The 115343-nt window shown below is 62.0% G+C and carries 100 protein-coding genes and 5 pseudogenes (1 of these 105 running past the window's edge); 55 read left to right on the forward strand and 50 right to left on the reverse strand.

From position 1 onward, the window contains the following. Positions 1 to 91 precede the first annotated feature (91 nt). Genes V6M90_RS01780 through V6M90_RS01800 form a run of 5 tightly spaced genes read right to left on the reverse strand, consistent with a single transcriptional unit; the run spans position 92 to position 5919 of the window. Positions 92 to 1078 (reverse strand): substrate-binding domain-containing protein, encoded by a 987-nt coding sequence (locus V6M90_RS01780; protein WP_003173354.1) that lies wholly within the window; start codon positions 1076 to 1078, stop codon positions 92 to 94. Positions 1079 to 1115: 37 nt separating this feature from the next. Next, positions 1116 to 1979: an SMP-30/gluconolactonase/LRE family protein gene (locus V6M90_RS01785; RefSeq protein ID WP_332845988.1), complete on the reverse strand. Its 864-nt coding sequence runs from the start codon at positions 1977 to 1979 to the stop codon at positions 1116 to 1118. A gap of 16 nt (positions 1980 to 1995) precedes the next feature. Further along, on the reverse strand, positions 1996 to 3576 hold the full coding sequence (locus V6M90_RS01790; RefSeq protein WP_332845989.1) for an aldehyde dehydrogenase (NADP(+)): 1581 nt from the start codon (positions 3574 to 3576) through the stop codon (positions 1996 to 1998). An 11-nt stretch (positions 3577 to 3587) separates the two neighbouring features. Further along, complete coding sequence (araD1, locus tag V6M90_RS01795) at positions 3588 to 4580, reverse strand: AraD1 family protein (RefSeq protein ID WP_003173351.1); 993 nt, start codon at positions 4578 to 4580, stop codon at positions 3588 to 3590. A 16-nt stretch (positions 4581 to 4596) separates the two neighbouring features. After that, positions 4597 to 5919, reverse strand: coding sequence for an MFS transporter (locus V6M90_RS01800; RefSeq protein WP_078732752.1), 1323 nt, complete (start codon positions 5917 to 5919; stop codon positions 4597 to 4599). A 191-nt stretch (positions 5920 to 6110) separates the two neighbouring features. On the opposite strand from V6M90_RS01800, the gene V6M90_RS01805 reads away from it, so the two are divergent. Together V6M90_RS01805 and V6M90_RS01810 are read left to right on the forward strand one after the other, a co-directional pair. Next, positions 6111 to 7847 (forward strand): IlvD/Edd family dehydratase, encoded by a 1737-nt coding sequence (locus V6M90_RS01805; RefSeq protein ID WP_003173349.1) that lies wholly within the window; start codon positions 6111 to 6113, stop codon positions 7845 to 7847. Between the two features lie 48 nt (positions 7848 to 7895). After that, complete coding sequence (locus V6M90_RS01810) at positions 7896 to 8618, forward strand: FadR/GntR family transcriptional regulator (RefSeq protein ID WP_003173348.1); 723 nt, start codon at positions 7896 to 7898, stop codon at positions 8616 to 8618. A gap of 20 nt (positions 8619 to 8638) precedes the next feature. Here V6M90_RS01810 and V6M90_RS01815 read toward each other — a convergent pair whose 3' ends face one another. Further along, positions 8639 to 9031: a hypothetical protein gene (locus tag V6M90_RS01815; RefSeq protein ID WP_141064216.1), complete on the reverse strand. Its 393-nt coding sequence runs from the start codon at positions 9029 to 9031 to the stop codon at positions 8639 to 8641. Positions 9032 to 9096: 65 nt separating this feature from the next. On the opposite strand from V6M90_RS01815, the gene V6M90_RS01820 reads away from it, so the two are divergent. Continuing rightward, on the forward strand, positions 9097 to 9492 hold the full coding sequence (locus tag V6M90_RS01820; RefSeq protein ID WP_332845990.1) for a hypothetical protein: 396 nt from the start codon (positions 9097 to 9099) through the stop codon (positions 9490 to 9492). A gap of 106 nt (positions 9493 to 9598) precedes the next feature. Here V6M90_RS01820 and V6M90_RS01825 read toward each other — a convergent pair whose 3' ends face one another. The 3 genes from V6M90_RS01825 to V6M90_RS01835 form a co-directional block, all read right to left on the reverse strand. Continuing rightward, a complete protein-coding gene (locus V6M90_RS01825) occupies positions 9599 to 11020 on the reverse strand; it encodes a hypothetical protein (RefSeq protein ID WP_141064214.1) in 1422 nt (473 codons plus the stop codon). A 146-nt stretch (positions 11021 to 11166) separates the two neighbouring features. Then, the gene (locus V6M90_RS01830; protein ID WP_141064213.1) at positions 11167 to 13302 is read right to left on the reverse strand and encodes a TonB-dependent siderophore receptor; all 2136 of its coding nucleotides are present in this window, start codon (positions 13300 to 13302) and stop codon (positions 11167 to 11169) included. A 271-nt stretch (positions 13303 to 13573) separates the two neighbouring features. Continuing rightward, positions 13574 to 14665, reverse strand: coding sequence for an NADH:flavin oxidoreductase/NADH oxidase (locus tag V6M90_RS01835; RefSeq protein ID WP_003173342.1), 1092 nt, complete (start codon positions 14663 to 14665; stop codon positions 13574 to 13576). A gap of 90 nt (positions 14666 to 14755) precedes the next feature. Here V6M90_RS01835 and V6M90_RS01840 point away from each other — a divergent pair, with 90 nt between their 5' ends. Then, a complete protein-coding gene (locus V6M90_RS01840; protein WP_042945681.1) occupies positions 14756 to 15055 on the forward strand; it encodes an ArsR/SmtB family transcription factor in 300 nt (99 codons plus the stop codon). A 7-nt stretch (positions 15056 to 15062) separates the two neighbouring features. Here the strand turns inward: V6M90_RS01840 and V6M90_RS01845 are convergent, their stop codons facing one another. The 3 genes and pseudogenes from V6M90_RS01845 to V6M90_RS01855 form a co-directional block, all read right to left on the reverse strand. Then, positions 15063 to 15524: a metallophosphoesterase family protein gene (locus V6M90_RS01845; protein ID WP_003173340.1), complete on the reverse strand. Its 462-nt coding sequence runs from the start codon at positions 15522 to 15524 to the stop codon at positions 15063 to 15065. An 8-nt stretch (positions 15525 to 15532) separates the two neighbouring features. Beyond that, positions 15533 to 15739 (reverse strand): annotated as a pseudogene (locus V6M90_RS01850) (cell filamentation protein Fic); the annotation flags it as partial. Positions 15740 to 15798: 59 nt separating this feature from the next. Further along, on the reverse strand, positions 15799 to 16062 hold the full coding sequence (locus tag V6M90_RS01855) for a hypothetical protein (protein ID WP_305429261.1): 264 nt from the start codon (positions 16060 to 16062) through the stop codon (positions 15799 to 15801). Positions 16063 to 16225: 163 nt separating this feature from the next. Between V6M90_RS01855 and V6M90_RS01860 the strand changes: the two genes are divergently transcribed. The 4 genes and pseudogenes from V6M90_RS01860 (at position 16226) to V6M90_RS01870 (ending at position 20117) form a co-directional block, all read left to right on the forward strand. Continuing rightward, complete coding sequence (locus V6M90_RS01860; RefSeq protein ID WP_003173339.1) at positions 16226 to 17116, forward strand: bestrophin family protein; 891 nt, start codon at positions 16226 to 16228, stop codon at positions 17114 to 17116. Positions 17117 to 17260: 144 nt separating this feature from the next. Further along, positions 17261 to 18340 (forward strand): annotated as a pseudogene (locus V6M90_RS30045) (cache domain-containing protein); the annotation flags it as partial. 348 nt (positions 18341 to 18688) lie between these two features. Continuing rightward, positions 18689 to 19204 (forward strand): annotated as a pseudogene (locus tag V6M90_RS30050) (methyl-accepting chemotaxis protein); the annotation flags it as partial. A gap of 91 nt (positions 19205 to 19295) precedes the next feature. Next, a complete protein-coding gene (locus V6M90_RS01870) occupies positions 19296 to 20117 on the forward strand; it encodes a DeoR/GlpR family DNA-binding transcription regulator (RefSeq protein ID WP_003173337.1) in 822 nt (273 codons plus the stop codon). 65 nt (positions 20118 to 20182) lie between these two features. Here the strand turns inward: V6M90_RS01870 and otnI are convergent, their stop codons facing one another. From otnI to ltnD, 5 genes are all read right to left on the reverse strand, one after another. Next, positions 20183 to 20974, reverse strand: a complete 792-nt coding sequence (gene otnI, locus V6M90_RS01875; protein WP_305429258.1) for a 2-oxo-tetronate isomerase — start codon at positions 20972 to 20974, stop codon at positions 20183 to 20185. Positions 20975 to 20989: 15 nt separating this feature from the next. Beyond that, positions 20990 to 22450, reverse strand: a complete 1461-nt coding sequence (locus V6M90_RS01880) for a GntP family transporter (RefSeq protein WP_003173335.1) — start codon at positions 22448 to 22450, stop codon at positions 20990 to 20992. 97 nt (positions 22451 to 22547) lie between these two features. Then, positions 22548 to 23192 carry a 3-oxo-tetronate 4-phosphate decarboxylase gene (otnC, locus tag V6M90_RS01885; RefSeq protein WP_003173334.1) on the reverse strand — a complete coding sequence of 215 codons (645 nt, stop codon included), beginning with the start codon at positions 23190 to 23192 and terminating at the stop codon, positions 22548 to 22550. Next, positions 23189 to 24481, reverse strand: coding sequence for a 3-oxo-tetronate kinase (gene otnK, locus V6M90_RS01890; protein WP_332845991.1), 1293 nt, complete (start codon positions 24479 to 24481; stop codon positions 23189 to 23191). Before otnK ends, otnC begins: the two co-directional genes overlap by 4 nt. A 10-nt stretch (positions 24482 to 24491) precedes the next feature. After that, a complete protein-coding gene (ltnD, locus tag V6M90_RS01895; RefSeq protein ID WP_258317838.1) occupies positions 24492 to 25433 on the reverse strand; it encodes an L-threonate dehydrogenase in 942 nt (313 codons plus the stop codon). 206 nt (positions 25434 to 25639) lie between these two features. On the opposite strand from ltnD, the gene V6M90_RS01900 reads away from it, so the two are divergent. The 6 genes from V6M90_RS01900 to V6M90_RS01925 all read left to right on the forward strand — a co-directional run bounded on the left by V6M90_RS01900 (position 25640) and on the right by V6M90_RS01925 (position 30519). Next, positions 25640 to 26230 (forward strand): amino acid synthesis family protein, encoded by a 591-nt coding sequence (locus tag V6M90_RS01900; protein ID WP_003173330.1) that lies wholly within the window; start codon positions 25640 to 25642, stop codon positions 26228 to 26230. Between the two features lie 42 nt (positions 26231 to 26272). After that, complete coding sequence (locus V6M90_RS01905) at positions 26273 to 27106, forward strand: alpha/beta fold hydrolase (protein ID WP_003173329.1); 834 nt, start codon at positions 26273 to 26275, stop codon at positions 27104 to 27106. Further along, positions 27103 to 28584, forward strand: a complete 1482-nt coding sequence (locus tag V6M90_RS01910) for an aldehyde dehydrogenase (protein WP_003173328.1) — start codon at positions 27103 to 27105, stop codon at positions 28582 to 28584. The genes V6M90_RS01905 and V6M90_RS01910 overlap by 4 nt, the downstream gene beginning before the upstream one ends. Positions 28585 to 28596: 12 nt before the next feature. Next, the gene (locus V6M90_RS01915; RefSeq protein WP_003173327.1) at positions 28597 to 29082 is read left to right on the forward strand and encodes a flavin reductase family protein; all 486 of its coding nucleotides are present in this window, start codon (positions 28597 to 28599) and stop codon (positions 29080 to 29082) included. Between the two features lie 118 nt (positions 29083 to 29200). Further along, positions 29201 to 29953: a GntR family transcriptional regulator gene (locus V6M90_RS01920; RefSeq protein WP_003173326.1), complete on the forward strand. Its 753-nt coding sequence runs from the start codon at positions 29201 to 29203 to the stop codon at positions 29951 to 29953. Positions 29954 to 29955: 2 nt separating this feature from the next. After that, complete coding sequence (locus V6M90_RS01925) at positions 29956 to 30519, forward strand: NUDIX hydrolase (RefSeq protein ID WP_003173325.1); 564 nt, start codon at positions 29956 to 29958, stop codon at positions 30517 to 30519. 44 nt (positions 30520 to 30563) lie between these two features. Here V6M90_RS01925 and V6M90_RS01930 read toward each other — a convergent pair whose 3' ends face one another. After that, entirely contained in the window at positions 30564 to 30857 is a 294-nt protein-coding gene (locus V6M90_RS01930) for a DUF1330 domain-containing protein (RefSeq protein ID WP_003173324.1), read from the reverse strand. A 69-nt stretch (positions 30858 to 30926) separates the two neighbouring features. Here V6M90_RS01930 and ribBA point away from each other — a divergent pair, with 69 nt between their 5' ends. The 5 genes from ribBA to V6M90_RS01955 all read left to right on the forward strand — a co-directional run bounded on the left by ribBA (position 30927) and on the right by V6M90_RS01955 (position 36190). Then, the gene (gene ribBA / locus V6M90_RS01935; protein ID WP_003173323.1) at positions 30927 to 32036 is read left to right on the forward strand and encodes a bifunctional 3,4-dihydroxy-2-butanone-4-phosphate synthase/GTP cyclohydrolase II; all 1110 of its coding nucleotides are present in this window, start codon (positions 30927 to 30929) and stop codon (positions 32034 to 32036) included. A gap of 226 nt (positions 32037 to 32262) precedes the next feature. Continuing rightward, positions 32263 to 33288: an ABC transporter substrate-binding protein gene (locus V6M90_RS01940; RefSeq protein WP_003173322.1), complete on the forward strand. Its 1026-nt coding sequence runs from the start codon at positions 32263 to 32265 to the stop codon at positions 33286 to 33288. Further along, complete coding sequence (locus tag V6M90_RS01945) at positions 33285 to 34202, forward strand: ABC transporter permease (RefSeq protein WP_078732733.1); 918 nt, start codon at positions 33285 to 33287, stop codon at positions 34200 to 34202. Before V6M90_RS01940 ends, V6M90_RS01945 begins: the two co-directional genes overlap by 4 nt. Before the next feature lie 6 nt (positions 34203 to 34208). Beyond that, the gene (locus V6M90_RS01950) at positions 34209 to 35018 is read left to right on the forward strand and encodes an ABC transporter permease (protein ID WP_003173320.1); all 810 of its coding nucleotides are present in this window, start codon (positions 34209 to 34211) and stop codon (positions 35016 to 35018) included. Between the two features lie 17 nt (positions 35019 to 35035). After that, positions 35036 to 36190 (forward strand): ABC transporter ATP-binding protein, encoded by a 1155-nt coding sequence (locus V6M90_RS01955; RefSeq protein ID WP_332845992.1) that lies wholly within the window; start codon positions 35036 to 35038, stop codon positions 36188 to 36190. Positions 36191 to 36267: 77 nt separating this feature from the next. On the opposite strand, the gene V6M90_RS01960 is transcribed toward V6M90_RS01955, so the two are convergent. The 5 genes from V6M90_RS01960 to glnT form a co-directional block, all read right to left on the reverse strand. After that, a complete protein-coding gene (locus V6M90_RS01960; protein ID WP_332845993.1) occupies positions 36268 to 37593 on the reverse strand; it encodes an ammonium transporter in 1326 nt (441 codons plus the stop codon). A gap of 143 nt (positions 37594 to 37736) precedes the next feature. After that, positions 37737 to 39059 carry an FMN-binding glutamate synthase family protein gene (locus V6M90_RS01965; RefSeq protein ID WP_003173317.1) on the reverse strand — a complete coding sequence of 441 codons (1323 nt, stop codon included), beginning with the start codon at positions 39057 to 39059 and terminating at the stop codon, positions 37737 to 37739. Positions 39060 to 39073: 14 nt separating this feature from the next. Further along, positions 39074 to 39748 (reverse strand): GltB/FmdC/FwdC-like GXGXG domain-containing protein, encoded by a 675-nt coding sequence (locus V6M90_RS01970; RefSeq protein WP_003173316.1) that lies wholly within the window; start codon positions 39746 to 39748, stop codon positions 39074 to 39076. Positions 39749 to 39759: 11 nt separating this feature from the next. Beyond that, a complete protein-coding gene (locus V6M90_RS01975) occupies positions 39760 to 40668 on the reverse strand; it encodes a class II glutamine amidotransferase (protein WP_003173315.1) in 909 nt (302 codons plus the stop codon). 22 nt (positions 40669 to 40690) lie between these two features. Then, on the reverse strand, positions 40691 to 42025 hold the full coding sequence (gene glnT, locus V6M90_RS01980; protein ID WP_003173314.1) for a type III glutamate--ammonia ligase: 1335 nt from the start codon (positions 42023 to 42025) through the stop codon (positions 40691 to 40693). A gap of 281 nt (positions 42026 to 42306) precedes the next feature. On the opposite strand from glnT, the gene V6M90_RS01985 reads away from it, so the two are divergent. The 7 genes from V6M90_RS01985 to V6M90_RS02015 all read left to right on the forward strand — a co-directional run bounded on the left by V6M90_RS01985 (position 42307) and on the right by V6M90_RS02015 (position 49990). Next, positions 42307 to 42906: a helix-turn-helix domain-containing protein gene (locus V6M90_RS01985; protein WP_003173312.1), complete on the forward strand. Its 600-nt coding sequence runs from the start codon at positions 42307 to 42309 to the stop codon at positions 42904 to 42906. Positions 42907 to 43224: 318 nt separating this feature from the next. Next, positions 43225 to 44091, forward strand: a complete 867-nt coding sequence (purU, locus tag V6M90_RS01990; protein ID WP_003173311.1) for a formyltetrahydrofolate deformylase — start codon at positions 43225 to 43227, stop codon at positions 44089 to 44091. After that, positions 44088 to 44993 carry a bifunctional methylenetetrahydrofolate dehydrogenase/methenyltetrahydrofolate cyclohydrolase FolD gene (folD, locus tag V6M90_RS01995; protein ID WP_003173310.1) on the forward strand — a complete coding sequence of 302 codons (906 nt, stop codon included), beginning with the start codon at positions 44088 to 44090 and terminating at the stop codon, positions 44991 to 44993. The genes purU and folD overlap by 4 nt, the downstream gene beginning before the upstream one ends. After that, positions 44975 to 46216 carry an FAD-dependent oxidoreductase gene (locus V6M90_RS02000; RefSeq protein WP_003173309.1) on the forward strand — a complete coding sequence of 414 codons (1242 nt, stop codon included), beginning with the start codon at positions 44975 to 44977 and terminating at the stop codon, positions 46214 to 46216. Before folD ends, V6M90_RS02000 begins: the two co-directional genes overlap by 19 nt. Positions 46217 to 46229: 13 nt before the next feature. Further along, positions 46230 to 46529: a sarcosine oxidase subunit delta gene (locus V6M90_RS02005; protein ID WP_003173308.1), complete on the forward strand. Its 300-nt coding sequence runs from the start codon at positions 46230 to 46232 to the stop codon at positions 46527 to 46529. Further along, on the forward strand, positions 46526 to 49423 hold the full coding sequence (locus tag V6M90_RS02010; protein ID WP_332845994.1) for a 2Fe-2S iron-sulfur cluster-binding protein: 2898 nt from the start codon (positions 46526 to 46528) through the stop codon (positions 49421 to 49423). Before V6M90_RS02005 ends, V6M90_RS02010 begins: the two co-directional genes overlap by 4 nt. A 3-nt stretch (positions 49424 to 49426) precedes the next feature. After that, entirely contained in the window at positions 49427 to 49990 is a 564-nt protein-coding gene (locus tag V6M90_RS02015) for a sarcosine oxidase (RefSeq protein WP_332845995.1), read from the forward strand. On the opposite strand, the gene V6M90_RS02020 is transcribed toward V6M90_RS02015, so the two are convergent. Then, positions 49978 to 51384, reverse strand: a complete 1407-nt coding sequence (locus V6M90_RS02020) for a purine-cytosine permease family protein (protein ID WP_332845996.1) — start codon at positions 51382 to 51384, stop codon at positions 49978 to 49980. The two genes, V6M90_RS02015 and V6M90_RS02020, sit on opposite strands and share 13 nt — an antisense overlap. A 321-nt stretch (positions 51385 to 51705) precedes the next feature. Between V6M90_RS02020 and V6M90_RS02025 the strand changes: the two genes are divergently transcribed. The 3 genes from V6M90_RS02025 to V6M90_RS02035 all read left to right on the forward strand — a co-directional run bounded on the left by V6M90_RS02025 (position 51706) and on the right by V6M90_RS02035 (position 55901). After that, on the forward strand, positions 51706 to 52191 hold the full coding sequence (locus V6M90_RS02025; protein ID WP_003173304.1) for a flavin reductase family protein: 486 nt from the start codon (positions 51706 to 51708) through the stop codon (positions 52189 to 52191). Positions 52192 to 52247: 56 nt separating this feature from the next. Next, on the forward strand, positions 52248 to 53291 hold the full coding sequence (locus V6M90_RS02030) for an LLM class flavin-dependent oxidoreductase (protein WP_003173303.1): 1044 nt from the start codon (positions 52248 to 52250) through the stop codon (positions 53289 to 53291). A gap of 201 nt (positions 53292 to 53492) precedes the next feature. Next, complete coding sequence (locus V6M90_RS02035) at positions 53493 to 55901, forward strand: glucose/quinate/shikimate family membrane-bound PQQ-dependent dehydrogenase (protein WP_305429238.1); 2409 nt, start codon at positions 53493 to 53495, stop codon at positions 55899 to 55901. A 44-nt stretch (positions 55902 to 55945) separates the two neighbouring features. On the opposite strand, the gene V6M90_RS02040 is transcribed toward V6M90_RS02035, so the two are convergent. Further along, positions 55946 to 57127, reverse strand: coding sequence for a XylR family transcriptional regulator (locus V6M90_RS02040; protein WP_003173301.1), 1182 nt, complete (start codon positions 57125 to 57127; stop codon positions 55946 to 55948). A gap of 140 nt (positions 57128 to 57267) precedes the next feature. Here V6M90_RS02040 and xylA point away from each other — a divergent pair, with 140 nt between their 5' ends. The 4 genes from xylA (at position 57268) to V6M90_RS02060 (ending at position 62375) form a co-directional block, all read left to right on the forward strand. Beyond that, complete coding sequence (xylA, locus tag V6M90_RS02045; protein WP_003173300.1) at positions 57268 to 58584, forward strand: xylose isomerase; 1317 nt, start codon at positions 57268 to 57270, stop codon at positions 58582 to 58584. A 99-nt stretch (positions 58585 to 58683) separates the two neighbouring features. Continuing rightward, positions 58684 to 59685, forward strand: a complete 1002-nt coding sequence (gene xylF / locus V6M90_RS02050) for a D-xylose ABC transporter substrate-binding protein (RefSeq protein ID WP_003173299.1) — start codon at positions 58684 to 58686, stop codon at positions 59683 to 59685. A gap of 5 nt (positions 59686 to 59690) precedes the next feature. Further along, positions 59691 to 61238, forward strand: coding sequence for a D-xylose ABC transporter ATP-binding protein (gene xylG, locus V6M90_RS02055; protein WP_332845997.1), 1548 nt, complete (start codon positions 59691 to 59693; stop codon positions 61236 to 61238). After that, positions 61239 to 62375: a sugar ABC transporter permease gene (locus V6M90_RS02060; protein WP_003173297.1), complete on the forward strand. Its 1137-nt coding sequence runs from the start codon at positions 61239 to 61241 to the stop codon at positions 62373 to 62375. Between the two features lie 72 nt (positions 62376 to 62447). Here the strand turns inward: V6M90_RS02060 and V6M90_RS02065 are convergent, their stop codons facing one another. The 6 genes and pseudogenes from V6M90_RS02065 to V6M90_RS02085 all read right to left on the reverse strand — a co-directional run bounded on the left by V6M90_RS02065 (position 62448) and on the right by V6M90_RS02085 (position 69767). Continuing rightward, positions 62448 to 63368: a substrate-binding domain-containing protein gene (locus V6M90_RS02065; protein ID WP_003173296.1), complete on the reverse strand. Its 921-nt coding sequence runs from the start codon at positions 63366 to 63368 to the stop codon at positions 62448 to 62450. Between the two features lie 17 nt (positions 63369 to 63385). Further along, a complete protein-coding gene (locus tag V6M90_RS30055) occupies positions 63386 to 64099 on the reverse strand; it encodes a methyl-accepting chemotaxis protein (RefSeq protein ID WP_408637272.1) in 714 nt (237 codons plus the stop codon). A 144-nt stretch (positions 64100 to 64243) separates the two neighbouring features. Continuing rightward, positions 64244 to 65371 (reverse strand): annotated as a pseudogene (locus tag V6M90_RS30060) (HAMP domain-containing protein); the annotation flags it as partial. Between the two features lie 218 nt (positions 65372 to 65589). Beyond that, positions 65590 to 66840 (reverse strand): glycoside hydrolase family 68 protein, encoded by a 1251-nt coding sequence (locus V6M90_RS02075; protein WP_141064194.1) that lies wholly within the window; start codon positions 66838 to 66840, stop codon positions 65590 to 65592. 249 nt (positions 66841 to 67089) lie between these two features. Continuing rightward, the gene (locus tag V6M90_RS02080) at positions 67090 to 67998 is read right to left on the reverse strand and encodes a polysaccharide lyase (RefSeq protein WP_232291301.1); all 909 of its coding nucleotides are present in this window, start codon (positions 67996 to 67998) and stop codon (positions 67090 to 67092) included. Between the two features lie 269 nt (positions 67999 to 68267). Then, on the reverse strand, positions 68268 to 69767 hold the full coding sequence (locus tag V6M90_RS02085) for a CoA-acylating methylmalonate-semialdehyde dehydrogenase (protein WP_332845999.1): 1500 nt from the start codon (positions 69765 to 69767) through the stop codon (positions 68268 to 68270). A gap of 108 nt (positions 69768 to 69875) precedes the next feature. On the opposite strand from V6M90_RS02085, the gene V6M90_RS02090 reads away from it, so the two are divergent. Together V6M90_RS02090 and V6M90_RS02095 are read left to right on the forward strand one after the other, a co-directional pair. Then, on the forward strand, positions 69876 to 70814 hold the full coding sequence (locus V6M90_RS02090; protein ID WP_042944508.1) for a LysR family transcriptional regulator: 939 nt from the start codon (positions 69876 to 69878) through the stop codon (positions 70812 to 70814). Between the two features lie 179 nt (positions 70815 to 70993). Beyond that, positions 70994 to 72676: an AMP-binding protein gene (locus tag V6M90_RS02095; protein WP_332846000.1), complete on the forward strand. Its 1683-nt coding sequence runs from the start codon at positions 70994 to 70996 to the stop codon at positions 72674 to 72676. A gap of 26 nt (positions 72677 to 72702) precedes the next feature. Here V6M90_RS02095 and V6M90_RS02100 read toward each other — a convergent pair whose 3' ends face one another. The 4 genes from V6M90_RS02100 to V6M90_RS02115 form a co-directional block, all read right to left on the reverse strand. Beyond that, positions 72703 to 73065 carry a hypothetical protein gene (locus V6M90_RS02100; protein ID WP_332846001.1) on the reverse strand — a complete coding sequence of 121 codons (363 nt, stop codon included), beginning with the start codon at positions 73063 to 73065 and terminating at the stop codon, positions 72703 to 72705. 2 nt (positions 73066 to 73067) lie between these two features. Then, positions 73068 to 74057, reverse strand: coding sequence for a hypothetical protein (locus V6M90_RS02105; protein WP_332846002.1), 990 nt, complete (start codon positions 74055 to 74057; stop codon positions 73068 to 73070). 183 nt (positions 74058 to 74240) lie between these two features. Beyond that, positions 74241 to 75515 (reverse strand): glucarate dehydratase family protein, encoded by a 1275-nt coding sequence (locus V6M90_RS02110; protein ID WP_332846003.1) that lies wholly within the window; start codon positions 75513 to 75515, stop codon positions 74241 to 74243. Continuing rightward, a complete protein-coding gene (locus tag V6M90_RS02115) occupies positions 75512 to 76879 on the reverse strand; it encodes an MFS transporter (RefSeq protein WP_003173277.1) in 1368 nt (455 codons plus the stop codon). Before V6M90_RS02115 ends, V6M90_RS02110 begins: the two co-directional genes overlap by 4 nt. 106 nt (positions 76880 to 76985) lie before the next feature. On the opposite strand from V6M90_RS02115, the gene V6M90_RS02120 reads away from it, so the two are divergent. The 5 genes from V6M90_RS02120 to V6M90_RS02140 all read left to right on the forward strand — a co-directional run bounded on the left by V6M90_RS02120 (position 76986) and on the right by V6M90_RS02140 (position 82977). Beyond that, positions 76986 to 77885 carry a LysR substrate-binding domain-containing protein gene (locus V6M90_RS02120; protein WP_003173276.1) on the forward strand — a complete coding sequence of 300 codons (900 nt, stop codon included), beginning with the start codon at positions 76986 to 76988 and terminating at the stop codon, positions 77883 to 77885. A gap of 351 nt (positions 77886 to 78236) precedes the next feature. Next, positions 78237 to 78545 (forward strand): DUF6124 family protein, encoded by a 309-nt coding sequence (locus V6M90_RS02125; RefSeq protein WP_003173275.1) that lies wholly within the window; start codon positions 78237 to 78239, stop codon positions 78543 to 78545. Between the two features lie 382 nt (positions 78546 to 78927). Further along, on the forward strand, positions 78928 to 79386 hold the full coding sequence (locus tag V6M90_RS02130; protein WP_003173274.1) for a (2Fe-2S)-binding protein: 459 nt from the start codon (positions 78928 to 78930) through the stop codon (positions 79384 to 79386). Next, positions 79386 to 81617 (forward strand): xanthine dehydrogenase family protein molybdopterin-binding subunit, encoded by a 2232-nt coding sequence (locus V6M90_RS02135; RefSeq protein WP_332846004.1) that lies wholly within the window; start codon positions 79386 to 79388, stop codon positions 81615 to 81617. Before V6M90_RS02130 ends, V6M90_RS02135 begins: the two co-directional genes overlap by 1 nt. 16 nt (positions 81618 to 81633) lie before the next feature. Further along, positions 81634 to 82977, forward strand: coding sequence for a c-type cytochrome (locus tag V6M90_RS02140; protein WP_003173272.1), 1344 nt, complete (start codon positions 81634 to 81636; stop codon positions 82975 to 82977). Between the two features lie 90 nt (positions 82978 to 83067). Here V6M90_RS02140 and V6M90_RS02145 read toward each other — a convergent pair whose 3' ends face one another. The 9 genes from V6M90_RS02145 to V6M90_RS02185 form a co-directional block, all read right to left on the reverse strand. Next, complete coding sequence (locus V6M90_RS02145; protein ID WP_332846005.1) at positions 83068 to 84867, reverse strand: glycoside hydrolase family 28 protein; 1800 nt, start codon at positions 84865 to 84867, stop codon at positions 83068 to 83070. A gap of 120 nt (positions 84868 to 84987) precedes the next feature. Further along, complete coding sequence (kdgD, locus tag V6M90_RS02150; RefSeq protein ID WP_003173270.1) at positions 84988 to 85899, reverse strand: 5-dehydro-4-deoxyglucarate dehydratase; 912 nt, start codon at positions 85897 to 85899, stop codon at positions 84988 to 84990. Positions 85900 to 86089: 190 nt separating this feature from the next. Next, positions 86090 to 86866 carry an ABC transporter ATP-binding protein gene (locus tag V6M90_RS02155; RefSeq protein WP_003173269.1) on the reverse strand — a complete coding sequence of 259 codons (777 nt, stop codon included), beginning with the start codon at positions 86864 to 86866 and terminating at the stop codon, positions 86090 to 86092. A gap of 11 nt (positions 86867 to 86877) precedes the next feature. After that, the gene (locus V6M90_RS02160) at positions 86878 to 87717 is read right to left on the reverse strand and encodes an ABC transporter ATP-binding protein (protein ID WP_305429219.1); all 840 of its coding nucleotides are present in this window, start codon (positions 87715 to 87717) and stop codon (positions 86878 to 86880) included. A 16-nt stretch (positions 87718 to 87733) separates the two neighbouring features. Beyond that, entirely contained in the window at positions 87734 to 88651 is a 918-nt protein-coding gene (locus V6M90_RS02165) for an ABC transporter permease (protein ID WP_003173267.1), read from the reverse strand. Between the two features lie 32 nt (positions 88652 to 88683). Continuing rightward, on the reverse strand, positions 88684 to 90288 hold the full coding sequence (locus tag V6M90_RS02170) for an ABC transporter substrate-binding protein (protein ID WP_141064182.1): 1605 nt from the start codon (positions 90286 to 90288) through the stop codon (positions 88684 to 88686). A gap of 46 nt (positions 90289 to 90334) precedes the next feature. After that, positions 90335 to 91372 carry an ABC transporter permease gene (locus tag V6M90_RS02175; RefSeq protein ID WP_003173265.1) on the reverse strand — a complete coding sequence of 346 codons (1038 nt, stop codon included), beginning with the start codon at positions 91370 to 91372 and terminating at the stop codon, positions 90335 to 90337. A gap of 21 nt (positions 91373 to 91393) precedes the next feature. Then, positions 91394 to 93004 (reverse strand): ABC transporter substrate-binding protein, encoded by a 1611-nt coding sequence (locus V6M90_RS02180; RefSeq protein WP_141064181.1) that lies wholly within the window; start codon positions 93002 to 93004, stop codon positions 91394 to 91396. A 72-nt stretch (positions 93005 to 93076) separates the two neighbouring features. After that, entirely contained in the window at positions 93077 to 94231 is a 1155-nt protein-coding gene (locus V6M90_RS02185; RefSeq protein ID WP_042944500.1) for a mandelate racemase family protein, read from the reverse strand. A gap of 359 nt (positions 94232 to 94590) precedes the next feature. Between V6M90_RS02185 and V6M90_RS02190 the strand changes: the two genes are divergently transcribed. Continuing rightward, positions 94591 to 95316 (forward strand): oligogalacturonate-specific porin KdgM family protein, encoded by a 726-nt coding sequence (locus tag V6M90_RS02190; protein WP_332846006.1) that lies wholly within the window; start codon positions 94591 to 94593, stop codon positions 95314 to 95316. Between the two features lie 88 nt (positions 95317 to 95404). Here the strand turns inward: V6M90_RS02190 and V6M90_RS02195 are convergent, their stop codons facing one another. After that, entirely contained in the window at positions 95405 to 96184 is a 780-nt protein-coding gene (locus tag V6M90_RS02195; protein ID WP_003173261.1) for a FadR/GntR family transcriptional regulator, read from the reverse strand. An 89-nt stretch (positions 96185 to 96273) separates the two neighbouring features. After that, a complete protein-coding gene (locus tag V6M90_RS02200; RefSeq protein ID WP_003173259.1) occupies positions 96274 to 96417 on the reverse strand; it encodes a hypothetical protein in 144 nt (47 codons plus the stop codon). Positions 96418 to 96699: 282 nt separating this feature from the next. Between V6M90_RS02200 and V6M90_RS02205 the strand changes: the two genes are divergently transcribed. The 7 genes from V6M90_RS02205 to V6M90_RS02235 all read left to right on the forward strand — a co-directional run bounded on the left by V6M90_RS02205 (position 96700) and on the right by V6M90_RS02235 (position 104932). Beyond that, entirely contained in the window at positions 96700 to 97938 is a 1239-nt protein-coding gene (locus tag V6M90_RS02205) for a cystathionine gamma-synthase family protein (protein ID WP_003173257.1), read from the forward strand. A 116-nt stretch (positions 97939 to 98054) separates the two neighbouring features. Then, on the forward strand, positions 98055 to 99485 hold the full coding sequence (locus V6M90_RS02210; RefSeq protein WP_003173256.1) for an amino acid permease: 1431 nt from the start codon (positions 98055 to 98057) through the stop codon (positions 99483 to 99485). A 56-nt stretch (positions 99486 to 99541) separates the two neighbouring features. Beyond that, on the forward strand, positions 99542 to 100432 hold the full coding sequence (locus V6M90_RS02215) for a LysR substrate-binding domain-containing protein (protein WP_003173255.1): 891 nt from the start codon (positions 99542 to 99544) through the stop codon (positions 100430 to 100432). Between the two features lie 17 nt (positions 100433 to 100449). Next, positions 100450 to 101829: a threonine synthase gene (thrC, locus tag V6M90_RS02220; protein ID WP_332846007.1), complete on the forward strand. Its 1380-nt coding sequence runs from the start codon at positions 100450 to 100452 to the stop codon at positions 101827 to 101829. A 22-nt stretch (positions 101830 to 101851) separates the two neighbouring features. After that, complete coding sequence (locus V6M90_RS02225) at positions 101852 to 102289, forward strand: Lrp/AsnC family transcriptional regulator (RefSeq protein WP_003173253.1); 438 nt, start codon at positions 101852 to 101854, stop codon at positions 102287 to 102289. 175 nt (positions 102290 to 102464) lie between these two features. Further along, positions 102465 to 103523: a homoserine dehydrogenase gene (locus V6M90_RS02230; protein ID WP_003173252.1), complete on the forward strand. Its 1059-nt coding sequence runs from the start codon at positions 102465 to 102467 to the stop codon at positions 103521 to 103523. Then, positions 103520 to 104932, forward strand: coding sequence for an aldehyde dehydrogenase family protein (locus V6M90_RS02235; protein ID WP_332846008.1), 1413 nt, complete (start codon positions 103520 to 103522; stop codon positions 104930 to 104932). Before V6M90_RS02230 ends, V6M90_RS02235 begins: the two co-directional genes overlap by 4 nt. 7 nt (positions 104933 to 104939) lie before the next feature. Here V6M90_RS02235 and V6M90_RS02240 read toward each other — a convergent pair. Further along, positions 104940 to 105119 (reverse strand): annotated as a pseudogene (locus V6M90_RS02240) (IS110 family transposase); the annotation flags it as partial. Between the two features lie 131 nt (positions 105120 to 105250). Here V6M90_RS02240 and V6M90_RS02245 point away from each other — a divergent pair. From V6M90_RS02245 to V6M90_RS02275, 7 genes are all read left to right on the forward strand, one after another. Next, positions 105251 to 106102, forward strand: coding sequence for a MurR/RpiR family transcriptional regulator (locus V6M90_RS02245; protein ID WP_003173237.1), 852 nt, complete (start codon positions 105251 to 105253; stop codon positions 106100 to 106102). Between the two features lie 43 nt (positions 106103 to 106145). Then, positions 106146 to 106703, forward strand: a complete 558-nt coding sequence (ddpX, locus tag V6M90_RS02250) for a D-alanyl-D-alanine dipeptidase (protein ID WP_141064170.1) — start codon at positions 106146 to 106148, stop codon at positions 106701 to 106703. A 153-nt stretch (positions 106704 to 106856) separates the two neighbouring features. Then, complete coding sequence (locus V6M90_RS02255; RefSeq protein WP_332846009.1) at positions 106857 to 108413, forward strand: ABC transporter substrate-binding protein; 1557 nt, start codon at positions 106857 to 106859, stop codon at positions 108411 to 108413. 104 nt (positions 108414 to 108517) lie between these two features. Continuing rightward, entirely contained in the window at positions 108518 to 109534 is a 1017-nt protein-coding gene (locus tag V6M90_RS02260; RefSeq protein ID WP_141064169.1) for an ABC transporter permease, read from the forward strand. A 47-nt stretch (positions 109535 to 109581) separates the two neighbouring features. After that, positions 109582 to 110436: a D,D-dipeptide ABC transporter permease gene (gene ddpC, locus V6M90_RS02265; protein WP_370694849.1), complete on the forward strand. Its 855-nt coding sequence runs from the start codon at positions 109582 to 109584 to the stop codon at positions 110434 to 110436. Between the two features lie 2 nt (positions 110437 to 110438). Then, positions 110439 to 111473, forward strand: coding sequence for an ABC transporter ATP-binding protein (locus V6M90_RS02270; RefSeq protein ID WP_332846010.1), 1035 nt, complete (start codon positions 110439 to 110441; stop codon positions 111471 to 111473). Then, complete coding sequence (locus V6M90_RS02275) at positions 111470 to 112477, forward strand: oligopeptide/dipeptide ABC transporter ATP-binding protein (RefSeq protein ID WP_332846011.1); 1008 nt, start codon at positions 111470 to 111472, stop codon at positions 112475 to 112477. Before V6M90_RS02270 ends, V6M90_RS02275 begins: the two co-directional genes overlap by 4 nt. Here V6M90_RS02275 and V6M90_RS02280 read toward each other — a convergent pair. The 3 genes in view from V6M90_RS02280 to V6M90_RS02290 are tightly spaced (at most 16 nt apart) and all read right to left on the reverse strand, a layout consistent with a single transcriptional unit that may run on beyond the window. Then, entirely contained in the window at positions 112474 to 113925 is a 1452-nt protein-coding gene (locus V6M90_RS02280; protein WP_332846012.1) for an amidase, read from the reverse strand. The genes V6M90_RS02275 and V6M90_RS02280 overlap by 4 nt on opposite strands. Before the next feature lie 16 nt (positions 113926 to 113941). Next, complete coding sequence (locus tag V6M90_RS02285; RefSeq protein WP_332846013.1) at positions 113942 to 115174, reverse strand: MFS transporter; 1233 nt, start codon at positions 115172 to 115174, stop codon at positions 113942 to 113944. A gap of 10 nt (positions 115175 to 115184) precedes the next feature. Next, positions 115185 to 115343, reverse strand: the 3' end of a protein-coding gene (locus V6M90_RS02290; RefSeq protein ID WP_003173228.1) for a SphA family protein. It continues 774 nt past the right edge of the window; only the last 159 of its 933 coding nucleotides appear in the window; the start codon falls outside the window, past its right edge; its stop codon occupies positions 115185 to 115187.

Genomic DNA, 115343 nt, shown 5'->3' on the forward strand with positions numbered 1-115343 from the left:
TGCCCCGGGTGGGCGGTGAAACAGATGCCGTCGAGCGCCTTGACCCCGGGAAAGGTTTTGCCGATACCGTCAAACCGAAGGGCCGCAGCAGTCATTTCCACAGCCCGATTTTGGTCAGTTCTTCCTTGAAGTTCTCGCGGGTGATCAGGGTCACTTCGTCCATGGCGGTGTACTTAGGCGGCTCGGTGCCTTTGGTCACCCACTCGTACATCATCTCGGCGGTTTTGTAGCCTTCGATGTGCGGGCTTGGCAGCATCGAGCCGAAGAAGCCGCTGTTGGCTTTCTTCAATTCGCCGATGGCGTCAGTGCCGTTGATGCCGATGCCGATCACATTGGCCGCGGCAAAACCGGCGCTTTCGGTGGCGCGCACGCCGCCAAGCACGGTGTTGTCGTTCATGCCGCCGATGATCAGGTTTTTCGCGCCGCGCGGCAGCTTGACCAGCGCCGAGTTGGTGGCGTCCATGCTGCCGGGGACGTCGAGGGTTTTCAGCGGGGCGGTGAGGATGTGATCCTTGGGAATGCCGGCTTCTTCCAGGGATTTGATCGAACCGTCGGTGCGTTTTTTACCGGTGTCGAGTTCGTTGAAGGTGTTGACTACCGCGTAGGTCTCCTTCCAGTCCCAACCGCGTTTTTTCGCTTCGGCGGCCATCGCGGCGCCCTGTTTCTGGCCCACTTCGAAGGCGGCCATGCCCAGGTACGGCACGTCTTCCATGAAATTGCCCTTGGCATCGACGAAACGGTCGTCCACCGCCATGACTTTCATGTCGTTGAGCTTGGCCTTGGCCACAATGGCAGGGCCGAGGGACACGTCCGGCGGGCAGATCACAAAGCCCTTGGCGCCGTTGGCGGCCAGGCTGTCGATGGCCGAGAGGGTTTTCTCACCGTCGGGCACGGCGATCTTGATGAGTTTGAAACCCTTGTCCTGGGCGGCTTTTTCGGCAAAGGCCCATTCGGTCTGGAACCACGGCTCCTCGGCCTGCTTGACCAGAAAACCGATCTTCACTTCTTCAGCGGATGCGAGGCTGCTGAGGCTGCTTAAAGCAACGGCGGCAGCAAGGACGCGTAGAGCCTTTTTCATGAACGACACCTCTTGTTGTTGTTTTTGAATGTTGGGTTTAACCGGCAAAACGATGGCAAGGCTTGCCAGGTACATCGACTTCGATGGCCAGCACGGCACCGTCCAAAGGGTGATTCAAAGGACTGGCCGCGCTGGTGATAAACAGGGTGGTGAGGTCGGGCCCACCGAACACGCAACTGGTGGGGCGGCTGACCGGCAGTTCGATGATGCGATCCACCTCGCCCGCAGGCGTCAGGCGCAGCAGGCAACTGCCGTCCCAGCGCGCGTTCCAGATAAAGCCCTCGGCGTCCATGGCCGAGCCGTCCGGGCCGCCGCGCGCGTGCGGCCCGAACCACACCCGTGGCGGTGCGAGCTGGCCATCGGCGTGGATCGAATACTGATAGAGCGTGCCGTCCAGGCTGTCACCAAAGTGCACCTGGCTGCCCTCCTCGTTCCACAGCAAGGTGTTGGGAATGCCCAGGCCTTGCAGCAACGGCGTGACCTGCGCATCGGCATCGATACGGAACAGGCCGCCGGAGCGCCGGGTAATCGGCAGGTCTTCACCCTGTTCGCCGATGTTGTTCTGCATGGTGCCCAGCCACAGGCGCCCCTGGGCATCGCAGCGTGCTTCATTGCCACGGTTGCCCGGTTGCGGGTCGGCCACGCAGAGCAGGGTCAAGGCTTCGGTCGCCAGGTCCAGCCGATAGACGCCGCTGCTCAGGGTCACCAGTGCATCGCCGCGTTCACACGGGATAAACGCCGAGACATGCTCGGGCAACTGCCAGATGCGCAGTTGCCCGCCCATCAGGCGCAGCGCCTGTGAACCTGCGATGTTGACCCAATACAGCGCCTGGGTCGGCACGTCCCAGAACGGCCCTTCGCCCAATTGTGCACGGTGTGCAGTGACCGCATTCCACGCCATGAAACCTCCGGATTCCTTAGAGCGACTCGCGCGACGGTGAGCCATCCACCAGGCGCTGGATACGCAACGGGTTGGCGTTTTTCAACGCATCGGGCAGCAGGCTGTCCGGGTAGTTCTGGAAGCACACCGGGCGCAGGAAACGGTCGATGGCCAGGGTGCCGACCGAGGTGCCACGGGCATCGGACGTCGCCGGGTACGGGCCGCCGTGCACCATCGAATCGCACACTTCCACGCCGGTCGGGTAGCCATTGAGCAGGATGCGCCCGACTTTCTGTTCCAGCAGCGGCGTGAGTTCGGCGAACTGTTGAAAGTCCGCCGGCTCGCCAATGATGGTCGCGGTGAGTTGACCGTGCAGGCCGTGCAAGGCGGCGCTGAGTTGGGCCTGGTCGGCGACTTCGACAAACACCGTGGTGGGGCCGAACACTTCTTCCTGCAGCGCTTCATCGCCGTTGATCAGCAAGCTGGCATCGGCCTTGAACAGTTGCGGCTGTGCTTGATTACCGGATTGCGCATTGCCCGCCAAGTGCTGGATACCGGGGTGGGCCAAGAGTTTTTCCAGGCCCTTGCCGTAGCTGCTCAAGGTACCGGCGTTGAGCATGGTCTGCGCCGGTTGCGCGCCAATCAGCTGCGCCACCTGCTGGGTGAACGCGGTGAATGCCGGCGAGGCGATGCCGATCACCAGGCCTGGGTTAGTGCAGAACTGACCGCAGCCTTGCACCACCGAAGCGGTCAGGTCGCGGGCGACGGTTTCGGCGCGGGCGTGCAGGGCCTGGGGCAACACGATCACCGGGTTGATGCTCGACATCTCGGCAAACACCGGGATCGGCTGCGGGCGTGCCGCCGCCATATCGCACAGGGCGCGACCGCCTCTGAGCGAACCGGTAAAGCCCACTGCCTGGATCGCCGGGTGCTTGACCAGCGCCTCACCGACGCCGCCGCCGAAGATCATATTGAACACGCCGGCCGGCATCTCGGTGGCTTCTGCCGCGCGGATGATCGCATTGGCGACCTGTTCCGCCGTAGCCATATGGCCGCTGTGCGCCTTGAAGACCACCGGGCAACCGGCCGCCAGCGCAGCGGCGGTGTCGCCGCCGGCGGTGGAAAACGCCAGGGGGAAGTTGCTGGCCCCGAACACGGCGACCGGGCCGAGGCCGATGCGGTATTGGCGCAGGTCCGGGCGCGGCAGTGGCTGACGATCCGGCAGCGCCCTGTCGATACGTGCACCGTAGAAATCACCGCGACGCAGCACCGTGGCAAACAAACGCATCTGGCCGCTGGTGCGCCCGCGCTCGCCGTTGATACGCGCGGCGGGCAGTGCGGTTTCGCGGCATACCAGCTCGACGAAGTTGTCGCTCAGCGCATCCAGCTCATCGGCGATGGCGTCCAGGAACTGCGCGCGGCGCGCGGCACTCAGGGCACGATAGGCCGGATAAGCCTGCGCGGCGGCCTGGGCGGCGGCGTCGACTTCCTCTGGGGTGGCCTGGTAGAAATCCTGCGGCAAGGCCTCGCCGGTGGTGGCATCGACGCTCTGCAGCTTGACGCTGCCGTTGGCGCTGCGCTGGCCGCCGATGAAATTGTGGCCAAGGAACTGGGTCATGCTGATCTCCTTTAAAGGGTGATGACGTTGCCGGGTTCGAATGCCGCATCAGCACTGCCGACGCTGTTGACCAGCGGCGCGCCGAACTCGGCCTGGCTGATCTCGAACACATCGCCCGGTTGGGTACGTATACCGTCGGCAAATGACAAGGTAGCGGTACCGAAGAAGTGGATGTGCACATCGCCCGGCTTGAGGAACTGGCTGTATTTGAAATGGTGGTATTCGAGGTTTTCCAGGCTGTGGCACATATTGGCCTCGCCGCTGAGGAATTCGTTCCGCCAGATTTCCTCGCCGTTGCGCAGGATACGGCTGGTGCCGGCCAGATGCTGGGGCAACTCGCCCACGCGCAGCTCCGGGCCGTAACTGCAGCTGCGCAGCTTGGAATGGGCCAGGTAAAGGTAGTTCTTGCGTTCCATCACGTGGTCGGAGAACTCGTTGCCCACCGCGAAACCCAGGCGATAAGGCTTGCGGTCATGGCCGATCACATAGAGGCCGCCGATTTCCGGTTCTTCACCGGCGTCTTCGGCAAACGGCGGCACCGGGAACGCCTGGCCTGGGCGCACCACGATGCTGCCGTCGCCCTTGTAGAACCACTCCGGTTGCACACCGGCCTGGCCGGCGGCGGGTTTGCCGCCCTCCACGCCCCATTTGAAGATGCGCATGGTGTCAGTCATGGCGTTGTCGTCGCCGGCCTGCTGGTGCATCTTGTCCCGCGCCGAGGCGCTGCCCAGATGCGTGAGGCCGGTGCCGCTGATCAGCATATGGGCCGGATCCGGGTGGTCCAGCGGCGGCAGGATTTTCTGCTCGGCCAGCAACGCCGCGTAATCGTGAGCGTCGCCCAGGCCAAGGCTTTGCACCTGCTGCTGCAACTTGATGCCCGCTTCGATGGCGGCCAGCGCCAGTTCGCGCACGCTCTGCGCGCCCAGCACTTCGCGCAGTTGGCTGCCGTCTACGACGCCGACCCGACGCTCGCCATTATTGAGTTCAAACTGCACTAAACGCATGAAGGTTCTCCAAAATTTAAGTACGTGTGGCGCCACGGGCGCTGGCGGCGAACTGGTCGGCCGGCAGCACATGCTTGCGCTCGAGGACGCGATAGACCACGCCGGTCAGCACCAGCCCAAACACCATGACCGCGGACAGGAAGTACAGGCCCGAGGCCAGGTTGCCGGTGTATTCCTTGAGCGCACCGATCACGAACGGACCGATATAACCGCCGAGGTTGCCCACCGAGTTGATCAATGCAATACCCGCCGCCGCACTGGCGCCGGCAAAGAAACGCCCCGGCAAGGTCCAGAACACCGCCGTACAGGAAAACAGCGCGAACGCCGCCAGGCACAGCGCCGCCATTTGCAGCACCGGCGCACTCAGCCAGGCGCTGCAGAACAGGCCGACGGCGCCCAGTACATAGAGTACGGCGAGGTGACCGTAGCGGTCGTTCAAACGGTCGGAACTGCGCGGGATGATCAGCAAACCGATAATGCCGAAGATGTACGGCACGGCGGAGATGAAGCCGGTGGTGAGGTCGCTGCCGCCGAATTGCTTGATCAGGGTCGGCAGCCACAGGCCCAGGCCGTAGATGCTCAGGGTCACCGGCAGGTAGAACAGTGCCAGCAGCAACACGCGCTTGTCTTTGAGCGCATGCAACGGGTTGCCATGACGCGTCTGGCCGTAGGCTTGCAGGTCTTTGTCCAGCTCACCGGTCAACCAGGCTTTTTCGGCGTCGGTCATCCACTTGACCTGCTTCGGACCATCCGGCAGGTAACGCAGCACCGGCCAGGTCAGCAGGATCGCCGGAGTCCCGATCACAATGAACAGCCACTGCCAGCCGTGCAGGCCGAGGATACCGTCCATGCCCAGCAGGCCGCCGGACACGGGACCGGTGATCATCATCGCGATAGGTTGGGAAAGGATAAACAGCCCGAGGATCTTGCCGCGGTGGCGCACCGGGAACCATTGGGTGATGTAGTAGAGCACGCCCGGAAAGAACCCGGCTTCGGCTGCACCGAGCAGAAAGCGCATTACATAGAAACTGTGCGGCCCCTGCACAAAGGCCATACCGATGGTGATGGCGCCCCAGGTGATCATGATGCGCGCGAACCAGCGCCGTGCGCCGAAGCGGTCGAGCATCAGGTTGCTGGGAATCTCGAACAGGAAGTAGCCAATGAAGAACAACCCCGCCCCCAGGCCATAGGCCGCATCCCCGATGCCGACGTCGGCGCCCATGTGCAGCTTGGCAAAGCCCACGGCGGAACGGTCCACGTAGGCAATCAAGTACAGCAGGATCAGGAAGGGAATCAGTTTCAGCGTGATGCGCCGGATAAGCCGCAATTCCTCGCTCATGGGGGTCGATCTCCGATTGTTGTTCTTATAGGAATCGGGGACGCCTCTCGCGGAAATCCGCCAGGGTCGTACCTCAGTTGAGATTGACTATATAGTAGTACTATTTACGAAACAACACTTCCAAATGGAAGAATTTGCGCTTATGTTTAGCCGCAGAGAGAACATATAGTCATACAATAAGAGAATCGATCATGTCTGATAAAAAGCCCGGCCTACGCTCCGCCCAGTGGTTTGGCACCGCCGACAAGAACGGCTTCATGTACCGCAGCTGGATGAAGAACCAGGGCATCGCCGACCATCAGTTCCATGGCAAGCCGATCATTGGCATCTGCAACACCTGGTCAGAACTGACCCCGTGCAACGCGCACTTCCGCCAGATCGCCGAGCACGTCAAGCGTGGCGTGATCGAGGCCGGCGGCTTCCCGGTGGAATTCCCGGTGTTCTCCAACGGCGAATCCAACCTGCGCCCCACCGCCATGCTCACCCGTAACCTGGCGAGCATGGACGTGGAAGAAGCCATTCGCGGTAACCCGATAGATGGCGTGGTACTGCTGACCGGCTGCGACAAGACCACCCCGGCCCTGCTGATGGGCGCCGCCAGTTGCGACGTGCCGGCCATCGTGGTCACCGGCGGGCCGATGCTCAACGGCAAGCACAAGGGCCAGGACATCGGCTCGGGGACGGTGGTGTGGCAGCTCAGCGAACAAGTCAAGGCCGGCACCATTACCCTGGATGATTTCCTTGCGGCAGAGGGCGGCATGTCGCGCTCGGCGGGCACCTGCAACACCATGGGCACCGCGTCGACCATGGCCTGCATGGCCGAGGCGCTCGGCACCTCCCTTCCCCACAACGCAGCGATCCCGGCGGTGGACGCGCGGCGTTATGTGCTGGCGCACATGTCCGGCATGCGCGCGGTAGAGATGGTGCGCGAAGACTTGAAGCTGTCGAAGATCCTCACCAAGGAGGCGTTTGAAAACGCGATTCGCGTGAACGCCGCCATCGGTGGTTCGACCAACGCCGTGATCCACTTGAAAGCCATCGCCGGCCGCATTGGCGTGGAATTGGACCTGGACGACTGGACCCGCATCGGCCGCGGCATGCCGACCATCGTCGACCTGCAGCCGTCGGGGCGTTTCCTGATGGAAGAGTTCTACTACGCCGGCGGCCTGCCCGCCGTGCTGCGTCGCCTGGGTGAAGCCAACCTGATCCCGCACCCGAACGCCTTGACCGTCAACGGCAAGTCCCTGGGCGAGAACACCAAGGACTCGCCGATCTACGGCCAGGACGAAGTGATCCGCACCCTCGACAACCCGATCCGCGCCGACGGCGGCATTTGCGTGCTGCGCGGCAACCTTGCCCCGCTGGGCGCCGTGCTCAAACCGTCGGCGGCCAGCGCCGAGCTGATGCAGCATCGCGGCCGCGCGGTGGTGTTCGAGAACTTCGACATGTACAAGGCGCGCATCAACGATCCGGAACTGGACGTGGATGCCAACTCGATCCTGGTCATGAAAAACTGCGGGCCCAAGGGTTACCCAGGCATGGCCGAAGTCGGCAACATGGGCCTGCCGGCCAAGCTGCTGGCCCAGGGCGTGACCGATATGGTGCGCATCTCCGATGCGCGCATGAGCGGCACGGCCTATGGCACGGTGGTGTTGCACGTGGCACCGGAAGCCGCGGCGGGCGGACCATTGGCCGCAGTGAAGGAAGGCGACTGGATCGAACTGGACTGCGCCAACGGCCGCTTGCACCTGGACATCCCCGACGCAGAGCTGGCGGCGCGCATGGCTGACCTGGCGCCACCGGAGAAACTGATCGTCGGCGGCTACCGCCAGTTGTACATCGACCATGTGCTGCAGGCCGACCAGGGTTGCGACTTTGACTTCCTGGTAGGGTGCCGTGGGGCTGAAGTCCCCCGTCATTCCCACTAATTGGGATGCTATGATGCCGCGAATTTAAGCCAGAGCATCCCGCCCGTTATGGATCACCAGCCGTCCAAGCCGCGCAAGAGCATGCATGCCCAGATCGTTCAGGACTTGGGCATGCACATCGTTTCCGGTCGCTTCAAGCCTGAAGAAAGGCTGCCCATGGAGGCCACGCTCTGCGAGGAGTACAAGGTCAGCCGTTCGGTGTTGCGCGAAGCCACGCGCGTGCTCAGCGCCAAGGGCCTGGTGTATTCCAAGCCACGGGTGGGTGCGGTGGTGCGGCCGCGTTTGAAGTGGCACCTGCTCGACCCGGATGTGTTGTCCTGGCTGATGCAATCCACGCCCCATAGCGAATTCTTCAATACCCTGGCCGGTGTGCGGCGCATCCTGGAACCGGAAATCGCCGCCATGGCGGCGACCACGGCCACCGATGAAGACATCGCCATCATCGAAAAAGCCTACGCCGGCATGGAAACCGCGAAGACCCACGAAGACCTGTTGCAGGCCGACCTGGACTTCCACCGTGCCATCGCCGACGCCACCCGCAACGATTTGCTCGCGTACATGTGCAACATGCTGTCGCTGCCGCTGCGCGAGTCGATCAACATCACCAACCGTCGCCCGGACATCCAGGGCCTGAGCCTGCCCCGGCACAAGGCGATCCTCACCGCGATCAAGAACCGCGATGCCCTGGGCGCGCGGCATGCGTCGCTGGTGCAGTTGGATGACACGCGGGTGGCGTTGGATACGGTGATGAATGTGTTGACGCCGCTTTAACCTGTGTTGAGCTTCTACACTCAGTTCGGCGAACGCGTCGACATCACGGCTGATTTGACCGGCAGCTCGGAATATTGCGGGTGCTGCTTGACGAAAGTTCGAACGGACTGTTCCTGGCGATCCACCACGCATAGGGCAATGCTGGGGTAATCAACGGTGCACGTTCCCAGCGCCAGGATCCCACAGTTTTTCACGCCATAGATCGCTGCCGGGTGAGCCGCGAGCGGGCAACCATAGGTCATTTCACCCACATAATTGATTTGGCCATTGGTGACCGTAAAGCGCAGCGGTTTTGAGTAGGGCCCCATCACGCCACGACGCGAGCCAAGGTCACTGACTTCATACGTACCTCCCGGCAGCCATGCCGAGTAGTAGTCCTTGGGGCCCCAGCCATAGTCTTTGCCGGTATCCACGTTGTGTTATCGAGCCGAGCATCATTGCGGAAATGAAACCCCAGGCCAGTCCGCTGGATAACGGCATGCGCGATCACGCAACTGATCTGGTGGTCAACAAGCGCAAGGCCCAGATGAACCTCGATCTGCCGGATGCCTATTGGACGCAGTATCGTCAGAACGTCGCGAATTACCTGGTTCAGGCTCAGGGCGTAAAGGCCAAGGCGCTTGAACAATACAAGGTTGAATACCGTGCGCGGCTTTCGCGGCTGGACACGCCCACGCTGAAAACCCTGGTGCCCGATACTCCGGAAACCGACGTCACCCAGGCATTGGCCTTCAACGGCGCGATGCTGCAGTTCTACCGCAGGCTCAACGAATCGCTGGAAAAGGAAGCAATGGCCGACAACTGGGCACACTTGGCTGAGTTGGACAAACGTTATGGCGTGTGTGAGCGCTACGCGCAGTGCTGGCAGAATTGATAACGGTCAGGGGATGGTGAATGTGCTCACCCCGCTTTAAAGCCAGGTGAAGATCCGTGGGCCTGCTGACAATAACGCCATCCGCCACGACCGTCCCGCAAGCGCTTTAACGCAAGCCGTAGGCGTGAATACCGACATCGTAAAGTTTGCTTTGCTTGGCCCAGAAAACGCGGTCGCTGGCGCCGTCGAAGCCGCGTATGCCGTGGGCACCGCCGTCCAGCGCCAGGCGTCTCCAGGACTGGCCCCAGTTCGTGGAATAAAACACCGCCCCGGACGAGATGTTCGCCTTGCCCCACCAGTACAGCCAGCGCGGCGGATGGTGTTCGCTGTAGGTGCTGATCATCAGGCTGTTGCGCCCCACCCACAGCTTCTGGGCCACGGTGCTGGCGGCCAACGGCGAGAACACATTGGGCACGTCGCCCAGGGGTTGCCAGGCCAGGGTGGTGGTGTTCATTTCAGCGACCACGGCCTGCCCATCCGGGCCGTGGTCGATCAGGCCGAGCACACGCCCCGCGCCATTGTTGGCAAGGTCGGTGATGTACAGGTCGTCTTCACGCTGGGCAGCGCCCGCCTGCCATTTTCCGTCCACTCGCGTCAGTTCCACACGCGTGGTGACGCTGACCCCGACATTGTCGCCCCTGTCATTAGGGGCGACGCCCCAGAAGCGCTGGGACACCCAGATATAGGCGCGTCGGGCATCCAGTTGCAGCACGTGGGTCACCTGATCGTTGGAATCGTGCCACTGCTTGATATCCGGACGTTTGCCGCTCACGTATTCACCCCCTACCACCAGGGGGTGTGGCGTTGTGATTAACGTACTGTGCAGACCGCCATCGGCGGAGTAATACACCCCGGTCGATACACGGTTGGATTCATCCTCTATCTCATCGGGAAAGCTCCAGGCCCAGACCTCGTCCTTGCTGTAAAAGTACGGATCGAGCAGCATCAGCGCGCCCCCTATCGCGGGGAATAACTCGCCGGCCAACAAGGTCCAGGTCTTGCCTTGGTCATCACTGCTGAACACCACCTGGCCATCGGCCCCGTTGGGCCGTTTGAGGTCGGTGAGCAGCAACACGCGCGCACCATCGGCACTGGCCACCAGGGACGCGGCGCCACTGAGCTGGGCCACTGGCTTGAATTGGCCGTCAGCCTCCAGGCGCGACACGATTGTGGTCTGGGGTTTGCTGCGCGAGAAATAGCCGGAATAGGTGTTTTGCTCTTCCGGCGCCTTCGGGGTCTTGCCGTAGAGCTGCTCGGTCAGGTTGACCCGTTCGGCGGACGGTTCGAAGGTGTGATATTCGTCGTCTACCAGCCCCACCAACCATGTGCCTTGGGCCGTCACCACCACGCCGGTGCCCGACTCGCCAAAATCACGTGGCGTCAGGCCCTGCAAGACGCCCACCTCCTGCTGATCCGGGCTGGCGCCGCCGATTTCCAGCTTGGGGCTGGCGATGATCCACATGTACCACAGCGCAGCGCCGACCAGCAGCGCGACGACCAGGCGGGTGATAAGGGTTGAACGAGGCATGGGATATCCATCTCCGGGGAAATGGGCACGTTTTTCTCACCTATTGGAGAAGAGGTAAACGCTTATTTAAGAGAACGCGGGGTTTTCTGCCGGGACTGTGAGGCGGCGTGCAATCGCCCCGGATGATGCACGCCACCAGGCAGCCATTACAGAGAGTACGAGATACCCACCTGCACCGTGCGCGGCGCGCCCGGATACGCGTAGATATTGCCGAAGGCGCCCTCTTCGTATTCACGATTGAACAGGTTCTTCACGTCCAGGTTCAGGCGCACCTGCTCGTTGACCTTGTAGTAGCTGAGCAGGTCGACGACGGTGTAGGCGTCCATCGAAAACGCCGTGTTGGCGGTCTGGCCCGCGCGCTGGTCGACGTACTTGCCGCCGGCACCCAGGCCCAGGCCCTTGAGCGCGCCGTCCTGGAACTCATACACGTTGAGCAGGCTGAAGCTGTTGCGCGGGATGTTCAGCAGGCGCGTGCCGGATCGGATCGAGTTGTCCTTGGTGACCTCGGCGTCCACGTAGGCATAGCCACCGATCACACGCCACTCGGGGGTGAGGTTGCCGGCCACGTTCAGGTCAAACCCTCGGCTGCGCACTTCACCCGCCGCGACGCTGAAGGTGTTGACCACCGGATCGGTGGTCAGCACGTTCTTTTTCTCGATCTGATAGATCGCCGCGTCGACGCTCAGTTGGCGATCCAGGGCTTCCCACTTGACCCCCATCTCGTAGGACTTGCCCTTCTCCGGCTCGAAGCCACCGCCTTCGCGGGCGGCACCGGTGTTCGGCTTGAACGAGCGTGCGGCGTCGGCATAGACCGCGACGGTATCGGTAAGGTCATAGATCACGCCCACGCGTGGGGTGACGGCGTTTTCTGCGGTCTGAAAAGGGCTGACGCCGGTCACATAACTTTCGTAGTCATGCTCAAACCGTTCGAAACGCGCGCCGGCCAGGACTTTCAAGCGTTCAGTCAGGGCCACCTGATCCTGCACGAACGCCGCGTAGGTCTTGAGATTTTCCTTGTCATGGGTCGGCGTGCGCGTCAGCGGTGGGCGCGCCTGACCGTAGACAGGGTTGAAGATATCGATCGGGTAAGTCCCCACTGCGGCGCTGGAGCGCTGGATGATCGATTTGTAGTCGTAGTCTTCGTACTCGATGCCGGTCAGCAAGGTGTGCTCGAAACTGCCGGTCGAGAAATGCCCGGTCAGGTTGAGCTGGTAGTCCTTGTCGGTCCATTCCAGCTTGCGGTAGTTGAAGTTGCGTTGCAGCGTACGCCCATCGGCGCCCAGGCTTCCCGGGCCGTTGGCCTCGATGGCGTTGCCTGCCAGCGTCCCATCCAGCCACTGAAACCCACCGCCCAGGGTCCAGTTGTCGTTGAGCATATGCTCGAAACGCAACTGCGCCATGTTGTTGTCGTTGTGCAACTTGCCCGCATCCTTGTCGCCCCAGAACGTATCGCGCGAAGGGGTGCCGCGCTGGTTGGGGAAGCGTGTCAGGCCGCGATCCAGCGGGTGGTTGTTGCGCATGAAGTCGCCTTCGAAGATCACCTTGGTCGCATCGGTGGCCTGCCAGGCAATCACCGGGGTCACGCCGTAGCGTTCGGTCTCGACATGATCACGGAAGGTATCGCCGCCCTCGCCCACCACGTTGAGGCGATAGGCCAGGCGGCCTTCTTCATCCAGCGGGCCGGAGGCATCCAGGGTGCCGCGTTTCATGCCCTGGTCATTCAATTGGCTGCCAAGGGTCACGGTCCGCTCGGCCAGCGGTTGCTTGGAGACCACGTTGAAGGTGCCGCCGGGATCGCCACGGCCATAGAGCATGGTCGCCGGGCCACGCAGCACTTCGAGGCGTTCGATGGTGTTGGCGTCCGGCATGTTCGGGTAGCCACGGTTGATCGGGAAACCGTTGCGGTAGAACTCGCCGGTGGTAAAGCCACGTACGGTGAAGGTGGTGAGGCCCTGGCCGCCAAAGTTATTGGCCCGGCCCACGCCGCCCGCGTAATCGAGGGCATCCTGCAGACGGGTCGCGCCGATGTCTTCGACCACGTCCTTGGATACCACACTGATGGACTGCGGGGTTTCATGAATCGAGGTATCGGTGCGCGTCGCACTCGCTGAACGTGTGGCGTGATACCCCTTGACCGGCCCCTGCGCCGTCTCAGAGTCCGCAGCGCCGGTCACAGTGGTCGCTTGCAATTCGAGGCTGGCGTTATCGGTGGGGGCAACCTCTGCCCAGGTAAAGGGCGAAAACGCCTGGAGCACGCAGAGGGAAATCAGGGTACGACGCATGGATGTTGCACCTAGTGAAAAAGCCAGATGGGGCGGCAAACCTGCCAAGAATTCGCGGCGCATGGTATACCAACGCATTCTTGTTTGATATCTATTCTCATTCGTTATTTTTTGCGTATCCGCTTTGTATCAAAACCGGGCCGAAAAAAAGCCACTCGATTGAGTGGCTGGGAAACTGCCTGGCTTGCCTTAGCGAAACGCCGGATTACCTATATCGGGAGCAAGCGCCCTCTCCACGAGTTCAAAGTCGCATCCGAGATGTACCTACGCCTCAGCGATAACGCTCCAACCAATGCGCGTAAGGCGCCGGCAAGGTCCAGGACGATTTGTCCACGCCCAGTTCCTTGGCCGCAAAGTAAGCCCAGTGCGGGTCGGCCAGGTGCGCGCGACCGACCGACACCAGGTCAAGATGACCCGCCTGCAACGCACCTTCCGCCAATTGCGGCGTGCCAAAGCCCCAGGCCGAGGTCACCGGGATACCGGCTTCGCGGCGCACGCGCTCGGCAATCGGCCCCATAAAGGCCGGACCCCATGGGATCTGGGTGTCGGGAATGGTGAAACCGACGCTGACGCTCAGCAAGTCCAGGCCACCGGCCTTGAAGTTACGCGCCAGTTCGATGGACTCGGTAAGGGTCTGCTCGTCGCGGCCATCATATTCAATCACGCCGAAACGCGCGGTCAGCGGCAGGTTTTCCGGCCAGACTTCACGCACGGCGGCCAGGGTTTCCAGGAGGAAACGGCTGCGGTTGTCGAAGCTGCCACCGTAGGCGTCGGTGCGCTGGTTGGAATGCTCGGAGAAGAAGCTCTGGCCCAGATAACCGTGGGCGAAGTGCAGTTCGATCCATTCAAAACCGGCATCGCGGGCACGGCGGGCGGCGTCGACGAAGTCCTGTTTGACCCGGGAAATGTCGTCCAGGGTCATGGCGCGCGGTACGGTCGGCAGGTTTGCACCGAAGGCGATGGCCGATGGCGCGATGGTTTCCCAACTGCGCGCGTCGGAGGCCGGGATGTGGTCATCGCCTTCCCAGGGGCGGTTGGCGCTGGCCTTGCGCCCGGCGTGGGCGATCTGGATGCCTGGCACCGAGCCAGCAGCCTTGATGGCCTTGACCATCGGCACGAACGCCTCGGCGTGGGCATCGCTCCAGATACCGGCACAGCCGGGGGTGATACGGCCTTGCGGTGATACCGCGGTGGCCTCGACCACCAACAGACCGGCACCACCACGGGCCATGCCGGCCAGGTGCACGTGGTGCCAATCGTTGACCCTGCCATCATCGGCCATGTATTGGCACATTGGCGGGATGGCGATTCGATTGCGCAGGGTGACGTCTTTGAGTTTGAACGGTTCGAACAAGGCGGACATCGGGAACTCCAGAAGCAGTTGAGTGATTCGATAGTTCGATGGTAATCGAACAATGGTATTCTGCGATACCCCCCTGTTATGATCCGCTTCATGCGAGCCTTCAAACACCCTGCCCCGCAAGACCTGACTCTCGAACGCGTGCTCTACGCCCTGAGCGATCCGGTGCGCCTGGACATCGTCCGCCACCTGGCCGAGGTGCCCGAGGCGACCTGCGGCGAACTGGACGGCGGACGGCCCAAGTCCAGCATGTCTCATCATTTCCGGGTATTGCGCGATGCTGGCCTGGTAAACACGCGCAGCGTGGGCACCACCCATCTGAATTCGTTGCGTCGCGATGAGCTGGAAAGCCGTTTTCCAGGGTTGCTGGCGAGTATTCTTTCCCAGCAGTGATCACCTTTCAGTCCACCAGCGAAATCAACCGAGACTGAATCGACTCCGCCTGCACCTCCAGCACCGCCAGGGTCACTGGTAGCTTGAAGCGCCGCCGACCCGCACTGCCGGGGTTCACATACAGCACCGCGCCGCGCCACTCGATCAGCGGCTTATGCGAGTGACCGATGATCACCAGGCGGGTCTGCGCATCGAGTAACGCCGGCACATCGGCGATGTCATGCACCACCAACGTCCGCCATCCGTCCACATCTAGCATTAAATGGTCGGGCACCTGCTGTGCCCACGGCGCGTCCTGGTCATTATTGCCCCGCACCACGTGCAGGGGCGCGATCTGTGCCAGTTGATCGAGAATTTCAGGGCTGCCGATATCGCCTGCATGGATGATCTGTTCACATCCCTGCAAGGCCGCCACGGCTTCAGGCCGCAGCAGGCCATGGGTGTCGGAAATCACGCCAATTCTGGACATCGCGGGTCCTATTTTTCGGATGAAGGCACAGCGAGCGATTGCGCTCTGTAGGTTGCGTAAATCTTTTGAACCTCAGGATTATCAAGGCTTTCGTATGTAATCCTTTCCTTATCGAGCCCATCCAAACCTTTTAGACCGCCGATCATTCCTGGCCATTCATCACGATGTGCAATATCGACCACGAAGGGTTGCAGGTAATCATTCAGATGACCTTTAGCTGTAGAGCATTTTTGAAGGTACCCAGCGGTCTCAAAATCGCCGAAGGGATCAAACTTCATGCGCTTAGTTTCTTCTTGGCGCGCCGCTTCTCTTGGAGGTAACTGCCCTGAAGCGCTAGAGTTTTCGATTTACTCGGAACGCCCTTCCTCTTGAGATTGACCAACAACTGCTCGACACCATCCAACTCGACCACATCACCAGCCAGGCTAGTAATCGCAGCAGCCATTCGGCTTATGCCATCCCGCTCAGCGGTAACATGATGAGCCTTGGCCAGGCGGCGCACTTGGCTGGCAACACTGACATCGGCTGTTTTAGTCATTTGAAATCCTTCAAATTGGCTTCCAGAGCATAGCATGGTGCCCTCCGTCAACCTCAACCGAAGCGCACGTCACTTAAACGTTTCAGGTTCACGGCGAACCTTCACCCCACCCCAGCGTCCGAGCTAAGGCACTGTTGCTTACCGCTCGCCGCGAGGTTGTCGCTTGAAAGCCGCCATCATCAAAAAGTACCGTTTGATCATCAAGACCATGGGCTACGTCGGCTGGTCGCTGTTTTGGCTGCTGCTATGGGATATCGCCGTGACGGTGGATTTCATGCTGTTTCTCAACGCCAAGATCAACCTGCCGCTGATGCCGCTCACCTTGCTCGGCTCGGCGCTGATCGTGTTAATCAGTTTTCGCAACAGCAGCGCCTATAACCGCTGGTGGGAGGCCCGCACGCTGTGGGGCGCGATGGTCAACAACTCACGCAGCTTTGCGCGCCAGGTGCTGACGCTGCTGGACGACCCCGGCAGCGAGGTCAACCCGATCAAGTCGACCCTGCTGCGCCGTCACGTGGCCTACGTGAATTGCCTGGCCGCGCACCTCAAGGGCGAGCCGTGTCCGGAGGAAGTTCGCGCCTTTATCCCCACCGACGAATTCGCGCGCAATGGCGCCACCAATAACTTCGCCAACGATATCCTCACCGGTTCGGCCGCGCTGCTGGCCCGGGAATACAAGGCCGGGCACCTGGACAGCATTCGCCTGGCACGGCTGGAGTCGACCCTGGTGGACCTGTCCAACGCCCAGGGCGGCATGGAGCGGATCGCCAACACGCCCCTGCCCTACCCGTACGTGTATTTTCCGCGCCTGTTTATCTCGTTGTTCTGCCTGATCGTACCGGTGGGCCTGGTGGAATCCCTGGGCTGGTTCACGCCGCTGGCGTCGACGGTGGTGGGCTTCATGCTGCTGGCCATCGAACGCATCGGCACCGATCTGCAAAGCCCGTTCCGCTCCAGCGAACACCAGATCCAGATGGAAGCCATCTGCGAAACCATCGAAAAGAACCTTCAATCGATGCGTCGCGACGCCCTGGCCGACGACCAAATCGGCTGATCGCCCCCCAGCGCCCTAAAGTGCGTGCCCTTGCGGTCGATAAACCGAGGGTACGCATGGGCATATCCCCTCATAACAACACATGCGGCGTTCAGCACTAGCGTTTCTCCTTGCCAAAACTACAAATACCCGCAGGTGAAAGTCATGAATATCAAGCAGAAGTTGACCTGGGCGTTCGCGGCAATCGCGTGCGTGCCGGTCATACTCGTGGCCGTGTTGGTAGTGCTGAATCTGCGCGAGGGGGCCCAGGCCAATTTCCTCGACAGCAGCGGTCGCGAAATACGCCAGATCGACAATGGCATGAAGCAGTTTTTCGACGGCATCAGCCAGAACGTGGACTTCGTGGCCAAGGACCCGCGCGTTGTCGCGGCCAAGGACCTCAAGAGTTACGCCGGCGCCGATGCGGCGCAAATCCCGCTGACACCGACCAATAAAGAGCTGCTGGCGATTTTCGACCAGTTCGCCAAAAGCCATCCCACCACCGCCTACCTGTCCCTGGGCCTGAGCGACGGCGGCTACGCCAGTTGGCCGGACGACACCAAACTCAACAATTACGACCCACGCGTGCGCCCCTGGTACAAAGCGGCCATCGCCGCGCCAGGCGCCACCGTGCGTACCGGTGCCTACTACTGGGCTCCGGATGACGTCGTGCTGATCGGCACCGTGCACACCGTCGCCGACGCCACGGGCAACATTCTCGGCGTGGTCGGCCTGGACGTGTCGCTCAAGCAGCTCACCGAACTGGTGCGCAACATCAAGCTGGGCGACAGCGGCTACCTGATGCTGGTGGAAGGCAACGGCAACGTGCTGGTCGACCCCAGCGATGCCAAGCACAACTTCAAACCCCTGGCCGAGTTGGGCCCCAACTACGCCGAACTGGCCAAGCGCGGCGACGGCGTGACCCAGATCGACATCGACGGCGTGGCCTACATGGCCAATGTGGTCAGCTCCAAAGACTTGGGCTGGCGCTTTATCGGCCTGATCAAGCGCGATGAAGTGATGGCCGAAGCGACTCGCCTGACCTGGCTGATCGGTGCCATCGCGGCGGTACTGGCCGTGGTCTTCGCCATCGTCGGCGCCAGCTTCGCCCGCGTCATCGTGCGCCCGATTCGCGGCGTGGCCGACGGCCTGCAAGAGATCGCCGAAGGCGAAGGCGACCTCACGCGCCAACTCAAAGTGCAGGGCAAGGACGAAACCGCCAGCCTGGCGGGCTGGTTCAACCAGTTCCTGAGCATGATCGCGCAGTTGGTGCAGCGCATCGGCAACGCCTCTTCCGACCTGCAAAACGCCGCCGCCGACACCAGCGAAGTGGCCCACAACATGAACCAGGCCGCCGGCCGCCAGCGTGAAGCGGTGGAACTGGTGAGCACCGCGTTCAACGAAATGGTCGCCACCGCCAACGAAGTGGCGCGTTCGTGCAGTGCCGCAGCCACCAGCGCCGACGAAGGCTACCGCGACGTGCACGACGGCCAGCAACACATCGGCGAAGCCACCGGCAGCGTGCTCAAGCTCAGCGAAGACTTGCAGAAGTCGACCCAGACCATGCAGTTGCTGGAGCAGGACAGCCAGAACATCAATACCATCCTCGACACCATCCGTTCGATTGCCGAGCAGACCAACTTGCTGGCGCTCAACGCCGCCATCGAAGCCGCGCGTGCCGGTGACCAGGGCCGAGGTTTCGCCGTGGTCGCCGATGAAGTCCGCGCCCTGGCGCGCCGCACGGCGGACTCCACCGGTGAAATCGACAGCCTGCTCGGCAACCTCGCCCGCCGTACCCAGGAAGTCACGCAGCAGATGCAAGGCAGCTTGTTGGTGTCCCACACCAGCGTCGAACGCATCCAGCAGGCCCGTGACAGCTTCGACAAGATCCGTGGCTCGGTGGACTCGATCCGCGACCAGAACACCCAGATCGCCACCGCCGCCGAAGAACAGCATCAGGTGGCCGAAGAGATCAACCGTCACATCGCGCAGATCCATGCCGATGCGCAACTGGTCGAAGGCTTTGCGCATTCGGCGCAAACCGGGTCAGGTCGCTTGACGGATATTTCCGGTCAACTCAAAGGGTTGGTGGGTCGCTTCAAGTTCTAGCCGCTGTCACACCGGGGTCGCCTGCGGGGGCGTGTATTGGCTACTATAGCCACGCGTTCCCCGCCCTTTGCCCAACCACCCCGGAGCCTCAATGCCCAACCCCAAGGACACGGCCGCCGACAGCAGCGCCCCGATGATTCCAGAGCAGCGTCGCGAGCAAATTCTGCGGCAATTGCGCAAGCATCAGGTGATGAGCGTGCATCAGCTGATGGAGATGTTCGACTGCTCGCACATGACCGTGCGCCGCGATATTGCCTTGCTGGAGCAGGAAGGCCGGGCGTACTCCGTCACCGGTGGGGTACGTATCGCCAGTCAACTGCACAGCGAGCCCAGCCATCAATCCAAGGCCGTGGTGGAATTGCCGCAAAAGCAGGCCATGGCACGGCTGGCCGCGCGGCTGTTGCACGCGGACATGACGGTGTACCTGGACGCCGGCACCAGCACGCTGGAGATCGTGCCGTATATCAAGGCGCTGTCGGGAATGACCGTGGTGACCAACGACTTTGGAATCGTGCAAGCATTAATGGACGCCACCCAGGTCACGGTGATCCACACCGGCGGCCAGCTGGACCATGACAATCATTCCTCGGTCGGCGGGCTGGCGGTGGCGACACTGCGCCAGGTGGTCACGGACATTGCCTTTGTGTCGACCAGCTCCTGGGACTTGCACCGGGGCATCACCACACCCTCGGCGTTGAAGGTCGAAGTCAAGCAGATGGCCATGCAATCGGCGGCTCAAGTGGTGCTGGTAGCGAGCAGTTCCAAGTACGGCACCTTCAGCATGTACCGCATCGCCGGGCTGGAGCCGTTCGACGTGATCATCAGCGACGACGCCCTGGCCCCGGCGGCCGCAGACGGCATCCGTAAGCGTGGCATTGAGTTGATGCTGCCGGGCGATCCGCCGTCAGCCTGAGCCTTAAGGCGAAGGCGAAGGCAGGACCGACGGATGAATTGTTGGAAAATCGGGGCAAGCCCCTGCTACACGCCTCGAGTCGCCTTCCAATCGCGCAACCATTGCAGGCCCGCCGAGGTATCGCCCTTTGGCCGGTACTCGCAGCCGACCCAGCCGTCATAGCCCAACTGGTCGATCAACTCGAACAGGTACGGGTAGTTCAGCTCCCCCAGGTCAGGCTCGTGACGGTCCGGCACGCCGGCAATCTGGATGTGGCCGATGCCGGCGAAATCGCGGCGCAACTTGGTGGCCAAGTCGCCTTCGACGATCTGGCAGTGGTAGCAGTCGAACTGCACCTTGAGGTTGCCCGCCCCCACTTCCCGGCAAATGGCGTGGGCCTGGTCCTGGCGGTTGAGGAAGAACCCCGGCATGTCGCGGGTGTTGATCGGCTCCAGCAATACCGTGACGCCGACCTCGGCCGCCGCCGCGCCGGCGTAGGCAAGGTTTTCCAGGTACACGGCGTGATGGCGCTGGCGCAGGTCTTCCGAGGGCAGCAAGCCGGCCATGACATGCACACGGCTGTTGCCCAGCACCGCGGCGTACTCCAGGGCCTGGTCAAAACCGCCGCGAAACTCGGCCTCGCGCCCCGGCAGGCTGGCGATGCCGCGCTCTCCCGCCGCCCAGTCACCGGGCGGCGCGTTGAACAGGGCCTGCACCAGGCCGTTGTCACTCAGGCGCTGCTGGAGCACCTCGGCGCTGTATTCATAGGGAAACAGGTACTCCACCGCGTCAAAACCGTCGGCCTTGGCGGCGGCGAAGCGCTCGATAAACTCATGTTGCGGGTAAAGCATGCTCAGGTTGGCAGCGAAACGAGGCATAAAAACTCCCAGGCGTCAGACAAAAGGCCAGATCAGCAAGGTCATTACGAAACCCAAGCTACCGAGCAACGTAGTGATCACCGTCCAGGTGCGCAAGCCGTCAGCGACATTGAGCCCGGCGAGCTTGGTGAAGATCCAGTAGCCGGCGTCGTTGATGTGCGACATGGCCAGCCCGCCACCGCCCATGGCCAGACACAGCAGCGCCAGGTGGTTGGGCGTCAGGTTGAGGGTGGCGATCAGCGGGCTGATGATACCGGCAGTGGTCACCAGGGCGACGGTGGTGGAACCCTGCACGGCGCGCAACAGCATGGTCAGCAAGAACCCCAGGGCCAGCACCGGCAGGCCGGTGGTGCGCAGCAGGTCGGAGACCACCGCGCCGATTCCGGTGTCCACCAACACCTTGCCGAACACCCCGCCGGCACCGGCGATCAGGATCACCATGGCCACGCCCGGCAAGGCCGAGCCGATCACATCCGACACCTGGCTGCGACTCCAGCCCCGGCGCGAGCCCAGCAGCCAGGCGCACAGCAAGGTGTCGATCAGCAGCGCCACCAGCGGCGCGCCGAGCACCGTCATCACCCCACGCACCACCGATTCAACCGGCAGTAACGAGGTGGCCAGGGTGCCCAGCAGGATCAGTACGATAGGCAGCAGAATCAGACTGACGATCAGGCCAAAGCCCGGCGCCGGGGCCGGCGGCAGCTTGGCGACGATGGCGCTGGTGGACTCTTCCAGGCCCATATGGGACTCGGCAACGCCCGCCTGCCGCACCGCCTGGTCATGGCCGTTGCTCCAGGCGCGCAAGTCTTCGTTGGTGACGTGGGGGCCATAGACTTCGGCGCGAATATCGTCGGTCATGGGATAGAAGCGCCGCGTCATGCGCCCCGCCACGCGGTAACCGACATAACACAGCAACGCGGTGATCGGCAGGCCGAACATCAGCACCCGGCCCAGATCGGCGCCCAACTGGCTGGCGGCCGCCACGGCACCCGGATGCGGTGGCAGAAACGCATGCACCGTCAGCAGCGCCGCGCACATCGGCAACGCAAACACCAGCAACGGCTTGCGCGCCCGACGCGCCACGCCGTAGGCCAGCGGCATCAGGATAATCACCCCGACTTCAAAGAACACCGGCACACCGATGATGAACCCGGCGATAGTCAACGCCAGTGGCGTGCGGCTGTTGCCGAACCGCTCGATCAGCGACTTGGCCAAGGCCTCGGCGCCACCGGACAACTCGATGATGCGCCCGATCATCGCGCCCAGAGCGATGATGATCGCGATATGGCCGAGGGTCTTGCCCATGCCGCCTTCGATCGTCGCCACCAGATCGGCCGGTTTCACCCCGGCCACCAGCGCCACCACGATACTCACCAGCATCAACGCGACAAATGGCTGGAATTTGTACTTGAGGACCAGGAACAGCAGCAGCGCGATACCGGCGCCGGCGGTCAACATCAAAATCAATGGGCTCATTCGGGAATGTCCTGTTGTTATTGTTTTTGGGCGCAAGCCGGCCCCGTCAAGAACCGTGGGCGGGTCTCGAGTGGTGCTTGCGGTATTGGTCTACGGGTTACCAGTGCGCGCCGAACGTCTCGCGCAGTTCATCCAATGCATCCGTGCTCAACGGTTCGGGCCGGGGGGTGCTCATCAACCACAGCCGTGCGGTCTCTTCCAGCTCCTCCAGGGCATAGCTGGCCTTGGCCACCGAGCTTTCCCAGACCACCGGCCCCAGGCGTTCGAGCATCACGCCACGCACGCTGTTGGCCAGTTGCGCCACCTGCTCGGCCACCTTGGGCGAGCCGGGACGCTGGTAAGCAATCAGCGGAATGTGCCCGACCTTCATCACCTGATACGGCGTGAGCGGCGGCAGGATATCGTCCGTGCGCCATACCCCGGCCAGGGTCAGCGCCACCAAATGCGTGGAATGGGTATGCACCACGCCGCCCACCGAGGGGTTGCGGTCGTACACCTGGCGGTGCAGGGCCAGGGTCTTCGACGGTTTCTCGCCGGACACCCACTCGCCTTGCAGGTTGACCTTGGCAATGGACGCCGGCACCAGGCGCCCCAGACAGACGTCGGTCGGGGTAATCAGCCAACCGTCGTCCAGGCGCGCACTGATATTGCCGGCGCTGCCGACTGTGTATCCACGCTGGTAAAGACTGCGTCCCACGTCGCAGATTTCTTCGCGCAGGGCCTGCTCATCGATGCCACTCATTGGGCGCCTCCCGCCAGTTGCGCCAAGGCTTTGGCAAAGAAGTCGCGGCCACCGAAATTGCCCGACTTGAGCGCCAGCGCCAGCGGTTCGGCGGAACTGCTGAGCGTGGCCGGCACGCCCGGATCAATCTGTGCGCCAATCTGCAACAGGGTGACGCCAAGGGCCTTGACCACCGCGCCGGAGGTCTCCCCGCCCGCCACCACAAAGCGTCGAACACCTTGCTCACGCAAGCCGGCGGCGATCTCGCCCAATGCAGTTTCCACCAGGGCACCGGCGCGCTCGACACCCAACTGTTGCTGCACGGCCTTGACCTCGTCCGGGCTGCTGGTGGCGTAGATCAATACGGTGTCCGCACGGTCGCGGGCAAACGCCAGTGCTTGCGCCACCACCGGTTCACCGGCGGCCAGGGCGATGGGGTCAAGGCGCAACGCCGGGCGGCCGGCTTCGCACCAGGCCGCGACCTGGCCCAGAGTCGCCACCGAGGCACTGCCCGCCAGCACCACTTCGCCACCGCCGACCGTTGGCAACGCCGCGACATCGAAGTCGCGCAGTTTGCCGGCGCGGCGGAAATTACCCGGCAGGCCCAACGCCAGCCCCGAGCCGCCAGTAAGCAACGGCAAGTCGGCGCAGGCGCTGCCCAGGGTGTAGAGGTCCTGGTCCGACAGCGCGTCGGCGATGGCGATACCCACCCCTTGCGCGCGCAGTTCGGCGATCTTTGCATGGGTCGCGTCAACACCGGCGGCAACCGTGTCGTAGCGCAATAACCCGACCGGCAATGGTGTCTGCTGTTGCAGCACGCGCACCAGATTCGCGTCGCCCATGGGCGTCAGCGGGTGATGCTGCATGCCTGATTCGCTGAGCAACTGGTCCTGTACGAACAGGTGTCCGCGGAAAATCGTCCGGCCGTTTTCCGGAAACGCCGGGCACGCCAGGGTGAAGTCGCCGCCCAACGCCTTGAGCAACGCCTCGCTGACCTGGCCGATATTGCCGGCGGCAGTGGAATCGAAGGTGGAACAGTACTTGAAGAAAATCTGCTCGCAGCCCTGCCCGCGCAGCCACTGCAGCGCGGCCAGCGATTCCTCGACGGCCTCGGCGGCGGGCGTGGTGCGCGACTTGAGCGCGATGACGATAGCGTCGGCGTCCAGCCCCTGGGCGACTTCGCGGCTGGGGATACCAATACTCTGCACCGTGCGCATACCGCCGCGCACCAGCATGTTGGCAAGGTCGGTGGCGCCGGTGAAATCGTCGGCGATGCAGCCCAGCAAGGGCCGTGCGTTGGGGTTAGTCATGCGGAGCTCCTCACACTGGCTCGGGCTTGGCGGTCGGCAAGTCGATACCCGGGAAAATCTTAATCACCGCCGAGTCGTCCTCGCGGCCAAAACCGGCGCTGGAGGCCTGCATGAACATCTGGTGTGCGGTGGCCGACAGCGGCAATGGAAACTTGCTCGCGCGGGCGGTATCCAGCACCAGGCCGAGGTCCTTGACGAAAATATCCACCGCCGACAGTGGCGTGTAGTCGGCCTTGAGAATGTGCGGCACGCGGTTCTCGAACATCCAGGAGTTACCGGCACTGTGAGTGATGACCTCGTACAAGGCATCGGCATCGACCCCTTCGCGCAGGCCCAGGGCCATGGCCTCGGCGGATGCGGCAATGTGCACGCCGGCGAGCAACTGGTTGATGATCTTGACCTTCGAGCCCAGGCCATGCACGTCGCCCAGGCGATAGACCTTGCCGGCCATGCCCGCCAGCACCGCGTCGGCCTTGGCGTAGGCGGCCTGCGGGCCGGACGTCATCATGGTCATTTCACCGGCGGCGGCCTTGGCCGCGCCGCCGGAAATCGGCGCATCCAGATACAGCAGGCCGTGTTCGCCCAAGCGCTGCCCCAATTCCACGGCGTAGGTCGGCGCCACGGTGGCGCAGCCGATCACCAGGCTGGCGGGACGCAGCGACGCCACCGCACCGCCTTCACCGAACAGAACGGTCTCGGTCTGCTCGGCGTTGACCACCACCGTGATGATCACATCACAGGCATCCGCCATCTGTGCGGGTGACGCGCATGCCACGCCGCCTTCGCCGGCGAATTGCTGGGTGACCGCGTCACGCACATCACAGGCATGCACATTGAACCCTGCGCGCAACAGCGAGCGGGCAATGCCCAGCCCCATCGCGCCCAGACCGATCACACCTACATTTTTATTATGCATGGGTACTCCAGGGGAAAGCGGCGGCTGACACCACACCGGCGAGCCGCGTTGGAATTGCTATCGATCATCCACCAATGAACAGATTATGTGAAGTATTTTTTCTATCTAACATTTTTTAACATCGGTAGCCCTTTTCCCTTTGTCGCTTCACACCACGCAAACTCGTTTTGCGCGCTTGTGCTTTGCGTATTATGGTATACCATCATACGCAAGCCTCTCCCCATACCCGATGGAGCCATCTCATGAGTTTCGAAATCCGCAAGATCGTCAGCTACGTAGAAGAAACCTTTATCGAAGGCGGCAAAGCCTCGGACACCCCGGTGACCATGGTCGGCCTCGCCGTGGTGTTGAAGAACCCCTGGCTGGGTCGTGGTTTCGTCGAGGATCTGAAGCCTGAGATCCGCGCCAATTGTTCCGACCTTGGCGCGCTGATGGTCGAACGCCTGGTGGGCATCATTGGCGGCGCCGAAAAAATCGAAGCCTATGGCAAGGCCGCTGTGGTCGGCGCCGATGGCGAGATCGAACACGCCAGCGCGATCATCCATACCCTGCGCTTCGGCAACCACTACCGCGAAGCGGTCAAGGCCAAGAGCTACCTGAGCTTCACCAACAAGCGCGGCGGCCCGGGCACCTCGATCCAGGTCCCGATGATGCACAAGGACGACGAAGGCCTGCGTTCGCACTACATCACCCTGGAAATGCACATCGAAGACGCGCCGCGCGCCGATGAAATCGTCGTGGTGCTGGGTTGCGCCGACGGCGGCCGCCTGCACCCGCGCATCGGTAATCGCTATATCGACCTGGAAGAGCTGGCGGCGGAAAAAGCCCAGTAAGCAACACCGGCCACCACAACAAAAAGCATGCAGGAGCGCTCCATGATTCGGCTCACCGCTGAACACACACCGGCTGGCACCAGTTACCTGGCGACCGGCCAAGGTCAGCCTGTGGTTTTGATCCACGGCGTGGGCCTGAATAAAGAAATGTGGGGCGGCCAGGTGGTCGGCCTGGCCTCCCATTACCGCGTGATCAGCTACGACATGCTCGGTCACGGCGCCAGCCCGCGCCCGGCCACCGGCACGCCGCTGCTCGGGTATGCCGACCAGTTGCTGGAGGTGCTCGACCACCTGCAACTGGCCAAGGCCACGGTGATCGGTTTTTCCATGGGTGGCCTGGTGGCTCGCGCGTTTGCGCTGCATTACCCGGAACGCCTGCACAGCCTGGTGGTGCTCAACAGTGTATTCAACCGCAGCCCGGAACAACGTGAAGGCGTGATCGCGCGTACCGCCCAGGCCGCTGAACACGGCCCGGATGCGAATGCCGAAGCCGCGCTGTCACGCTGGTTCAGCCGTGAATACCAGGCGGCCAACCCAGCGCAGATCGCCGCGCTGCGCGAGACTCTGGCGGGCAACGATCCCCAGGGTTACCTCACCACTTACGAACTGTTTGCCACCCAGGACATGTACCGCGCCGATGACCTGGGCAGTATCCAGGCACCGACCCTGGTTGCCACCGGGGAACTGGACCCAGGCTCCACGCCGCAAATGGCTCGGCAACTGGCCGACCGCATTCCCGGCGCGACCGTGGCCGTGCTGCCCGAGCAACGGCATATGATGCCGGTAGAATCGCCGCGCCTGGTCAACCAGCTGCTGCTCGGTTTTCTTGAAACGGCACACTCCCAACAACACCCGATAAAGGGGATCGTGGCATGACGCTTGAACGCTTCCAGATGTGCATCGGCGGTGAATGGGTCGATGCCCTGTCCGGCAAGACCTTTGACAGCCTCAATCCGGCGCTGGCCCAGCCGTGGGCGCAACTGCCCGATGCCGACGAGGCAGATGTGGAGCGCGCCGTACAGGCCGCGCAAAACGCTTTCGAAAGCCCGGCCTGGCGTGGCCTTACCGCCACCGCACGGGGCAAATTGTTGCGTCGCCTCGGCGACCTGATCGCCGAGAACAAAGAGCATCTGGCCCAGCTGGAAAGCCGCGACAACGGCAAACTGATCCGCGAAACCCGCGGCCAGGTCAGTTACCTGCCGGAGTTTTTCCATTACACCGCAGGCCTGGCCGACAAGCTCGAAGGCGGCACCCTGCCGCTGGACAAGCCCGATCTGTTCGCCTACACCGTGCACGAAGCCATGGGCGTGGTCGCCGCGATCATTCCGTGGAACAGCCCGCTATACCTCACCGCAATCAAACTCGCCCCGGCCCTGGCGGCGGGCAATACCATCGTGATCAAACCGTCGGAACACGCTTCGGCGACCATCCTCGAGCTGGCCCGCCTGGCCCTTGAAGCCGGGATTCCACCGGGCGTGGTCAACGTGGTCACAGGCTTTGGCCCCAGTACCGGCGCAGCCCTCACCCGCCATCCGCTGGTGCGCAAGATCGCCTTTACCGGTGGCGCGGCCACGGCCCGACATGTGGTGCGCAGCAGCGCGGAGAACTTCGCCAAGCTGTCCCTGGAACTGGGCGGCAAGTCGCCGAATATCATCTTTGCCGACGCCGACCTCGACAGCGCCATCAACGGCGCGATTGCCGGGATTTATGCCGCGTCCGGGCAAAGCTGCGTGTCCGGCTCGCGCCTGTTGGTACAGGACGAAATCTACGACGAGTTCGTCGAGCGCCTGGTCGAGCGCGCCCAACGTATCCGCATCGGCAACCCTCAGGACGACGCCAGCGAAATGGGCCCCATGGCCACCGCCCAGCAACTGGCCGTGGTCGAAGGCCTGGTCGCGGATGCCATCGCCGAAGGCGCGCGCCTGCGCACCGGTGGCAAGCGAGCGCAGAACCTCGGCGAAGGCTGGTTCTATGAGCCGACGCTGTTCGAGTGCGACCGCAACTCGATGAAGATCATGCAGGAAGAAGTGTTCGGCCCGGTGGCCTCGGTGATCCGCTTCAAGGACGAAGCCGAAGCGCTGGCCATCGCCAACGACTCGCAGTTCGGCCTTGCCGCCGGCATCTGGACCCGCGACCTCGGCCGCGCCCACCGCCTGGCGCGCGACGTGCGTTCGGGGATCATTTGGGTCAACACCTACCGTGCCGTATCGGCCATGGCGCCCATCGGCGGCTTCAAGAACAGCGGCTACGGACGCGAAAGCGGCATCGATTCGGTGCTGGCCTATACCGAGCTGAAGACGGTGTGGATCAACCTCTCCCAGGCGCCCATGCCTGATCCCTTTGTGATGCGTTAAGAGTTTACGACCATGATCGAACCCGGCATTTATAAAGACGTTATGAGTTCCTTCCCATCCGGTGTCACGGTAGTCACCACCCTCGACCCGCAGGGTGGCATCGTCGGCATTACCGCCAGTGCGTTCAGCGCGCTGTCAATCGACCCGGCGCTGGTGCTGTTCTGCCCCAACTACGCCTCGGACACCTACCCGGTGCTGCGCGACAGCAAGCGCTTTGCGATACACCTGCTGTCCGCCGACCAGACCGCCGAAGCCTATGCCTTTGCCAGCAAGGGCAAGGAAAAAGCCAAGGGCATCGAGTGGCATTTGAGCGAACTGGGCAACCCGCTGCTGGCCAAGGCCACAGCGATCATCGAATGCGAGCTGTGGCGCGAATACGATGGCGGCGACCACGCGATCATCGTCGGCGCGGTGAAGAACCTGATCCTGCCCGAGCAACCGGTCACGCCGATGATCTATCACAAGGGCAAGCTCGGCCCGCTGCCCACCCTGGCTTGAGGCGGGCCGGGGTCGAGAGGGTTTGTCGCTTAAAGAACCCGGCGTGATAAACTTGCGCATGATTTCGGCCTTCCATCGGCCCAGCCTCCAGTTAACCGCTAAATTCAGAGCAGCCCCCATGAAACGCGCGCCTCTCGACGACAGCTTCAAGGTCAATCACAACCCGGTCACCCTGCGCGAAATCGTGTTGGAAAAACTGCGCAGCGCCATCATGAACTTTCAACTCCTGCCCGGTGATCGCCTGGTGGAACGCGACCTGTGCGACCGCCTGGGCGTCAGCCGTACCTCGGTGCGCGAAGCGCTGCGTCACCTGGAATCCGAAGGCCTGGTTGAATTCGCCGATGCCAAGGGCCCGCAGGTGGCAATCATCACCCTGGCCGATGCCGTCGACATTTATGAACTGCGCTGCGTGCTAGAAGGCTTGATCGTGCAGCTGTTCACCCTGCGCGCCAAGGCCAAGGACATCAAGGCCCTGGAAAAAGCCCTGGAAGAAAACCGCAAGGCCCTCAAGGACGGTGAACTGCAACAGGTCATCGACTCGGTCCAGGGTTTCTACGACGTATTGCTCGAAGGTTCAGGCAACCATGTCGCGGCCACTCAGTTGCGCCAGTTGCAGGCTCGTATCAGCTACCTGCGCGCTACCTCGGTGTCCCAGGAAAACCGTCGCGGCACCAGCAACCAGGAAATGGAACGCATGGTCCAGGCGATCAAGAGCGGCGATCCGCTGGCGGCACACCAGGCCTGCGTCGACCACGTACGCGCCGCCGCCGCCGTGGCCCTGGATTACCTCAAGCGCAAACAGGAAGAAACCGGGAAAGTCCCGGAAATCACCCTGCCCATCGCACTCAAAGAACCGCGCATAGGCCACTGACCATGCCCAGCCCGCGCTTTTGCCCGACCTGCGGCGGCAGTGACCTCGGTCACCAGCTGCCACCGGGCGATACCCATGAGCGCCTGATGTGCCGGGGCTGCGGCTATATTCACTACATCAACCCCAAGATCATCGCCGGCTGCATCATCGAGCAGGACGGCAAATACCTGCTGTGCCAGCGCGCAATCCCGCCGCGCCCCGGCACCTGGACGCTCCCCGCCGGTTTCATGGAAGGTGGCGAAACCACCGAACAGGCGGCGCTGCGCGAAGTCTGGGAAGAAAGCGGCGTACGCGCCGAGATCGTGTCGCCCTACTCCATCTTCAGCGTGCCCAGGATCAGCGAGGTGTACATCATCTTCCGCGCCATCGCGCTGGAGATCACCGGCGAGTTCGGGCCGGAGACGTTGGACTATAAATTCTTCGCACCCGAGGACATTCCCTGGGACAGCATCTACTACCCGGCGATCCGGCAGATCCTCGAACGGTATATCGAAGAGCGCCAGGCTGGGGTGTATGGCATCTATATCGGCAATGACGACAGCGGCAAGATCCATTTCATCCGCTGACCTCAAGCCCCCTCCCACATCTGGACCACTGTTTGGCTTGATACCTAGAGCGCCAGTCCTTCTACGATGATGATCTGCGCCACCCCCGCCCCCTCCCGGTGCCCCTTCGCCTCCTGATATTCGGCGGACTCGTAGCACGCCACCGCCTGCTCATAACTCTCAAACTCAATCACCACATTACGCTGCCGTGCCGGCCCACCTTCCATCGCCTCACTGCGCCCGCCCCTGGCCAGAAACCGTCCGCCGAACTTCGCAAATGCCGCCGGCGCGCGCTGGGTGTACTGCGTGTACTGCTCTGCATCGGACACATCCACATGGGCAATCCAATAGGCCTTCATCGGTACATCCTCTTGCTTAGAATTTGTGGTATACCATAATACATACAACCAATAAATCGAGCACTCTCCATGTCCTTCAACAGCATCGCAGACATCATCGAAGACTACCGCCAAGGCAAGATGGTGCTCCTGGTGGACGACGAAGACCGGGAAAACGAAGGCGATCTGTTATTGCCCGCCGCCTGCTGCACCGCCGAGACTATCAGCTTCATGGCCCGTGAAGCCCGTGGTCTGATTTGTCTGACACTCACCGACGAGCACTGCCGCCGCCTCGGCCTGGAACAGATGGTGCCCAGCAACGGCAGCGTGTTCAGTACCGCGTTTACTGTGTCCATCGAAGCCGCCACCGGGGTGACCACGGGTATCTCCGCCGCCGACCGCGCGCGCACTGTGGCCGCAGCTGTCGCCAGCAACGCAGGGCCGGCCGATATTGTGCAACCGGGGCATATCTTCCCGTTGCGCGCCAAGGACGGCGGCGTGCTCACCCGCGCCGGCCACACCGAAGCCGGTTGCGACCTGGCGCGCCTGGCCGGGCACACACCGGCGTCGGTGATCGTCGAAGTGATGAACGATGACGGCACCATGGCGCGCCGCCCGGACCTGGAAGTGTTCGCGCGCAGGCATGGCATCAAGATCGGCACCATCGCCGACCTTATCCACTATCGCCTCAGCACCGAACGCACCGTGCAGCGCATCGGCGAGCGCGACCTGCCGACGGTGCATGGCACGTTCCGCCTGATCACCTTCGAAGATCGCATCGACGGCGGCGTGCACATGGCGATGGTCATGGGCCAGCCGCGCCGCGACGAACCGACCCTGGTGCGCGTGCATGTGATCGACCCGCTGCGCGACCTGGTGGGCGCCGAGTACAGCGGCCCGTCGAACTGGACACTGTGGGCCGCCTTGCAACGCGTGGCGGCCGAAGGCAGTGGCGTGGTGGTGGTGCTGGCCAATCATGAATCATCCCAGGCCCTGCTGGAGCGCGTGCCGCAACTGACCCAGGCGCCGCGCCAGTTCAACCGCTCGCAATCGCGGATTTATTCCGAAGTAGGCACCGGGGCGCAAATATTGCAGGACCTTGGTGTCGGCAAACTGCGTCACCTCGGCCCGCCCCTCAAATACGCCGGGCTTACCGGCTACGATCTAGAGGTGGTGGAGAGCATCCCCTTTACCGAATGACGGATAACCGGTAAGGCAAAATGCTTGCACAAAGTTTGGAATACCATAATATGATATTCCATAGACCGAACGCTTTCGCCAAGTGCACCCGCCAGGGAAAGCACCCACAACAGCCCTTGGCACGGTCGCCTTTTGGGGTATCGATTAGACGCCCCGACAGACCTACTGCTCCCGATAGGCGGGCATTACCAGCCCGCTCAATAACAAAACAAATGAGGGCGTGAAAATGGTGTTGAACAAACGTGTTACCGCAGTGTTGTTCGCGGGCTTGTTGGCCACGGCCACTCACGCGGCCATGGCGGCCGAAAGCGTCAATTTCGTGAGCTGGGGCGGTAGCACCCAGGATGCGCAGAAGCAGGCGTGGGCTGACCCGTTCAGCAAGGCCAGCGGTATCACCGTGGTGCAGGATGGCCCAACCGACTACGGCAAGCTCAAGGCCATGGTCGAAAGCGGCAACGTGCAGTGGGACGTGGTGGATGTGGAGGCCGACTTCGCCTTGCGCGCCGCCGCCGAAGGCCTGCTCGAACCCCTCGACTTCTCGGTGATCCAGCGCGACAAGATCGACCCGCGTTTCGTCTCCGACCATGGCGTGGGTTCATTCTTCTTCTCCTTCGTGCTCGGCTACAACGAAGGCAAGCTCGGCGCCGGCAAACCGCAGGACTGGACCGCGCTGTTCGACACCAAAACCTACCCCGGCAAACGCGCCCTTTACAAATGGCCCAGCCCTGGCGTGCTCGAATTGGCACTGCTGGCCGATGGCGTCCCCGCCGACAAGCTCTACCCGCTGGACCTGGACCGCGCCTTCAAAAAACTCGACACGATCAAGAAAGACATCGTCTGGTGGGGCGGCGGCGCGCAGTCGCAGCAGCTGTTGGCCTCGGGTGAAGTCAGCATGGGCCAGTTCTGGAACGGCCGCATTCACGCGCTCCAGGAAGACGGCGCGCCGGTCGGCGTAAGCTGGAAGCAGAACCTGGTCATGGCTGACATCCTTGTTGTGCCAAAAGGCAGCAAGAACAAAGCCGCCGCCATGAAGTTCCTGGCCAACGCCAGCAGCGCCAAGGGCCAGGCCGATTTCTCCAACCTGACCGCCTATGCACCGGTCAACATCGACAGCGTGCAACGCCTGGACTCGGTCCTCGCGCCCAACCTGCCGACGGCGTACGTCAAAGACCAGATCACCCTCGATTTCGCCTACTGGGCCAAGAACGGTCCGGCCATTGCAACACGGTGGAATGAATGGCTAGTCAAATGAAAATGACGGCAACCACACCGACCGGGAGCGCCCTCGGCGCTGCCGGCGCGGTACCGGGTAACGCCAACTCGCCGTCCCTGGCACAACGCTGGCGGGGGTCGAGCAACCTGATCCCGGCCCTGCTGTTCCTGGGCTTGTTCTTTCTCGCACCGCTGATCGGCCTGTTGCTGCGCGGCGTGCTGGAACCTACACCGGGCCTGGGCAACTATGAACAGCTGTTCGCCAACTCGGCCTATGCACGGGTGCTGCTCAACACCTTTTCGGTGGCGGGCCTGGTGACCTTGTTCAGCCTGTTGCTGGGCTTTCCGCTGGCTTGGGCGATTACCCTGGTGCCACGCGGTTGGGGCCGCTGGATGCTGAGCATCGTGCTGTTGTCGATGTGGACCAGCTTGCTGGCCCGCACCTATTCCTGGCTGGTGTTGCTGCAAGCATCCGGGGTGATCAACAAGGCGCTGATGGCCATGGGCATCATCGATCAGCCGCTGGAGATGGTGCATAACCTCACCGGCGTGGTGATCGGCATGAGCTACATCATGATTCCGTTCATTGTGCTGCCGTTGCAGGCGACCATGCAGGCCATCGACCCGATGATCCTGCAGGCCGGCTCGATCTGTGGCGCCAGCCCCTGGACCAACTTCTTCCGCGTTTTCCTGCCGCTGTGTCGGCCGGGGCTGTTTTCCGGCGGCTTGATGGTGTTTGTGATGTCCCTCGGTTACTACGTCACCCCGGCACTGCTCGGCGGTGCGCAGAACATGATGCTGCCCGAGTTCATCATCCAGCAGGTGCAGTCGTTCCTCAATTGGGGCCTGGCCAGCGCCGGCGCCGCGTTGCTGATCGTCATCACGCTGGTGCTGTTCTACTTCTACCTGAAGCTTCAGCCGGAATCCCCGGTTGGCGCCAGCAACGCGAGGTAAGCCATCATGCTCCTGACCCCCAACGCCATGAGCCGCAGGATGCGCCTGGGCCTCTATACCACCACCGGCGTGATCGGTCTGTTCCTGCTGTTGCCGATCGTATTTATCGTGCTGCTGTCCTTCGGCTCGTCGCAATGGCTGGTGTTCCCGCCGCCCGGCTGGACGCTCAAATGGTACGGTCAGTTCTTTTCCAATCCCGATTGGATGAACGCCGCCATGGCCAGCCTCAAGGTCGCGGTACTGACCACGGTGTTTGCCGTCGCCCTCGGCCTACCCACTGCGTTTGCCCTGGTTCGCGGGCGCTTTCCTGGCCGCGAGCTGCTCTACGGCCTGTTCACCCTGCCGATGATCGTACCGCTGGTGATCATCGCGGTGGCGGTGTATGCGCTATTCCTCAAGCTCGGCTACACCGGCACGATGTTCGCCTTTGTGGTCAGCCATGTGATCGTCGCGCTGCCGTTTACCATTATCTCGATCATCAACTCGCTGAAGCTGTTCGACCAGTCGATTGAAGACGCGGCGGTGATCTGCGGCGCCTCGCGCTTGCAGGCGGTGTTCAAGGTGACCTTCCCGGCCATTCGCCCCGGCATGGTAGCCGGTGCGCTGTTTGCCTTTCTTGTCTCGTGGGACGAGGTCGTGCTCAGCGTGATGATGGCCAGCCCGACCCTGCAAACCCTTCCCGTGAAAATGTGGACCACCCTGCGCCAGGACCTGACGCCTGTGATCGCCGTCGCCTCGACGCTGCTGATCGGCCTGTCGGTACTGGTCATGGTGATTGCCGCCGCCGTTCGCCGGCGCACCGAAACCCGCGCTTGAGCGCCGAGGATTAAGACATGAGTGCAGTGATCAAAGACCCCGCGCAAACCCCTGGCCAAAGCCTGGTGAGCCTGCGCAACCTGAACAAGTTCTATGGCGAATTTGCTGCCGTGGACAACATCTCGCTGGACATCAAGGACGGCGAATTCCTGACCTTTCTCGGTTCCAGCGGCTCGGGCAAAAGCACCACCTTGTCGATGCTCGCCGGCTTTGAAACGCCGAGCAGCGGCGAGATCCTCGTGGGCGGCCAATCCCTGGTCAACGTACCGCCGCACAAACGCGACATCGGCATGGTGTTCCAGCGTTACTCGCTGTTCCCGCATTTGTCGGTGCGCGACAACATCGCCTTCCCCCTGGCGATCCGCAAACTGGCCAGCGCCGAACGCGAAAAACGCGTCGATGCCATGCTCAAGCTGGTGCAGCTGGAACCCTTCGCCCACCGCCGCCCTTCGCAATTGTCTGGCGGCCAGCAGCAACGGGTCGCCATCGCCCGCGCGCTGGTGTACGAGCCACGCATCCTGCTGATGGACGAACCCCTCGGCGCCCTCGACAAGAAGCTGCGAGAAGACCTGCAAGATGAACTGCGCCAACTGCACCGGCGCCTGGGCATCACCATCGTTTACGTCACCCACGACCAGGAAGAAGCCATGCGCCTGTCCCAGCGCATCGCGATTTTCAGCCACGGCAAGATCGTCGGCCTGGGCAGCGGCTTCGACTTGTACCAGAACCCGCCGAACGCGTTCGTGGCGTCGTTCCTCGGCAACTCCAACTTTCTCAAGCTCAAGGCCCAGGGCAATGCGGTGGCGTCGTTCGAAGGCCAGTCGCTGTCAATCCGCCTGACCAGCGGGCTGCACACCGAGCAAGACGTACTGCTGATGGTACGCCCGGAAAAAGCCCTGGCGCTGAGCGTCGAACAGGCCGCCGAGCAACCGTTGGTGGCGGGCTGGAATGAAGTGTCGGCGATTGTGGGTGAAGTGCTGTTTCTTGGTGAAAGCCAGACCTGCACGGTGAAAACCCTCGGCGGCACCTCGATGACAGTCAAGGCACTGTCCGCTGCAGGCATGCCGCTCAAGGCCGGCGACCCGGTGCGCGTGCGCTGGGCGACGGCGGATGCGTGTGTGTATACCGAGTGGACGGAGAGTGATTTGAACAAGGCGGCTGGGGCGCATTGAGCTTCCCCATGTCGAGATCAATGTGGAAGGGGCTTGTCCCCTCCCCCATTTTGAGCTGCATTCATCCAGTCGAACGATCAGTGGTTGTAGGCCCGCTCGTTATGCTCGGCCAGGTCCAGCCCCATTTCTTCCACCGATTCATGCGCACGCAGGCCGACCAGGGCGTTGACCACCTTGAGGATGATCCAGCTGATCACGAAGCAGTACACCGTGGTCAGCAACACGCCTTTGATCTGGGCCACCACTTGGGCGCCCATGGTCACGCCTTCCACCAGGCCGCCCATGGACGGTACGCAGAACACACCGGTCAACACTGCACCGATCATGCCGCCGATGCCGTGCAGACCGAACACGTCGAGGCTGTCGTCGTAGCCGAAGCGGCGCTTGAGCACCGTCACGCTCAAGTAGCAGAACACCCCGCACAGCAAGCCGATAGCCAACGCACCGCCGACGCCGACATACGCGCACGCCGGGGTGATGCCCACCAGACCGGCCAACGCGCCGCTGGCCAGGCCCAGGGCGCTCGGTTTGCCGACCTTGAACCACTCGGTGAACATCCAGCCCAGAATCCCGGCGCACGCACCCAGCTGGGTATTGAGCATGACAATTCCCGAGGTACCGTTGAGGCCGCCACCGGAGCCGATATTGAAGCCGAACCAGCCCACCCACAGCATGGCCGCGCCGGCCATGGTCAGGCTGAGGTTATGCGCCGGCATCGGCGTGTTCTGGTAGCCCTTGCGCTTGCCGAGGATCAGGCACGCGGCGAGCGCAGCCACACCGGCATTGATGTGCACGGCGGTGCCGCCGGCAAAATCGAGCACACCCCAGTTATGCATCAAGGCCCCTGAACCGCCCCACACCATGTGCGCCACCGGGGCATACACCAGGGTGAACCAGAGGGCCATGAACCACAGCGCCGCCGAAAACTTCATGCGCTCGGCAAACGCCCCGGCGATCAGCGCCGGCGTGATGATCGCGAAGGTCATCTGGAAGGTCACGAACACCCCTTCCGGAATATCCCCCACCAGGCTCTCGGGGGTCATCCCGGCCAGGAAGGCGCGACTCAGCCCGCCGACAAAACTGTTGAAGGTCACCTGCCCCTCGACCATGCCGGTGGTATCGACCACCATGCTGTAGCCGTAGATCACCCACAGCACGCCCACCAACCCGGCGATACCGAAGCACTGGGTGAACAGCGAGAGCATGTTTTTCGCGCGGACCAGTCCGCCATAGAACAACGCAAGCCCCGGCAAGCACATGAACAGTACGAGCACGGCGGCGGTGACCATCCAGGCGGTGCTGCCGGTGTTCAAGGTGGGTGCATCGGCGGCGTACGCCAAAGGTGCAAAGGCACCGGCCGCCAATAAGCCGAAAAGGGATGTGCAGAGAAGACGATTGACCATGTTCAAAGCTCCTGCAAAAGAAAGGGGAAGTGCCTGGTTGTAGTGAGCGGGCTTGTCCCGCGCCGGGGTGCGAAGCGCCCCTGAAAAGCCGTCTCCAGCTGCGCTGTCGAGCGCGGGGCAAGCCCGCTCACCACAGAAGCCCGCTAGTAACCGGAACCGGGGATCCAGCTGGTCCCCGCCAACGGCACCCGGGCCATGGCGGCCGATTCCACGGTCAGCGCCACCAGGTCCTCGGGGTCGAGGTTGTGCAGGTGCGACTTGCCGCACGCACGGGCCATGGTCTGCGCCTCCAGTACCATCACCCGCAGGTAATTGGCCAGGCGTCGCCCGCCTTCCACCGGGTCCAGGCGCTTGGACAGCTCCGGGTCCTGGGTAGTGATCCCGGCCGGGTCGCGGCCGTTCTGCCAGTCGTCGTAGAAGCCGGCGGCCGAGCCGATTTTTTTCAACTCCGCATCCAGCCGAGGGTGGTTGTCACCCAAGGCAATCAGCGCCGCCGTGCCGATGGCCACCGCATCCGCGCCCATCGCCATGGCCTTGGCCACGTCGGCACCATTGCGAATCCCGCCCGACACGATCAACTGGACCTTGCGGTGCATGCCCATCTCCTGCAAAGCCTGTACCGCTTGGGGAATAGCCGACAAAATCGGGATGCCCACATGCTCGATAAACACTTCCTGGGTCGCGGCGGTGCCGCCTTGCATGCCGTCGAGCACGATCACATCGGCCCCCGCCTTGACCGCCAGCTTCACGTCGTAATACGGCCGGCTGGCGCCGATCTTCACGTAGATCGGTTTTTCCCAATCGGTGATTTCGCGCAGCTCGGCAATCTTGATTGCCAGATCGTCAGGGCCGGTCCAGTCCGGGTGGCGGCAGGCGCTGCGCTGGTCCACACCGATAGGCAAGGTGCGCATGCCGGCCACGCGCTCGGTGACCTTCATGCCCAGCAACATGCCGCCGCCACCGGGCTTGGCGCCCTGGCCGAGAACGATCTCGATGGCATCGGCCTTGCGCAAATCATCCGGGTTCATGCCGTAGCGCGACGGCAGGTACTGATACACCAGATGCTGGGATTGGCCGCGTTCTTCCGGAGTCATGCCGCCGTCACCGGTGGTGGTACTGGTGCCGGCGATGGTCGCGCCGCGGCCCAGGGCTTCCTTGGCATTGGCCGACAACGCGCCGAAACTCATGCCGGCGATGGTCACCGGAATCTTCAAATGGATCGGCTTCTTGGCGAAGCGGTTGCCGAGGATCACGTCGGTGCCGCACTTCTCGCGATAGCCTTCCAGCGGGTAACGCGACACGCTGGCGCCGAGCAGCAGCAAGTCATCGAAGTGCGGCAGCTTGCGCTTGGTGCCGCCACCGCGAATGTCGTAGATGCCGGTTTCGGCGGCGCGCTGGATTTCCTGGATGGTCAGGCGGTCGAAGGTCGCCGACTCGCGCAGGACCGGAGGGGTTTGTTCAGTCATGGTGGAGCTCCTGATCAGTACGCGGAGGCGTTGTCGACTTTGAAGTTGTAGAGTTGGCGGGCCGAACCGTAGCGCTTGAAGTCCGCCGCCTGATGGGCAAAACCGGCGCGATCCAGCAGTTCCTGCAGCTCTTGCAGGTGCTCATTGCGCATCTCTTTTTCGACACAGTCCGAGCCCAGGGACTCCACCGTGCCTTTGACATAGATATGGGTTTCATACAGCGAATCGCCCAACGCATCGCCGGCGTCGCCGCACACCACCAGACGCCCGGCCTGGCCCATGAAGCAGCTCATATGGCCGATGCTGCCGCCGACGACGATGTCGATGCCCTTCATGGAGATCCCGCAACGGGCGCCCGCGTCACCCTCGATCACCAGCAAACCACCATGGGCCGTCGCCCCGGCGGCCTGGGACGCGCTGCCTTTGACGCGCACCGAGCCGGACATCATGTTCTCGGCGCAGCCCACGCCGACATTGCCGTGCACAGTGATCGACGCCTGCTGGTTCATGCCCGCGCAGTAGTAACCGGCGTGGCCCTCGATATCGATGGACACCGGCTGGTTCACCCCGACGGCGAGGTTGTGCTTGCCGTTGGAATGGGTGACGCGCCATTCGTTGTCGAGCACCGGTGCATGCAGCGCCTGGTTGAGGTCACGCACGGTGGCGGTGGAAAGATCGATGGTTTTCATGTGTGCGCTCCTTAAGCTGCTGTCTCGCGTTCCCAGATGTACAACGTGGCCGGGGCGGGCTCCCAGATCCGCGCGTTCTCGATGCCCGGCAGACTCGACAGCGCCTGGTACTCCGAGGCCATGGCCACGTAGTCGTCGGTCTCGGCGAGGATCGCCGGCTTGCAGGCAATCGGGTCGCGGATCACCGCAAAACCGTTGCGCGTGCCGATGGCAAAGGTGAAGAAGCCGTCGAGGTCTTCCAGGGAGTGGTCCAGCGCCTCTTTGAGCGAGTCGCCCTGTTGCAAACGCCAGGTCAGGTATCCGGCGGCGACTTCGGTGTCGTTGTCGGTTTCGAACTGAATGCCTTCGCGCTTGAGCTCCTGGCGCAGGCGGAAGTGGTTGGACAGCGAGCCGTTGTGCACCAGGCACAGGTCGGCGCCGGTGGAAAACGGGTGGCTGCCTTCCATGGTCACCGCGCTTTCGGTGGCCATGCGGGTGTGGCCGATGATGTGGCTGCCCTGCATGCTGGCCAGGCCGAAGCGCTGGGAAATTTCCTCAGGCAGGCCCATGCCCTTGAGGATTTCGATGCTCCGTCCGGCACTCATGATGCGCACGCTCGGCGCCAGTTCGGCCAGGGCCAGGCGCACCGGGGCTTCGTCGGCGTGGATCTTCAGCACAGCGGCACTGGCGTTCTGGAACCAGTCCAGCGAACAACCCAGACGCCCTTCCAGCGCGCCCATCAAAGCGTTCCAATCGAAGGCGTCGGTGGTGGCTTGCAGGGTCAGCTTGACCCAACCATCGGCGACTTCATCGCCGTAGATGGCAAACCCCGCACTGTCCGGGCCACGGTCAGTCATGGCGTGCAGCATGGGTTCAAACAACTTGCCGAGCTGGGGTTCCAGCCGCGGATTTTTCAGGTACAGGCCTACGATTCCACACATAACAAGTCTCCGTCACACGGTGTCAGAAAAATTCGGTGTAGCGCTGGATTTCCCAGTCGCTCACATGGCGGCTGTATTCCACCCACTCCATGCGCTTGAGCTTGATGAACTCGCCCACGATCTGCGGCCCCAGCACCTCGGCGAACAACGCGTCGGCTTCCAGCGCGTCGCAGGCCTCCTTGAGCGATTGCGGCAGGGTCTTGATGCCGCGCTCGGCGATCTGCTCCAGGCTCAGGCTGTAGAGGTTTTCGTTGCAGACATGGTCGATTTCCAATTGCCGATCGATGCCGTCCAGGCCCGCCGCGATGATCGCGGCGCTGACCAGATACGGGTTGCAACCGGCGTCCGGCAGGCGGAACTCCAGACGGCCGTAAGGCACGCGCACCATGGCCGAACGGTTGTTGGCGCCAAACGCAATGAAGGCAGGGGCCCACGTCGCGCCGGACAACGAATTGCCCACCACCAGGCGCTTATAGGAGTTGACTGTGGGCGCGGCGAACGCACACAGCGCCGGGCCATGGGCGAGCAGGCCGGCGGCGAAGTGATAGGCCAGTTTCGACAGGCCCATGCCGCTCGGGTCGCTGGCGTCATGGAACAGGTTTTTGTTATCAAAGCTGCTGATCGACAGGTGAAAGTGCATGCCGTTGCCGGCGCGTTTCGGGTCGGGCTTGGGCATGAAGGAACAGATCATGCCCAGTTCATTGGCGATCTCGCCGGCGGCCATGCGAAAGAAGGTGAAACGGTCGGCCGAGGTCAAGGCATCGCTGTAGGTGTAGTTGATCTCGAACTGGCCGTTGGCGTCTTCGTGGTCGATTTGATAGACCTCGAAATCCACTGCCTGCAAGGCTTCGGTCAGGCGCTCGAGGAACACCCGCGAACGCGACAGGCCCTTGTAGTCGTAGCAGGGCTTGTCGAGGTTGTCGCTGGGGTCGACCAGTTGCAACGTGCCTTGCTCGTCGCGGCGCATCAGGTTGAACTCGGGCTCCAGACCGGTGTTCAGCGTCCAGCCCTTGTCCTGCAGGCGCTGCACCTGCTGTTGCAACACGTAGCGGCTGTCGTAGGGATGAGGCTTGCCATCGACATGGCCGACGCACACCACCCGGCCGTACCCCGGCTGCCACGGCACCGGGGTCAATGTCGACAGATCGCCACGCGCCATGAAGTCCGGACCATGGGGCTCCATGCCCATGCCGCTGATGGCGAACCCGGCAAACCCCGCGCCCTCTTCGGCCACCGTCTTGAGCCCGCAGATGGGCACCGACTTGGTCTTGGCCGCACCGTGTATATCCACAAACTGCGCAAGCACGTACTTGATCCCGTGCTTGTCGATGATGCGCTGGGTTTCTGCTGGCAACATTGCGTGACACTCCTCGCGAAAGGCAAAACAGTGTGGAGGGGCTTGACTGTCTTTTTATTCCTAAAAAGAAAGTTAGTTTCTCTACAGGAATGCAATAGCCTTGCCAGCTTCGCGAATGGCACATCGACGTGCCGGAGAAAGCGCTTTTGTGCTGTATATATGGGAAAATTCTTTTCCCTGTGGGAATACGCAGCCAGGAACGGCCATCAAGAGCCAGCGCTTGCACTTTCCCAGTGCGAAATTAATATTACTGAACGGAAACCGTGCAGGATCTGATGACTATGTCCACCGAAACCGCCCCCCGCCTCAAGCTCGAGCAATACCTGGGTCTGCAGATCAAGCGCCAGCGCCAGGCCCAGGATCTCAAGCTGTCCGACGTTGCCAAGATTGCCGACATCAGCCAAGGCATGTTGAGCAAGATTGAAAACGCCCAGGTCTCTACCAGTCTGGATACCCTGAGCCGCTTATGTGATGTGCTTGGGCTGCCTCTATCCAAGTTGTTCAGTGAATATGACCAGCAGGACGGCAGCGCCCTGCTGGTCAAGGGTGATCAGGGCATGGAAGTGGTGCGCCGGGGAACCGAGAAGGGCCATACCTACCACCTGCTCAACCATACGCGCGGGCCGAAGAAGAGTTTCGAGGCGTACATGGTGAGCATGGATGATGCGAGCGAGGAGTTTCCGACGTTCTCCCACCCCGGCACCGAGTTTCTGCATTTGCTGGAGGGTGAGTTGATTTACCGGCATGGCAATCAGCTGTATCGCATGGAAGCTGGCGACAGCCTGACCTTTGAAGGCGAGATTCCCCATGGGCCTGAGCAGTTGGTGCAGGTGCCGATTCGGTTGTTGTCGATCATGAATTATGGAAGTGACAAGGAGTAACCCAGGACTGGCAAGCACAAAGATCCAATGTGGTGGGGCCTGCTTGCGACGGCTGAGAGTCAGTCACTTATTTGTTAACTGAGTCCGCGTCATCGGGAGCGAGCTCCTCCCCCATTTCAGCCTGCTCATCCCACTTAAAAAATTCCTATCAGTTAAAAAACTTTCCAAAAACGCTGGACGCCCCGCCCCCTCCTCCCCTATAAAGCCATCTCAGGAATATATTATTCCTAACAAGAAAACGCGCTCAAGGAATGAGCCTGCTGTCCTCAGACATTTTCGCTATGCGATGAGCTGCCGCCATCACCCCGAGGACGTGTCATGCAACACGAGAAAAACCATTTCATCATCAAGGTCACCTGCCCCGCCGTGTCCGGCATCGTCGCTGCCGTCACCACCTACCTGGCGGACAATGCGTGCTATATCGGGGAGATGGCGCAGTTCGACGATGATTTCAGCGGCCGCTTTTTCATGCGTGCGGTGTTCCGTTTCAACGATGGGCATGAGGGCGACCTGCAACAGATCAAAGACGGTTTCGCCGAGGTCGCCCAAGCGTTCGACATGCAGTGGGAGCTGCACGACACCCGCGAGCCGATGCGCGTGATGCTGATGGTGAGCAAGTTCGACCACTGCTTAACCGACCTGCTCTACCGCTACCACAAGGGCGAGATGGACATGACGATCACCGCCATCGTCTCCAACCACCTCGACCTGCGGCCCATGGCCGAGCGCGAGGGTATTCGCTTTATCTATCTGCCGGTGTCCAGGGACAACAAAGCCGCGCAGGAAGCCGAGCTGATGAAGATCGTCGATGACACCCGCACCGAGCTGGTGGTGTTGGCGCGCTACATGCAGATCCTCTCCGACGACCTGTGCCGGCAACTGTCGGGGCGGGCGATCAATATTCATCATTCGTTCCTGCCCGGTTTCAAAGGCGCCAAGCCTTATCACCAGGCCTATCAGCGTGGGGTGAAGCTGATCGGTGCCACCGCGCACTATGTGACCCGCGACCTGGATGAGGGCCCGATCATCGAGCAGCAAGTGCAGCGCGTCGACCACGTGTACAAGCCCGACGATCTGGTCGCCATCGGCCGCGACACCGAAACCGTGGCCCTGTCCAAGGCGGTCAAGTACCACCTGGAGCACCGGGTGTTTCTCAATCAGGACAGAACGGTGGTGTTCCGGTGAGCGCGGCTAAACTGATTGATGGCAAAGCCGCGGCCGCTCGCGTGCTGCTGCAAGTGCGTGAAGACGTGGCGCGCCTGCTCGCGCAAGACATTCAACCGGCCCTGGCCGTGATCCTGGTGGGCAGCGACCCGGCCAGCCAGGTGTATGTGCGCAACAAGATCCTGCGCGCCGACGAGGTGGGCATCCGCTCCCTGGAACACCGTCTGCCCGGCGACACCAGCACCGAACAACTGCTGATCCTGATCGGCCAATTGAACACCAACCCGGCGATCCACGGCATCCTCCTGCAACTGCCGCTGCCGGCGCAGATCGACGAACTGCGCGCACTGGAAGCCATCGCACCGCATAAGGACGTGGACGGTTTCCACAGCCAGAACGTCGGCGGTCTCAGCCAGGGTCGCGCGGTGCTCATGCCGTGCACGCCGAGCGGTTGCCTGTATCTGCTGGAGCAAACCTGCGGCGACCTGCGCGGGAAACACGCGGTGGTCATCGGCCGTTCGAACATTGTCGGCAAACCCATGGCCGCGCTGCTGCTCAAGGCCGATTGCTCGGTGACCGTGCTGCACTCACGCAGCCAGAACGCGCAGGCGCTGTGCCGACAGGCCGATATCGTGATCGCCGCCGTAGGCCGCGCCCGCTTGGTTGACGCGAGCTGGTTGAAGCCCGGCGCGGTGGTCATCGACGTGGGCATCAACCGCATCGACGACGACGGCCGCAGCCGCCTGGTGGGCGATGTCGACTTCGACAGCGCCCTGCCCCATGTCGCCGCCATTACCCCGGTGCCCGGTGGTGTCGGGCCGATGACCATTGCCTTCCTGATGAAAAACACCGTGGCCGCCGCCCTGGCGCAACACCACGCCCAACGCAGCCGATCGGAGGCCGTATGCCATTCAATCTATTGAAATATGGGCTGAGTTCGCAGTACCCGGTGGAAGTGGATCTGCCACCGCCCAAGGAACTCAAGGCCCGCTATGACGTAGTGATCATCGGCGCCGGTGGCCATGGCCTGGCCACCGCCTATTACCTGGCCAAGTACCACGGCATCACCAATATCGCGGTGCTGGAAAAGGCCTACCTGGGCGGCGGCAATACCGCGCGCAATACCGCAGTGATCCGTTCCAACTACCTCACCAGCGAGGGCGTTCGTTTCTACGCCGAGTCGGTAAAGATGTTCCAGGCGCTGTCCAACGAATTCGACTTCAACATCATGTATTCCGAGCGCGGCCAACTGACCCTGGCCCACACCGACGCTACCGTGCGTTCGTTCCGCCAGCGTGCCGAAGTGAACAAGCACTTCGGCGGGCGCACCGAGATGATCGACCGCCAGCAGATCCGCGAGCTGGTGCCCAGCCTCAACCTCGACCCCGGCCATTTGCCGGTGATCGCCGGGCTCTGGCATATCGACGGCGCCACCGCGCGCCACGATGCCGTGGCCTGGGGCTACGCCAAGCAGGCAGCCAAGCGCGGCGTGGAAATCCATCAACTCACCGAAGTGCAGGACCTGGTGATCGAAAACGGCGCTATCACCGCGGTGAAAACCAACCGCGGTACGATCCAGTGCGGCTGCGCGGTGCAGGCGATTGCCGGGCACAGTTCGTTGCTGATGGCCAAGGCCGGCATCCGCTCGCCGATTCAGACTTTCCCGTTGCAGGCGATGGTCACGCAGCCGTTCAAGCCGTTCCTTGACCCTCTGGTGAGTTCGTCGGCCCTGCACTGCTATGTGCAGCAAACCAGTCGCGGCGAAGTGGTATTTGGCGGCGGTTCCGACCCCTACCCGCTGTTCAACACGCGCTCCACCCTGGACCTGAAAGAAAGCCTGCTGGCCCATGCCATCGAAATGTTCCCGTTCCTGGCCAATGCCAAGTTGATGCGCCAGTGGGCCGGGATCACCGACATGACCCCCGACTACAGCCCGATCATGGGCCTGTCGCCGGTGAAAAATTACTACCTCGACGCCGGCTGGGGCACCTGGGGTTTCAAGGCCACGCCGATCTGCGGCAAGACCATGGCCGAACTGGTCGCCAGCGGCGGCAAGGTGCCGGAGTTGATCAAGCCGTTTGGTCTGGAACGCTTCTCGACCTTCCAGCAAGTCAACGAAATGGGCGCCACAGCGGCCAGCCACTGACGGAGAGCAGACGATGAAAATCATGATGTGCCCGCTCAACGGGCCGCGCAATATCAGCGAATTCACCTACGGCGGCGAGTTCAAGCCGATGCCCGACCCGGTCAATTGCAGCGACGCCGAATGGGCCGACTACGTGTTCAACACCGACAACCTCGCCGGTGTGGTGCGCGAATGGTGGATGCACACACCCTCAAGCTACTGGTTCCTCGCCGAGCGCCACACGGTCACCGATGAGATCGTGCGCACCTTCGATCCCCGCGAAGTGTTCACCACCCGCGTCGACTTCAACACCGCCAAGGAGATCGCCGGATGAACCGCCTTCCCGCCCCCATGGGCTTGCTGATCCAGCGTGACCAGCCACTCGACTTCAGTTTTGACGGCCTGCCCTACCAAGGTTTGCAGGGCGACAGCATCGCCAGCGCCCTGCTCGCCAACGGACGCTTTCTGATGTCGCGCTCGTTCAAGTACCACCGTCCACGCGGCCCGTTGACCATGGCCGGCCAGGATGCCAACAGCCTGGTGCAACTGCCCCGGGAGCCCAATGTGTTGGCCGATGCCCACGCGCTGTCCGCCGGTTTGGCGGTGACTGCGCAGAACGTCAACGGCTCGCTGGATAACGACAGGGACGCCTACCTGGGCAAGTTTTCCAAATTCATGCCGGTGGGTTTTTACTACCGTTCGTTCTACAAGCCCAAGGGCATGTGGAAAGTCTGGGAGCCGATCATTCGCAAAAAGGCTGGCCTGGGCGTGCTCGACTTGTCCTTTGCGCCTGAGTATTACGACAAGGCCTACCTGTTTACCGACCTGGCGGTGATCGGTGCCGGACCGGCCGGGTTGCAGGCCGCGCTGACTGCCGCGAACGCCGGGGCCAAGGTGCTGCTGATCGAACAGCAGCCGATCCTCGGCGGTTCGCTGACCTACGCACGCTTCGATATCGAAGGCACCCGTGCCGACCGCCTGCGCCACGAACTGATCGACGCGGTGCAGCAACACGCCAATATCCAGGTGCTGACCGACGCCACCTGCAACGCCTGGTTTACCGACAACTACCTGCCGGTGATCCAGGGCAAACGCCTGTACAAAGTGCGTGCGCGCCAGTGCCTGGTGTGCAGCGGCTCGTTCGACCAGCCGGTGATTTTTCGCAACAACGACCTGCCGGGGGTGATGCTGACCAGCGCCGCGCAACGCCTGATGAAGCTCTATGCGGTCAAGCCGGGCAAACGTGCCGTGGTGCTTACCGGCAACGATGACGGCTACCTGGCGGCCCTCGATCTGCATGACCAGGGCGTGGACGTGGCGGCCGTGATCGACTTGCGCCATGCCCCGGCGGACAGCGCCCTGCCTGCGGCCCTGGCCCGGCGCAAGATCCCGTGCCACACCAACAGCACGGTATTCGAGGCCCTGCATGAAAAAGGCCTGCGTCATGTGAAGGGCGTCGACGTGCGCCAGATCACCGGCCAGGGCCAGGTCAGCGCCAGCGCGCAGGTGATCGACTGCGACCTGCTGTGCATGTCGGCCGGCTACATGCCGGTGTATCAACTGCTGTGCCAGGCCGGCGGCAAGCTGGCGTATGACGACCGGCGCGCAGAGTTCAGTCTCAGTGGCCTGCCACGGAACCTGCGCGTGGCCGGCTCCGTGAACGGTCGGCACCAGTTGGACAACGTGCTGGCAGACGCCACCCATGCCGCCGCCGACAGTGTGCTCACCCTCGGCATGTCTACTGCCAGCCCACCCGCGCCGCTGCGCAGTGAAGCCCAGGTCAATTTCAACTGGCCGATTTTTCCGCATCCCAAGGGCAAGGACTTCGTCGATTTTGACGAAGACCTGCAAGTGGCGGATATCGTCAACGCCACGCGCATCGGCTACCGCGATGTGCAGTTGGTCAAACGTTATTCCACCGTGGGCATGGGCCCGTCCCAGGGCCGCCATTCGGCGCTGCCCACCGCGCGGCTGGTGGCCTGGGCGACCCAACGCAATATCAGTGAAACCGGAGTCACCACCGCGCGGCCGCCGTTCGTCGCGGAGAAACTCGCGCATGTGGCCGGGCGGGCCTTCGATCCCTACCGGCAAACACCGATGCATGCGCGCCACGTGCAGGCCGGCGCGAAAATGATGCCCGCCGGTATCTGGCAGCGCCCGGCGTATTACGGCAAGGCCCAGCACCGCGAGGCGTGCATGCAGGCCGAAGCGCTGCATGTGCGCAACAAGGTCGGGCTGATCGACGTCTCGACCCTCGGCGGCCTCGACGTGCGCGGCCCCGATGCCGCCGAATTGCTCAACCGGATGTACACCTTTGCGTTCATCAAGCAACCCGTGGGCCGTTCGCGTTATGCGCTGATGACCAACGAACACGGCGTGGTGATCGACGACGGCGTGTGCGCACGGCTGGCCGACAACCATTTCTACGTCACCGCCACCACCAGCGGCGTCGACCGCATCTACCAGCAGATGCTCAAGTGGAACGCGCAATGGCGCCTGGACGTCGACGTCACCAACGTCACGGCGGCGATCTGCGCGGTGAACGTGGCCGGACCGGACTCGCGCAAGGTGCTCGAGCAGGTCTGCGGCGACCTCGACCTGAGCGCCGAAGGTTTCCCTTACCTCGGCGTACGCCAGGGTACGGTCGCGGGGATCAAGGCGCGTCTGCTGCGGGTCGGATTCGTCGGCGAGCTGGGCTATGAAATCCACGTTTGCGCGCGCCACGGCCTGGCGCTGTGGGACGCGCTGATGGCAGCCGGCAAGGCCTTCGACATTCGCCCCTTCGGCGTCGAAACCCAACGCCTGCTGCGCCTGGAAAAAGGTCACGTGATCATCAGCCAGGACACCGACGGCATGACCCACCCGGCAGAAATCGACATGGGCTGGGCGGTGAGCCGCAACAAGCCGTTTTTCGTCGGCCGACGCTCGGTGGACATCCTCGAAGCCCAACCGCTGAAGCGCAAACTGGTGGGTTTCACCTTGCCCAAGGGCAGCGTGCAACCGCTGGAAGGTCACTTGGTGCTCAACGGCCCGGACATCAGCGGCAACGTCACCTCCTGCGAATACTCCACGACCCTGGGCCGCATCATCGGCCTGGCCTATGCCGGGGTCGAGCAAAGCACACCGGGGCAGCGCATTCCGATTCGTGTCGAGGGCGGCATTGTCGTCCAGGCCGAAGTGGTGCAACTGCCGTTCTTCGACCCCGCCAACACCCGCCAGGAGGGTTAAGCCATGACCAGTCTGAAAGCCCACGACCTGATCACGCCGTTCCGCCTGATCGACCAGACCGACCTGCCCCGGGTCGGCTTTCGCGGCGCGCACAGCGCCGAGTACCTCGGCGCGCGCGGCTTCACCCTGCCCGAAGCGCCCAACCGCGCCGTCGCCCAGGCCGACGGCAGTTGGGTGGCGCGCCTGTCGCAGAACGAATACCTCGTACTGGGCAGCCCCCAGGACCACGGCCAACGGATCGCCGATGAAGAAGCACGTTGGGAACTGGACCACCGCGCCAACTACCTGCTGCCACGACAGGACAGCCATGCTTGCGTGCTGCTCAGCGGCGGCGTGATCGCGCAGGTAATGGCAAAGCTGTGTGGCGTTGACTTGAGCGCCCCGGCCTTCAAGCCGGGGATGGTGGCGCAAACCTCGGTGGCGCGGGTCAATGCGATTGTGATCCACACCGGCACTGTGGAGATGCCGGCGTTGCATATCCTGTGGGACCGCGCCTCGAAGGCATACTTCGAGGGCGCATTGCATGATGCGTTGGAGGAGTTTGCGGGAATGGGTCAGTCGGTGTAGCCCAACCGCCCCGCCCCGACCTTCCGGGTGTGTTGACGTGTCGCCAGGCAGTAATACAGCGGGCACGTCACCACCAACCCCACCAGCCACGACAGGTCCGCGCCTTCCACCAGATTGGCCCACGGCCCCACATACAGCGACGTATTGGCAAACGGCAACTGCACAATGATGCCGATGAAATACGCCACGATCGCATGCAGGTTAAAGCGCCCATACACACCGCCATCCGCCTGGAAGATCGAAGCGATGTCATAGACGCCGCGCTTGATGACATAGAAGTCGATCAGGTTGATCGACGCCCATGGCACCAGCACCAGCAACAGCGCGAGGATCAGGCCGATGAACTGCGAGATGAAGTCCGCCGAAGCGCCCAGCGCCACCACGCAGCAACCGGCAAGGATCAGGCCCGACAACATCACGCGCACTTTGATACTGGGCGTCCAGTGGCTGGCGAAGGTCTGGATCGAGGTGACGATCGACAGCACCGCACCGTACAGATTCAAGGCGTTGTGGCTGATGATATTGAGCAGAAACAGCACCATCAGGATCGGCCCCAGCCAGCCGGTGGCCTGCTTCACCGCTGCCATGGCTTCGGTGCCCTCGGGTGTGGCCAGGGCGGCGACCAGGCCGAAGGCGAAGGACAACAGGGTGCCGAGGGTCGCGCCCAGATAGGTGGCAAGAAACGGCCGCGTGATGCCGATATCCGCTGGCAGGTAACGCGAGTAGTCGCTGGTGTAAGGCGAAAAGCTGATCTGCCAGATCACGCCAAGGGACACGGTGGCCAGCCAACCGGCTGCGTTGAAGCCGCCGCGGCTGAAAAAATCCGCTGGCAGGTCATGGGCAAAGATGTAGGTAAATCCCGCCAACAACGCGCTGCCCATGACCCAGGTACCGATGCGGTTCAAGCTATGGATAAAGCGGTAACCGATCACGCCGATGGCCGTAGCGCTGAGGGCGCCGATCAGGATACTCGCCGGCACCGGTACCGACGGCACGATGCCGACGATGGATTTACCGGCCAGCACGATGTTGGAAATAAAGAAGCCGATATAGATCAGCGCGGCAAAAAACACGATCAGCAAAGCGCCGTAACGACCAAACTGGCCACGGCTCTGCACCATCTGCGGAATGCCCATGCGCGGCCCCTGGGCCGAGGCAAGGGCAATCACGATACCGCCGAGCAGGTGCCCGAGGGCAATCGCCAGCAGCCCCCAGGCCAGATTGAGATGGAACACCTGGGCCACCATGGCGCCGGTCACAATCGGCAGCGGCGCGATATTGGTGCTGAACCATAAAGTGAACAGATCGCGGGCCTTTCCATGGCGTTCCGCGAGGGGGACATAATCGACTGTATGATGCTCGATCAGGGGGTCTTGCCGGGACAGCTGGGGCATGGAAATGAACTCGCGTTTGTCTGATCTTATAGTTGTTTGACGCCAAACCGGAGGAGCCTTTTAATCGCTCCTCAGATGAACACCATATTATGGTATTCCAACATTTTCACAAGACTGAACCGTTGGTTTTACCTGCAGCTCATCCGGTTCCCTGCCGTCATGACGCCCCGCCCATCCCGCTAAAAACCCCGTAATCATTGAGCATTGAGCCCGGAAAAGACGTTTATCGGCTGTGTAAAAAAGCGCTTGCAAGCTGTGTATTACGGTATACCATCATACCTACAAATTGATAAAAACCGTTTCACCGCAGAGGACCGTCACATGATCGATGCCGCCATCTACAAACAAGTGATGGGTTCGTTTCCGTCCGGAGTCACCGTGATCACCACGCTCGATGACGACGGGCAGATCGTCGGTCTCACCGCCAGCGCCTTCAGCTCGTTGTCCATGGACCCGGCCCTGGTGCTGTTCTGCCCCAATTACAGCTCCGACTCCTACCCGATTCTGATCAAGAACAAGCGCTTTGCCATCCACGTCCTGTCGGGCGGGCAGCAAAGCGAGGCCTATGCGTTTGCGCGCAAGGGCAAGGACAAGGCGCAGGGCATCGAATGGACACTCAGCGCGCTGGGCAACCCGATCCTGGCGAATGCCACGGCGGTGATCGAATGCGAGCTGTGGCGTGAATATGAAGGCGGCGACCACGCGATCATGGTCGGCTCGGTGAAGAACCTGATCGTGCCGGAACAGGCCAATGGGCCCTTGGTCTATTGCCACGGCAAAATGGGCGCCCTGCCCGTGCCTGCCTGACCCTCCCTGCAAATCCGGTATTTGCGCAAAATAACAACAGATTAGAGGTAAGCATCATGAAGTTTTCGCTGTTCGTGCACATGGAGCGCTGGGACGAAAGTGTCAGCCATCGTCAGTTGTTCGAAGACTTGACCGAACTGACCCTGATGGCCGAGGCTGGCGGTTTCAGCACCGTGTGGATTGGCGAACATCACGCCATGGAATACACCATCTCGCCAAGCCCGATGCCGCTGTTGGCTTACCTCGCAGCCAAGACCACTACGATTCATCTGGGCGCCGGCACCATCATCGCGCCGTTCTGGCACCCGCTGCGGGTGGCGGGCGAATGCGCCTTGCTCGACGTGATCAGCAACGGGCGCATGGAAGTCGGCCTGGCTCGCGGCGCGTACCAGGTGGAATTTGATCGCATGGCCGGCGGCATGCCCGCCTCCAGCGGCGGCCAGGCCCTGCGTGAAATGGTGCCGGTGGTCCGTGCACTGTGGCAGGGTGACTACGCCCACGACGGCGATATCTGGAAATTCCCCACCTCCACCAGCGTGCCCAAGCCGATCCAGCAACCCAACCCGCCGATGTGGATCGCCGCCCGCGACCCGGACTCGCATAACTTCGCGGTGGCCAACGGCTGCAATGTGATGGTCACGCCGTTGATGAAGGGCGATGAAGAAGTCCTCGACCTGAAAAACAAATTCCAGGCGGCCCTCGACAACAACCCGGACGTACCGCGCCCGCAACTGATGGTGCTGCGCCACACCCACGTGCATGCGGCCGACGACCCGGACGGCTGGAAAGTGGGGGCCAAGGCGATCTCGAAGTTCTATCGCACCTTCGATGCCTGGTTCGGTAACAAAGAAGTGCCGGTCAACGGCTTCCTGGCGCCAAGCCCGGAAGAGAAGTTCGCCGCACGTCCTGAGTTCGAACTGGAGAGCCTGCACAAGACCGCGATGATCGGCACCGCCGCCGAAATCATCCCGCGCATCCAGTACTACCAGGAACTGGGGGTGGATGAGTTCAGCTTCTGGTGCGACAACAGCTTGCCCCATGCGGAAAAGAAGAAGTCGTTGAAGTTGTTTATCGAGCAGGTGATGCCGGCGTTTCGTTGATTGATACCGCATCAAAGGTGGGAGGGGCGGTGCGACGACTCGACTTGCCCCCTCCCACATTTTGATCTCAGCGCGTCCATGCTCGCCTCAACCCATTAACGCAGCATCTGTAATTGTCTATTGCGACGGCATAATGTACTAACTGGTTACTTATCTTGCTAACATCGCGTCTTTGCCCTCTCTCACTCGAGTCCTTTCGATATGAAACGAGCATCGCGCGCCGCTGGCGTCTCTAGATTCCTCCTCCTGGGCCTGGGCGTTGTCGTCGCCCTGCTCGGCCTTGCGCTGGCCGTGGGCGGCGCCAAGCTGGTCAGCCTGGGAGGTTCGTGGTACTTCCTGATCGGCGGCGTGACCATGGCGGTGGCCGGCCTGTTGATTGCCCGGCGCAAACCCGCCGGTGCGTGGTTGTTTGCCGCGTTCCTGGTCGGCACGGCTGTCTGGGCGGTGGCGGATGTAGGCTTGGTGTTCTGGCCGCTGTTCTCGCGACTGTTCATGTTTGCGGTCATCGGCCTGGTGGTGGCGCTGGTGTACCCGCTGCTGGTCGGCAAACCGGCACGCGGTGCCTATGGCGTCGCCGCTGTATTGGCGGTGGGCGTGGGGGTTGCGGCGGGCAATATGTTTGTCGCCCACCCAAGCGTCGCCCCGACGGGTGCAGGCCCGGGTGTGACGCCGGTAGTCGCGGCCGACGCGCAGAAAGATTGGGCGCACTACGGCAATACCGAAGGCGGCAGCCGCTTCGCGGCGCTGGACCAGATAAACCGCAACAACGTCGACAAGCTCAAAGTGGCCTGGACCTACCGCACCGGCGACGTGGCCATCAGCGACGGCAACGGTGCCGAAGACCAACTCACGCCGCTGCAGATCGGCAACAAAGTGTTCATCTGCACCCCGCACAACAACCTGATCGCCCTGGACGCCGACACCGGCAAAGAGCTGTGGAAGAACCCGATCAACGCTAAATCGGCGGTGTGGCAGCGTTGCCGGGGCATGGCGTATTTCGACGCCACCGCGCCGATTGCCCAACCGACCCAGCCGAACAGCTCGCCCATCATTGCCGCCAGTGTCCCCGCCGGCGCGCAGTGCCAGCGTCGCTTGCTGACCAACACCATCGATGCACGCCTGATCGCGGTGGACGCCGACACCGGCCAATTCTGCGAAGACTTCGGCAACCATGGCCAAGTGGATTTGAAAGCCGGCCTGGGCAATGTGCCGGACAGCTACTACCAACTGTCCTCCGCCCCACTGATCGCCGGTACCACCGTGGTGGTCGGCGGTCGCGTTGCGGATAATGTGCAAGCCGACATGCCGGGCGGCGTAATCCGTGGCTTTGACGTGATCAGCGGCCAGATGCGCTGGGCCTTTGACCCAGGCAACCCACAAGCCAAACAGGCCCCCACCGGCGACAGCACCTACGTGCGCAGCACGCCCAACAGCTGGGCACCGATGTCCTACGACCCGCTGATGAATACGGTCTTCTTGCCGATGGGCAGCTCCTCCACCGATATCTACGGTGTGGAACGCACCGCGCTCGACCACCGATACGGCGCCTCGGTGCTGGCATTGGATGCCTCCACCGGTGCCGAAAAGTGGGTGTACCAGACCGTCCACAATGACCTGTGGGACTTCGACCTGCCGATGCAGCCGAGCCTGATCGACTTCACCCCGCCGGGCAGCGACAAGGCTGTACCTGCACTAGTGATCGGCACCAAGGCCGGGCAGATCTATGTACTCGACCGCGCCACCGGCAAACCGCTGACCGAGGTCAAGGACGTAGCGGTCAAGGCCGCCAATATCCCCAACGAGCCCTACTCGCCAACCCAGCCGAAATCGGTGGGCATGCCGCAGATCGGCGCGCAGACCCTTAGCGAGTCGGACATGTGGGGCGCCACGCCGTACGACCAGTTGCTGTGCCGCATCGACTTCAAAGGCATGCGCTACGACGGCCTGTACACCGCGCCGGGCACCGATAAATCCCTGAGTTTCCCAGGGTCACTGGGCGGCATGAACTGGGGCAGTATCTCCACCGACCCGGTGCACGGCTTTATCTTCGTCAACGACATGCGCCTGGGCCTGTGGATCCAGATGATCCCGTCGCAGAACAAGGCCCAGGCCGCGTCTGGTGGCGAGGCGCTGAACACCGGCATGGGCGCGGTACCGCTCAAGGGCACGCCGTATGCGGTGAACAAAAACCGCTTCCTGTCCGTGGCCGGCATCCCCTGCCAGGCGCCGCCGTTCGGCACCCTGACCGCCATCGACATGAAAACCCGGAAGGTCGCCTGGCAAGTGCCGGTCGGCACCGTTGAAGACACCGGCCCCCTGGGCATCCGCATGCACCTGCCGATCAAGATCGGCCTGCCGACCCTCGGCGGCACCCTGTCGACCCAGGGCGGCCTGATCTTCATTGCCGGCACCCAGGACTTCTACCTGCGCGCCTTCAACAGCGGCAACGGTGATGAAGTGTGGAAAGCCCGCCTGCCGGTGGGCAGCCAGGGCGGCCCGATGACCTACGTGTCACCGAAAACCGGCAAGCAGTATGTGGTGATCACTGCCGGCGGCGCGCGCCAGTCCACTGACCGTGGTGACTACGTGGTCGCTTACGCCTTGCCATGACTGCGTTGGCGCGATGCTGCGGCATCGCGCCTTCCTGGTCCGCCTCAATGACACGCAGCGCCCTGCTGATACTCGCGCGGCGTACAACCAAACTCGCGGCGAAACACCGTGTGCAGGTACTGCGCCGACTTGAAACCACACTGCTGGGCAATATCGGCAATCGCCAAATCGCCGTGTTGCAGCCCATTGGCCGCCGCCGCCAGTTTGAACCGCAGAATCTCATCATGCACGCTGCAGCCGCGCACCTTGCGAAAGTGCGACTCCAACGACGAACGCGACACGCCGACATAGGCCGCCACCTGGTCGGTCTTGATGCCCTGGCAGGCGTATTGACGGATAAACAGCAACGCCTGCATCACGTAGGGGTTGCCCAAAGGTTGATGCAAGCTGGAGGCCTGCACATTGATCGCCTCCGGCGGCACCAGGATTTGCGCGCCCGTGCAGGGCTTGCCGTGCAGCATCTGGTGCAGCAACGCGGCGGCGGTGCGGCCCATGGTTTCGGTGCCCTGGATCACCGAACTCAAGGGGACGCGCGTAAGGGTGCGCGTCAGCGGGTCGTTGTCGATGCCGATCAACGCCACCTGCTCCGGCACGGCGATGCCGGCCGTGAGACAGGCTTGCAGCAGTTGCCGGGCACGGGCGTCGGTGACGGCGATGATGCCGATGGGTTTGGGCAAACTTTCCAGCCAGGCGATTTGCTGCTCCACCGCGCTGTCCCACATCGGCGCGCTGGTGCCCAGCCCGCGATAGATCTGCACCTGCAAGCCATCGCGCTGCATCAGGTGGCGAAAGGCTTTTTCGCGCTCCTGGGCCCAGCGATTGGCCTGGGCTTCGGGCAGGCTGAAACAGGCAAAACGCGTGAGCCCGGCCTCGATCAAATGCTCGTAGGCCAACTTCATCAGCCCGTAATTGTCGGTTGCCACGTAGGGAATGCCCTGGGGATAGGCGCGCGCATCCTCATAGGAGCCGCCCACCGCCACCACCGGCAACTGGCTGCCGGCCAACGCCTCACCGATCAACGGGTCGTCGAAGTCGGCAATGATGCCGTCGCCCTGCCAGCGCTCGATCCCCCGCAGGCGGCACAGAAAGTCTTCCTCCAGGAACAAGTCCCACGACGCGCGGGTGCTGCTCAGGTAGTTACCGATACCGGCGATGATGCCGCGGTCGTAGATTTTGCTGCCGTTGAAAAGCAGCGCGATGCGGTGGACGGGCGGTAGGGTTTTCATTGTTTTTATCCTGGGGCCGGTCTTCCAAGACTAGCCCCCGCTACTCAAAATCGCACGCTCCTTTGGTGATTTTCATAATCAGCAGCCTCACCGCCGTTGCTAGTATCGAACCATCGCCAAGAACAATAAGGAAAAACGCCATGCCGTACTTCCCAGGTGTCGAGAAGGTTCGCTTCGAAGGCCCCAGCAGCGACGCTCCCCTCGCCTTTCGCCATTACGATGCCAACAAGCTGATCCTCGGCAAACCCATGCGCGAGCACCTGCGCATGGCCGTCTGTTATTGGCACACCTTTGTGTGGCCAGGGGCGGATGTGTTTGGTTCGGGCACCTTCAAGCGGCCGTGGCAGCGTAGCGGCGAGCCGATGGAACTGGCCATCGGCAAGGCAGACGCGGCCTTTGAGTTTTTTTCCAAGCTGGGCATCGACTACTACAGTTTTCACGACACTGACGTCGCCCCCGAAGGCAGCTCGCTCAAGGAGTACCGCAACCACTTTGCGCACATGGTCGACCACCTGGAGCGCCACCAGGAACAGACCGGCATCAAGCTGTTGTGGGGCACCGCCAACTGCTTCAGCAACCCGCGCTTTGCCGCCGGCGCCGCGAGCAACCCTGACCCGCAGGTGTTTGCCTACGCCGCCGCCCAGGTGTTCAGCGCAATGAACGCCACCCACCGGCTCAAGGGCTCCAACTACGTGCTCTGGGGTGGCCGTGAAGGTTATGAAACGCTGCTTAATACCGACCTCAAGCGCGAGCGCGAACAGCTCGGGCGTTTTATGCGCATGGTGGTGGAGCACAAGCACAAGATCGGCTTCAAGGGCGACCTGCTGATCGAACCCAAGCCTCAGGAGCCGACCAAGCACCAATACGATTACGACAGCGCCACGGTGTTCGGCTTTCTGCATGAGTACGGCCTGGAACACGAGATCAAGGTGAATATCGAGGCCAACCACGCCACCCTGGCCGGGCACAGTTTTCAGCATGAAATTGCCACTGCCGTGTCCCTGGGGATCTTCGGCAGCATCGACGCCAACCGCGGCGACCCGCAGAACGGCTGGGACACCGACCAGTTTCCCAACAGCGTCGAAGAGATGACCCTGGCCACTTATGAAATCCTCAAGGCTGGCGGTTTCAAGAATGGCGGCTATAACTTCGACTCCAAGGTGCGGCGCCAGAGCCTGGACGAGATCGACCTGTTCTACGGCCATGTCGCCGCCATGGACACCCTGGCCCTGGCCCTTGAGCGCGCGGCAGCCATGGTGCAAAACGACCAACTGCAGCAATTCAAGGACCAGCGTTATGCCGGCTGGCAGCAGCCGCTGGGCAAGGCGGTACTGGCGGGCGAGTTCAGCCTGGAGTCGCTGGCCGAGCATGCGTTTGCCCATGAGCTGAACCCGCAGGCTGTGAGCGGGCGGCAGGAAATGCTGGAGGGGGTTGTGAATCGGTTTATCTATACCTGATAGTCCCGGGTGTCTGGTTTTAGGGCTGCTTCGCAGCCCAGCGGGAGCAAGCTCCCTCGCCACAGTGTCTTTCCAACAACAATAAAAGGACGCACCACCATGAAGTCATTCAAACGTACCCTGCTCGCCACCACCCTGGCCCTGCTGACCCTGCCGGTCATGGCCGACCCCGCCCACCCGAAAATCGGCTTCTCCATCGACGACCTGCGCCTGGAGCGCTGGTCCCGTGACCGCGATTACTTCGTCGCGGCCGCGGAAAAACTCGATGCCAAGGTCTTCGTGCAATCGGCCGACGCCAACGAGCAGAAGCAGATCTCCCAGATCGAGAACCTGATCTCCCGTGGTGTCGATGTGATCGTGATCGTGCCGTTCAACGCCACGGTGCTGACCAACGCAGTGGCCGAAGCCAAGAAGGCCGGGATCAAAGTGGTGTCCTATGACCGCCTGATCCTCAACGCAGACATCGACGCCTATATCTCGTTCGATAACGAAAAAGTCGGCGAAATGCAGGCCAGCGGCGTGCTGCAAGCCGCGCCCAAGGGTAATTACTTCCTGCTCGGCGGCGCACCCACCGACAACAACGCCAAGGTGCTGCGCGAAGGCCAGATGAAAGTGCTGCAACCGGCCATCGACAAAGGCGATATCAAGGTGGTGGGCCAGCAGTGGGTCAAGGAGTGGAACCCCACCGAAGCGCTGAGCATCGTCGAAAACGCCCTGACTCGAAACAACAACAAGATCGACGCCATCGTCGCCTCCAACGACGCCACCGCCGGCGGTGCGATCCAGGCCCTGGCCGCGCAGCAACTGGCGGGCAAGGTGCCGATCTCCGGCCAGGATGCCGACCTCGCCGCCGTCAAGCGCGTGATCGATGGCACCCAGACCATGACCGTGTACAAACCGCTCAAGCTGATTGCCAGCGAAGCCGCCAAGCTTTCGGTGCAGTTGGCGCGTAACGAGAAACCCACCTACAGCTCGCAATACGACAACGGCAGCAAAAAGGTCGACACCATCCTGCTCACCCCGACCCCGCTGACCAAGGCCAATATCGACCTGTTGGAGAAAGACGGGTTCTACACCAAAGAGCAGATCGGCGGGCAGTGAACCCCATGGCCGCCGACTACCTGTTGCAAATGAACGGCATCGTCAAAAGTTTTGGCGGTGTCAACGCGCTGAACGGCATCGATATAAAGGTGCGGCCGGGGGAATGCGTCGGCCTGTGCGGCGAGAACGGTGCCGGAAAATCCACCCTGATGAAGGTGCTGTCGGCGGTGTATCCGTACGGCACCTGGGAGGGCGAAATCCTCTGGGACGGGCAGCCGCTCAAGGCCCAGTCGATCAGCGAAACCGAGGCGACCGGCATCGTGATCATTCACCAGGAACTGACCCTGGTGCCGGACCTGTCCGTGGCCGAGAACATTTTTATGGGCCACGAGTTGACCCTGCCCGGCGGGCGCATGAACTACCCGGCGATGTTCCACCGCGCCGAAGCGTTGATGCGCGAACTCAAGGTGCCGGACATGAACGTGGCGCTGCCGGTGTCGCAGTACGGCGGCGGTTACCAGCAACTGGTGGAAATCGCCAAGGCGCTCAACAAGCAGGCGCGCCTGTTGATCCTCGACGAGCCCTCCTCGGCCCTGACCCGCTCGGAAATCGAAGTGCTGCTGGACATCATCCGTGACCTCAAGGCCAAGGGTGTGGCCTACGTGTATATCTCCCACAAGCTCGATGAAGTGGCCGCGGTGTGCGACACCATTGCGGTGATCCGCGACGGCAAGCACATCGCGACCACGGCCATGGCCGACATGGACATTGCGCGCATCATCACGCAGATGGTCGGCCGCGAGATGAGCAACCTCTACCCCACCGAGCCCCATGCGGTGGGCGAAGTGATTTTCGAGGCGCGCCATGTCACCTGCTACGACGTGGACAACCCCAAGCGCAAGCGCGTCGACGATATCTCCTTCGTGCTCAAGCGCGGTGAAATCCTCGGCATCGCAGGTCTTGTGGGCGCCGGGCGCACGGAGCTGGTGTCGGCGCTGTTCGGCGCCTACCCCGGCCGCTACGCCGCCGAGGTGTGGCTGGACGGCGAAGTGATCGACACGCGCACACCGCTCAAATCGATTCGCGCCGGGCTGTGCATGGTGCCCGAGGACCGCAAGCGCCAAGGCATCATTCCCGACCTGGGGGTGGGCCAGAACATCACCCTGGCGGTGCTCGACACCTACGCGCACCTGACCCGCATCGACGCCGAAGCCGAACTGGGCAGCATCGACCGGCAGATCGCGCGCATGCACCTCAAGACCTCCAGCCCGTTCTTGCCGATCACCAGCTTGTCCGGCGGCAACCAGCAAAAAGCCGTGCTGGCGAAGATGCTGATGGCCAAGCCCAAGGTGCTGATCCTCGACGAACCCACGCGCGGGGTGGACGTGGGCGCCAAATATGAGATCTACAAGTTGATGGGCGCGCTGGCGGCCGAAGGCGTGGCGATCATCATGGTCTCCTCGGAACTGGCCGAAGTGCTCGGCGTGTCCAACCGCGTGCTGGTAATCGGCGACGGCCAGTTGCGCGGCGACTTCATCAACGAGGGGCTCACCCAGGAACAGGTGCTCGCCGCTGCGCTCAGCCAAAACAATAATGATCGGAAGACCGCGTAGATGAATCAGCTCAAACAGCTGTTTACCCGCTACAAAATGCTCGCCCTGGTGATTGCCGTGGCGGTGATCTGGCTGTTTTTCAGCTGGCAGACCGAGGGCGGCTTCCTCACGCCGCGTAACCTGTCGAACCTGCTGCGGCAAATGTCGATCACCGGGATTCTGGCGTGCGGCATGGTGCTGGTGATCATCAGCGGCGAGATCGATTTGTCGGTGGGCTCGTTGCTGGGGCTGCTCGGTGGGCTGGCGGCGATCCTGGACGTGGTCTATCACATTCCGCTGCTGGCCAACCTGAGCCTGGTGGCGCTGTGCGGCCTGATGATCGGCCTGGCCAATGGCTACATGACCGCCTACCTGCGTATCCCCTCGTTCATTGTCGGCTTGGGCGGCATGCTGGCGTTTCGCGGGATTTTGCTGGGGATCACCGGCGGCACCACCATCGCGCCGGTGTCGCCGTCGCTGGTGTATGTGGGCCAGGGCTATCTGCCGCATACCGTGGGCGTCGGCCTGGGCGTGCTGTTGTTTGCGCTGACCTTGTTCCTCACCTGGAAGCAGCGACGCAACCGTGCGCTGCATGGCCTGGCAGCGCACTCGCTGGTACGGGACGTGGTGCGCGTGGTGGTGATCGGCGCGGTGCTGGCCGGGTTCGTCACTACGCTCAACAGCTACGACGGCATCCCGGTGCCGGTGCTGTTGCTGCTGGTACTGCTCGGCGTGTTCAGCTACGTCACCAGCCAGACCGTGTTCGGCCGCCGCGTATACGCGGTGGGCAGCAACATGGAGGCCACACGGCTGTCGGGCATCAACGTGCAGGCGGTGAAGCTGTGGATCTTCGGCATCATGGGCGTGATGTGCGCCCTCGCCGGCCTGGTCAACACCGCCCGCCTCGCCGCCGGCTCACCGTCGGCGGGCAACATGGGCGAGCTGGACGCCATCGCCGCGTGCTTTATCGGCGGCACCTCGATGCGCGGCGGTTCGGGCACGGTGTACGGCGCACTGCTGGGGGCGTTGGTGATCACCAGCCTGGATAACGGCATGTCGATGCTGGATGTGGACAGTTACTGGCAGATGATCGTGAAGGGCAGCATTCTGGTGCTGGCGGTGTGGGTGGATGTGAGTACGCGGGCGGGTCGACGCTGAACCCCAGTCTGTGGGAGGGGGCTTGCTCCCACATTTGACTGCATTCCAGGGTTGGATCGGGGTGGTCAGTTCCTATTCAAACGCCTGGCGATTCTCCGGCGTGATCAGCTTGAACGGCACCCACACCACCGTCGACTCCAGCACCTCGCCGCGCACCAGGCGCAGTGCGGTGTCCACGGCGCCGCCGGCCTGGCCGGCGGCATCCTGGAACACGCTGACCGCCATCTTGCCCTCGGCCATCAACTTCAACCCGTCCGGTGTACCGTCGATACCGCCGACCCAATAGTCCTTGGCCTGCTTGCCGGCCTTTTCCAGGCCCATGATCGCGCCGATCGCCATTTCGTCGTTATTGGCCGCGATGATCGAAAAATCGACGCCCTGCTTGACCCAGTCAATGACGATCGTGGCGGCCTGGCTACGCTCCCAGTTACCGACTTTTTTCTGTATCACTTTCATGTCCGGGTATTTGGCGACGACTTTTTCCACGTCCTCGGTGCGCATCAATGAAGAGGCGTTGGCCGGGTCGCCCACCAGAATCACCACGTTGCCTTTGTAACCGGCACGGCGCGCCAGCTCTTCCATCTGCAAGGTACCCGACTCCAGCTCGTTGGAGCCGACGAACGCGGTCTGTGCCGGCCACTTTTCCGGGTTCGGGTTACGGTTGACGAACACCAGCGGGATCTTGGCGTCCGAGGCCAGCTGCATCATCTGAGCGGCACTTTTGCCGTCGACCATCGCAATGATGATCGCATCCACCTTGGAATTGACCAGGTTACGGAATTGGCGCATCTGCAAATCGATGCTGTCCTTGCCGTTTTCCATAAAGATGTCGGCGTTCATGACGCCAGCCTGTTGCTGCACCCCGTTGCGCAGCAAGGTCTGGAAGTTATCGTCGTACTTTGCCATGCCGACACCCAGCAAGGGCGTGGCGGCCTGGGCCGGGCCCGAAACGAACAGCGTCGCCCCCAGCGCGAGCATTAACCATGCTTTCATGTTCTGACTCCTGCGGCTCAAACGCTGAAATGATGGAGCAGCTCGCGCTGCACTTTGGCCATGTTCGACAGCTCTTGGCTGCTGATGGCGGACTGTTCGGCGCCGTTTGCCGTCTGCTGGGCCGAATCGTTGATCTGGATGACCATCCGACTGGTTTCCTGCACCGTGGCGCTCTGCTGCTCGGTAGCGGCGGCAATCTGAATATTCATGTCACGGATGCTGTCGACCGCGCCGCTCATGGACAGCAACAAATCACCGGCGCCCGACGCCAGGGACACGCATTGGCTGGACTGCGCCTGGCTTTCGTTCATGACGTGAACCACCGAATGAATTTTTTCCTGCATGAGCCCGATCATGTCCTGGATTTCGCTGGTCGAGGTCTGGGTACGGCTGGCCAGCGACCGCACTTCATCGGCCACCACCGCAAAACCGCGCCCTTGCTCGCCGGCACGGGCCGCTTCGATTGCCGCGTTCAGGGCAAGCAGGTTGGTCTGTTCGGCAATGGTGCGAATGGCCACCACAATGCCCTCGATGTTCTGCCCGTACTTCTGCAGCTCATCGGTCACCTGCGTGGCTTTGTTCACCTGGTCGGCCTGCTGGCGGATATTGACGATGGTCTCGGCCACACGCTCCTGCACCTTGTGCGTGAGATCGCTGGTGTCGTCCACCGCCTGGCGGGTGTCCTGCGCGCGCCGCGCCACCTCCTCGACCGTGCTTTCCATCTGCGTCATGGCCGAGGCGGCCGATTGCAGGCGGTCCTTCTGTTCATCCACCACACGGGTGGTCTGCTCGCTGTTCAAGGCGTTGCTGCCAGCGGTCGAGGCCAGCGCATCGGCAGAACTGATCAATTCACGGAAGGTTTTCTGCAGGGCTTTGGTCAGTTCGTTCAGGTAACCACCCAACTCACCGAACTCATCTTTACGGCTGACATCGAAACTGACACGCATGTCCCCGGCGGTGAGTGTCTTGAGCACTTCACGGAACGCCGCCAACGGACGTCGCAGGCTGAAGGCGACCCACGTACCAATCGCCACCGCCGCCAGCACCGCCAGCACACACGCGATCAACAGCAAGCTGCGGCTGGTGCCGATGGTGGCATTGGCCGAGTGACTGGCCTGGTTGGCCACCTCCAGGGATTGGCTGCCGAACTCGGCAATCCGGTCCAAGGTGGCTTTGAGCGCCGCGTCAACCGCATCGCGTTGTTGCTGCACCTGCGTGGCGAGTTTCGCCTCTCCCTGATAGGCCTGGAACAGGCCGTCAGGGGCGGTCAGGTCTGTCAGCAGACGATTGACCATGACGCCGGCGATCCGCCCGACCCTCGGGTCAATCGCCGTCAAGGCCTGGGCGCGGGTGTTGATCACTTCGTCCTGCAGGTTGAGCACGCGCTGTAATTTATCAATGGCGGGCGTGACGGTATGGGCCGCGAAACCATCGTAGGATTTGTTGACTTCCAACAGCAGTTTTTCTGCGGCGGCCACCTGCTGCGGCTCGCCGGCACTGCGTGCCTGCGCGATGTAATCACGCAAATAACTGGTCAGCTGCATCGCCTGCGCACTGCTGTAGCCTTGCAGTTTGCGCGTCAACGCCAACTGCTGCACGTGCTGCAAGTGGGACGTCATCAACCCCTGCGCCTGCTCGGCGTAGGCCCCGACCTGTTGGCGTTGCTGCGCCAGGTTCGCCCGCAGTGCCTCATGCTCGCCGGTATAGGCAAGGGTGCTGTCGAGCAACTGGTTGAACTGGGCAATGCTCTCGGTAAACGGGCGCTTGCCGTCCTCGATCTGCTTGGGGTCGGTACTGATCTGAATGGCCAGCAATGCCTGGTTGGCGCGCAGGATGTGCACGTACAACTCACTGGCGGCCCGGCTCAAGGGTGCCGACTGGCCGGTGATGATGGTCAAGCGACTGCTGATGGACTGCGTGTTCTGATAGCTGATCCCGGCCATGATCAGAAGTAACAGCACCAACACCGCAAATCCGCCGATCACACGCTGCAATATGGTCATGGCTACCCCTTTGATTTTTTATTCGTTGACCTGAGCGATGACCAGGCGTGCACCTACGAGTTTGGGATCACTCGTGGCGCTAGTGCCTGTATCGGCCTGATTAGTCGGGACTTGAGCGTTGAAGTCTGGCTAAAACGCAGTCAAAAAAATGTGGGAGGGGGATTGCCCCCTCCCACATTTGGATCGGTTTACACCTGATGTTGACTATTGCATTGCGGTCACTGGCTCAACACCACATCGCGCATCGCCGGGATGTAACCGTAATCGTAAGACTCCTGCACAAACGAGCGGTCGCCCTTCAACACAATCCTGACCGTTGGCGCTTCGGTGCCACCGATACGGTAGTCCTCACCGCTGGTGGGCACGCTGTCGATAAACGACGTCACCAGGCCATTGGGCATCACGCAGTGAGAATAGGTCTGGAACGGCTGCGAAGGTGGGTTGCCGAGTACCAGCCCGGAAGCGTTCATCGGCGTGTAAGGGCCAAACAGATGATCGCCAACAAAGCCGTAGACACCATCAGGGCCGGTCACGCCATCCGCATAGGTGAACTTGTGGCTGATGGTGAACAGGTAGTACTTGCCGTCCTGGAACACATAGTGCGGCCGCTCGGTTTGATCGTTCACCCCCACGGCCGTCACCAGCGGCGGCAGGATTTCCCACTCGTCACCGTTAAGGTCCTTGGCCACGGCGATGCCGATGCAGCCGACCTGATAGCGTGCGCCACCCACGTCCTCGTGCCCTGGTGGCACCAGGCCCAACTCGTCAGGGCCCACTTCGTGAGTACCGCGCTCGCCGGCGACATTGCCTTCAAACACCATGTACAACTTGCCATCCACGGGGTCGATAAACGGGCTGGGATCACGAAAGTTCCAAGTCGCGTTCTGCGCCTCGGTCTGGTAGTAGGTGCCGTCGGCTTCGAAGAGCGCCTTGACCTGGGTAAAACCGCGTAGCTCGACGCCGCTGTCGGACGTGACCACTTGGCCTCTGACCTTGGCGATCGTCGCACCCGGGGTTACGCAGGTGTAATACAGGTCGATATCACCGTTGTTATTGAGCAGGATCGGCGTGCCGGCCCACTCACGCGTGGTCGGTGAAACCCCTTCGGCCATGACCCGGCCGCCGAAGATCCAGTCTTTGCCGGTGCGCGAGTACCAGTAGCAGATCCGCGCATGGCCATGGCGATCTTCCCAATCGCGCTTGATGTCGTAACGGCCGTCGGCGTTGATGAATTGTGGATCATGGGGGCGACGGTCGGCGGTCAGGGTGAAGATCACTGACCAGCCATCCACAGATACCACCGTGCCATCCAGCTCACGCAATGGCATGGTGTCCCAAATAAAGACCGTGTCACTCATGACAGGAAAGTCAGGACTCACTAACGGCTGTGTCGTCGTAGGGTCATTCTCATTAACTTTCAGCGCATCGGCCCGTGTCCAGCGAGTGGGAGTATGATTCGCATGTTTCATGATGATGTCCTTTTGCTGACGCTTAAATAAAAAGCGAAGATTAAATAGCACCTGACAGCCAGCAACTCGATACTGACCGAAAGAGCACAAGATAGTTGGATCTGCAAGTGCACCCCAAGGTTTAACATGGGCACCGCTTATCTCAACATGAAGAATTGTTTACATTACAAAGGCCATCACTGTATTTATATCCTTGATATAAATACAGTGGCACCTGCAATAATGACAGCCAAGTAGAAAGCTAGCTATTCAACTACCAAACACCAACGCCGCAGCCTGAGCCCCGGCATTCTTCTGTGTAAAGTCCTTGGCCTGCGCCGCCGTCTTCAAGGTATAGGCGTAATTGGAAGTTGCCGTCCACTGTGCTTTTGGCGACTTCTGGTTGGTGATCGGCGGCACACTGTTTGTATCAGTAAACGTCCCGCTGCCTTTATCATCCAACATGCCATTGTTTTGGCTGCCTTCACCAAAATAGTTGCTCTCGGAAAGGATATTGGCATTCTGCGCAAGGGTGAAACCGAGGTGAAACTTATTGATATAGTTGTTATACACATGAAAATAACCGTAGCGCATCAAGCCAGGCGCACGCACTTCCATATTGTCGAAGCGGTTATGGCACAGTGTCAGGCGCGGGTAGCCGTTGAACGCCGCGTTATTATCATCCGCCGGATGACCGAAGATCAGGCCGTACTTGTGACTGCCAAAGAAGCAGTTGCTGATGGTGGCATAATCGGCTTTTTCACCGATATAGAGCAATTTGTCTTCACTGCCGTCAGTGGTCGACCAGCTGTGCCCGACAAAAGAGCAATGGTCAATCCAATACTTGCTGCCGTAGTTCAGGTAGACCTGAATATCGTCATTGGCCTTGATATTCGCTGAATGCTTGAAGATAAGATTCTGCAGAATGATGTTCTGCGACTGCGCGGTTGCACGCAGGTGAATATTCTCCAACGTCCGATTCTGGAACGAACCGATCAGCGTCTTGTTGGCGCCCATGTTGACTTTGGTCAGGCTCGACGCCGAGATATTACTGTTGATCACCAGCACCTGCGGGGTGACGGTGCCGATATTGGCCTTGAGTTGATCCAGGTTAGTGATGCTGACCACGGGGCCGGCCCAGCCGCCGGTCACTTTTGCCGCGAGGGCGAAACCGGTCAAACCGGTGAGTTTGCTTTCTGGGTACGACATGAGTTCCCTCTCTCTCTATAAAAACGGCTCGGTATAACGAGCCTGAGCATTAAGTTAATCCATTAACTTACACAGGGTGTTTGGCGTGGCTGAGGCTGCCAGAGCTTGGTTGGTCAGCGCCTAAACACTGTGTTTATATACAGTATTCGGCATTCACTGGATCGTCAACCTTTACGCAAAAAAAATGTGGGAGGGAGCTTGCTCCCTCCCACACTTGTCCTACGGTGTCCTTTCAAGCGTTATCTGGACACAGGCATCGCAAACTCCGCGCCCTGCTCGATGCTCTCCGACCAGCGCTGCATGATCGACTTCTGCTTGGTGTAGAAGCGCACACCCTCGGTGCCGTAGGCATGCATGTCGCCAAACAGGCTCTTCTTCCAGCCGCCAAACCCGTGCCAGGCCATCGGCACCGGGATCGGTACGTTGATGCCGACCATGCCTACTTGGATGCGGCGTGCGAACTCGCGGGCAATGTTGCCGTCGCGGGTGAAGCAGCTGACGCCGTTGCCGAATTCATGGTCATTGACCAGTTGCACGGCTTCGGCGAAGTCGTTCACGCGCACGCAGGCCAGGACCGGGCCGAAGATTTCTTCGCGGTAGATGCTCATTTCTCTGGTCACGTGATCGAACAGCGTCGCGCCAAGCCAGAAGCCGTTTTCCAAACCCGCTTCGGTGGGCACATAGTCACGGCCATCGAGCAGCAGTTGCGCGCCGGCCTGCACGCCTTGTTCGATGTAGCCGCTGATGCGTTCCAGGGCGGCGCGGGACACGATCGGACCCATCTCGGCTTTCAGGTCGCGGCCGTCGGTGATGCGCAGTTGCTTGGCACGCTCGGTCAGGGCGGCGATGACTTTGTCGCCTACATCGCCGACCAGCACGGCCACGGAGATGGCCATGCAGCGTTCGCCGGCACTGCCGTAGGCGGCGCCCATCAGTGCGTCGACGGTTTTTTCGATATCGGCGTCAGGCATCACCACCATGTGGTTTTTCGCACCGCCCAGGCCTTGCACACGCTTGCCGTGACGCGCACCGGTCTCGTAGATGTATTGGGCAATCGGCGTGGAGCCGACAAAGCTCACGGCCTTGACGTCCGGGTGTTCGATCAGCGCGTCCACCGATTCCTTGTCGCCTTGCACCACGTTGAACACGCCTTTGGGCAGGCCGGCTTCGCGCAGCAGTTCGGCCATGAACAGCGATGCACTCGGATCGGTAGGGCTTGGCTTGAGGATGAAGGTGTTGCCCGCCGCGATGGCGATCGGGTACATCCACATCGGCACCATCACCGGGAAATTGAACGGGGTGACACCCGCCACCACACCCAGGGGTTGGCGCATCGTCCAGTTGTCCATGCCACGGGACACCTGGTCGGAATATTCACCCTTGAGCAGGTTGGGAATGCCGCAGGCGAATTCGAGGATGTCGATGCCACGGTCGACTTCACCCTGGGCGTCGGTGAAGACCTTGCCGTGCTCGGCGACGATGATGCGCGCCAGGTCGTCCTTGCGCTCACGCAGCAGGTGCAGGTATTGGAACAGCACACGAGCGCGGCGGATCGGCGGGGTATCGGCCCAGCCGTCGAAGGCGGCCTGGGCGGCGGCGACGGCTTCGGCCACGGTCTGGCGGCTGGCCAGCGCGACGCGTGCGGTTTTTTCGCCGGTGGCCGGGTTGAAGACGTCCTGATAGCGATCATCGCGGCTCACGCGCTGGTCGTTGATGTAGTGCTCGATGGTAGTGGTCATGGCAGTCGATCCAGGTGGGTAGCGTTGGAACACACCTTAGGCTTTCGCTTTGTTCCAAACCAGAGCAGAATCCTGAACTTATTGTCCATATATACGAACAATACAATCATGGAAAAATCTGAAATCGAAGGGCTTTGGACCCACATCCACTGGCTCTCGGTGCTGGAAGAACAAGGCACCTACACCGCCGCCGCTGCCCGCCTGGGGGTGAGTAAATCCGCGGTGAGCCAGCGCATTTCCGATCTGGAAAAGGCCACCGGCACGCGATTGGTCACACGCACCACGCGCAGTGTGCGGCTGACCGATGCGGGGCTGTCGTTGACCCGTGAAGTGCGCAGCGCCTACGCGCAAATCGCCCGCGGCTTCTCGTCCGTACGCGACTCGGTCGGTGAGATTCGCGGGTTGGTACGGCTGACCGCACCGGTGGCGTTCGCCCGGCAGCAACTGGTGCCGCACCTGTCGGAGTTCTTGCAGCAGTACCCGCAGGTGCGTATCCAGCTGGACGTGTCCGACGCCTTGAGTTCACTGGCGGCCGAAGGCTACGACCTGGCCGTGCGCCACGGCTTCCAGGTGCCGGAAACCCACGTGGCCTGGAAGCTGTGTGACACCGGCTCGGTGCTGGTCGCCACCCAGGATTACCTGCAACGCCACGGCGAACCGCGCGAACCCGGCGACCTGTCCGCACACAATTGCCTGTTTTACCCACGGGGCACCGACCAGCCCGCCTGGACCTTCGAGCGCGGCGGCAAGAACCTTGAGCGCCTCACCGTACCCATCGCCGGCAGCTTCGCCACCAATAACAGTGAAGCCCTGCGCGACTCGGCGCTCAACCACCTGGGCATCGCCCTGCTCCCGGATTTCAGCGCCCACGCCGCGCTGGCCAGCGGCACGCTGGTGCAGGTGCTCAAGGACTGGACGCTCAAGGGCGCGTTTGCCGACGAGATCTACCTGATCCGGCCGTATTCGCCCCATGTGCCGAAGTCGGTAAGTGCGCTGGTGGGTTATTTGAAGCAGAAGCTGTCGGGTGGCTTTCGCTACGGAGGGTAAGGCTGACCGTTCACCGTTTGAAGAGGTGACCAGCCATGACTTTTTTGCACAACGCACCGGTATTTTTAGGCGTTCATCTTCAGATTTGTGCATGCCTATACTCGGTCCGGCCTGCTGGTTGAACCGCAGGCAGCCGCACAATAAAAAGGTCCCTACAACAATAATCAAGGACACCGACCATGACGCATCCCTTCCTGGCCGCCCGGGATTTCCTGCTCGCGCACCGCACCGACTACGCCACTGCCGTGCGCGATTTCCGCTGGCCGCAGTTGGATGCGTTCAACTGGGCCCTGGACTATTTCGATGTGATGGCCGAGGGCAATTCGGCCAACGCACTGTGGATCGTCGAAGAGGACGGCAGCGAGCAGCGCTACAGCTTCGCGCACTTGGCGGCGCGCTCGAACCAGGTGGCCAACCATCTGCGCGCCCTCGGGGTACGCCGTGGCGAACGCGTGCTGCTGATGCTCGGCAACGATGTGGCGCTGTGGGAAACCATGCTCGCCGCGTTCAAGCTCGGCGCCGTGGTGATCCCCGCCACCGCCCTGCTCAACCCGGATGATTTGCGCGACCGTATCGAGCGCGGCCAGGTGCGTCACCTGGTGGTGGGTGCGGCGCATGTCGACAAGTTCGTCGGCCTGGGCGACGGCTGCAGTCGCATTTGCGTAGGCGCCGCGCCGGCGGGTTGGGTCGCGCACAGCGCCGCTTTCGAGTACCCCGAGCAATTCGCAGCCGAAGGCCACACCCTGGCCACCGACCCGATGCTGCTGTATTTCACCTCCGGCACCACCTCCAAACCCAAGATGGTGCTGCACAGCCACCAGAGCTACCCGGTGGGCCACCTGTCGACGATGTACTGGATCGGCCTGCAACCGGGCGATCTGCACCTCAATATTTCCTCTCCTGGCTGGGCCAAGCATGCCTGGAGCTGCCTGTTCGCACCGTGGAACGCCGGTGCGTGCATCTTCATCCATAACGTCGCGCGGTTCAGCGCGCAGGCTTTGCTCGGCGCACTGCAACGCTATGGCGTGACCAGCCTGTGCGCCCCGCCTACGGTGTGGCGCATGCTGATCCAGGAAGACCTGGCCGGCTACAAGCCACGCCTGAGTCTGCGCGAGCTGGTGGGTGCCGGCGAGCCGCTGAACCCGGAAATCATCGAGCAGATCCAACACGCCTGGGGCTTGCCGCTGCGCGATGGGTTCGGCCAGTCGGAAACCACCGCCCTGGTCGGTAACACCCCAGGTCAACGGCTCAAACCGGGCTCCATGGGCCGCCCGTTGCCGGGGTATCGCGTGGCGCTGCTCGACCCCGATGGCCTGCCCGCGAGCGAAGGCGAAGTCGCCCTGCCCCTGGATGTGCGCCCACTCGGCTTAATGTTGTGCTACGAAGACAGCCCGGAAAAAACCGCCGAGGTGATGCGCGACGGTTACTACCGCACCGGCGATACCGCACAGATCGACAGCGACGGCTACATCACCTTTGTCGGCCGCGCCGATGATGTGTTCAAGGCCTCCGACTACCGCATCAGCCCGTTCGAACTGGAGAGCGCGCTGATCGAACACCCGGCGGTGATGGAAGTGGCCGTGGTGCCCAGCCCCGACCCGATGCGCCTGGCGGTGCCTAAAGCGTTCCTGATCCTGGCCCACGATGCTCCCGGCAATGCGGAACTGGCCGCGCATATCTTCGCTTTTGCCCGCGAGCATCTGGCGCCCTACAAGCGGGTGCGGCGCATCGAGTTTGTGAGTGAACTGCCCAAGACCATTTCCGGGAAGATCCGCCGGGTGGAGCTGCGGCAGATGGAGGTGCTGCGGCGACAGGGGGCGACGCGGGGTGAGCACGAGCATTTCGAGGAAGATTTTTCCTGAGGGCAGCCCCCCGGCGTTGCGGCAAACTACCAGTGGTACCAGATACTCCAGATAATTGAGGCGCCGAACCATATAGCTCCAAAATTATAGGGCCACAACGCCCAACGCTTAAGGGACAGGGGGATGGCGGCCAGCTCGGCTTCGGTCACATCCCCTCGCTTGATATGCGTTTTGGGCATTGCCAATAACTGATTGATCAGGCACATGCGGTGAAACCTGTCGATATGGGTATTCCTGCCCCAAAAACGTTTGTTATCGCAGACCACCTTGTTCTCGCTGAAGTAGCTTTCCAACTCTTCGAGCTTTGTGTATTCGACGTAGAAAGAGAGCCCCGAGAAAATCAGGCACGCTGCAAATACAAGAATTGTAAAGATGAGAAAAACATCCATGGCTAGGCGCCTTCTGGTTGAAAGATCAAGTCACCATCGATCTCCAGGATTTTACCGCCCAGAAATGCACCCCCGTCGCCAAATATATCGCCTCCCGTATACCCTCCTGCAGCGCCGCCAATAACTGCACAGGCCAACGCACCGTTTCCTTTAGCCGCAACGCCCAAAAGAATCGTACAGACTCGAGAGGCGAATTTTGCACCGAACTTCCCTCCCCCATAAGCCCCCGCCACGCCAGCCACCAACTTCCCCGTCTCCACATACTTCGCCCGCCGACACTGCGCCTCTCGCCCTTCGACACACGCTTCCTTGATCTCCAACCCTGCCACTCCCACATCCATCGCCAACCCCACGTACGTTCCCTTCCCCAACCACTTAGACGTCTGCGCAATCGCCCGCATCCGCTGTGCATATCCGGCAATCTCACCCTTGTGCAGATAGCTTTTGGTGGAAATCCCCAGCACCTTCTTCAACGCCTGATTACCCCGCAACCCCGTGCCAAATCGCGCCGCGCCTTGCATCTGGGTGTCCAGCAGTCCGAAAAGCACCTTGCGCTGACGAAAAAACGCTTCTCGATCCAAACCGCCCTCCCTCAGGCGCTGATGCAATCGCTCGATCTCCTCCAGCGTATGCGCCACCTCATTCAGGTGCCGTGACCACGCCGATGTCGCGCTGCCTATCCCCAACGAGCTGTACCCCAAAAGGCTTTGCAGCAAGTCATAGTCATTGACCACCTGAGTTCCGGCAGCATTATCCAGTTCCCGGCGAATCGCCTGCGCCTGACGTACCAGCCAGGCCTCCTCCATCGAACAGGTGACGCTGTAGGCATCGGGAACAATGATCAATTGCCCAGGCGTCACCAGCCCACGGCGCAGATGATGGTTCAACACATCGAAATGATCCGAACGTTCCCGGCTCGAACCGCCGCCCATCAAGCGGGATTTCAAGCTGTGATAGTCCGTCGTGCGGTCGTTGATATAACCCTGCGCCATGCCCTACATCCCTGGATGCAATGAAGATGGCGTCGAAATATAAGCAAGAGAATAGGCCCCGGACACAAGCCCAGGGGGTCTGAATTACATTTGGGAAGTTGCCTACATCGCAGAAAGCAAACACCTACAAAAAGCCCGGAGGCGCACGCACATGCACCACCGGGCAAAGCGAAGCGACCTGCTTCAGAAACGCGGTTTGATGGTTTTCCAGTCCGGTTGATACCGCTGCATCTGTTTCACGTCGTCACGCTGGCGAATGCCGCAGCTCAGGTATTGATCGTGCAGCTTGCCCAATTGGTCATGGTCCAGCTCCAGGCCCAGCCCCGGTGCGCGGGTGATCTGCACGCAACCGTCGATGATCGGCAACTTACCGCCCTTGATCACCTCCTCGTCCGGCTCTTGCCACGGGTAATGGGTGTCACAGGCGTAGTCGAGGTTGGGCACCGACGCGGCCACGTGGGCCATGGCCATCAGGCTGATGCCCAAGTGTGAATTGGAATGCATCGAGACGCCCAGGCCAAAGGTCTGGCACATCTTCGCCAATACCTGGGTGTCGCGCAGGCCGCCCCAATAATGGTGGTCGGCGAGCACGATCTGCACGCTGTTCAAGGCCACGCTGCGGCGGAACTCATCGAAGTCGGTAACCACCATATTCGTCGCCAGGGGCAAGCCGGTGCGCGCGTGCAGCTCGGCCATGCCGTCCAGGCCGGGGGTCGGGTCTTCGTAATACTGCAGGTCGTCGCCGAGCAGTTCGGCCATGCGGATCGATGTTTCCAACGACCAGTTGCCATTCGGGTCAATGCGCAGCGGTACGTCGGGGAAAGCCTTCTTCAAGGCCTTGACGCACGCCACTTCATGCTCGGGCTGCAAGGCACCGGCCTTGAGCTTGATGCTTTTGAAGCCGTAGGCTTCGATCATGCGCCGGGCCTGGGCGACGATTTGCTCTTCGTTGAGCGCTTCGCCCCAACTGTCGGGCTTGTAGGGCGAGTCGATGTGCTGGGCGTATTTGAAAAACAGGTACGCGCTGAACGGGATCCGGTCACGGATCGCCCCGCCGAGCAGGTCCACCAGCGGCATATTCAGCGAATGCGCCTGCAAGTCGAGAAAGGCCACCTCGAACGCCGAATAGGCATTGCTCACTGCCTTGCTCGCGTGGGAGCCCGGCGCCAGTTCGGCACCGGCCAGGCTCGCCGGTTTATGCGCCGCCACCGTGGCTTGCACAATGGCGCGCAACTGGTTGAGGTTGAACGGGTCGAGCCCGATCAGCTGTGACTGCACCTGTTGCTGAATCGCCAGCGCCGGGGCATCGCCGTAGCTTTCGCCCAGGCCGATGTAGCCGGTGTCGCTTTCGATCTCAATGATCGAGCGCAGTGCGAAGGGTTCGTGAATGCCGCTGGCGTTCAGCAAGGGCGGGTCACGGAAGGCAATCGGGGTGACGGTAACGCGGACGATTTTCAAGAGGCGGCTCCCTGTGGACCTGGACGCAAGGCGTGGTGTTGAGAAGAAGGGTTTGATGTTGGGGGGACACCGCCGCGCGGTGCGGTGCGGGCGAAGAACACCACCACGGCGGCCACCAGCGAGGTCGCGGCGAGGCCGTACAACCCGCCCTCGATGGAGCCGGTGGTCTGTTCCAGCAAACCGAAGGTGGTGGGCGCCACGAAACCGCCCAGGTTGCCCACCGAATTGATCAAGGCAATCACCGCCGCCGCGATGCGCGCATCCAGGTAGCCCTGGGGGATCGGCCAGAACAGCGCCGAAGCCGCCTTGAAGCCGATCGCGGCAAAACAGATGGCGACGAAGGCAAACACCGGCCCGCCGGTGGTGGACATGAACATGCCGAACGCGGCGATCACCAGCATCAGCGACACCCACGCCTGCTGGTGCTTCCACTTGCTGGCCAGGGATGCGAACCCGTACATGGCGACGATCGAAATCAACCACGGAATCGAGTTGAACAAGCCCACCTGGAAGTCGCCCAGGTTGCCCATTTTCTTGATCATGCTCGGCAGCCAGAACGTGGCGCCGTAGATGGTCAGGGCGATGGAAAAATAGATAAAGCAGAACAGCGCGATCTGCCTGTCGGCCAGCAGCTTGAACATCGACGGTCGCACGCTCTGACTGGCCTCGCGCGCCTGCTGCTCCAGGGCAATGGCACTGACCAGAGCGTGTTTTTCATCATCGCTGAGCCAACTGGCCTGACGGGGGTGGGACTGTAACCAGAACCACACAAACCCACAGAGTACGATGGAGGCAAAGCCCTCGATCAGGAACATCCACTGCCAGCCGTGCAGGTTGAAACCGCTGACATTGAGCAGCGCCCCCGACACCGGCCCGGAGATCACCGAGGCGATGGCCGATCCGCTGAGGAAAATCGCCATGGCCTTGCCGCGCTCACTGGCCGGCAACCATTGGGTGAAGTAGTAAATGATCCCTGGAAAGAAACCCGCTTCGGCGGCACCGAGGATAAAACGCAGGATGTAGAAACTGGTTTCGCCCTGCACAAAGGCCATCGCCATCGCCGCCGCGCCCCAGGTGAACATGATCCGCGTCAGCCAGGCCCGTGCGCCGTAGCGCTGCAGCAGCAGATTGGAGGGCACCTCAAAGATCGCATAGCCGATAAAGAACAGTCCGGCCCCCAGGCCGTAAGCCGCCGCGCCAATGCCCAGGTCGGTTTCCATATGGCTGCGCACGAAGCCGATATTGACCCGGTCGATGTAGTTGACGATGAACATCACCACGAACAACGGCAGCACATGGCGCTTGACCTTGGCCGCCGCGCGGGCAAGCAAGGTTGGGTCTGGCGGACTCTGGAGGGTATCCACGGGCAACTCCCATTGATTGTTTTTTTAAGGGCAAGTCGATGATGGACGCCGAGGATTGTTCCCGTCTAATCTAACCTGGCATGCGATTGATACCGGGATTAGATCAATGTTCGAACTGACGCAACTGCGTTGCTTCACCACCGTGGCCACCGAGCTGAATTTCCGCCGCGCCGCCGAACGGCTGAACATGACCCAGCCGCCGCTGAGCCGGCAGATCCAGTTGCTGGAGCATCACCTTGGCGTGGAACTGTTCACTCGCACTACCCGCAGCGTCGCGCTCACCGCCGCCGGCCGGGCCTTTTTCATCGAGGCGCAGAACCTGCTCGAACGCGCCCAGCAAGCGGCCATCACCGCACGGCGCTTTGCCGAGGGCGATATCGGCACGGTCAATATCAGCTTCGTCGGCAGCGCGGTGTATGAGTTCCTGCCCAAGGTGATCGCCGAGGCTCGGCTCAAGCAGCCACAGGTGAAGATCGACCTGTCGGAGATGAACACTTACCAGCAATACGAAGCCCTGCGCGCCCGGCGTATCGACCTGGGCATCGTCCGCGCGCCGTTGCTGGAACCGGGTTACGCCACCGAATGCCTGGTGCGCGAACCGTTCGTACTGGCGGTGCCGAGCAGCCATAGGCTGGCACACGCCGATACGGTGAGCGTGCAGGACCTGGATGCACAGCCCTTTTTGATGTACGCCCACGCGGCCTACCCGCCGTTCAACGAACTGCTCACCGGCCTGCTGCGCTCGGCCCGCGTGGCACCGCAATACGTGCAGTGGCTGGGCTCGTCACTGACCATCCTCGCACTGGTCAACGCCGGCATGGGCCTGGCCCTGGTACCGCGTTGCGCCAGCAGCGTGGTGTTCAAGAACGTCGTGTTCCGCGACATCGACCTGGGCGAAGGCGCGCAAAGCGAGTTGCACCTGATCTGGCGCGAAGACAATGACAATCCGGCGTTCGGGATGTTGCTGGAGGGGATTCGCAATGCGGTGCGTGAGGGGTGGGGTTGAGTGTCGATGACCGACAAACCATGGCGATCATTGCTGGCATTTGGTCATGATTTGTAAAGGGCCAGCAAGTCGTGTCCCTTTTAATTGCAGGACGTTTCCGAGACAATCCCCGCCGCCTTGCGCCTGCTGGAATCGGTGGCTAGTCTGCGGTCCGTCACTGCCAATTCAGTGATCGGGTTTAGTCGCCCGAGCCCAGTTTGCGCAAGCTATCTCCATGTTCATGGTGGCTGTGCGCAGGGCACCTTCGGGTGCGCCGGGTTCAACTGGCCGGTCGACTAACCTGCGTACAGCCGCCACCCATCGTTTAGTCGCGAAGGGGCCGGCTCCTTACCTACCAGTTGGAGCTACACCATGAACAAAGTCCTACCCGACCCACCCACCGATCCCGCCAAAGACCGCGCCGCCTTCAACCGCGCCATCGACCATTACCTGCCCACCCAAGGCTTTCACACCGTCAACGAAGACCTGAGCTTCGAAGACGCGCTGCTCTACACCGCCAGCCTGCTCGACAGCGCTTCGGCCACCGCGCTCGATTGCGGTGAGCAATTGGCAAGCCCCGAGCGGGCGAAGATCCTGGCGGTGTGGCATTTGCTGGAAATCGCCAAGACCACGGTGGATCGCTCCATCGAATGTATGAACACCTCAAAAGCCACTGCCTGAACGCGCTCAAAACTGTGGGAGGGGGCTTGCTCCCGATGAGGGAGTGTCAGTTGAAACAGCTGTGACTGACACACCCTCATCGGGAGCAAGTCGAATCGTCGCACCGCCCCTCCCACATTTGGATCGCGAGCCATCAGCCAGATACGCGTCGGCTATCAGGCCGTCACCCAAGCAAGCCCGCTCACCAAACAGGCAGCGGGCCACCAAAGCCCAACGCAGTCACCCAATCCTGTTGAATACTTGCCTGATCCTCTGAACTTGAGCCCCCTCAGATAGATACCCCTTGCGCGGTGGTCTAGAGTTCGACGATGGGCGACCTATAGTCGCACCACACCTATAAGAAACCAGCACCACCAACCGATGATCAGCAGGTGAGCCCGCCATGGAATTACGTATCAACCAAAAGGCCTATCAGGTCGATGCCGACGCCGACACGCCCTTGCTGTGGGTGATCCGCGACGATCTGGGCCTGACCGGCACCAAATACGGCTGCGGCCTGGCCCAGTGCGGCGCCTGTTCGGTGCTGGTGGACGGCAACGTGGTGCGCGCGTGCGTGACGCCAGTGGCGGGCGTGGTCGGTCGCGAGATCACCACCATCGAAGCCATCGAGGCCGATGAGGTGGGCAAACGCGTGGTCAGCGCCTGGGTCGAGCATCAGGTGGCGCAATGCGGTTATTGCCAGTCCGGGCAAGTGATGGCGGCCACCGCGCTGCTCAAGCACACCCCTGCCCCCACCAAGGACCAGATCGACGCGGCGATGGTCAACCTGTGCCGCTGCGGCACCTACAACGCCATCCACACCGCCATGTCTGACCTGGCCGCCGGGAAGGAGACCGCCTGATGAACACACCTGAACTGATCCCCGGTGTGCCCCTGGGCGAACCGATCAACCTGTCACGTCGGCGTTTTCTGGCGAGCACCGCCGTGGGTGCGCTGGTCATCGGGTTCGGCCTGCCGCTCGGTTCCGGCCGGGTGCAGGCGGCCACCGGCGTAGAACGCGGCACGCAAGTACCGGCTTTTCTGGAGATTCGCCCGGACGGTACGGTGCGCCTGCTCAGCCCCTTCATGGAAGGCGGCCAGGGCACCCACACCGCCATGGCGCAGATCGTCGGTGAAGAGCTGGATGCCGACCCGGCCACCTTCATCGTCGAAGCCGCGCCGCCCGGCGATGCCTACGTGGTGATGGACAACGGCATGCGCATCACCGGCGGCAGCATGTCGGTGCGCATGAGCTACCCGACCATGCGCCGCCTGGGCGCCCTCGCCCGCGCCATGTTGCTGCAGGCCGGCGCCGAGCAGCTGCGTGTGCCGGTGAGTGAGCTGACCACCCAACCCGGCCGCGTGGTACACGCCGCGTCCGGCCGCTCCGTGGGGTATGGCGAATTGGCCAGTCGCGCGCTGGACATGCCGGTGCCTGACCCCGCGAGCATCACCTTGCGCGACCCCGGCCAGTTCCGCTGGATCGGCAAACCGATCAAGCGCCTGGATGCCTACGACAAATCCACCGGCAAGGCGTTGTACAGCATCGATTTGAAGGTCGACGGTATGCTCCACGCGGCCGTGCAACACGCGCCGCGCCTGGGCATGACCGTCGGCAGCCTGCGCAACCAGGCGCAGGTCGAGACCATGAAGGGTGTGCACTCCGTTCATCAACTGCCCGGCGCCGTAGCGGTGGTGGCCGAACGCTGGTGGCATGCCAAGCGCGCGGTGGAGGCGATCCAGGTCGACTGGCTGGAACCGACTGCCGACTCCAAAGTCCGCGCCATGCCGGATGATTTTTCCAGCGATGGCTACCGTGACTTTCTCGCGACCCAACAAGGCCCGGCCCGCGACGACGAGAACGAAGGCGACGTGACCGGCGCGCTGAAAAACGCCAAGACCCAGGTCGAAGCCACCTACCACAACCAATACGTCAACCACGCCCAGCTGGAGCCGCCCTCAGCGCTGGCGCGCTTCAACGCCGACGGTTCACTGGATATCTGGCTGCCCAACCAGGCACCGGACATGTTCCGCGCCGACATCGCCAAGCGCACCGGCCTGGCCCTTGAACAGATCAACCTGCACTCGCCGTTGCTCGGTGGCTTTTTCGGCCGGCATTTCCTCTATGACTCGGCCAGCCCCTACCCGCAGGCCATCGCGCTGGCCAAGGCGGTGGGCCGCCCGGTCAAGTTGATCTGGAGCCGCGAAGAAGAGTTCCTGCGCGATGTACTGCGCCCGGTCGCAGTGGTCAAGTTCCGCGCCGCGCTGGACGCCGACGGCTTGCCCATAGCCATTGAAGCAGTCAGCGCCACCGAAGGCCCCACCGAAGCCATCGCCGGCAAGCAGGGCGATAAAATCGACCCCACCGCCCTCGAAGGGCTGTCGGGCAAGAGCTACGCCATCCCCAACAAACGCATCGCGCAGATCTACGTCAAAGGCCCGGCCATGCTCGGCTACTGGCGTTCGGTGGGCAATTCGCTCAATGACTTTTTCTACGAAGCCTTCCTCGATGAACTGGCGGACACCGGCAAACGCGACCCGTACGAGCTGCGCCTGCATCTGCTGCGTGACAACCCGCGGCTGACCACCCTGCTCAAGGCGGTGGCCGAGTTGTCCGGCGGCTGGAAACGCGGCCCCTACACCGCCGAAGACGGCACACGCCGTGCCCGTGGCGTGGCCATGGCCTCGCCGTTCGGTTCGCACGCGGCGGTGATCGCCGAGGTGTCGATCGAGAAAGGCCAGGTCAAGGTGCACCACATCTGGGAGGCCATCGATCCGGGCAGCGTCGTCAACCCGGCGATTGTCGAAGCACAGGTCAACGGCGCGGTGGCCCTGGGCTTATCGCAAACCTTGCTGGAAGAAGCGGTGTACGTGGACGGTAAGCCACGGGCGCGCAACTACGACCTTTACCCGATCCTGCCGCCGTCACGCATGGCCCAGGTGCACGTCAAGATTGTGGAGAGTGGCGAGAAGATGGGCGGCATTGGTGAACCGCCGCTGCCCGCCGTGGCACCGGCCGTGGCCAATGCGGTGGCGCAGTTGACCGGCCAGCGTATTCGCAGTCTGCCCCTGAGCCGACACACCTTCAGCTAACCGAGCGAGACCGCCCATGAACACCCGTCGATTCGCAAGAACCGTAGGCTGGCTCGCGCTGCCCTGCGTGGTCGCCGCCGGCCTGCTGGCCTGGTACGTCACCCGTCAACCCGCAACACCGTTCGAACAGCAACAGGCCGCCAGTGTCGACCCGGCCCTGGTCAGTCGCGGCGAATACGTCGCGCGTCTCAGTGACTGCGTGGCCTGCCACAGCCTGCCCGGTAAAGCGCCGTTTGCGGGCGGCCTGGAGATGGCCACGCCGCTGGGGACGATTCATGCCACCAACGTCACGCCGGACCGCGACAGCGGCATCGGCGCCTACAGCCTGGCCGACTTCGACCGTGCCGTACGCCACGGCGTGGCACCGGGCGGCCGCCGACTGTATCCGGCCATGCCCTACCCGTCCTACGCCAAGCTCAGTGACGACGATATCCGCGCGATGTATGCGTTTTTCATGAAAGGCGTGCAGCCGGCCAACCAACCGAACATCCCCAGCGATATTCCCTGGCCGCTGAACATGCGTTGGCCCATCGCCCTGTGGAACGGTCTGTTCGCGCCGACCGCCACCTATGCGGCCAAGCCTGAGCAGGACGCGCTGTGGAATCGCGGCGCCTATATCGTCCAGGGCCCAGGCCACTGCGGCAGTTGCCACACGCCGCGTGGGTTGGCCTTTAACGAGAAGGCGCTGGACGAATCCGGCAAGCCCTTCCTCGCCGGCGCCCTGCTCGATGGCTGGTATGCACCGAGCCTGCGCCAGGACTCGAACACCGGGCTGGGCCGCTGGAGCGAGCCGGAGATCGTGCAATTCCTCAAGACCGGGCGCAACCGGCACGCCGTGGTCTACGGCTCGATGACCGAGGCGTTCAACAACTCCACGCAGTTCATGGCAGACAACGACCTGGCCGCCATCGCCCGCTACCTCAAGTCACTGCCAGGTGACCCACAACGCGACGGCACGCCATGGACTTACCAGGCCGTCGCGACCCACAGCGCCGCCACCCCAGGCGCCCACACCTACGCCACGCGCTGCGCCTCGTGCCACGGCGCTGATGGCAAAGGTCAGCCCGACTGGATGCCACCGCTGGCCGGCGCGACCTCGGCACTCGCCAAGGAAACCGCCTCGGCCATCAACATCACGCTCAACGGCTCGCAACGCATCGTGGCCGCAGGCGTGCCGGACGCGTACCGCATGCCGGCCTTTCGCGAGCAATTGTCCGACCAGGAGATTGCCGAGGTGCTGACGTATGTGCGCAGTACGTGGGGCAATGGGGGTGGCGCAGTGGAGGTAAAAGCGGTCGAGAAGCTGCGCGGGCACACCGACCCGGCGAGCAGCAGTCCGATTATTTTGCAGATGCGCTGAATGGCCAGGACAGGCGCCTGCATCATTAAGCGAACAGTAACTGTGGCGAGGGAGCTTGCTCCCTCACCACATGTACCGCGTCTGGCCTAACTACGGTGGCGGCTGCACATCCTTGAAACTCAACCCCGAGCTGCCCGTCACCTGCCACGGGTTGGCGGTGCCGTGTTCGCTGAACACCACCGCCTCAAAACGCGAGTCTTTCAAGCCGTCGATCCGCGCCCCGGCCGCGCCGCGCAAACGCACGCGCTGGAACACCAGCCCTTCGTGGTAAGCGTTGTGCTGGCTGTCACCCTTGACCTCGATCGCCCGGCCCTGGGCGTTCTCGACGCTGACGTCGCTCACCCGAATATCCTTGAACTGCCCGGCAATCGTGGAACGCTGGTAATCGAGTTTGGCGTTCGGGTCGTTGTAGTCCAGGGTAAAGATGAACGCCTGCTTGACCGTGTTGCGAATCGCCGAATCGCGGAAGATGACGTTGCGCGCGCCGCCGCCCATGAAGTTGGTGCTCTTCATGCGTAACCCGGCGTCGGTGCCGTCGGACACATTGTCTTCGGCCAGGATGTTCTGGATCCACGCGCCGGTATGACTGCCGGCCACCACCATGCCGTGGCCTTTGCGGAAGTAGTTGTTAAAAATCCACGCATCTTGCTGGGGCGGCTGATGCACGGCGTTCGCGCCGGTGCCGGCGGCGAAATTGACGCAGTCATCGCCGGTGTCGAAGAAGTTATTGAAGACCATGGCGCCTTTGCTGTTGGCGAACTCGATACCGTCGCCGTTGTTGGCGTCGTAGGTCTTGTGGGTGGTGTTGGCCAGCACCACGTTTTCGGTCTCCAGGTTCATGATCCCGTGGAACGCCGGGTTCAGCACCGTGAAGCCGCCGTAGAACACGTTCTTGACGTTGCGCAGGGTGATCAGCGAGGAACGCATCTGCCCGTAGGCGTCCTTGACGTTCATGCCCCGCGCCACGGCCTGCTCCACCTGTGCCTTGGCCAGGACGCCGTCCTGGGCATAGCGTGTATTGTCGCTGGGCACGTAGAACGGCAGGGCCTGGCCACGCTCATCGACGACATCGGCGTTGCGCTTCCAGCCATTGCCGTCGATCGTGCCCTTGCCGACGATGCGGATGTTTTCGAACGCCTGGTGCTGGCGCGGATCGCGGGGCAAGGCGTTGATCAGCGAGGCCGGGCGCACCGTCGTGGAATACGGGTACTGGATGTACCCCGCCAGCGGGTAGTCTTCGGCACGTTCGGAGCCCAGCAGCGTCGCGCCTTCGGCCACCTCCAGGGTCATGTTGCTCTTGAGGTAGAGCGCGCCGCTCTTGTAGGTGCCTTTGGGCAGCAAGACCTTGCAGCCTGGAGTGCAGGCATCGATGGCTGTTTGAATCGCCAGGGTGTCGAGATGGATACCATCGCCTTTGGCGTCGTAGCGTTTCACGTCAAACACCGCCGCGACTTTCGTGGTGCGCTGCATCACAGGGGCACTGTCGGCGGACTCGTTGCCCTTGCCGTCCACCGAACGCACGGTGAAGCGGTAAGCCGTGTCGGGTTTCAGGCCTTGTGCGGTGTAGCTGTGAATGCCGATGCGATGGTGGAAGTGGGCAGTGTCTTGCCGGTAGAACTGGTCGATATAGGGCTTGGCCGGCGACACCTGGTCATTGTTGGCATTGCTGGAGCCCAGCAGCCTGCCGTTGGCGTAGACCCGGTAGTCCTGGATATCGGCGTGCCCGGTGGGTTTTTCCCAGACCAGGATGATCTGCTGATCGTCATAGGCCAGCGTGGGCACTTGCAGCTTGGACGGGGCTTGCAGCGCCCATGACAGCGGGCTGCAACCCAGGGCCGCGAGGGTCAGCGCGCAACGCACCGAGGATTTTTTCGAGGGTTGAAGCGGCATGTTGTTCTCCTTGTTTTGCCGGTCATCACACCGAGGCAGGTGGCAGGTGGGAGCTGTCGAGCGTTGGCGCGTCAGCCGATGACATGTCGACAGCTCCCACAGGTGATCCTGGTGAGCGCCTTACTGGGCGCCGAGGGCCTTGATCAGTACCGCCAGTTGTTCCACCTCGTCCGGCAGCAGATCGGTCAGTGGCGCGCGCACAGGGCCGGCGTCATGCCCCACCAGGCGCGCACCGGCCTTGACAATGCTCACGCCGTAGCCTTCACAACGGTTACGAATGGCCAGGTAGGGCAGGAAGAAATCATCGATCAAGCGGCCCACCGTGGCGTGGTCGTCAGCGGCCACGGCGTGGTAGAAATCCATCGCGGTTTTCGGGATGAAGTTGAACACTGCCGAGGAATACACCGGCACGCCGAGGGCTTTATAGGCGGCGGCATACACTTCGGCGGTCGGCAGGCCACCCAGGTAGGTCAGGCGGTCGCCGAGGCGGCGACGGATGCTGACCATCGATTCGACTTCACCAATGCCGTCCTTGAAACCGATGAGGTTCGGGCAACGCTCGGCCAACTGTTCCAGGCTGTCGGCGTTGAGGCGACACAGGTTGCGGTTGTACACCACCACACCGAAATCCACCGAATTGCACACTTGCTCCACATGCGCCACCAGGCCCTTCTGGCTGGCTTCGGTGAGGTAATGCGGCATCAACAGAATACCGGCGGCACCCAGGCGCTCTGCTTCCTGGGCGTAAGCGATGGCTTGGCGCGTGGGGCCACCGGCACCGGCGAGGATCGGCACCTGACCTTTGCAGGTGTCCACGGCAGTTTTGATGATCTGCGTGTATTCCTTGGCCTCCAGAGAGAAGAACTCCCCGGTGCCGCCGGCCGCGAACAGTGCGCTGGCGCCGTAGGGTGCCAGCCACTCAAGACGACGGGCGTAGGTGTCGGCACGGAAGTCGCCGGCGGCGTCAAAATCGGTCACGGGGAACGAGAGCAAGCCGGAAGACAGGACTGTTTTTAGTTCTTGTGGCGTCATGGTTCGCAAACCTCACATCAAAAATGTATGGAATACCTAAAGAGGTACGTCATCGTACAACTACAGATCTATTAAAGCTACCCGCTAAATACCCCTGATCGAAATAGCGGCACTTTACCCAGCAAAATATAGAAAAATACGAAATAAAATTCGTACGACCAAATCACAGTCGTACGATGACTACGCATTTTCAGCCGACACGACGACGTTCCGACGCCTGGCTGAAGTCCCGACTGGCCTGCACCAGCATGCGCGTGTAGTCGTGAGCGGCCTGGTCCTGGCTCAGCGCCTGGCAGTCGAGCAACTCGACGATCCTGCCGTGCTGCATCACCGCCACCCGGTCGCATAAGTGGGTGACCACCCCCAGGTCATGGGTGACCAGCAGGTAGGTGAGTTTCTCGCGTTGGCGCAGGTCCGCCAGCAGGTTAAGGATCTCGGCCTGCACCGACACGTCCAGCGCCGAAGTCGGTTCATCCAGCAGCAGCACACGCGGCTCCAGGATCAGCGCCCGCGCAATCGCCACGCGCTGGCGCTGCCCGCCGGACAACTGGTGCGGGTAGCGGAAACGAAAGCTGTCGTTCAGACCGACCTTGAGCAGGATCTCGTTGATGCGGTCATCCTTGTCCCCTACCCCGTGGATAATCAGCGGTTCACGCAGTGCGGTGTCGATGGTGTGCCTGGGATGCAGGGAGCCGTAGGGGTCCTGGAAGACCATTTGCACCTTGCGAAAATGCGCCTTGGGAATCTTGTGCTGCAACGGCGCGCCGGCAATGCTCAGGGCGCCGCTCCAGTGGCGGTACTGCCCCGCCAGGCAGCGCAATACAGTGGTCTTGCCCGAGCCGGACTCCCCCACCAGGCCGAACGATTCACCGTCGGCGACACTCAGGCTCACATCGTGCAGCACCTGGTTGATGGCGGCGCCTGTGCCGAAGCTCAGGTTCAAGGCGTGTGCTTGGATCATGGGCATGGTCAGGTTCCTTATTGAGTCAGCCAGAGCGGGTCGCGCTTGAGCACCGGAAGGTGCACGCGGCGGTTGTCCATGCTCGGCAGTGCGGCGAGCAGGCCACGGGTATAGGGATGCTCGGCGTACTGCAGGTCGCAGGCGGCCAGGGATTCGACGACGCGCCCGGCATACATCACCAGCACGCGGTCGCAGTAGTTGCGCACCAGGTTGAGGTCGTGGCTGACAAAAATCAGCCCCATCTGCTGCTGGTCCACCAGCTCTTCCAGCACGTTGAGCACTTGCTGGCGCACCGAGACATCCAGCGCCGAGGTGGGTTCGTCGGCGATGATCACTTCGGGACGGGTGATTACCATCATCGCGATCATGATGCGCTGACCCATGCCGCCGGACACTTCATGGGGGTACAGGTTGTAGACCCGCTGCGGGTCGCGGATGTGCACCTGCTCAAGCATCCGCAACACACGCTCGCGCGCATCGCTGCGGCTGGCCTTGTGGTGGGCCAGGTAGGCTTCGGCAATCTGATCGCCCACCTTGACCACCGGGTTTAATGAGTACTTGGGGTCCTGCATGATCATCGAGATGCGCTGGCCACGGATCTTCTGCATGGCCTTTTCGCTGGCCGACAGCAAATCCACTTCGCCAAACGCCATGGCCTTGGCGGTGATTTTCGCACTCTGCGGATGCAGCTTGAGCAGGCTGCGCCCCACGGTGGATTTACCCGAGCCGGACTCACCGACAATCGCCAGTTTCTCCCGCCCCAGGGTGAAGGACACATCGCGCACAGCGTGGGTTTCTTTCTGGCCACTGACGAAGCGCACATTAAGCCCTTCGACATTCAGTTTGATGGCGGACATAAAAGTGTTCCTCCGATTATTCGCTGCGCGGATCAAGGATGTCCCGCAGGCCATCGCCCAACAGGTTGAAGGCCAGGCTGACCAGCATGATCGCCGCCCCTGGCACCGCCACCAGCCACCAGCATTCGAGCATGTAGCGTCGACCGGTGGAGATCATCGCGCCCCATTCCGGCAACGGTGCCTGGGCGCCCAGGCCGAGAAAGCCCAGGGCCGCGGCGGTCAGGATGATCCCGGCCATGTTCATGGTCAGGCGGATGATCACCGACGACAGGCACATCGGCACGATGTGGCGCAGGATAATCCGCGCCGGCGACGCCCCTTGCAGCTCCACCGCGACGACAAAATCGGCATTGCGCAGCGACAGGGTTTCGGCCCGCGCCAGCCGCGCAATCGGCGGCCAGGAGGTCAAGGCAATCGCCACCACCGCGTGCTCCAGGCCAGGGCCCAGGGCGGCGATGAACGCCAGCGCCAGCACCAGGCTGGGGAAGGAGATGAAGATATCGGTCAAGCGCATGAACACCGTGTCGACCGCCCCGCCGAAATAGCCCGACACCGTGCCGATAAACAGCCCGATAGGCCCGACGATCACCGTGACCAGACCAATGATGTACAGGGTGATGCGCGAGCCGTAGACCAGGCGGCTGAAAATATCCCGGCCATATTCATCGGTACCGAACCAATGCGCCGCGCCCGGTGCCTGCAAGGCGTTGGCGAGGTTTTGCGCCACCGGATCGTGGGTGGCGATCCACGGCGCGAAGGCCGCGACCACCACCAACAGCAACGCCACCAGCAGGCCCGCCAGGGTCATGGGGTTGCGCAACAAATGCCGCAACACCCGCAGGCTACTCTTGCAAAAGGCGTCAAAGCTGGAGCCTGGCGTACGATCCACCGGGCGCTTCGCCGCCGACTCTATGGAAGACAGGTTGGCATTCATAAGCATCTTCTCTGTGTGAATTCTGGAAGCACTCAACGCTGCTTGTAGACACCCAGGTAACGGGTGGCCTCGGCATCGTCACCACTGAAACCCTTGACGTCGGCCGCGCTGACCACGGTGTCGGTCATCTGCGAGATCATCAGGATCGGCCCCACCTGCTGGTCGTAGAGGTTCTGCGCCTGGTGGTACAGGCTGATGCGCTGCGCCGGGTCGCGGCTGACCCCGGCCTGGTCGATCAGGCTGTTGAGTTGCGGGTTGAAGAACGAGGCGCGCCAGCCCTGGAAGTTCGGCAAGCCGGCGTCGTCGCTGTTGTTGGGGTTGTAGGCGAAGGTACGCAGGCTGAAATACGGGTGCGGATAACGCTCGGCACCCCGCGCCACGATGATTTCGAAATTGCGCGCACGCATTGCGCCGTACACCTGGTTGCCGGTGCCGGTGACGATGCTGGCCTTGATCCCGCCTTCGGCCAGTGTCGCTTGCAGGCGCGCGGCAATATCAATGAACGGCGGCTCCGACAAGGTACGAATGGTGGTATTGAAACCGTTGGGATAACCCGCATCGGCAAGCAGCTTTTTCGCCTTGGTCACATCCATGTGATAACCCGGGTCCGGCAAGCGCGCTTGCAACCCCAACTGCATCGGTTGCTGATTAAGCTTGCCGTAGTACGGCATCACTTGCTCATCCAGGCCCTTGTAGTCGATCAGGTTGCGCACTGCTTCACGCACCTGGGGCTTGGCAAACTCGGCTTGCTTCATGCTCATCGCCACGTAGTACATCGTCCCGCGCGGCAGTGACTGCACTTGGATCTTGTCCGAGCCATCGATGGCGCGAATATCCGGCGCGGCCATGCCATAGGCCAGGTCGAGATCGCCGCGCTCCAGCATCAGGCGCAGCGACTGGGACTCGGTCATGTGCCGCACCACCACGCGCTTGAGCTTGGCCGCGCCGCCCCAGTAGCCGTCAAAACGGGTCAGCAGCAGCGAATCGTTGGCGCTCCATTTGCTCAACACAAAGGGGCCACTGCCCGCCTCGTTCGTCACCAGCCAACCGGCGCCCAGGTCACCGTTTTTTTCATGGGCCAGCGCGGCCTTGCGGTCCACCACCACGGCGCTGGGCGAGATTGCCAGGGAGTCCACCAACAGCAGCGGGTCCATGGTTTGCGGCAGGTCGATCACCAGGGTGTGGGTGTCGGTGGCGCGGATCAGCGACTGAATGTTGTCGACGTTGTAGCCGTAGGCTTTCCAGGTGGTGGCCAGGCCGAAGTTGAGTTTCATCACGCGGTACAGCGACCACGCCACGTCTTCGGCGGTCAGCGGGTTACCCGAATGGAACTTCACATCCTGGCGCAGGTGGAAAGTCACCTGCTTGCCGTCCTCGCTGATGTCCCAGCGTTCGGCCAACTGCGGCAGGTGTTTTTCCGGGTTGCCCTGGTCGCGCTTGATCAGCGTGTCGTAGAGGTTGGCGTTGACGCCGGACGCATCCAGGCCGGGCGCGTTGGCCGGGTCGATGGAGAACAGGTTGACCATGCTCATGCCAACGATCAGTTGATCGGCCGGGGTCTTGGCGTGGGCCAGGGTCATCGGTCCGAGGGTGAGAACGGCCGCGAACAGGCCAAGGTGCAGTGTCGAAAATGTCATGAAAAAATCCTTCTTCTTATTAGTTTTATCGGTACTGCGTTGCGCATCAGCGGGTGCGTGGGTCGAACACCTTGTACAAGGCGTCGCTGATCAGGTTGAGCGCGACGAAAATCAAGCCGATCACCAGCACACAGCCCATCACCGCATTCATGTCACCGAGCATCAGGCTGCTGGTCAGGTACTGGCCGAACCCCGGCCAGGCGAACACCGTCTCGATCAGCACCGCGCCTTCCAGCAGCGAGCCGTAGGCCAGCGCCACCACCGTCAGCAACTGCACGAGGATGTTGCGAAACGCATGCCCCCACACCACTTGGCGACGGGACAAACCCTTGACCCGCGCGGTGATGATGTACTCCTGGGACAGTTGCTCCAACATGAAGCTGCGGGTCATGCGGCTGATGTACGCCACCGAGTTCAGACCCAGGATCAGTGCCGGCAGCACGATGTGGCGCAAGGCGCTGGCGAAGGCTTCCCAGTCGCGCGCCAGGCTGGTGTCGATCAGCAGCAGGCCAGTGACCTCGGGCACCATGCCGTCATAGGCCAGGTCGATGCGCCCTGCTCCACCGGCCCAACCGAGCCAGGCGTAGAACACCAGCAGGCCCATCATGCCCAGCCAGAAAATCGGCGTGGAGTAACCGAACAAGGTGATCACCCGCGCGACGTGATCGCCGAGGCGCCCCTGGTTACTGGCCGCGCAGACACCCAGCGGCAACCCGATGAGCACGCCGAACAGAATCGCCAGGGTGGCCAGTTCGATGGTCGCCGGGAACACGCGCAGGATGTCGTCCAGCACCGGGTGGCCGGTCAACAGCGCGTTACCGAAGTCGCCGTGGAGCAAGTCGTTGAGGTAAAGCCCGAACTGGGTCCAGATCGGTTTATCCAGACCCATCGAACGGTACACCTGGTCATAGGTGGACGCGTCCGCGTCCGGCCCGACCACGGCCAGCACCGGGTCCAGCGGCATGACCCGGCCGATGATAAAGGTCAGCGCCAGCAGGCCGAGCAACGTCACCAGCACCGTACCGGCGCGCCGCAGGGTATTGGAAGCGCGAGCGCCCATGACAGAGGCAGTCATAACAAACATAGTGAGCTCCTGATAAATCGATCAGCGCTTTTTGTAGACGTCGTTGTAGCGCGTGGTCGCAGCGGTGTGGCCTTGGTAGTTGGCCACGTCGCTGTACACCACCACGGTGTCGGTCATTTGCGAGACGGGCAAAATAGCGCCCACTTGCTGATCGACCTGCTCCTGGATCGCCCGGTACTGGGCCAGTTGCTTGCCGGCGTCGGGCTCGACTTCCGCGTGTTCGATCAGCTGGTTCAGCTCAGGGCTGTAGAACGACGTGCGCCAGCCCTGAAAGTTGGTGAGCTTGGCTTCATCGCGGTTATCCGGGTTGTACACCAGGGTGCGCAGGCTGGAATGTGGATGACGCTCCGCCCCGCCACCGCCGCGCCCGACGATGATGTCGAAGCTGCGCTCACGCATCGCGCCGTAGACCTGGTTGCCGGTGCCGGTCACGATGCTGGCCTGGATACCGGCCTGGGCCAGGGTCGACTGCAGGTTGGAAGCAATGTTGATGAACGGCGGCTCGGCCAACACGCGGATGGTGGTCTTGAAGCCGTTCGGGTAGCCGGCCTCGGCCAGCCAGGCCTTGGCCTGTTCAACGTTGAGCGTATAGCCGGGATCGGGCAGGCGCGCAGCCAAACCCAACGGCATCGGGCGTTGGTTGATCACGCCGTAATGCGGCATGACCGTCTGGTTGATGCCCTGGTAGTCGATCAGCGAACGCACTGCCTTGCGCACTCGCGCATCGGCGAACATCGGCTGCTTCACACTCAGCGCCACGTAATACAGGGTGCCGCGCTGCAGGGTCTGGGTGCGCACCTTGTCGCTTTTTTGCAGGGCTTCGATGTCCGGCGCGGACATGCCTTTGGCGATGTCCAGGTCACCGCGCTCGATCATCAGGCGCAACGACTGCGACTCGGTCATGTTGCGCATGACGATGCGCTTGAGCTTGGCCGGCCCCCCCCAGTAGCCGTCGAAACGGCTCATCAGGATCACGTCGTTGGCGCGCCAATCGTTGAGCACGAACGCGCCACTGCCGGCCGCGTGCGTCACCAGCCAGGCGGCGCCCATGTCGTTGCTTTTCTGGTGTTCGAGGACTTTTTTGCGGTCGAGGATAAACGCGCTCGGCGAGGTCGCCAGGGTGTTGAGCACCAGCAGCGGATCGGTAGGTCGCGGCATCTCGATCACGAAGGTCGAGGCATCGGTGGCGCGCATATAGCGTTCGACGTTTTCGGCGGTGAAACCGTAGGCCTTCCAGGTCGACGCCAGGGCGAGGTTGAGCTTGAGTACGCGGTGCAGCGACCAGGCCACGTCTTCGGCGCTCAGGGCGTTGCCGGACTGGAATTTCACGCCGTCGCGCAGATTGAAGGTCAGGGTCTTGCGGTCATCGCTGACCTGCCAGCGCTCGGCCAGTGCCGGCACCAGGCGATCAGGCTGGGCGACGTCCTGCACCAGCAACATGTCATAGAGGTTGGCATTGATCTCCGACACGTCCAGGCCGGTGGCGGCCGCCGGGTCCAGGGACAGCAGGTTGATCATGCTCATGCCGACGATCAACTGATCGGCCGGGGTCTTGGCAAAGCTTGCAGGTACCGCAGTGATAGCCAGGGCGGCGACGAATACCCGCGCCCACAGCGAAGGGAAAATAGTCATAACACGAGTGCCTTTTTTATATTTATACGGCTCTTGGGCAGCCCGGCGCATGCCGAGCCACCCGTGCAAAGGTCAGAAGCTGTTAAGCGTGTTGGTCTCGATGTAGTTGAAGTCAATGTCTTCACCCAGCCCCGGCAGGTCGGACAGGTGCACAAAGCCGTCGTTGTCCATCGGGTCTACAAGACGCTTGAGGTAGGCCGGAACTTCGTCGTAGTCCAGGTACGGGTGCAGCAGGCCACGCTCGTACCAGGTGCAATTCTTGATAGCGCCGACCACCGCCAGGTTGGCGGCGCCGTTGCCATGGATCTCGCAATCCATGCCGAATGACTCGGCCAGATGCGCCACCTTCAGGCACGGTGCAATGCCGCCGACGCCCGCCACACCGGCACGCAAGATATCGCAGACATCGTGCTTGACCCAGCTGGCGCGGCTCAGGTGTTTGCCGGACAGGGTTTCCGGACCCAACACCGGAATATCCAGTTGCCCCGCAAGCCAGGCATAGGACTCGGCGGACTCCTCCATCATCGGCTCTTCGAACCAGGCAAAGTCGAGCTTCTCCAGCTCGCGCCCGATGTACAGCGCTTCGGTGCGGCTGTACCAGTGGTAGCCATCGAGCATCAGTGCGATGCCCGGCCCGACCGCTTCACGCACGGCCGCACAGGCTGCGACATCGATGCGCGGGCTCGGGGCGAAGGACACCGGCGGCATCCAGGTGTGCAATTTGATGGCCTTGTAGCCGCGCTGCACCAGGGTTTCGGCGAACCGGCCGTAGTCGTCGGGAGTGGCCAGGCCGCCGGGCAATTCATCGCCGCACATGGTCGAGCCGTAGGCCGGCACCTTGTCGCGGAACCCGCCGATCAACTTGTGCACCGGCACGCCCAGTTTGCGCCCCGCCCAATCCCACAGCGCCTGTTCAACCAGGGCCAGCGCGCGGTCGGTCAACTGGCTGGCACTGCCACGCTGCCAATGCGCCAAATCGTGCCAGATTTTCTCGCGGTCAAACGCGTTTTGTCCCACCAGCACTTTGCGCACAAAACCATCGAGCACATAGGGGCGGATCAACTCGGGCGCGCCAAAGGCATAACCCTCCTGGCCGTCTTCGGTCTGGATGCGCAGCAAAGCCATCTGCGCCTGGGTGACGTCACCGGGGTGAGCGTGGCCGGCGCTGTCCACTGCGCGGCGGGTCGGGTAGGAAAAAACCTGGACGTTGACTGCTGTGATTCTCATGGACGTCTTGAGCCTTCTTATTGGATTTGAGACGGGGGATGTCGTCTGTTGCGATCGATCATAGGTCATCGTACAACACTTGAAAAGACCCAATAACCTCACTCCACCACCCGCGTATTTCCCGAAAAAACCAACAAAAGCCCCGTTTTTAAAGACAACCAAGGAATAACTGCATTTGCTTTGGAGCCCTATTCACTGGGCACATATATTTCAAGATGTTTCAAAATGGCAGATAACCCATAGACGAGTCATCTTGTCGTACGATAACGTATATCGGCAGCATAGATGAGATCCATACGCAACAACGCAGTGCCGCAACACCCTCAAACGACCCTAACAAAAACAAAAAAGAAGACCGTATGAACACCACCTTACGCACGCTTGTTACCGCCCTGACCTTCAGCCTGCCGCTCTATGTCAGCGCTGACTCTGCCAGCATCAACTACCGCCACCAGTTCACCGAGGAAGACAGCGCCCACGCCGATCGAATCAAGCTCAACTATCGCCTGGACAGTGGCCTGGGTTTTGAAGCAGAAATGAAATACCGCACGGCGGGCGACCGCGAAGACGTGGCCTACGACAACATGGTCAACAACGGCCACGAGTTCACCGTCAGCTACAACTACAAGCTCAGCCCGCAATCGAACTTGACCCCGGCGTTCCAGATGGACAGCTCCAAGGATTCGACCACTTACAAATTCGGGCTCAAGTACAACTACAAGATCAACGATGCCTTCTATGCGGCCACGCGCTATCGCCTCGACGCCAAGAAGCTCGACCGCGACCAGGTCGACGAAGACCTGCCCGACCACATCAAGGATGACCAGACTACGCATCGTTTTGAGGGCTGGCTCGGCTACACGCCGGCGAGCAAATGGGCGTACGAATATCAGTTCATCTATTTCAAGACCGACTACATCCGCTACGACAACAAGAAGAGCGACTACGAACAGAACCTGATCGTCAAATACAAGCTCACCAAGGAATGGGCACCGTTCATGGAGATCGGCGATGTGAAGGTCAACGCCACCTCTGAAGACCGCCAGGCACGCTGGCGCCTGGGCGTGCAGTACAACTTCATGTAACGCAACCCACGACTTGCCTGGCGCACACGCATCGTGCGCCAGGCAAGCCTGCTGCATTCAGTTCAATTGATGGGCCGACCAGCAGGTTTCAGGGCGACGCGCTCACCACGGCCGGGCCGTTCGACAATTCGGCGGCGGCAGCTTCATAGGCGCGGCGCATGCGCTCGCGACTGTTGGACAAGTGCAGGCGCATCGCGGCGCGAGCGGCGTCGGCATCGCGACGCAGGATGGCTTTGTAGATGTCCTCATGCTCACGACTCAAGCGCTCCAGGTAGGGCTCCTTATTGTCGTTGGCCAGGCGTTTGGAGTGCAGGCGCGTGCGCGGCAGGATGTTCATCCCAAGGTGCAGCATGATATCGGTGAAGTAGCGATTGCCGGTGGCCAGGGCGATCTGCTGGTGAAACTGAAAGTCCGCCGACACCGCATAGTCGGCACTCACCGCCCGCGAATCAAGCGCATCCAGCGAGTCGCGCATCACCCGCAACTGCTCATCGGTACGCCCCAGGCACGCCAGGCCGGCAGCCTCCACTTCCAGGCTGATGCGCAATTCGAGCACCGCCAGCACATCCTGCAGGGTCACGATGGTGTCCGGGTCGATCCGAAACCCGCTGGGGCTCGGGATATCCTTCACAAACGTACCGACGCCATGCCGGGTTTCCACCAGGCCCGAGGCTTGAAGACGCGAGATGGCCTCGCGCACCACCGTACGGCTCACACCGTGCTCGGCCATCACTTGCGATTCGGTGGGCATCTTTGTGCCCCGGGCCAGCTCACCGGCACAGATGCGTCGGGAAAGCTCAGTGACCAGGTCTTCGGCCAGGCTGCGGTGCCGGCGGCGAACCGTGGGCTGGACGTTCGGGTTGTCCATCAAGAACACAAATCTCGGTTTACGGAGGAATGCGCATCATAGCGCATTGGTTGTACGACAACGTAGACACGCGTGATAGGCAACCGGGGTTACTGACTCTCCTGCGCCTTGCCCTCCTGCATCTGCACCGACGATTTGCTCCCGTCGGTATTGTTCTTGGTGGCGTTATCGGCGCTGTCGAAACAGCCGTGAAGCATCAACATGCTGCACAGGACCAGGCTGAGTTTCTTCATGATGAGTCACCTGCTGACGGGTTGATGACTGAGCCGACCATTGGCCCAGTCCCTGATTTATCTGGCCGGACATCATCACGATACGTTCAACAAAACCGCGCACGGGGCTGACAGGCGGTTGCTATTGGCAGCGCAACGCCAGTGGCGAGCCGTATACCCATTAAAAAAAGATGCCCTTTGGCACCGATAACATCGTTTCTCGGGCGCACCACCAATCCCTATATTGAGCCGCACTATCCAGTGAACGAACCGACATTCACTCCATCAGTGCGAGTAGCCTCAATGAACGATAAACCTCACAGCGCTGGACTTGAAAATGCAGGCGCCGGGACCCGGGCGGTCTGGGGCGGAGAGCAAGTCAGGCACCCCTACAACGCGACGCAGACGCCTATCGTGGTCAGCGCCGCCTACGGTTACGACGACATCGACGTCTGGTACGACGTGGCGCTGGGGAAATCCCCGGGCTTCATCTATAGCCGGATGAGCAACCCGACGGTCGAAACCCTCGAAGCCAAGATCGGTGAGTTGGAAATGGCCGAAGCCGCGGTTGCGTTCAGCAGCGGCATGGCGGCCATCAGCAGTGTGCTCTACACCTTCCTGGCCCAGGGCGACCGCGTGGTGTCTACCAAGGACAGCTATGGCGGCACCAACAAGATTTTCGAGGAGTTCCTGCCGCGCATGGGCGTGGAGGTCACCTTGTGCGAGACCTTCGACCACGAGGCGATCGAACGCGAAATCGCCAACGGCTGCCGGCTGCTGTACTTGGAAACGCCGACCAACCCGACCCTGAAAATCCTTGATATCCAGCGCCTGGTGGCAGCGGCCAAGCGTGTCGGCGCCCTGGTGGTGGCTGACAACACGTTCGCTACACCGCTGAATCAGAACCCGCTGGCACTGGGGGTGGATGTGGTCATCCACAGCGCGACCAAATTCCTCAGTGGCCATGGTGACGTATTGGGCGGCCTGGTCTGCGGCACCGAAGCGCTGATGACCCAGGTTCGGCACTACCGCGAAATCAATGGCGCCACGCTCGATCCGTTCTCGGCCTACATGATCATCCGCGGCATGAAGACCCTGGTGCTGCGCATGCGCCAACAGCAACGCAGCGCCCATGCCCTGGCGGAGTTCCTGTGCACTGAACCCTTGGTCGCGTCCGTCAATTACCCCGGTCTTCCCAGTCACCCGAACCACGCGGTGGCCTGCGCGCAAATGGGCGGTTTTGGCGCCATTGTCAGTTTCGTGCTGACTGGCGGTATGGACACGGTCAAGGTGCTGCTGCCGCGCCTGCGATTTGCTCACTGCGCCGGCAACCTCGGTGCGGTCGAAACCATCTACGGCCCGGCCCGCACCACCAGCCATGTGGAAAACACACTGGAAGAACGCCAGGCGCTGGGTATTTCCGAAGGGCTGGTGCGCGTCTCGGTGGGCATCGAGGACACCGACGACTTGCTCGACGACCTGAAACAGGCGTTCGCGTTTGTGCGCTGCCTGCGCGAGGAAAAAAGCCGCGAGCCGGCCTGACCTGAAGTTTCAAACCCCACGACAGGGCCGTCTGCGGGGCGTTTCATGAAGAGGAATAATAATAAAACGTAGTGGCGAGGTTGCGACCTGCCCTAACAACTTTCATGAGAACAACCATGTCCATAAAAGAACAAAAACTCAACGCACGCGCCGGTTTCAAACAGGAAATGCAGACGCGCCATATTGTCATGCTGGCCTTGGGCGGCGTAATCGGCACCGGTTTGTTTCTGACGTCCGGCTACACCGTCAACCAGGCAGGCCCTTTAGGTGCAGTCATCGCCTACATTATCGGCGCACTGATGGTCTACATGGTCATGATGTGCCTGGGTGAGCTGGCAGTGCAGATGCCTGAAACCGGTTCGTTCAGCACCTACGCAACCCGCTTTCTCGGCCCGGGCACCGGCTACACCGTGGCCTGGCTGTACTGGCTGACATGGACCGTGGCCATTGGCTCGGAATTCACCGCAGCCGGGATCCTGATGACCCGCTGGTTTCCGGACACGCCGGTATGGATCTGGAGTGCGCTGTTCGCCGGCACGGTGTTCCTTACCAACGTGGTCTCGGTGCGTCTGTTCGCCGAGACCGAATTCTGGTTGTCGCTCATCAAAGTCGTGACGGTGGTGGTGTTTCTGGTCATCGGCGGCGGGGCTATTCTCGGGCTGTTGAATATCGACCAGGCGCACAGCATCGGCTTGGCCAACTTTACTCGAGAAGGCTTGTTCCCCACCGGTTTCATGTCGATTGCGATGACCTTGCTGGCCGTGTCGTTCGCGTTCTCGGGCACCGAGCTGATCGGCATCGCCGCGGGCGAAACCAAAGACCCTCAACGCAATGTGCCACGGGCCATTCGCACCACCGTGCTGCGCCTGGCGATCTTTTTTGTCGGCACCATTTTTGTCCTGGCCACCCTGCTGCCCCGCGAACAGGCCGGTTTGGTGGAGAGCCCCTTTGTGACGGTGTTCACCTACATCGGCATCCCCTACTCTGCCGACATCATGAACTTTGTGATCATTACCGCGCTGTTGTCGGCGGCCAACTCCGGGCTCTACGCCGCCTCACGGATGCTCTGGACCTTGAGCGACCAGGGCCACCTGCCCAAGCAGTTCTCGCAACTGACCCGCATGGGCACCCCGTTGAACGCGATTATCTTGAGCATGATCGGCGGCGGCGCATCCCTGCTCAGCAGCGTATTCGCCGCCGACACCGTGTACCTGGCGCTGGTATCGATTTCCGGGCTGGCGGTGGTGGTGGTGTGGATGAGCATCGCCGCCAGCCAAATTGCCTTCCGCCGGCACTATGTGGCCAACGGCGGCGATGTGCGCGAGCTCAAGTTCAGGGTTCGGGGTTACCCGTGGGTGCCGCTGGGCGCACTGGCGTGCTGCAGCCTGGCCTGTGTGGGGATCGCTTTCGATCCGGAACAGCGGGTAGCGTTGTACTTCGGCATCCCCTTCATCGCATGGTGCTACTTCGTGTATTACATTACCCGCAACAGCCGCGAACGACGCTTGTCGCTCACGTCCACGGTACAACCGTCCGATGCGTTCTAGGTACGTTCGACGGCGTGGGTCAGCGTGCTCAGTGCAGCGTCAATGAGGTCCAGACCATGAAGCAAAAGCCGCTCCCCCCCTTGAACTGGCTGCGAGCCTTCGAGGTGTCCGCTCGCTGCCTGAACTTCACCCACGCCGCTGACGAACTGTGTCTGACCCAAGGCGCGGTCAGTCAACAGATCCGCCAACTGGAAAGCCATCTGGGGGTGGCCCTGTTCAAACGCCTGCCCCGGGGCCTGGGCTTGACCGAAGAGGGCCAGGCCTATCTGCCGGTGGTGCAGGACGCGATCACACGACTGGCGGTGGGCACCAGCGAGATTTTTGGCCAACACAAACGCCGGCCGATCAAGGTGCGCGGCAGCCTGGCTTTTTTCGTGCACTGGCTGGCACCCAAGCTGGTGGACTTCCGTCAGCGGCACCCGCACGTCGATATCCGCTACATCAGCAATATCTGGGTCAAGGAGCTGGATGGCGAAGACGATATGGAGATTCGCTGGGGCCACGGCCAATGGCCCGGCCTGGTGTCCCAGCGCCTGACCTGGGACACGTTGTTTCCGGTCTGTTCGCCGACCCTGATGGCGCACGCCCCCCTGAACACGGCAAACGACATCGCCCAGCACACGCTGCTGCATGTGCTGGGTTACGAGGAGGGCTGGGGATACTGGTTGAAGATGGTCGGCGCCGACGCGGTCGACTCATCACGCGGCCTGCAGTTCGATACGTTGATCTCGACGTTGCGCATGGCGCAACTGGGGCAAGGCATTGCACTGGCCCGCTCCTCTATGGTCGACGAAATGCTCCAGGACGGATGCCTGGTTGAACCATTCGACCAGCGCATAGAGGCCAGCGAGTCGTTTTACCTGGTACGCGGTTCTGGCGCCGACGAGCATCCCGACGCCGTGATGTTTTCCACCTGGCTGGTCGAGCAGGCACACCGTTACAAATAACCGGCCGGAGCCGAACCATGCGCTACATAAGTACCCGAAATGCGGCCGTGCAGGCCGACTTCGAAAAGGTCGTGTTGTCCGGCATCGCCGACGACGGCGGGTTGTTCGTCCCTCTCGATCTGCCGTTGTTCGCGCCCCATGACATCGCTAACTGGTCAACCTTGCCCTACGACGAACTGGCTTATCGGATCATCCGGCCGTTCGTGGGGGCGACGATTGCCGAAACAGACCTCAAGCGCCTGCTCAAAGCCGCCAGCAGCCGGTTCCAGCACCGTGCCGTAGCGCCTTTGCATCAGGTCGACCGCAACGAATGGGTGCTGGAACTGTTCCACGGCCCTACCCGCTCCTCGAAGGATTTCGCCGCGCAGTTGCAGGCGCAGTTCGTGCAGCACTTTCTGCACCAGCGGCGTCGACGCGCGGTAGTGCTCGGCGCCACCAACGGCGACACCGGCCTGGCGGCCATTGAAGCGTTCAAAGACTGTGCCGAGGCCCACGTGGTGGTGCTCTATCCCGAGCGCGGCGTGCCCCCGCATCAGTTGCAGGCGCTGTTGGCGGTGGCGCAGCCCAATATGCATCTGTTCGCTGTCGACGGTAGCTTCGACGAGTGCCAGAGCATTGTGAGCGGGCTGTTCAAACAATGGCCGTGCGCACCGTACGCGGCGATCAGCTTCAACTCCAGCAACTGGGTCAACGTGCTGGCCCAATTGGTGGTGTATTTCCACGCGGTCCTGCAACTGGGCGGCGGCCAGCGGCCGATCGGTTTCAGTGTGCCGGCGGCGAGTTTCGCTGAAGTCTATGCCGGTTACATCGCACAGAAGATGGGCTTGCCCATCACCCAGCTGATCGTGGCCACCAATACCAACGACGCCCTGCACCAGCTGTTCCTGAAGAACCATTATTCCAGGCTGCGCGCCAACACCACCTTGTCACCGGCCATGGACCTGTCGACGTTCTCCAATCTGGAGCGTTTTCTCTGGGAGGTTTACGAACACGACGCCGGGGCGGTGAGCGCGTTGATGGCCGGGCTGGAGGCCAGCGGCGAGATGAGCATCGCCAATGAATGCTGGTTGCAGGCGCGGATGATCATTGACTCCTACGCGGTCAGCGATGCTGAAACCCTGAATGAGATGACCGAGTTGTACCGTGACACCGGCTACATCGTCGATCCTCACACCGCCACCGGCGTGCTTGCCGCCCGCCTGTACCGTCGCAGCCTGGTGGCGCCGATGGTCACGCTGGGGGAAATCTCGCCGGTCAAATCGGCGGCGCTGCTCGACACGTTGGGGATCAGTGTGCCGCGCCAGGCTTGCCGGGACACCGCGCCCGGCGGACCGCCGCATAAGCGGATCAGGCCCGACGATATTGCCCCGCTCCTTCAACAGCTCGACGCGCTGTGAGGGCGCGGTCACTGGAGGCTCAATGAAGCGCATTCTGGACCCTCTCGATGAACGCATCATCGCCGAGCTGCGGCTCAACGCCCGCGCCGCCCACGCGGAGCTGGCGGCCAAGGTCAACCTGTCGCGCAACGCCGTGCGCCAGCGCATCGAACGCTTGGAACGTGACGGCGCCATACTGGGCTATACCGTCCTGACGGGCGACGGAGGACAAGCCGCCGCGCAGATCAATGCGGTGATTTTCGTCTATCGCTATGACCGTATGCGCGGAGAGGATGTATTGCAGGCGCTGCGTGCAATCCCCGAAGTCATCCAGTGCGACGTCATGAGCGGTGAGTTCGACCTGATGCTGCGTGTCGGCGCAACGAACCCGCAGCGGGTGCATCAGGTGTGGAGTCAGATTTCGGCGCTGGCAGGCGTTGAAAACACGGTGACGTCTTTCGTCTTGACGTCCGTCGTCTGAGCCCTTCGCCGCCGCTAAAAGAGCCAGCCTTCGCTGGCTTTTTTTATGCCGGGCGGGCACGCCGGCCCTTGGTCAAAATGCCCATAAAATAGAGCAAATAGGCATATTTCACTGCCCTGATTGGCCGCCTAATCTAGAGCCCAACCACTCCTCACCCAGATCAGGGGCAATAAAAATGACTGAATACAAACTGGCGCTGGTCGGCTTCGGCGGTGTCAACCGGGCCTTGGCGCAACTGATCGCCGAGCGCAATGAGCGCTGGAAAACCGAACTGGGTTTTAGCCTGAAAATCGTCGGCGTCACCGACCTGTTCCTCGGCTCGGTGATCGATCGCCAAGGGCTGGATGCCGCCTTATTGGCGACTCTGCCCATGACCAAAGGCGCTCTGGCGCAACTGCCGGGGGGCGACGCGGCAGCCCTCAATGAAGCCGTGATCAAAGACTCCGGCGCCGACATGATTGCCGAAGCCACGTTCACCAACCCGGTGGACGGTGAGCCGGCGACCTCGTTCTGTCGCTGGGCGCTGGAAAACGGCAAGCACGTCGTCACCACCAACAAAGGGCCGATCGCCCTGCACGGCGCAGCCTTGAAAGCCCTGGCCCAGCGCAACCACGTGGGCTTCGAATACGAAGGTGCGGTGATGAGTGGCACACCGGTCATACGCCTGGCCAGGCAGTTGCTGGCCGGCAGCACCATCAGCGGTTTCGAGGGCATTCTCAACGGCACATCCAACTTCGTCCTCACCCGCATGGAGAGCGGCCTGGGTTTTGCCGAGGCGGTCAAGCAGGCGCAGGCGCTGGGGTATGCCGAAGCCGATCCGACGGCGGATGTCGAAGGTCATGACGTACGGCTCAAGGTGGTGATCCTGGCCAACGAACTGCTCGATGCAAGAATCAATGTCAGCGATGTGCGCTGCAAGGGTATCAGCGCCCTCACCCGCGGCGACATCGACCAGGCTCGCCAGAACAATGCCCGCTGGAAACTGATCGGCGCCGCCACGCGCCAGGCCGATGGCTCGGTCAGCGCCAGCGTCGAGCCGCGCCTGTTGAGCAACGATCATCCGTTGGCCAGCATCGGCGGCGCCACCAATGCGGTGTCGTTCACCACCGGCCTGATCGGCACAGTGACGGTTTCGGGGCCCGGCGCCGGACGCACGGAAACAGCCTTCGCGCTGCTGTCGGACATCATCAGCCTCCATCAATCCGCCGCACAGCACCGGGAAGCAAACCAATGAACGTCTCGCACCTGGCCCGCAGTGTCGTGGCACCGCAGATCCAAGTCTTCAACCCTTTTGACAGTACGCCGGTCGGCACCGTCGCGGATGTGTGTGCGTCGCAGGTTCCGCACCTGCTGGAACAGGCACGCGACGGCGTCCGCGCTTGCGCTGCGTTGCCACGTTACCGCAGGGCGCAGATCCTCGAACGGACGGCCTTGCACGTCGAGCGCGACGCCCGCGCGTTCGCCCGGCTGATCGTCGACGAAGCCGGCAAGACCCTCAAGCAGGCCGAAAAGGAGGTCAAGCGGTGTATCAACACCCTCAAGTTGTCGGCCGAAGAAGCTAAGCGCAATGCTGGAGAAGTGATTCCATTCGATGCGTATGAAGGCTCGGAGTCGCGCCAGGGCTGGTTCTCCCGCGAGCCTCTCGGTTTGATCGTCGCGATCACGCCCTACAACGACCCTTTGAACCTCGTGGCCCATAAGCTCGGCCCGGCGATTGCCGGCGGCAACGCGGTGATTCTCAAACCGTCCGAACTGGCGCCGTTGTCGGCGATAAAACTGGTGGCGTACCTGGTCGAGGCCGGATTGCCCGAATCGGTGGTCACGGTTGCCACCGGCGGTGCCGAGCTGGGCAAGGCCCTGGTGGCGGCGCGGGAAGTACGCATGATTTCCTTTACCGGCGGGTTTGTCACCGGTGAGCAGATTGCCCGCACCGCGGGCTTGAAGAAACTGGCGATGGACCTGGGCGGCAATGCGCCGGTGATCGTCATGGCGGACTGCGACCTTGAGGCCACTGTGGCGAGCTGCGTATCGGGCGCGTTCTGGGCGGCGGGGCAAAACTGCATCGGCACTCAGCGGCTATTGGTGCATGCCTCGATTTATGCGGCGTTCCGTGCGCGATTCGTCAGCCAGACCGAGGCGCTGACGGTCGGGAACCCGATGCTCGCCACGACCGATATCGGCCCGATGATCACCCAGCAAGCGGCACAGAATGCCGAGCGTGTGGTAGCCGACGCACTGGCACGGGGCGCCACGTTGCTTTGCGGGCATCAGCGCCAGGGCGCCTGCTACACCGCCACGGTGCTGGAAAACGTCGATCACGCCAGCCCGCTCTGGCGCAATGAGGTATTCGCGCCGGTGGTGGTGTTGCAGCCGTTTGAGTCGTTCGATGAGGCCATCGCGCTGGCCAACGAGCCCGACTACAGCCTGCACGCCGGGATCTTCACCCGCGACTTGGCGACGGCTTTGAGCGCCGCACGCAGGATCGAAGCCGCAGGCGTGATGATCAATGACTCTTCGGACTATCGCTTCGATGCGATGCCATTCGGCGGTTCCAAATACGGCAGCCTGGGCCGTGAGGGCGTGCGCTTCGCCTACGAGGAAATGACGCAACCCAAAGTGGTGTGTTTGAACACGCTCGGTTGAGCGAGGCAAATTGTGATCCGCCACAGGACTCCATGGCGACTTTGCAGGGCGGTATTTGGGCAAGCAATGGCAGCAATTGGCTACGATTGAGCTTCTTGCGCAGTACCTGATGGCCTTGTGCGTCTTGGCCGTGCAAGTGAACGCTGTTCTTGCCAATGTCGATGCCTAGAATGGTTACGCTGTTCACCGCCCGCGCAAAGTCGTTGAAAAACCTGAGGACAGCGAAATTTCGCCGTGTTATATTGATAACACAGACGCCTTAAATGATCTTTCGATAACATTTTTGGCCGGACTTTTTGCTGCCGCTGCGGATTTCACATGGAAAAAACAGGCTTCCTTGACATGCTGGACAGCCGGTTCGCCGACCTCACGCCGACCGGTAAACGGATTGCCGGCTACCTGCTGGCCAACCCGCAGAAACTACCATTCGAGACCGCGGACAGCATTGCGCAGCAGACGGATACAACCGGCATATCGGTCGGCCGATTCTTGCGCTCGCTGGGTTATCGCAACATTGACGATGTGAAAAAAAGCCTGCGTGACGATGACGACAGCGCCTGGGTCATCACTGACAGGCTGGGGGCGTTTCGTGAGGAAAAGGTCCATGGCGATACGCTTGAGCGATCAATGAAACGTGAAGTCGAAGCCATCCAGCGCGTGTATGGGCTGGCGCGTGGGGCCACGTTCTCGCGGATCGTCGACCGGCTGTGCGCCGCCGATGCGGTGTTTATCGTCGGCATCCAATCAACGCGCGGCATTCTGAATGCCTTCTTCAGCCACCTGGAGTACATCAGGCCCAAGGTCTATTACGTGGACGGTCTGTCCGGCACCTATGCGGAGTCCTTGAATTCTCAATTCGAAAATCCCTATGCGGTCATCGCGGATTTTCGTATGTATTCGGCCGTGGCGCGAACCTTCTGCGATGTCGCCCACCAACAGCACCTGCCGCTGGCATTCATTACCGACTTTCAGTGCCCCTGGGCGCGTGATTACCCGCATGACCTGCTCCAACTGGACTCGGATGTGGGGCAGTTCTGGGATTCACTGGCGCCGCTTTCCTGCCTGCTCAACCTGATCGTTTCCGCGGTGGCGGAGCAATTGGGCGACAACCTGGATGAACGCCTGGCCAAAAACCGTGAGCTGCAACAACTGTTCGGTCAATTTGATTAATGCGCAGCGGCGCGCCATTCAACGTCTGTACTGGAGCCTTGATGTGACTAACACCCCCCTCATCGAAATCGATGCCCAGGCGTTGAAAATCGAGATCGATCTGGTGTACGCCAGGGCCGACAACCTCGCCGGCAAACAGATCTATCAGGACTCACGCTGCCTGTTGCACCCCGATGCGCACGCCTGCTTGCGCAAGGCCTGCCAACTGGCCCACCAAGCGGGCTTGAGCTTGCGCATTCTCGACGCCTACCGGCCGCCGTACGCTCAATACCTGTTGTGGGCCGCACTGCCCGACTCCGAATACGTTCGCGACCCTGCCCTGGGCTCGCATCACAGTCGCGGCGTGGCTGTCGATCTCACGCTGATCGACGCGAACGGCAAGGCATTGGACATGGGCACGGCGTTTGACGACATGCGCGAAAAGTCGCACCAGTTCCACGTTGATCTCCCCCCCCAGGTGCAGCAGAACCGCCTGATTCTGTTAGGCATCATGCTCGCGTCAGGCTTCACCTACATAGACAGCGAGTGGTGGCATTACGAGTTACCCGATGCGCAGGAGTACCCACTGATTGACGACCCGTCAATCGCCCCCGCCCCTTGATCCAATGACCGTGACACCCGACCGGGGCCTCTATAAATCCCGGCGTAGAACAACAGCAACACTGGGATGCCCTGATGCAGCCCATTTACTGCCCGGTATAGCACCAATAAAAAACCTGAAAAATTCCATACATCGAACGATAAAGGAACCGGCATGAAATCAATCGTTGAACCTCGTCATCTGGCGATGGCTGTTTTCTTCACCGCCATGGGCCTCGGCTCATTTCAAGCGGCCAGTGCAGCCGTACCCCAGGACACCTTGATGATCGGCAAACCGTCCGATCCTCAAACGCTCGACCCGGCGGTGACCATCGACAATAACGATTGGGCCATTACCTACCCGGCTTATCAGCGCCTGGTGACGTACAAGGTCGAGGACGGTAAGGGCAGCACCGAAGTGCACGGTGAGCTCGCCGCCAGTTGGTCGACCTCGCCGGACAACCTCACCTGGGAATTCAAGCTCAAGCCCGGCAACAAGTTCGATGATGGCACCGAGGTGAATGCCGAGGCGGTCAAGTTTTCCTTTGATCGCGTGATGAAACTCAAACAAGGACCTTCGGGCGCTTTCCCCGAGGATATGGACGTCACGACGGTCGACCCGATGACGGTGCGCTTTAGCCTCAAAGCGCCCTATGCCCCGTTTCTGTCGACGCTGGCGCACAACGGCGCCGCCATCGTAAACCCGGCCGTAGCCAAGAAGCCTGAAGGGGCCGAGACCTATCTGTCGACGCATACGGCCGGCTCTGGGGCGTTCAAACTGGTCAACTGGCAGAAAGGCCAGGCCTTGACCATGGAACAGAACAGTTACTACGCCGGCCCCAAGCCGACCCTGAACAAAGTGGTCGTCAAGATCATCGGCGAGGCCTCGGTACGCCGCCTGCAACTGGAACATGGCGACCTGGACATCATCGAAGACATGCCTGAGGACCAACTCCAGGCCCTGGCGAAAAAACCCGGGATTGTGATCGGTGACTACCCGTCGCTGCGGGTGACAATGCTCTACCTCAACACGCAGAAAGCGCCGCTGAACAACGCGGATGCGCGTCGTGCAATCATCGAGTCGGTGGACTACAACGGCATTATCCAAGGCATCCTGGGCGGCAAGGCAAAGCCGTTGAACGGCCCGATTCCCCAAGGCATGTGGGCGTATGACGAAACGCTGCCGGCGCTCAAGCAGGACCTGAGCAAAGCCAAGGCCGACATGGCCAAGGTCTCGCCAAAAGTGAGCAACCTGACCTTCATGTATTCCGATAAAGACCCGAACTGGGAACCCATCGGCTTGACCCTGCAAGCCGGCCTGCAATCGATCGGCGTCAACCTGAAGATGGAAAAACTGGCCAACGCCAGCATGCGCGAACGCTTGGGCACGGGGGATTTCGACGTCGCCATCGGCTCATGGAGCCCGGACTTTGCCGACCCCTACATGTTCATGAATTTCTTTTTCGACTCCAAGCTCAAGGGCCTGGCGGGTAACCGTTCCCTGTACGACAACCCGGCAGTCGACAAACTGATTCGTGAATCGGCCATCACCAACGACCAGGCCAAGCGTGTCGAGCTGTATCAACAGGCGCAGAAAATCGTGCTCAATGACAGCGTCTACGCCTATCTCTATCAGAAAGCCTACACCTTGCCGATGAGCGACAAGATCAAGGGGTACGTGTTCAACCCGATGCTTGAGCAAGTCTTCAACATCGGCACGATCACCAAGTAAGGCACTTCGGCCAGCAGCAGCGGTGCCGCGCACGCGGGCCCGCTGCAACGCCATGCCCGCGAGCCGCCTTGCCCTGCCCCTTTGTAGAGTGACCGAGGTGCCCTATGGCCTTCTTGAATACAGTGCGAAAACGTCTCGGCGGCCTCCTCCTGGTGGTGTTCGGGGTTTCGCTGATCACCTTTTCGATTTCCCATCTGATCCCCGGCGATCCGGCGCGCCTGATCGCGGGTGACCGCGCCACGGATGCGATTGTCGAGCATATTCGGCATCAATTGGGCCTGGATCTGCCGCTGTACCAGCAATACGGGCGCTACATGCTCGACCTGTTTCATGGCGACCTGGGCACCTCGATCCGAACCAGCCGCCCGGTGCTTGAAGACTTGCAAGCGTTCTTCCCGGCGACCCTGGAGCTGGCCTTCGCCGCGCTGACATTATCGATCCTGGTGGGCGTGCCCCTCGGTGTATTGTCGGCGGTCTACCACAATCGCCTTATCGACCAGATCGCCAGGACACTGGCGGTAACCGGCATTTCCACCCCCGCCTTCTGGCTGGGGCTGGGGTTGATCGTGGTGTTCTACGGCCATCTGAACTGGCTGCCCGGCAGCGGACGACTCGATGAAGGCTTGACCCCACCGCCAACCTATACGGGTTTCTACCTGATCGATTCAGTGATTGCCGGCGACATGGCGCTGTTTGGCAACGCGCTCAAGCATCTGATCCTGCCCGCAATCACACTGGGCTTCGTCAACCTGGGCGTCATCGCGCGGCAGATCCGTTCGGCGATGCTGGATCAGCTCGGCGAAGACTACATACGCACGGCACGCGCCTATGGGTTATCGAAGTGGACCGTGATTCTTCGCCATGCGCTGCCCAATGCACTGATCCCTTCCATCACGGTGCTGGGCTTGACCCTCGGCGACCTGCTGTATGGCGCGGTGCTGACTGAAACCGTGTTCGCCTGGCCGGGCATGGGCGCCTACGTGGTCAAATCGATTCAATCGCTGGATTTCCCCGCAGTCATGGGCTTCGCCATCCTGGTGTCGTTCATCTACGTACTGCTCAACATGACGATCGATCTGCTGTATCGCGTGATCGACCCGCGCATTGGCGAGGTCAACTGACAATGTCCGATTCCCTTATTGCACCGGCCGTTGCGCCCTTGCCAAAAATGAACCGCTGGCAGGACAAGCTCGCGTACCTGGCCCACCAGCTACGGCGCAGCCCGCTGACCATGGCCGGGCTGCTGATCACCCTCGCGGTGCTGCTGGTGATGCTGTTCGCACCGTGGCTCGCGCCCCATGACCCCAACGCCTTGAACCTGGCACAGCGGCTGGCGGCGCCTTCGGCGCAGCATTGGTTCGGCACCGATGAAGTCGGGCGTGACCTGTTCAGCCGGGTGCTGTACGGCAGCCAGCAATCGGTGGGCGTCGGCCTGTTCGTGGCGTTCACCTCGTGCCTGGCCGGTGGCCTGCTCGGCTGTATGTCCGGGATCATTGGCGGACGCTTCGACGGCCTGGTGATGCGCGTCATGGACATCATGCTGTCGGTGCCGTCGCTGGTGCTGATCATGGCGCTGGCCGCCGCGTTGGGCCCCAGCCTGTTCAATGCGATGCTGGCGATTACCCTGGTACGAGTGCCGTTCTATGTGCGCCTGGCGCGCGGCCAGGCCCTGAGCATTCGGCAGATGGGCTACGTGAAAGCCGCCGAAACCTTCGGCGCGGGGCGCTGGCACATGGTGAGCTGGCACGTCGCCCGTAACGCCATGCCGCCTCTGCTGGTGCAACTGAGCCTGGATATCGGCAGCGCGATCCTGATGGCCTCCGCCTTGGGCTTCATCGGCCTGGGTGCGCAGCAACCGACCGCCGAATGGGGCGCCATGGTCGCCACCGGACGCAACTATATTCTTGACCAGTGGTGGTACTCCACCTTTCCAGGGGTCGCAATCTTGATCACCGCGACCGGGTTCAACTTATTGGGCGACGGCGTACGCGACCTGCTCGACCCACGCCAGCAGGGGAAATGAGCATGCCTATCCAGCCACAGGTCACTGCCCACTCACGCGAACCCGTGCTGTCCATCGACAACCTGCGGATTGAATTCCCGGCATACCGCAGTACCGTAAAAGCGCTCAACGGTGTCTCCCTGGAGGTCAAGGCCGGCGAAATTGTCGGCGTGATCGGTGAGTCGGGCTCGGGAAAATCGGTGACCGCCATGCTGAGCATGCGCTTGCTGCCGGAACGCGCCTACGCGGTCAAAAGCGGGGCGCTGCGCATTCTGGGACGAGACATGCTGGGCGCCGCGGAAAAAGACCTGCTCAAGGTGCGTGGCAAAGACGTCGCGATGATTTTTCAAGAGCCCATGACGGCGCTCAACCCGACCCGGCGGATTGGCCGGCAGATGCTCGACGTGATCATCCATCACCAGAAGCTGAGCACGTCCGAGGCCCGCGCCAAAGCCATTGCCCTGCTGCGGGACATGCACATCGCCGACCCCGAACAGGTCATGCACAGCTATCCGTTCGAACTGTCCGGCGGCATGCGTCAGCGGGTCATGATCGCCTTGGCATTTTCCTGTGATCCGCAACTGTTGATCGCCGACGAGCCGACCACCGCGCTGGATGTCACCGTGCAGCGCCAGGTCTTGCTGCTGCTGCGCGAAAAGGCTCGCCAACGGGGCACGGCGATCCTGCTGATTACCCATGACATGGCTCTGGTCTCGCAGTTTTGCGACCGGGTGTACGTGATGTACACCGGCGCGGTGGTCGAGCAAGGCATTACCGCCCAGGTGATGGCTGACCCCCGTCATCCCTACACGAAGGGGTTGCTCTGCGGCTTGCCGGAACAGGTCGAGCCGGGCCAGGACCTGATGACCATCCCCGGCCAGGTGCCCAACCTGGCCGCCTTGCCCGAAGGCTGCACGTTTCGCGACCGCTGCGCCCATGCCATGGCGCGCTGTGCCGAGCGCCCGCCGATGCAGACCGTCGATGCCGCAACCGGCCACCAAAGCGCGTGCTGGTTGGTCGAGCCGCCCTCCCCCTCATCCCTGGAGTTGCACTCATGAATGACATCGCCACGCTCGCCACCCGCCCGCCCATCCTGGGCTTGCAGGACGTCCGGGTGCACTACCCGATGGGCACTGACTGGTTGGGAAGACCCAAAGCCGTGGCACACGCGCTCAATGGCATTGACCTGCAGGTGCAGGCCGGTGAAACCCTGGGCATCGTCGGCGAGTCAGGCTGCGGCAAGAGCACCCTGGCGCAACTGTTGATGGGCTTGATCAAACCCACGTCAGGCCGGCTCGATTGGGTGTACAACATCGACAGCGAGCGCAGCAGCCACGTGCAGATCGTCTTCCAGGACCCGCAGTCCTCGCTGGACCCGCGCCTGCCGATCTGGAAAATCATCACCGAACCGCTCTACGTCCAGCGCAGCGCTCCGCGCCGCGATATGCACGACATCGCCGCCAAAGTCGCCGCGCAAGTCGGCATCAGGGCCGAGTATCTCGACCGCTACCCTCACCAGTTTTCCGGCGGGCAACGCCAACGCATCGCCATCGCGCGGGCGCTGTCGTCGAACCCGGACATCATCGTCCTGGACGAGCCGACCTCTGCGCTGGACATTTCGGTGCAGGCGCAAATCCTCAACCTGTTGAGTGAATTGCAACGCGCTCGGCAGCTGACCTATATCCTCATTTCCCACAACGTGTCGGTGGTGCGCCACATGGCGGACCGGGTGGCCGTCATGTACTTGGGACAGGTAGTGGAGTTGGGTTCTGCGGCGCAGGTGCTGGAGCATCCGCGCCATCCCTATACGCGCTTGTTGCTCGAAGCCGTTCCCCGTCTGGGAGCCCCCGTGGACGATGCGCATGTCTCGGCACCGACCGAGTTGCCCGGCAATCGCAACTTGCCCAAAGGCTGCTTTTTCCGTGATCGCTGCCCGCAGGCGACGGTTGGCTGTGAACGACCTCAAGCGTTACTGCCGGCCAGCCGCTCCAGTGGCACTGAGCAGGTCAGATGCCACCTGGCGTCAGCCGAGCAAGGGCTGCCAACCCAATCGGCCGGTTAGCGCGCGCCACAGGCATTGATCGGCGGTACCCGCCCCCGCCACGGCTGCGCCCGCTCCAACTGTGCCGCAAGCGCGAACAAGGTACTTTCCTCGCCAAAGCGCGCAGCAAAATGCGCCCCCATCGGCAGGCCGGCCGCGCTCCAGTGCAACGGTACCGACATCGCCGGTTGCCCGCTGGCATTGAACAGCGCGGTGAACGGCGAGTAGCTGTGGAAGCGCTCGATCAACTCATCCAGGCTCAAGCGGTCGTCCTGCAGGTCCAGCTCGCCGATCAGTACGGGTTCACGGGCCAGGGTGGGTGTGAGGATCAGGTCATAGTCCTGCATGAACACCGCCAGTTGACGGCCCAAGGCATGGATCCATTCCACCGCGCCGGCGTACTGAGCCCCGCTGACCTCGCCCTTGCCGCGCAGGATGATCCGGGTGCGGGTTTCAAGCTCTTCGGGCTGCACCGCAAAGCCGCGCATCTGCCCCAGTACGTCGAGGTAATGACGGGTGCTGGCGCCAATGATGGTAAACACCTGATCGAGAAACTCCGGCAGCGCCACCGGCAGCTTCACCAGCTCGACACGGTGGCCCAGGGACTCGCACAGCCTGGCCGCCGCGCGCACGGACTCGACCGCTTCACTGGACGTCGACCACGGCTCGAGGTGTTCCACCAGTGCAATCCGCAGTGGCCGTGGATCACGTTGCAGCGCCGAGACATAGGGCTGTGCCTGCATGGGCGCGGCGTACGGTGCGCCCAGGTCGATGCCCGCCGTCGCATCCAGCAACGCGGCGCTGTCGCGTACCGACAAGGTGATGGCATGGGGCGTGCCCATCCCCGCCCAGCCTTCGCCAATCATCGGGCCCGACGGCAATAACCCGCGACTTGGCTTGAGGCCGAACACCCCACAGCAGGACGCCGGCACACGCAACGAACCGCCGCCATCGTTGCCATGCGCAAACGGCACGACGCGCGCCGCCACCAGGGCCGCCGCGCCGCCGCTGGAACCGCCCGCGCTGTGGCTGGTGTTCCAGGGGTTGCGGGTGGCGCCGAAGCGGTTGGACTCGGTGGAGTACGAGGTACCGAATTCAGGCGAGGTGCTGGTGCCGACGATCACGCAACCGGCACGGCGCAAACGCGTCACCAGTTCTGCGTCGAAGTCGGCGCGCGCGCCTCCCAACGCCTGGGAACCGTTGCTCATCGCCGCGCCGTTGACCGGCGAGAACAGGTCCTTGATCAAGGTCGGCACCCCGGCAAACACCCCGTCACCGGGCCGCGCCGTGCGTGCGGCCTCACGGGCCGAATCGTACAGGCGCTCGGCCACAGCGTTGAGCTGCGGCTCGACCAGCTCGATGCGATCGATGACCGCCTCCAGCAGCTCGCCGGGTTGTATCTCGCCGCGCCGCAGCCACTCGGCCAAGCCGGTGGCGTCCTCGGTGTCCAGCAGGTTGTGGATGTCCATGTGCATGCCCTCTTGATTACAAATGACTTGAGCCGAGCGTTCGGGTGACTGCCTTGCGCCGTGCTTGCAGGCCGGCCAGCGCCCAGACCAGGGCCGAGATCACACTGGCGAACGCCAGCCACTCAATGGAGAGGCGCAGGTCGCCAGAGCGGGCACTGAGCAGTGCCACCACCAACGGACTGACGAACTGGCCGAAATACAGGCACGAGGTGAACCCGCCCAGGCCACGCCCACGGGTCCTGGCGCTCAGGGCATTCATCACCGGCGCCATCGCGTTGGGCACCAGCAGCCCGGCGCCCAGGCCGTGAATCAGCGTCGCCAGCAATACCGCGTTGTAACTTTGCGCGCGCATCAGCAGCCCCAGCCCCAGCCCCAGCAAGGTCAGCAGCAACGCATTGCAACCGGCGATACCGATGCGGCGGCGCAGCAGCGGCCAGGCCAGCGACCCGCCCAGGGTCGCCAGCAGGCTCAGACCGGCCGACAGCCCGATCATCGTGCTCGACGTCACGCCCAGGCCAACCAGCAGAATCGGGGCCTGGATCGGCACCACAAAACTCAGGACCATGCCGCTGAGAATCAGCAGGTAACCGATCACCACGGGCAGGATCGCTACCCGGCCCTCTTCAGGCGCATCGATCGGCTGCCGGACGCCCTCGGGTTCCCACAGCACCTTGATCATCACAGGCACCAGCAACAAGGGCAGCAGGTACAGCAGGAACGGCAGGCGCCAGGAGTGTTCGCCCAATGCCCCGCCTACGACAAAGAACAGCGAGCCCACGAGGCCGATGGTCACCACCTGTCGATTGATGTAGCGCATGCGTTCTTCGCCGTGCCAATAGTCGGCGATCAAGGTGGCGCAACAGGTCATCACTGCGGCTTCGGCGCAACCGAACAACAGGCGCACGCCCACGATGCTCTGCAAGTTATCGAGCACGGCCGGCAACGCCCCGAGCACGGCATACAACACGGTGGCGATCACCAGCAGCGCCTTGCGCCCTACCCGGTCGGCCAACCAGCCGGCCAGGGGTGCGCACAGCGCAATCGCCAGCGCCGGCCCGGTCACCGCCAAGGGCACCAGCAGGTCGGCACGCGGCTCCAGCGGGCCAAACGCCGCGCCCAGCTTGGGCAGGATCGGCGCGACCATCGCCGCGCCCATGATGGTCAGGCTGCTGCCCAGCATCAGCACCAGCCCTTCACGGCGGCCGGTGGCTTGACGGGGTAACGCGCTATCAGAACGTGATGGGTTCATGTCCGGCCCCTTAAAAACTTTGAGAGATACGCAGCGCCACGGTGTAACCCTCGGCCCGGTTGCGGGCGTCGGTTTCCTTGTAGGCATGCAGCCAGATGGGGGGCAGGCCGGGCTTGAAGTAACTCACCGCCGGCCCGACGGCCAATACCCGTGCGCGATTGCCCGACTG

This window comes from Pseudomonas lactucae, from assembly GCF_036688725.1.
Lineage (GTDB): Bacteria > Pseudomonadota > Gammaproteobacteria > Pseudomonadales > Pseudomonadaceae > Aquipseudomonas > Aquipseudomonas lactucae.

What these genes read in the sequence shown, in the direction of transcription:
- V6M90_RS01780 (WP_003173354.1), bottom strand. Translation starts at nt 1,078, where the DNA reads ATGAAAAAGGCTCTACGCGTCCTTGCTGCCGCCGTTGCTTTAAGCAGC.
- V6M90_RS01785 (WP_332845988.1), bottom strand. Translation starts at nt 1,979, where the DNA reads ATGGCGTGGAATGCGGTCACTGCACACCGTGCACAATTGGGCGAAGGG.
- V6M90_RS01790 (WP_332845989.1), bottom strand. Translation starts at nt 3,576, where the DNA reads ATGACCCAGTTCCTTGGCCACAATTTCATCGGCGGCCAGCGCAGCGCC.
- araD1 (WP_003173351.1), bottom strand. Translation starts at nt 4,580, where the DNA reads ATGCGTTTAGTGCAGTTTGAACTCAATAATGGCGAGCGTCGGGTCGGC.
- V6M90_RS01800 (WP_078732752.1), bottom strand. Translation starts at nt 5,919, where the DNA reads ATGAGCGAGGAATTGCGGCTTATCCGGCGCATCACGCTGAAACTGATT.
- V6M90_RS01805 (WP_003173349.1), top strand. Translation starts at nt 6,111, where the DNA reads ATGTCTGATAAAAAGCCCGGCCTACGCTCCGCCCAGTGGTTTGGCACC.
- V6M90_RS01810 (WP_003173348.1), top strand. Translation starts at nt 7,896, where the DNA reads ATGGATCACCAGCCGTCCAAGCCGCGCAAGAGCATGCATGCCCAGATC.
- V6M90_RS01820 (WP_332845990.1), top strand. Translation starts at nt 9,097, where the DNA reads ATGCGCGATCACGCAACTGATCTGGTGGTCAACAAGCGCAAGGCCCAG.
- V6M90_RS01825 (WP_141064214.1), bottom strand. Translation starts at nt 11,020, where the DNA reads ATGCCTCGTTCAACCCTTATCACCCGCCTGGTCGTCGCGCTGCTGGTC.
- V6M90_RS01830 (WP_141064213.1), bottom strand. Translation starts at nt 13,302, where the DNA reads ATGCGTCGTACCCTGATTTCCCTCTGCGTGCTCCAGGCGTTTTCGCCC.
- V6M90_RS01835 (WP_003173342.1), bottom strand. Translation starts at nt 14,665, where the DNA reads ATGTCCGCCTTGTTCGAACCGTTCAAACTCAAAGACGTCACCCTGCGC.
- V6M90_RS01840 (WP_042945681.1), top strand. Translation starts at nt 14,756, where the DNA reads ATGCGAGCCTTCAAACACCCTGCCCCGCAAGACCTGACTCTCGAACGC.
- V6M90_RS01845 (WP_003173340.1), bottom strand. Translation starts at nt 15,524, where the DNA reads ATGTCCAGAATTGGCGTGATTTCCGACACCCATGGCCTGCTGCGGCCT.
- V6M90_RS01855 (WP_305429261.1), bottom strand. Translation starts at nt 16,062, where the DNA reads ATGACTAAAACAGCCGATGTCAGTGTTGCCAGCCAAGTGCGCCGCCTG.
- V6M90_RS01870 (WP_003173337.1), top strand. Translation starts at nt 19,296, where the DNA reads ATGCCCAACCCCAAGGACACGGCCGCCGACAGCAGCGCCCCGATGATT.
- otnI (WP_305429258.1), bottom strand. Translation starts at nt 20,974, where the DNA reads ATGCCTCGTTTCGCTGCCAACCTGAGCATGCTTTACCCGCAACATGAG.
- V6M90_RS01880 (WP_003173335.1), bottom strand. Translation starts at nt 22,450, where the DNA reads ATGAGCCCATTGATTTTGATGTTGACCGCCGGCGCCGGTATCGCGCTG.
- otnC (WP_003173334.1), bottom strand. Translation starts at nt 23,192, where the DNA reads ATGAGTGGCATCGATGAGCAGGCCCTGCGCGAAGAAATCTGCGACGTG.
- otnK (WP_332845991.1), bottom strand. Translation starts at nt 24,481, where the DNA reads ATGACTAACCCCAACGCACGGCCCTTGCTGGGCTGCATCGCCGACGAT.
- V6M90_RS01900 (WP_003173330.1), top strand. Translation starts at nt 25,640, where the DNA reads ATGAGTTTCGAAATCCGCAAGATCGTCAGCTACGTAGAAGAAACCTTT.
- V6M90_RS01905 (WP_003173329.1), top strand. Translation starts at nt 26,273, where the DNA reads ATGATTCGGCTCACCGCTGAACACACACCGGCTGGCACCAGTTACCTG.
- V6M90_RS01910 (WP_003173328.1), top strand. Translation starts at nt 27,103, where the DNA reads ATGACGCTTGAACGCTTCCAGATGTGCATCGGCGGTGAATGGGTCGAT.
- V6M90_RS01915 (WP_003173327.1), top strand. Translation starts at nt 28,597, where the DNA reads ATGATCGAACCCGGCATTTATAAAGACGTTATGAGTTCCTTCCCATCC.
- V6M90_RS01920 (WP_003173326.1), top strand. Translation starts at nt 29,201, where the DNA reads ATGAAACGCGCGCCTCTCGACGACAGCTTCAAGGTCAATCACAACCCG.
- V6M90_RS01925 (WP_003173325.1), top strand. Translation starts at nt 29,956, where the DNA reads ATGCCCAGCCCGCGCTTTTGCCCGACCTGCGGCGGCAGTGACCTCGGT.
- V6M90_RS01930 (WP_003173324.1), bottom strand. Translation starts at nt 30,857, where the DNA reads ATGAAGGCCTATTGGATTGCCCATGTGGATGTGTCCGATGCAGAGCAG.
- ribBA (WP_003173323.1), top strand. Translation starts at nt 30,927, where the DNA reads ATGTCCTTCAACAGCATCGCAGACATCATCGAAGACTACCGCCAAGGC.
- V6M90_RS01940 (WP_003173322.1), top strand. Translation starts at nt 32,263, where the DNA reads ATGGTGTTGAACAAACGTGTTACCGCAGTGTTGTTCGCGGGCTTGTTG.
- V6M90_RS01945 (WP_078732733.1), top strand. Translation starts at nt 33,285, where the DNA reads ATGAAAATGACGGCAACCACACCGACCGGGAGCGCCCTCGGCGCTGCC.
- V6M90_RS01950 (WP_003173320.1), top strand. Translation starts at nt 34,209, where the DNA reads ATGCTCCTGACCCCCAACGCCATGAGCCGCAGGATGCGCCTGGGCCTC.
- V6M90_RS01955 (WP_332845992.1), top strand. Translation starts at nt 35,036, where the DNA reads ATGAGTGCAGTGATCAAAGACCCCGCGCAAACCCCTGGCCAAAGCCTG.
- V6M90_RS01960 (WP_332845993.1), bottom strand. Translation starts at nt 37,593, where the DNA reads ATGGTCAATCGTCTTCTCTGCACATCCCTTTTCGGCTTATTGGCGGCC.
- V6M90_RS01965 (WP_003173317.1), bottom strand. Translation starts at nt 39,059, where the DNA reads ATGACTGAACAAACCCCTCCGGTCCTGCGCGAGTCGGCGACCTTCGAC.
- V6M90_RS01970 (WP_003173316.1), bottom strand. Translation starts at nt 39,748, where the DNA reads ATGAAAACCATCGATCTTTCCACCGCCACCGTGCGTGACCTCAACCAG.
- V6M90_RS01975 (WP_003173315.1), bottom strand. Translation starts at nt 40,668, where the DNA reads ATGTGTGGAATCGTAGGCCTGTACCTGAAAAATCCGCGGCTGGAACCC.
- glnT (WP_003173314.1), bottom strand. Translation starts at nt 42,025, where the DNA reads ATGTTGCCAGCAGAAACCCAGCGCATCATCGACAAGCACGGGATCAAG.
- V6M90_RS01985 (WP_003173312.1), top strand. Translation starts at nt 42,307, where the DNA reads ATGTCCACCGAAACCGCCCCCCGCCTCAAGCTCGAGCAATACCTGGGT.
- purU (WP_003173311.1), top strand. Translation starts at nt 43,225, where the DNA reads ATGCAACACGAGAAAAACCATTTCATCATCAAGGTCACCTGCCCCGCC.
- V6M90_RS02000 (WP_003173309.1), top strand. Translation starts at nt 44,975, where the DNA reads ATGCCATTCAATCTATTGAAATATGGGCTGAGTTCGCAGTACCCGGTG.
- V6M90_RS02005 (WP_003173308.1), top strand. Translation starts at nt 46,230, where the DNA reads ATGAAAATCATGATGTGCCCGCTCAACGGGCCGCGCAATATCAGCGAA.
- V6M90_RS02010 (WP_332845994.1), top strand. Translation starts at nt 46,526, where the DNA reads ATGAACCGCCTTCCCGCCCCCATGGGCTTGCTGATCCAGCGTGACCAG.
- V6M90_RS02015 (WP_332845995.1), top strand. Translation starts at nt 49,427, where the DNA reads ATGACCAGTCTGAAAGCCCACGACCTGATCACGCCGTTCCGCCTGATC.
- V6M90_RS02020 (WP_332845996.1), bottom strand. Translation starts at nt 51,384, where the DNA reads ATGCCCCAGCTGTCCCGGCAAGACCCCCTGATCGAGCATCATACAGTC.
- V6M90_RS02025 (WP_003173304.1), top strand. Translation starts at nt 51,706, where the DNA reads ATGATCGATGCCGCCATCTACAAACAAGTGATGGGTTCGTTTCCGTCC.
- V6M90_RS02030 (WP_003173303.1), top strand. Translation starts at nt 52,248, where the DNA reads ATGAAGTTTTCGCTGTTCGTGCACATGGAGCGCTGGGACGAAAGTGTC.
- V6M90_RS02035 (WP_305429238.1), top strand. Translation starts at nt 53,493, where the DNA reads ATGAAACGAGCATCGCGCGCCGCTGGCGTCTCTAGATTCCTCCTCCTG.
- V6M90_RS02040 (WP_003173301.1), bottom strand. Translation starts at nt 57,127, where the DNA reads ATGAAAACCCTACCGCCCGTCCACCGCATCGCGCTGCTTTTCAACGGC.
- xylA (WP_003173300.1), top strand. Translation starts at nt 57,268, where the DNA reads ATGCCGTACTTCCCAGGTGTCGAGAAGGTTCGCTTCGAAGGCCCCAGC.
- xylF (WP_003173299.1), top strand. Translation starts at nt 58,684, where the DNA reads ATGAAGTCATTCAAACGTACCCTGCTCGCCACCACCCTGGCCCTGCTG.
- xylG (WP_332845997.1), top strand. Translation starts at nt 59,691, where the DNA reads ATGGCCGCCGACTACCTGTTGCAAATGAACGGCATCGTCAAAAGTTTT.
- V6M90_RS02060 (WP_003173297.1), top strand. Translation starts at nt 61,239, where the DNA reads ATGAATCAGCTCAAACAGCTGTTTACCCGCTACAAAATGCTCGCCCTG.
- V6M90_RS02065 (WP_003173296.1), bottom strand. Translation starts at nt 63,368, where the DNA reads ATGAAAGCATGGTTAATGCTCGCGCTGGGGGCGACGCTGTTCGTTTCG.
- V6M90_RS30055 (WP_408637272.1), bottom strand. Translation starts at nt 64,099, where the DNA reads ATGACGCAGATGGAAAGCACGGTCGAGGAGGTGGCGCGGCGCGCGCAG.
- V6M90_RS02075 (WP_141064194.1), bottom strand. Translation starts at nt 66,840, where the DNA reads ATGAAACATGCGAATCATACTCCCACTCGCTGGACACGGGCCGATGCG.
- V6M90_RS02085 (WP_332845999.1), bottom strand. Translation starts at nt 69,767, where the DNA reads ATGACCACTACCATCGAGCACTACATCAACGACCAGCGCGTGAGCCGC.
- V6M90_RS02090 (WP_042944508.1), top strand. Translation starts at nt 69,876, where the DNA reads ATGGAAAAATCTGAAATCGAAGGGCTTTGGACCCACATCCACTGGCTC.
- V6M90_RS02095 (WP_332846000.1), top strand. Translation starts at nt 70,994, where the DNA reads ATGACGCATCCCTTCCTGGCCGCCCGGGATTTCCTGCTCGCGCACCGC.
- V6M90_RS02100 (WP_332846001.1), bottom strand. Translation starts at nt 73,065, where the DNA reads ATGGATGTTTTTCTCATCTTTACAATTCTTGTATTTGCAGCGTGCCTG.
- V6M90_RS02105 (WP_332846002.1), bottom strand. Translation starts at nt 74,057, where the DNA reads ATGGCGCAGGGTTATATCAACGACCGCACGACGGACTATCACAGCTTG.
- V6M90_RS02120 (WP_003173276.1), top strand. Translation starts at nt 76,986, where the DNA reads ATGTTCGAACTGACGCAACTGCGTTGCTTCACCACCGTGGCCACCGAG.
- V6M90_RS02125 (WP_003173275.1), top strand. Translation starts at nt 78,237, where the DNA reads ATGAACAAAGTCCTACCCGACCCACCCACCGATCCCGCCAAAGACCGC.
- V6M90_RS02130 (WP_003173274.1), top strand. Translation starts at nt 78,928, where the DNA reads ATGGAATTACGTATCAACCAAAAGGCCTATCAGGTCGATGCCGACGCC.
- V6M90_RS02135 (WP_332846004.1), top strand. Translation starts at nt 79,386, where the DNA reads ATGAACACACCTGAACTGATCCCCGGTGTGCCCCTGGGCGAACCGATC.
- V6M90_RS02140 (WP_003173272.1), top strand. Translation starts at nt 81,634, where the DNA reads ATGAACACCCGTCGATTCGCAAGAACCGTAGGCTGGCTCGCGCTGCCC.
- V6M90_RS02145 (WP_332846005.1), bottom strand. Translation starts at nt 84,867, where the DNA reads ATGCCGCTTCAACCCTCGAAAAAATCCTCGGTGCGTTGCGCGCTGACC.
- kdgD (WP_003173270.1), bottom strand. Translation starts at nt 85,899, where the DNA reads ATGACGCCACAAGAACTAAAAACAGTCCTGTCTTCCGGCTTGCTCTCG.
- V6M90_RS02155 (WP_003173269.1), bottom strand. Translation starts at nt 86,866, where the DNA reads ATGCCCATGATCCAAGCACACGCCTTGAACCTGAGCTTCGGCACAGGC.
- V6M90_RS02160 (WP_305429219.1), bottom strand. Translation starts at nt 87,717, where the DNA reads ATGTCCGCCATCAAACTGAATGTCGAAGGGCTTAATGTGCGCTTCGTC.
- V6M90_RS02165 (WP_003173267.1), bottom strand. Translation starts at nt 88,651, where the DNA reads ATGAATGCCAACCTGTCTTCCATAGAGTCGGCGGCGAAGCGCCCGGTG.
- V6M90_RS02170 (WP_141064182.1), bottom strand. Translation starts at nt 90,288, where the DNA reads ATGACATTTTCGACACTGCACCTTGGCCTGTTCGCGGCCGTTCTCACC.
- V6M90_RS02175 (WP_003173265.1), bottom strand. Translation starts at nt 91,372, where the DNA reads ATGTTTGTTATGACTGCCTCTGTCATGGGCGCTCGCGCTTCCAATACC.
- V6M90_RS02180 (WP_141064181.1), bottom strand. Translation starts at nt 93,004, where the DNA reads ATGACTATTTTCCCTTCGCTGTGGGCGCGGGTATTCGTCGCCGCCCTG.
- V6M90_RS02185 (WP_042944500.1), bottom strand. Translation starts at nt 94,231, where the DNA reads ATGAGAATCACAGCAGTCAACGTCCAGGTTTTTTCCTACCCGACCCGC.
- V6M90_RS02190 (WP_332846006.1), top strand. Translation starts at nt 94,591, where the DNA reads ATGAACACCACCTTACGCACGCTTGTTACCGCCCTGACCTTCAGCCTG.
- V6M90_RS02195 (WP_003173261.1), bottom strand. Translation starts at nt 96,184, where the DNA reads ATGGACAACCCGAACGTCCAGCCCACGGTTCGCCGCCGGCACCGCAGC.
- V6M90_RS02200 (WP_003173259.1), bottom strand. Translation starts at nt 96,417, where the DNA reads ATGAAGAAACTCAGCCTGGTCCTGTGCAGCATGTTGATGCTTCACGGC.
- V6M90_RS02205 (WP_003173257.1), top strand. Translation starts at nt 96,700, where the DNA reads ATGAACGATAAACCTCACAGCGCTGGACTTGAAAATGCAGGCGCCGGG.
- V6M90_RS02210 (WP_003173256.1), top strand. Translation starts at nt 98,055, where the DNA reads ATGTCCATAAAAGAACAAAAACTCAACGCACGCGCCGGTTTCAAACAG.
- V6M90_RS02215 (WP_003173255.1), top strand. Translation starts at nt 99,542, where the DNA reads ATGAAGCAAAAGCCGCTCCCCCCCTTGAACTGGCTGCGAGCCTTCGAG.
- thrC (WP_332846007.1), top strand. Translation starts at nt 100,450, where the DNA reads ATGCGCTACATAAGTACCCGAAATGCGGCCGTGCAGGCCGACTTCGAA.
- V6M90_RS02225 (WP_003173253.1), top strand. Translation starts at nt 101,852, where the DNA reads ATGAAGCGCATTCTGGACCCTCTCGATGAACGCATCATCGCCGAGCTG.
- V6M90_RS02230 (WP_003173252.1), top strand. Translation starts at nt 102,465, where the DNA reads ATGACTGAATACAAACTGGCGCTGGTCGGCTTCGGCGGTGTCAACCGG.
- V6M90_RS02235 (WP_332846008.1), top strand. Translation starts at nt 103,520, where the DNA reads ATGAACGTCTCGCACCTGGCCCGCAGTGTCGTGGCACCGCAGATCCAA.
- V6M90_RS02245 (WP_003173237.1), top strand. Translation starts at nt 105,251, where the DNA reads ATGGAAAAAACAGGCTTCCTTGACATGCTGGACAGCCGGTTCGCCGAC.
- V6M90_RS02255 (WP_332846009.1), top strand. Translation starts at nt 106,857, where the DNA reads ATGAAATCAATCGTTGAACCTCGTCATCTGGCGATGGCTGTTTTCTTC.
- V6M90_RS02260 (WP_141064169.1), top strand. Translation starts at nt 108,518, where the DNA reads ATGGCCTTCTTGAATACAGTGCGAAAACGTCTCGGCGGCCTCCTCCTG.
- ddpC (WP_370694849.1), top strand. Translation starts at nt 109,582, where the DNA reads ATGAACCGCTGGCAGGACAAGCTCGCGTACCTGGCCCACCAGCTACGG.
- V6M90_RS02270 (WP_332846010.1), top strand. Translation starts at nt 110,439, where the DNA reads ATGCCTATCCAGCCACAGGTCACTGCCCACTCACGCGAACCCGTGCTG.
- V6M90_RS02275 (WP_332846011.1), top strand. Translation starts at nt 111,470, where the DNA reads ATGAATGACATCGCCACGCTCGCCACCCGCCCGCCCATCCTGGGCTTG.
- V6M90_RS02280 (WP_332846012.1), bottom strand. Translation starts at nt 113,925, where the DNA reads ATGGACATCCACAACCTGCTGGACACCGAGGACGCCACCGGCTTGGCC.
- V6M90_RS02285 (WP_332846013.1), bottom strand. Translation starts at nt 115,174, where the DNA reads ATGAACCCATCACGTTCTGATAGCGCGTTACCCCGTCAAGCCACCGGC.